This window comes from Ruegeria sp., from assembly GCF_965221235.1.
In the GTDB taxonomy this organism is placed as follows: domain Bacteria; phylum Pseudomonadota; class Alphaproteobacteria; order Rhodobacterales; family Rhodobacteraceae; genus Ruegeria.
Map to the genome: position 1 here is coordinate 1 of NZ_CBDCRS010000001.1, position 82015 is coordinate 82015.

74 protein-coding genes and 4 pseudogenes are annotated in these 82015 nt (G+C 58.2%); 44 read left to right on the plus strand and 34 right to left on the minus strand.

Translation table 11 applies throughout. The annotated features are described in order from the left end of the window. The first annotated feature begins 23 nt into the window (after positions 1–23). From ACOQOY_RS00005 to ACOQOY_RS00035, 7 genes are all read left to right on the plus strand, one after another. Positions 24–953 (plus strand): LysR family transcriptional regulator, encoded by a 930-nt coding sequence (locus ACOQOY_RS00005; protein WP_420583442.1) that lies wholly within the window; start codon positions 24–26, stop codon positions 951–953. Positions 954–1036: 83 nt separating this feature from the next. After that, positions 1037–2140: an IS4 family transposase gene (locus ACOQOY_RS00010; protein WP_420583443.1), complete on the plus strand. Its 1104-nt coding sequence runs from the start codon at positions 1037–1039 to the stop codon at positions 2138–2140. Between the two features lie 126 nt (positions 2141–2266). Continuing rightward, positions 2267–3823, plus strand: coding sequence for an ABC transporter substrate-binding protein (locus ACOQOY_RS00015; RefSeq protein ID WP_420583444.1), 1557 nt, complete (start codon positions 2267–2269; stop codon positions 3821–3823). 61 nt (positions 3824–3884) lie between these two features. Next, entirely contained in the window at positions 3885–4859 is a 975-nt protein-coding gene (locus ACOQOY_RS00020; protein WP_420583445.1) for an ABC transporter permease, read from the plus strand. Beyond that, positions 4859–5734 carry an ABC transporter permease gene (locus ACOQOY_RS00025; protein ID WP_420583446.1) on the plus strand — a complete coding sequence of 292 codons (876 nt, stop codon included), beginning with the start codon at positions 4859–4861 and terminating at the stop codon, positions 5732–5734. Before ACOQOY_RS00020 ends, ACOQOY_RS00025 begins: the two co-directional genes overlap by 1 nt. Then, positions 5731–6705, plus strand: coding sequence for an ABC transporter ATP-binding protein (locus ACOQOY_RS00030; protein WP_420583447.1), 975 nt, complete (start codon positions 5731–5733; stop codon positions 6703–6705). Before ACOQOY_RS00025 ends, ACOQOY_RS00030 begins: the two co-directional genes overlap by 4 nt. Continuing rightward, positions 6702–7688 (plus strand): ABC transporter ATP-binding protein, encoded by a 987-nt coding sequence (locus ACOQOY_RS00035; protein WP_420583448.1) that lies wholly within the window; start codon positions 6702–6704, stop codon positions 7686–7688. The genes ACOQOY_RS00030 and ACOQOY_RS00035 overlap by 4 nt, the downstream gene beginning before the upstream one ends. Positions 7689–7787: 99 nt before the next feature. Here ACOQOY_RS00035 and ACOQOY_RS00040 read toward each other — a convergent pair whose 3' ends face one another. The 5 genes from ACOQOY_RS00040 to ACOQOY_RS00060 all read right to left on the minus strand — a co-directional run bounded on the left by ACOQOY_RS00040 (position 7788) and on the right by ACOQOY_RS00060 (position 13612). Further along, entirely contained in the window at positions 7788–9098 is a 1311-nt protein-coding gene (locus ACOQOY_RS00040) for an acyl-CoA dehydrogenase family protein (RefSeq protein WP_420583449.1), read from the minus strand. Between the two features lie 63 nt (positions 9099–9161). Then, on the minus strand, positions 9162–10358 hold the full coding sequence (locus ACOQOY_RS00045; protein WP_420583450.1) for an acetyl-CoA C-acyltransferase: 1197 nt from the start codon (positions 10356–10358) through the stop codon (positions 9162–9164). Positions 10359–10363: 5 nt separating this feature from the next. Beyond that, a complete protein-coding gene (locus tag ACOQOY_RS00050; protein ID WP_420583451.1) occupies positions 10364–11302 on the minus strand; it encodes an SDR family NAD(P)-dependent oxidoreductase in 939 nt (312 codons plus the stop codon). A 27-nt stretch (positions 11303–11329) separates the two neighbouring features. Then, a complete protein-coding gene (locus ACOQOY_RS00055) occupies positions 11330–12445 on the minus strand; it encodes an acyl-CoA dehydrogenase family protein (protein ID WP_420583452.1) in 1116 nt (371 codons plus the stop codon). 3 nt (positions 12446–12448) lie between these two features. Beyond that, positions 12449–13612, minus strand: a complete 1164-nt coding sequence (locus ACOQOY_RS00060; protein ID WP_420583453.1) for an acyl-CoA dehydrogenase family protein — start codon at positions 13610–13612, stop codon at positions 12449–12451. Between the two features lie 127 nt (positions 13613–13739). On the opposite strand from ACOQOY_RS00060, the gene ACOQOY_RS00065 reads away from it, so the two are divergent. The 8 genes and pseudogenes from ACOQOY_RS00065 to ACOQOY_RS00100 all read left to right on the plus strand — a co-directional run. After that, on the plus strand, positions 13740–14735 hold the full coding sequence (locus ACOQOY_RS00065) for an NADPH:quinone oxidoreductase family protein (RefSeq protein WP_420583454.1): 996 nt from the start codon (positions 13740–13742) through the stop codon (positions 14733–14735). An 18-nt stretch (positions 14736–14753) separates the two neighbouring features. Then, entirely contained in the window at positions 14754–15221 is a 468-nt protein-coding gene (locus ACOQOY_RS00070; protein ID WP_420583455.1) for a MaoC family dehydratase, read from the plus strand. 42 nt (positions 15222–15263) lie between these two features. Continuing rightward, complete coding sequence (locus ACOQOY_RS00075; RefSeq protein ID WP_420583456.1) at positions 15264–16295, plus strand: phosphotransferase family protein; 1032 nt, start codon at positions 15264–15266, stop codon at positions 16293–16295. A gap of 50 nt (positions 16296–16345) precedes the next feature. Then, positions 16346–17968 (plus strand): long-chain-fatty-acid--CoA ligase, encoded by a 1623-nt coding sequence (locus ACOQOY_RS00080; protein ID WP_420583457.1) that lies wholly within the window; start codon positions 16346–16348, stop codon positions 17966–17968. A 43-nt stretch (positions 17969–18011) separates the two neighbouring features. Then, a complete protein-coding gene (locus ACOQOY_RS00085; RefSeq protein WP_420583458.1) occupies positions 18012–18779 on the plus strand; it encodes an SDR family oxidoreductase in 768 nt (255 codons plus the stop codon). Positions 18780–18840: 61 nt separating this feature from the next. Further along, positions 18841–19629, plus strand: coding sequence for an IclR family transcriptional regulator (locus tag ACOQOY_RS00090; protein WP_420583459.1), 789 nt, complete (start codon positions 18841–18843; stop codon positions 19627–19629). Between the two features lie 23 nt (positions 19630–19652). Further along, positions 19653–20417, plus strand: coding sequence for an SDR family oxidoreductase (locus ACOQOY_RS00095; RefSeq protein ID WP_420583460.1), 765 nt, complete (start codon positions 19653–19655; stop codon positions 20415–20417). Between the two features lie 148 nt (positions 20418–20565). Continuing rightward, positions 20566–20966 (plus strand): annotated as a pseudogene (locus ACOQOY_RS00100) (DDE-type integrase/transposase/recombinase); the annotation flags it as partial. A gap of 124 nt (positions 20967–21090) precedes the next feature. On the opposite strand, the gene ACOQOY_RS00105 reads toward ACOQOY_RS00100, so the two are convergent. Then, entirely contained in the window at positions 21091–21786 is a 696-nt protein-coding gene (locus ACOQOY_RS00105; protein WP_420583461.1) for a Crp/Fnr family transcriptional regulator, read from the minus strand. 187 nt (positions 21787–21973) lie between these two features. Between ACOQOY_RS00105 and hemA the strand changes: the two genes are divergently transcribed. Beyond that, positions 21974–23197 (plus strand): 5-aminolevulinate synthase, encoded by a 1224-nt coding sequence (gene hemA / locus ACOQOY_RS00110; RefSeq protein ID WP_420583462.1) that lies wholly within the window; start codon positions 21974–21976, stop codon positions 23195–23197. A 52-nt stretch (positions 23198–23249) separates the two neighbouring features. Here hemA and ACOQOY_RS00115 read toward each other — a convergent pair whose 3' ends face one another. The 7 genes from ACOQOY_RS00115 to ACOQOY_RS00145 form a co-directional block, all read right to left on the minus strand. Further along, on the minus strand, positions 23250–23480 hold the full coding sequence (locus tag ACOQOY_RS00115; RefSeq protein WP_420583463.1) for a cytochrome C oxidase subunit IV family protein: 231 nt from the start codon (positions 23478–23480) through the stop codon (positions 23250–23252). 59 nt (positions 23481–23539) lie between these two features. Beyond that, on the minus strand, positions 23540–24088 hold the full coding sequence (locus ACOQOY_RS00120) for a cytochrome c oxidase subunit 3 (RefSeq protein ID WP_420583464.1): 549 nt from the start codon (positions 24086–24088) through the stop codon (positions 23540–23542). Further along, positions 24085–26007, minus strand: a complete 1923-nt coding sequence (locus ACOQOY_RS00125; protein ID WP_420583465.1) for a nitric oxide reductase activation protein NorD — start codon at positions 26005–26007, stop codon at positions 24085–24087. Before ACOQOY_RS00125 ends, ACOQOY_RS00120 begins: the two co-directional genes overlap by 4 nt. Positions 26008–26016: 9 nt before the next feature. Further along, positions 26017–26826, minus strand: coding sequence for a CbbQ/NirQ/NorQ/GpvN family protein (locus ACOQOY_RS00130; protein ID WP_420583466.1), 810 nt, complete (start codon positions 26824–26826; stop codon positions 26017–26019). 5 nt (positions 26827–26831) lie between these two features. Beyond that, on the minus strand, positions 26832–28199 hold the full coding sequence (locus ACOQOY_RS00135) for a cbb3-type cytochrome c oxidase subunit I (protein ID WP_420583467.1): 1368 nt from the start codon (positions 28197–28199) through the stop codon (positions 26832–26834). Between the two features lie 16 nt (positions 28200–28215). After that, a complete protein-coding gene (locus ACOQOY_RS00140) occupies positions 28216–28665 on the minus strand; it encodes a c-type cytochrome (protein WP_420583468.1) in 450 nt (149 codons plus the stop codon). A gap of 98 nt (positions 28666–28763) precedes the next feature. Continuing rightward, positions 28764–29945, minus strand: coding sequence for an NnrS family protein (locus tag ACOQOY_RS00145; RefSeq protein ID WP_420583469.1), 1182 nt, complete (start codon positions 29943–29945; stop codon positions 28764–28766). A gap of 232 nt (positions 29946–30177) precedes the next feature. On the opposite strand from ACOQOY_RS00145, the gene ACOQOY_RS00150 reads away from it, so the two are divergent. The 20 genes from ACOQOY_RS00150 to ACOQOY_RS00245 all read left to right on the plus strand — a co-directional run bounded on the left by ACOQOY_RS00150 (position 30178) and on the right by ACOQOY_RS00245 (position 50580). Next, positions 30178–31854, plus strand: a complete 1677-nt coding sequence (locus ACOQOY_RS00150; RefSeq protein WP_420583470.1) for a cytochrome D1 domain-containing protein — start codon at positions 30178–30180, stop codon at positions 31852–31854. Positions 31855–31977: 123 nt separating this feature from the next. Then, positions 31978–33762 carry a NapC/NirT family cytochrome c gene (locus tag ACOQOY_RS00155; RefSeq protein WP_420583471.1) on the plus strand — a complete coding sequence of 595 codons (1785 nt, stop codon included), beginning with the start codon at positions 31978–31980 and terminating at the stop codon, positions 33760–33762. A 54-nt stretch (positions 33763–33816) separates the two neighbouring features. After that, positions 33817–34218 carry a cupredoxin domain-containing protein gene (locus ACOQOY_RS00160; RefSeq protein ID WP_420583472.1) on the plus strand — a complete coding sequence of 134 codons (402 nt, stop codon included), beginning with the start codon at positions 33817–33819 and terminating at the stop codon, positions 34216–34218. A gap of 188 nt (positions 34219–34406) precedes the next feature. After that, complete coding sequence (gene cobA / locus ACOQOY_RS00165; RefSeq protein ID WP_420583473.1) at positions 34407–35168, plus strand: uroporphyrinogen-III C-methyltransferase; 762 nt, start codon at positions 34407–34409, stop codon at positions 35166–35168. A gap of 88 nt (positions 35169–35256) precedes the next feature. Continuing rightward, positions 35257–35529, plus strand: a complete 273-nt coding sequence (locus ACOQOY_RS00170) for a c-type cytochrome (protein ID WP_420583474.1) — start codon at positions 35257–35259, stop codon at positions 35527–35529. After that, positions 35529–36674: a cytochrome D1 domain-containing protein gene (locus tag ACOQOY_RS00175; protein ID WP_420583475.1), complete on the plus strand. Its 1146-nt coding sequence runs from the start codon at positions 35529–35531 to the stop codon at positions 36672–36674. The genes ACOQOY_RS00170 and ACOQOY_RS00175 overlap by 1 nt, the downstream gene beginning before the upstream one ends. 3 nt (positions 36675–36677) lie before the next feature. After that, positions 36678–37667, plus strand: a complete 990-nt coding sequence (locus ACOQOY_RS00180) for an AsnC family transcriptional regulator (RefSeq protein WP_420583476.1) — start codon at positions 36678–36680, stop codon at positions 37665–37667. After that, complete coding sequence (locus ACOQOY_RS00185) at positions 37664–38113, plus strand: Lrp/AsnC family transcriptional regulator (RefSeq protein WP_420583477.1); 450 nt, start codon at positions 37664–37666, stop codon at positions 38111–38113. The genes ACOQOY_RS00180 and ACOQOY_RS00185 overlap by 4 nt, the downstream gene beginning before the upstream one ends. Next, positions 38110–38592, plus strand: a complete 483-nt coding sequence (locus ACOQOY_RS00190; RefSeq protein WP_420583478.1) for an Lrp/AsnC family transcriptional regulator — start codon at positions 38110–38112, stop codon at positions 38590–38592. Before ACOQOY_RS00185 ends, ACOQOY_RS00190 begins: the two co-directional genes overlap by 4 nt. A 3-nt stretch (positions 38593–38595) precedes the next feature. Continuing rightward, a complete protein-coding gene (gene nirJ / locus ACOQOY_RS00195; protein WP_420583479.1) occupies positions 38596–39810 on the plus strand; it encodes a heme d1 biosynthesis radical SAM protein NirJ in 1215 nt (404 codons plus the stop codon). Continuing rightward, a complete protein-coding gene (locus ACOQOY_RS00200; RefSeq protein WP_420583480.1) occupies positions 39785–41335 on the plus strand; it encodes a cytochrome D1 domain-containing protein in 1551 nt (516 codons plus the stop codon). The genes nirJ and ACOQOY_RS00200 overlap by 26 nt, the downstream gene beginning before the upstream one ends. A 52-nt stretch (positions 41336–41387) precedes the next feature. Next, positions 41388–41555: a hypothetical protein gene (locus tag ACOQOY_RS00205; protein ID WP_420583481.1), complete on the plus strand. Its 168-nt coding sequence runs from the start codon at positions 41388–41390 to the stop codon at positions 41553–41555. Positions 41556–41658: 103 nt separating this feature from the next. Continuing rightward, entirely contained in the window at positions 41659–42123 is a 465-nt protein-coding gene (locus tag ACOQOY_RS00210) for a DUF2946 family protein (RefSeq protein WP_420583482.1), read from the plus strand. A 44-nt stretch (positions 42124–42167) separates the two neighbouring features. Next, positions 42168–44291: a 4Fe-4S binding protein gene (locus ACOQOY_RS00215; RefSeq protein WP_420583514.1), complete on the plus strand. Its 2124-nt coding sequence runs from the start codon at positions 42168–42170 to the stop codon at positions 44289–44291. Between the two features lie 15 nt (positions 44292–44306). Further along, complete coding sequence (gene nosZ / locus ACOQOY_RS00220) at positions 44307–46214, plus strand: TAT-dependent nitrous-oxide reductase (protein WP_420583483.1); 1908 nt, start codon at positions 44307–44309, stop codon at positions 46212–46214. Between the two features lie 3 nt (positions 46215–46217). Next, positions 46218–47474, plus strand: a complete 1257-nt coding sequence (locus ACOQOY_RS00225; protein ID WP_420583484.1) for a nitrous oxide reductase family maturation protein NosD — start codon at positions 46218–46220, stop codon at positions 47472–47474. Next, positions 47464–48357: an ABC transporter ATP-binding protein gene (locus tag ACOQOY_RS00230; RefSeq protein WP_420583485.1), complete on the plus strand. Its 894-nt coding sequence runs from the start codon at positions 47464–47466 to the stop codon at positions 48355–48357. Before ACOQOY_RS00225 ends, ACOQOY_RS00230 begins: the two co-directional genes overlap by 11 nt. Next, positions 48354–49175: an ABC transporter permease gene (locus ACOQOY_RS00235; protein ID WP_420583486.1), complete on the plus strand. Its 822-nt coding sequence runs from the start codon at positions 48354–48356 to the stop codon at positions 49173–49175. The genes ACOQOY_RS00230 and ACOQOY_RS00235 overlap by 4 nt, the downstream gene beginning before the upstream one ends. Next, a complete protein-coding gene (locus tag ACOQOY_RS00240) occupies positions 49172–49687 on the plus strand; it encodes a nitrous oxide reductase accessory protein NosL (RefSeq protein ID WP_420583487.1) in 516 nt (171 codons plus the stop codon). The genes ACOQOY_RS00235 and ACOQOY_RS00240 overlap by 4 nt, the downstream gene beginning before the upstream one ends. Then, positions 49684–50580 (plus strand): FAD:protein FMN transferase, encoded by an 897-nt coding sequence (locus tag ACOQOY_RS00245; protein WP_420583488.1) that lies wholly within the window; start codon positions 49684–49686, stop codon positions 50578–50580. The genes ACOQOY_RS00240 and ACOQOY_RS00245 overlap by 4 nt, the downstream gene beginning before the upstream one ends. A gap of 76 nt (positions 50581–50656) precedes the next feature. Here ACOQOY_RS00245 and ACOQOY_RS00250 read toward each other — a convergent pair whose 3' ends face one another. The 4 genes from ACOQOY_RS00250 to ACOQOY_RS00265 form a co-directional block, all read right to left on the minus strand. Then, positions 50657–51538 carry an IS982 family transposase gene (locus tag ACOQOY_RS00250; RefSeq protein ID WP_420583515.1) on the minus strand — a complete coding sequence of 294 codons (882 nt, stop codon included), beginning with the start codon at positions 51536–51538 and terminating at the stop codon, positions 50657–50659. Positions 51539–51763: 225 nt separating this feature from the next. Next, entirely contained in the window at positions 51764–52843 is a 1080-nt protein-coding gene (tcuB, locus tag ACOQOY_RS00255; protein ID WP_420583489.1) for a tricarballylate utilization 4Fe-4S protein TcuB, read from the minus strand. Then, on the minus strand, positions 52833–54227 hold the full coding sequence (gene tcuA, locus ACOQOY_RS00260; RefSeq protein WP_420583490.1) for an FAD-dependent tricarballylate dehydrogenase TcuA: 1395 nt from the start codon (positions 54225–54227) through the stop codon (positions 52833–52835). Before tcuA ends, tcuB begins: the two co-directional genes overlap by 11 nt. Positions 54228–54238: 11 nt before the next feature. Next, a complete protein-coding gene (locus tag ACOQOY_RS00265) occupies positions 54239–54919 on the minus strand; it encodes a GntR family transcriptional regulator (RefSeq protein WP_420583491.1) in 681 nt (226 codons plus the stop codon). Positions 54920–55243: 324 nt separating this feature from the next. On the opposite strand from ACOQOY_RS00265, the pseudogene ACOQOY_RS00270 reads away from it, so the two are divergent. After that, positions 55244–55498: pseudogene (locus ACOQOY_RS00270) on the plus strand (AbrB family transcriptional regulator); the annotation flags it as partial. Here ACOQOY_RS00270 and ACOQOY_RS00275 read toward each other — a convergent pair. From ACOQOY_RS00275 to ACOQOY_RS00300, 6 genes are all read right to left on the minus strand, one after another. Beyond that, the gene (locus tag ACOQOY_RS00275) at positions 55467–56447 is read right to left on the minus strand and encodes a D-2-hydroxyacid dehydrogenase family protein (RefSeq protein ID WP_420583492.1); all 981 of its coding nucleotides are present in this window, start codon (positions 56445–56447) and stop codon (positions 55467–55469) included. The pseudogene ACOQOY_RS00270 and the gene ACOQOY_RS00275 sit on opposite strands and share 32 nt — an antisense overlap. Continuing rightward, positions 56444–56680 carry a hypothetical protein gene (locus tag ACOQOY_RS00280; RefSeq protein ID WP_420583493.1) on the minus strand — a complete coding sequence of 79 codons (237 nt, stop codon included), beginning with the start codon at positions 56678–56680 and terminating at the stop codon, positions 56444–56446. Before ACOQOY_RS00280 ends, ACOQOY_RS00275 begins: the two co-directional genes overlap by 4 nt. A gap of 140 nt (positions 56681–56820) precedes the next feature. Continuing rightward, positions 56821–57651 (minus strand): IS5 family transposase, encoded by an 831-nt coding sequence (locus ACOQOY_RS00285; protein ID WP_420583494.1) that lies wholly within the window; start codon positions 57649–57651, stop codon positions 56821–56823. 25 nt (positions 57652–57676) lie between these two features. Beyond that, a complete protein-coding gene (locus ACOQOY_RS00290) occupies positions 57677–58747 on the minus strand; it encodes a PrpF domain-containing protein (RefSeq protein WP_420583495.1) in 1071 nt (356 codons plus the stop codon). Positions 58748–58757: 10 nt separating this feature from the next. Next, a complete protein-coding gene (locus ACOQOY_RS00295) occupies positions 58758–60788 on the minus strand; it encodes a tripartite tricarboxylate transporter permease (RefSeq protein ID WP_420583496.1) in 2031 nt (676 codons plus the stop codon). 76 nt (positions 60789–60864) lie between these two features. Then, a complete protein-coding gene (locus ACOQOY_RS00300) occupies positions 60865–61953 on the minus strand; it encodes a tricarboxylate transporter (RefSeq protein WP_420583497.1) in 1089 nt (362 codons plus the stop codon). 139 nt (positions 61954–62092) lie between these two features. Between ACOQOY_RS00300 and ACOQOY_RS00305 the strand changes: the two genes are divergently transcribed. Together ACOQOY_RS00305 and ACOQOY_RS00310 are read left to right on the plus strand one after the other, a co-directional pair. Continuing rightward, on the plus strand, positions 62093–62761 hold the full coding sequence (locus tag ACOQOY_RS00305; RefSeq protein WP_420583498.1) for a response regulator transcription factor: 669 nt from the start codon (positions 62093–62095) through the stop codon (positions 62759–62761). Further along, positions 62758–64125 (plus strand): sensor histidine kinase, encoded by a 1368-nt coding sequence (locus ACOQOY_RS00310; RefSeq protein ID WP_420583499.1) that lies wholly within the window; start codon positions 62758–62760, stop codon positions 64123–64125. The genes ACOQOY_RS00305 and ACOQOY_RS00310 overlap by 4 nt, the downstream gene beginning before the upstream one ends. A gap of 88 nt (positions 64126–64213) precedes the next feature. Here the strand turns inward: ACOQOY_RS00310 and ACOQOY_RS00315 are convergent, their stop codons facing one another. The 5 genes from ACOQOY_RS00315 to ACOQOY_RS00335 all read right to left on the minus strand — a co-directional run bounded on the left by ACOQOY_RS00315 (position 64214) and on the right by ACOQOY_RS00335 (position 68310). Next, positions 64214–64897, minus strand: a complete 684-nt coding sequence (locus ACOQOY_RS00315) for an ABC transporter permease (RefSeq protein ID WP_420583500.1) — start codon at positions 64895–64897, stop codon at positions 64214–64216. 13 nt (positions 64898–64910) lie between these two features. Then, positions 64911–65591, minus strand: a complete 681-nt coding sequence (locus ACOQOY_RS00320; protein WP_420583501.1) for an ABC transporter permease — start codon at positions 65589–65591, stop codon at positions 64911–64913. A gap of 62 nt (positions 65592–65653) precedes the next feature. Next, positions 65654–66427 (minus strand): transporter substrate-binding domain-containing protein, encoded by a 774-nt coding sequence (locus ACOQOY_RS00325; RefSeq protein WP_420583502.1) that lies wholly within the window; start codon positions 66425–66427, stop codon positions 65654–65656. A 37-nt stretch (positions 66428–66464) separates the two neighbouring features. After that, a complete protein-coding gene (locus ACOQOY_RS00330; protein WP_420583503.1) occupies positions 66465–67262 on the minus strand; it encodes an ABC transporter ATP-binding protein in 798 nt (265 codons plus the stop codon). Between the two features lie 109 nt (positions 67263–67371). Further along, positions 67372–68310, minus strand: coding sequence for a LysR family transcriptional regulator (locus ACOQOY_RS00335; protein WP_420583504.1), 939 nt, complete (start codon positions 68308–68310; stop codon positions 67372–67374). A 129-nt stretch (positions 68311–68439) separates the two neighbouring features. On the opposite strand from ACOQOY_RS00335, the gene speB reads away from it, so the two are divergent. Both speB and ACOQOY_RS00345 read left to right on the plus strand, forming a co-directional pair. Further along, positions 68440–69492 carry an agmatinase gene (speB, locus tag ACOQOY_RS00340; protein WP_420583505.1) on the plus strand — a complete coding sequence of 351 codons (1053 nt, stop codon included), beginning with the start codon at positions 68440–68442 and terminating at the stop codon, positions 69490–69492. Positions 69493–69602: 110 nt separating this feature from the next. Next, positions 69603–70973 (plus strand): aspartate aminotransferase family protein, encoded by a 1371-nt coding sequence (locus tag ACOQOY_RS00345; protein ID WP_420583506.1) that lies wholly within the window; start codon positions 69603–69605, stop codon positions 70971–70973. A 140-nt stretch (positions 70974–71113) separates the two neighbouring features. Here the strand turns inward: ACOQOY_RS00345 and ACOQOY_RS00350 are convergent, their stop codons facing one another. Continuing rightward, positions 71114–72724 (minus strand): 5-guanidino-2-oxopentanoate decarboxylase, encoded by a 1611-nt coding sequence (locus tag ACOQOY_RS00350; protein WP_420583507.1) that lies wholly within the window; start codon positions 72722–72724, stop codon positions 71114–71116. Positions 72725–72981: 257 nt separating this feature from the next. Here ACOQOY_RS00350 and ACOQOY_RS00355 point away from each other — a divergent pair, with 257 nt between their 5' ends. Both ACOQOY_RS00355 and ACOQOY_RS00360 read left to right on the plus strand, forming a co-directional pair. Continuing rightward, positions 72982–74373 (plus strand): FAD-binding oxidoreductase, encoded by a 1392-nt coding sequence (locus ACOQOY_RS00355; RefSeq protein WP_420583508.1) that lies wholly within the window; start codon positions 72982–72984, stop codon positions 74371–74373. Positions 74374–74527: 154 nt separating this feature from the next. Then, a pseudogene (locus tag ACOQOY_RS00360) lies at positions 74528–75240 on the plus strand (IS5 family transposase). Between the two features lie 529 nt (positions 75241–75769). Here the strand turns inward: ACOQOY_RS00360 and ACOQOY_RS00365 are convergent. From ACOQOY_RS00365 to ACOQOY_RS00385, 5 genes are all read right to left on the minus strand, one after another. Continuing rightward, on the minus strand, positions 75770–76879 hold the full coding sequence (locus tag ACOQOY_RS00365; RefSeq protein WP_420583509.1) for a Fic family protein: 1110 nt from the start codon (positions 76877–76879) through the stop codon (positions 75770–75772). A gap of 152 nt (positions 76880–77031) precedes the next feature. Next, on the minus strand, positions 77032–78087 hold the full coding sequence (gene repC / locus ACOQOY_RS00370; protein ID WP_420583510.1) for a replication initiation protein RepC: 1056 nt from the start codon (positions 78085–78087) through the stop codon (positions 77032–77034). Positions 78088–78292: 205 nt separating this feature from the next. Next, a complete protein-coding gene (repB, locus tag ACOQOY_RS00375; RefSeq protein WP_420583511.1) occupies positions 78293–79267 on the minus strand; it encodes a plasmid partitioning protein RepB in 975 nt (324 codons plus the stop codon). Between the two features lies 1 nt (position 79268). Further along, positions 79269–80450, minus strand: coding sequence for a plasmid partitioning protein RepA (repA, locus tag ACOQOY_RS00380; protein ID WP_420583512.1), 1182 nt, complete (start codon positions 80448–80450; stop codon positions 79269–79271). Positions 80451–81010: 560 nt separating this feature from the next. Beyond that, complete coding sequence (locus ACOQOY_RS00385; protein WP_420583513.1) at positions 81011–81361, minus strand: hypothetical protein; 351 nt, start codon at positions 81359–81361, stop codon at positions 81011–81013. A 256-nt stretch (positions 81362–81617) separates the two neighbouring features. Between ACOQOY_RS00385 and ACOQOY_RS00390 the strand changes: the two are divergent. Further along, positions 81618–82015, plus strand: a pseudogene (locus ACOQOY_RS00390) (IS21 family transposase); the annotation flags it as partial.

An 82015-nucleotide genomic window follows, 5' to 3' on the forward strand; every position in this document is an offset into this window, starting at 1 on the left:
TAAGTGAAAAATTAGGACATTGTATGAAATTCACGCTGAAACAGCTTCGCTATTTTGACGCGGCGCTGCGCTTTGGTTCGATCGCCAAGGCCGCAAATGAAATGAATATTTCCCAGTCCTCGGTCACGGCAGCCATAGACTTGATAGAACAGTCTGTTGATGCCGATCTGTTCCGACGGGTACCGGCCAAGGGGATCGTCGCCACCGATACCGGCAAGCAGGTCGGCAAACGTGTTGCCCGCTTCCTTGAACAGGCCCGAGTGTTCGAAGCTGATCTGTTGTCCATCGCCGGTGATCCGGCGGGCATTCTGCGTCTTGGCTGTTACCAACCTTCAGCCCCATATGTTCTGCCACTTCTTTTGTCGCGCTTGTCGGAAGAATACCCCGGAATTCGGATTGATCTTGTCGAAGGGGATATCGACAAGATGAATGAATTGCTGATGTCGGGCAGCGTCGACCTTGCGCTGACCTATGGTGGTGATCCGGAAAGCAACACATCCTTTGACCTGCTCTTTCAGGCACACCCTTGGGCGCTTTTGCCCGTCAACTCTCCGTTGGCGCAGCGGCCCGAGGTCAGCCTGCGCGATCTGGCAGAGCTGCCGATGGTCATGCTGGAGCTGGCAACCACGCGGACCTATTTCTTTTCGCTTTTTGAGAAGCTCGGGCTTCAGCCGAACGTGGCGCATTCGACCAAATCCAGCTCGGTCCTCAGGGGGTTGGTGGCCAATGAGTTCGGCTATTCGATCCTGAACATTTGCGGCCCCCACGACAGGGACGGGCGAAATGGGTATTGCGCGGTACCGATTACCGATGCTTATGAAGCTCCGTCTTTCGGGGTCTCGTATATCGGGGCGCTTGAAGGGGCGGCCGTTGTCCAGGCCGTTCGCAAGATTGCCAGCGAACTTGTGGCTGAAGATGCGTTCAATCATCTGTTGCTGGTATCTGACGAATAACCACCCCACGGTACACGACGCTTCTTGAAACGAGGGGCGAAAAGGATTCGAATTGAAGATTCTTCACTACAAGGATCTTCAGGATGTTCGGATTTCTCCTCACCCCTCTGATGACAACGCTAAGCCCACATTTTGATCTGAGCAAGACGCGATTGGAGACCCTGGCCATAATGCTGATTGGTCTGGCAAACGGTCGAACTGTGAACCTTGGTCATCTGGCGAGTCAGTTCCCCGGCAGCGCTCTTCATGCATCGAGTTATCGCCGCCTTCAGCGCTTCTTCCAGCATGTTCGATTGGATGGAGATGTGGTTGCGCGGTTGATTATCTGCCTGCTTGATCTGAAGGGTCCAAAGCTCCTTGCGCTGGACCGGACCAACTGGAAGTTGGGCAAGACCGATATCAACTTTCTGGTTCTGGCGATCGTGACACGCCGCTTCAAGGTGCCTCTGATGTGGTCGCTTCTGGGTAACAGCGGTAATAGCTCAACGCGGCAACGCAAGAAGTTGATCCGACGATATCTTCGAGTGTTCGGGGCATCTTCCATTGAGGCTCTGCTGGCAGACCGGGAGTTCATTGGGGATAAGTGGTTGGATTTTCTCGCTGAAAACAACGTTCCATTCGTCGTCCGCTTACGCGAAAACATGCACATCCACACCGAAGACGGACGCCGGTTCCAGTTGCGTTCGCTGCTGCGCAAACGCCGCAAGGGCCAATGGAAAGGCTGGCTGGGCGGCATGGCGCACACGCCCAAGAACCTATTTCGCTTTCAGGGGAAACGGATCAAAGGTGGCGAGTTGATTTGGGTCGCAACAAACATCGACGCCCCAAAAAACCCACTCAAACTCTATCGCAAAAGGTGGGGCATTGAATGCCTCTTCGCAGATGCCAAAACTCGTGGCTTCAATATCGAAGACACTCACATCACCGACCCGCACAAGCTTGCGACACTCCTTACGATCGTTGCGCTGGCCATGACCTGGGCATACCGATGCGCAAGTCAGGCGATGGGCCGACAGGGGATCCCGAAAAAAGCCCACAAGCGGCGGGCAACGTCATGGTTCAGGGTCGGGTTCGACGCGCTCCGACGTTGGATCTTATATAACCCGGAAAAGGCTCTTCAGGCCTGGCGACGAACCTGCCCAAAGCGGTCGCTTTCAAGCCCCAAAATGGAGCGCGTTTGGCCATGAGTCGTGTACCATGTAACCACCCTAAAAAATGCAGTTAAGAAGAACAGAAAACGCTGTTTTCTGGGACTAAAGGCTTCGCTAGCCTCGTTACACAAAGGTCACAGAGCCATGTGGGAGGATTGAATAATGAACTGGACAACACGACTGTTGGGCGCGGCAAGCGTCGCTGCCCTTTCTCTGACGGCAGTCCCGGCATTTGCAGAAGGCGGTTCGCTTGTTGTCGCAGCATCGCAATCTCCGCGGCATCTGAATGGGGCTGTGCAGTCGGGAGTTGCGACCGCCGTTCCATCGACCCAGATTTTCGCCTCTCCGCTGCGCTATGATGAGAATTGGGAGCCGCAGCCATACCTCGCCGAAAGCTGGTCAGTCGCGGATGACGGCATGAGCGTGACACTGAACCTAGTTCAGAACGCGACCTTCCATGATGGCGAACCTGTCACATCAGAAGATGTGGCGTTTTCGATCATGACGATCAAGGAAAACCACCCGTTCAAGTCGATGTTTGAACCCGTTGAGTCCATCGACACGCCGGATGAGCACACCGCCGTCATCAACCTCAGCAGGCCGCATCCCGCGTTGCTGCTGGCGCTGTCTCCGGCCTTGGCGCCGATCATGCCCAAACATGTCTTTGGCGACGGTCAGGACCCGAAATCCCATCCCGCCAACGCCGCCCCGGTTGGATCCGGCCCCTTCATGCTTGAGGCTTTCACACCCGGTGAATCCGTTGTCTTGAAGAAGAACCCGAACTTCTTCATCGAAGGACGACCGAAACTGGATGAGATTATCATCCGCATCATTTCGGACCCGTCCGCTCTGGTGATCTCGATGGAGAATGGGGACGCAAATATCTATCCGTTCATGGGTACGAGCACCGAGATCAAACGCTTGGGTGATGCCGAAAACCTGGAGCTCACCACCGAAGGATATGCAGCTGTTGGCCCGCTGAACTGGCTGGCATTCAACACGGCGTCGGACAAGCTGAAAGACCCGCGGGTGCGTCAGGCGATTGCCTATGCCATTGACCGGGACTTTATCACCAAGGCTCTCCATCGCGGCGTGTCGACCCCGCAGCGCGGCCCGATCATCGAAAGCTCGCCTTTCTTCAACGAAGCAATCGCGACCTATGATGTCGATCTGGACAAGGCCAACGCGTTGATGGCCGAAGCCGGGTTTGGCGACGGGATGGAGCTGACCGTGGATTACATCCCCGGCCCGCCGGAACAGCAGAAAAACGTGGCAGAGTATCTGAAGTCGCAGCTGAAGAAGATCGGCATCGACGTCACCGTCCGCGCTGCACCCGATTTCCCGACATGGGCCGGACGCGTTGGCGGTCATGATTTTGAGCTGACCATGGACGTCGTATTCAACTGGGGCGATCCGGTGATTGGCGTCCACAGAACTTACCTGTGCTCGAACATCAACAAGGGCGTCATCTGGTCTAACACGCAGCAATACTGCAACGAGCGGGTCGATGAAGTTCTGAATGCGGCCGCCGTGGAAGGCGACCCGGACCAGCGCAAGGCTCTATACGATGAGTTCCAGCAGATCGTAGGGGAAGACCTGCCGATTTACTGGATCAACGCGCTGCCTTTCCACACCGCCTACGATAAGAAGCTGGTGAATGTACCAACCGGCATCTGGGGCGCAATGCATCCGATGGACATGGTTGAATGGTCCGAGTGATCGCCTGACGAAGCACACATGAGCAGAGCCATTAGGCTCTGTTCGCCCACTCTGAGGTAGCATGGACGCGACTTACATCCTCCGACGACTGTTCTATGGCCTGCTGCTGATGCTGGGCGTGGTCATCCTGAACTTCCTGCTGATCCGCCTTGCGCCCGGCGACCCTGCAATTGTCATCGCGGGCGAAATGGGGGGCGCGACCGAAGAGATGCTGGAAAGCATCCGCGAAGAATACGGATTGAACAAGCCACTGCTGACACAGCTGGGCATTTACATCGCCGGAGTCGCGCGCCTTGATCTGGGGGAAAGCTTTTTCTTCAATCAGCCGGTCTCGACCCTGATCGCCCATCGCATTGGCCCGACCATTCTGCTGGTGCTGACCGCGCAGTTCCTGTCGATTATCCTAGGCGTGGTCATGGGCGTGGTCGCCGCGCGCAAGCCCAACGGGTTCATGAGCGGTTTTGTCTCGATCTTTTCAACCATCGGCTACGCAGTCCCGGTGTTCTGGACCGGGATCATGCTGATCATCCTGTTCGCCTCGATCATCCCGATCTTTCCGGCGGAAGGGATGCAATACATCCAGCTGCGCGATGCGAATATCTTTGTCCGCGCTTTGGACGTCGCACATCATCTCGTCCTGCCCGCCTTTACGCTGGCCATCATCTACCTTGCCCAATACGCGCGCCTGTCGCGTGCCTCGATGCTCGAGGTGCTGGGCTCGGATTACATCAGAACCGCGCGGGCAAAGGGATCGTCCGAGCGTTCGGTGCTGTTCAAACACGCGCTGCGCAATGCCGCGCTGCCGATCCTGACGGTGGCGGGACTGCAATTCGGCAATCTGATCTCGGGCGCGCTGCTGGTTGAAACCGTGTTCAACTGGCCCGGCATGGGGCGGCTGGCTTTCGACAGTATCCTGCGGCGCGATTATCCAACCATCATGGGCGTCCTGTTCTTTGCCAGCTTCATGGTGGTGATTGCCAACATCCTGACCGATCTCAGCTATCGGCTGGCTGATCCAAGGCTGAGGGGGCGCTGATGTCCGACCAGACCACAACAGAGTTTCAGGCCGAAAGCCCCGCCCGCGAAGCCTGGCGCATGTTCCGCCGCAACATCCCGGCACTGGTCGGCGTGGCGCTGCTGACCCTCATTGTCGGCGCAACGCTCTATGGCGCGCTGTTCTACACCGGCGACGCGTTCGAGATTGTCTGGGCCCCGCACGAACCGCCCGGTGTCACTCCCGAGTTTCCGCTGGGGACCGACTATCTGGGCCGCAACATCGTGGCCGGATTGCTGACCGGTGGCGGCCCGACCTTGGCCGTCGGGCTGGCGGCGGCGGCAATCACCATGGTCATCGGCGTCACCTTCGGCGCGCTGGCTGGGTATTACGGTGGCTGGGTCGATAACCTGCTTATGCGGATAACGGAATTCTTTCAGGTCCTGCCTGCCCTGCTGTTTGCAATGGTGCTGGTCACCCTGTTCTCACCCTCGCTACTGACAATTGCCATGGCGATCGGAGTGGTCAGCTGGCCACAAACCGCGCGCCTGACCCGGGCTGAGTTCCTGAAGATCAAAGAACTGGAATACGTCACCGCCGCCCGTGCCATCGGCGCACGCAACAAACGCATCATCTGGAAAGTGATCCTGCCCAACGCGGCCCCGCCCTTGATCGTATCGGCCACGCTGACCATCGGCGTCGCCATCCTGTTCGAGGCCGGCCTGTCCTTTCTTGGATTGGGCGATCCCAATGTCATGAGTTGGGGCCTTATGATCGGCGCCAACCGCGAATACATTCTGGACGCCTGGTGGCCCGTCACCTTCCCCGGCCTTGCAATTTTTTTCACCGTCTTCGCCGTGTCCCTAATCGGCGACGGCCTGAACGACGCCTTCAATCCGAAGCTGAGGGAAAGATGAGCGCGCTGCTGGAAATCAACGACCTTCGCGTCAACTTCAACACGCGCTATGGCGAGGTCACCGCGCTGGACTCGGTGTCGTTCCACCTGAACGAAGGGGAAACGCTAGGCGTGGTTGGTGAGTCCGGTTGCGGCAAGTCGATCACCGCGCTGTCGGTGATGGGGCTAATTCCGCAGCCGCCCGGCCGGATCGCGAGCGGTTCGATCCGCCTGAACGGAGAGGAACTGATTGGCGCCAGCCCTGCGCGGATGCGATCCTTACGCGGCGGCGATGTGGCGATGATCTTTCAGGAACCGATGACCTCGCTGAACCCGGTTTTTACCGTGGGCGATCAGATCACCGAAGCCATCATGCTGCACCAGAAGGTCGACAAGGCGCAGGCGTTCAAGGACGCCGTGGCTCTGCTGGACCGGGTTGGCATTCCCAGCCCCGACGCCCGTGCGCGGGACTATCCCCACCAACTGTCTGGCGGCATGCGGCAACGGGTTATGATCGCAATGGCCGTGTCCTGTCGCCCCAAAGTGCTTATCGCCGACGAACCGACCACAGCACTGGACGTGACTGTGCAGGCACAGATTTTCGATCTTTTGAACGAGATCCAACGCGACTTTGGCGCGGCAATCATCCTGATTACCCACGACATGGGCGCGATCAGCGAAATGGCTGACCGTGTGGCCGTGATGTATGCGGGTCGCGTAATCGAAGAAGCAACAGCGGATGATGTGCTCGACTACCCTCAGCACCCTTATGCGCGCGGTCTGATCGACTGCATCCCCGCGCTCGGTCGCGACGATCATCGGCTGGCCGAAATACCGGGTGTCGTTCCACCGCTGCACATGCTCGGCAATGGCTGCGCGTTTGCCGACCGCTGCGCCTATCGCCAGGACCGCTGCACGCAGGAAAAACCGTTGCTGGCCGATCACGGGCGGCATCCGGTGGCCTGTCACGGGGTCGAGGAGAACCGGATATGAGCCTGTTGATGGATGTCCGCGACCTGACCGTTCGCTTTGCGCTGCCCAAGCCGTCGATCTTTGCAAATCGTCCGATGCTGGATGCTGTCCGTCAGGTCTCATTCCAGTTAGAGGCCGGTAAGGCGCTGGGAATTGTCGGTGAAAGCGGGTCGGGCAAGACGACAACGGCCATGGCGGCAATCCGATTGACCAAGGCCGCAGGCGGTCAGGTGTTGTTCGAAGGCGAAGACCTGTTGAGCCTGAGCGACGAGCAAATGCGTCAGAAACGCCGCGATGTTCAGCTAATCTTTCAGGACCCGTATTCGTCGCTCAACCCGCGTGCCCGTGTTGTGGATATCGTGCGCGAACCGATGGACCTGATGGAAATCGGCACGCCAGAAGAACGTCTGGATCGGGTCAAGGAGTTGTTTGCGCTGGTCGGCTTGCGGCCGGACCAGTTGAACCTGTTCCCGCACCAGTTCTCGGGCGGTCAGCGGCAGCGTATTTCCATCGCGCGGGCCTTAACGACCAATCCCAAGCTGCTGGTTTGTGACGAGCCTGTTTCGGCCCTCGACGTTGCAATACAGGCGCAAATATTAAACCTGCTGGCCGACCTAAAGGAAAAGCTGGGACTCTCTTACCTGTTCATTTCCCACGATCTGGGTGTGGTTCGTCACGTCTGTGACGAGGTTGCGGTAATGTATCTGGGCAAGATCGTCGAAAGCGGGCCGACACAGGCCTTGTTCGAAGACCCGCAGCATCCGTATACGCAGGCGCTGCTCTCGGCGGCTCCATCACTGGCGCGGCGCAAATCCAAGGGATATGTGCGCCCGCTGAAAGTGTCCGGCGACCCGCCAAGCCCGATCAACCCGCCCAAAGGCTGTGCCTTTGCCGAACGCTGCCCGCGCGCCGCAGAGGTTTGCCGGAACACACCGCCTGATCTGAAAGCAATCGGTCTACACGCAACCGCCTGCCATTTTCCCGGTCCTGCTGTTTCATCCTGAATCGCGTATTTCGCGACATTTTTTACCACCCCACTCACGAACCAAAAAAGGCTCCCGGAATGATTCCCCGGGAGCCTTATTTACCTAAAGCCGCGTCCGTTATGGGCCAGAGAAGATACCGCCCGCACCGTTCCGCTGCGACGCATCCTGACGCGCGTTGGACGCCTTGAAGCTTTGCACCTCCGCGCGGGCGACGGTATGGTGATGGACCTCATCCGGGCCATCTGCAAAACGCAGAACCCGTTGCGTTGCATACATCCCCGACAAAGGCGACCATTGCGACACACCGGTCGCGCCGTGTACCTGCATTGCATCATCAATGATCTTGGCAGCCTTCTCGGGTACCATCGCCTTGATCATGCTGACCCAGATCCGCGCCTCTTTGTTGCCCAGAACGTCCATCGCCTTGGCCGCTTTCAGAACCATCAGGCGCATCGCCTCAACCTCGATCCGGGACCGGCTGAGCGTTTCCATGTTCTTGCCCAGATCAATGATCTGCTTGTTGAATGCCGTTCGGCTAAGCCCGCGTGAGATCATAAGGTCAATCGCCCGCTCAGCCGCGCCAATCGAGCGCATGCAATGGTGAATGCGCCCCGGCCCAAGGCGCAACTGGCTGATCTCAAAACCACGGCCTTCACCCAGCAGCATGTTGGATTCCGGCACGCGGACATCTGTAAAGCGGATATGCATGTGGCCATGCGGGGCCTCATCATGGCCGAACACGGTCATCGGCCCCACGATCTCGACCCCGGGTGTGTCTATCGGGACCAGAATCTGGCTTTGTTGGCGGTACGTTTCCGCATCCGGGGAGGTCTTGACCATGACGATCATGATCTTGCAGCGCGGATCACCGGCGCCGGAGATATAGTATTTCTCGCCGTTGATCACCCACTCGCCATTCTCCAGAACCGCCCGGGTCGAGATGTTGCGCGCATCCGATGAGGCCACATTGGGTTCGGTCATGGCAAAGGCGGAACGGATTTCGCCCGCCAGCAGGGGTTTCAGCCACTGCTCTTTCTGCTCGGGCGTGCCGACCCGTTCCAGCACCTCCATATTGCCGGTGTCGGGGGCCGAACAGTTCAGCGTTTCCGGGGCCAGCGGACTTTTGCCAAGCTCAGCCGCGATATAGGCATAATCCAGATTTGACAGCCCCTCGCCGGTTTCCGCATTCGGCAGGAAGAAGTTCCAAAGCCCGGCCTCTTTGGCCTTGTTTTTAGCCTCTTCCAACAGTTCCAACTGCCCCGGCGCGTAAGACCAACGGTCTGCCCGACCCTCACCCAAACGATAGAATTCCTCGGTGATGGGGTCCACGTTGTCGCGGATATGCGCCACCACCCGGTCGTAAAGTGGACGCGCCTTGTCGGACATTTCCAGATTGTTCAATGCCCAAGTCTCAACAGATTGTTCCATGGTCTCCTCACCTAATCTATGCGCGTATCCATTCGCCCCAATGCTTCCGCCGGGGCCGTGTTCCTACAAAACCTCAAACAGCCCTGCGGCCCCCATGCCTCCGCCGACACACATCGTCGAGACGATGTATTTCGCGCCCCGGCGTTTGCCTTCGATCAGCGCATGACCGACCATCCGCGCGCCGGACATGCCATAGGGATGCCCGATCGAGATCGCGCCGCCGTTCACGTTCAGCAACTCGTCCGGAATGCCCAGCTTGTCGCGGCAATAGAGAACCTGGCAGGCGAAGGCCTCGTTCAGTTCCCACAACCCGATATCGTCCATCTTCAACCCATGGATTTCCAACAGTTTCGGGACTGCAAAGACCGGTCCGATACCCATCTCATCCGGTTCGCACCCGGCGGCGACAACGCCGACATAGCGGCCAAGCGGTTGCAAGCCGCGCTTTTCAGCGACTTTCGCCTCCATCACCACCGAGGCCGAGCTTCCATCGGACAACTGGCTGGCATTGCCTGCCGTGACGAAATTGCCCTGCGCGATATGAATCCCATCCTTGAACACCGGGTTCAGACCCGACAGGGAGACAAACGTCGTCGAAGGCCGGTTGCCTTCGTCCTTGGACAGGGTGACCTCCTGATCCGAAATCTCACCGGTTTCCTTGTTCTGTACCTTCATGACGGTGGAAAGAGGCACAATCTCGTCGTCCAGCTTGCCCGCCTCTTGTGCCGCGGCGGTACGCGCCTGAGATTGCACCGCATAACGGTCCTGATCCTCGCGGCTGACGCCATAGCGCGCGGCCACCGTCTCGGCGGTTTCCAGCATAGACATGTAGGTTTCCGGCTTTTGCGCTTTTAGCCAAGGATCGGCAGACATCCGCATCTCGGGTGTTTGCACCAGTGATATGCTTTCCACGCCGCCGCCCACGACCACATCCATCCCGTCGTGAAGAACCTGCTTGGCCGCCGCCGCAATCGCCATCATCCCCGAGGCGCATTGGCGGTCTAGCGACATGCCTGCGACCGTGACCGGAAGCCCGGCCCTTAACGCCGCCTGACGGGCAATATTGCCGCCCTGATACCCCTGTTGCAGCGCGCTGCCGACGATGCAGTCCTCAATCTCAGCGCCTTCAAGCCCGGCTCGCGCGACGGCGTGTTCGATGGCATGGGCGGCCAGCTGTTGTGGCCTGGTTGCGTTAAACGCACCTCGGTAGGCGCGGCCAATGGGGGTTCTTGCTGTGGATACGATAACGGCGTCGCGCATGGTGGTTACTCCTTGCCCCAGCTCAGAGTCAGGCCCCGAGCTTTTGCTGCGTTTTCGGCGAATTTCGATGTCTGGCTGAAGGCGTTGGGCATGGGTTGCTGGTTGTCTGGGGATTGGATGTCGGCAAACGCTGCGGCAACGGCTTCCGGCGTATTCTCGTCGTCGAGCAGAACGATGCCGGGTGTCTCGTAAATCCGGGTTTGCGCATAGCATCCGGCACCGGCCCCCAAGATGAACTGCGTGGGCGCGTCTTTACTGACCAGATACAGAACTCCCGGGGAAATCGATTCAGGAGCCAGCAAAGCCAGCGCCTCATCCGGCAGCAGTTCTTCGGTCATCCGCGTCGCGGCAGTGGGGGCAAGCGTGTTAACTCGGATATCATCCCGCGCGCCCTCTTGCGCCAGAACGTTCATCAGACCGACCATGGCGGCCTTGGCCGCGCCGTAGTTGGACTGCCCAAAATTGCCATAGAGGCCCGACGAAGAAGAGGTCAGCAGAACCCGGCCATATTTCTGGCCGCGCATGATTGGCCAGCAGGCATGGGTGACATTGGCCGAGCCGATCAGGTGTACATCGACGACCTTGCGAAAGTCATCCATCGACATTTTGGCAAAGGTCTTGTCGCGCAGGATGCCCGCATTGTTAATGACAATGTCGATCCGGCCCCATTTCTCCGTGGCCTGACCGACCATGTCAGCAACATCCTCGATCGAAGACACATCCGCCCGATGCGCAATCGCTTCGCCGCCATTGCCGATGATTTCTTCCACGACGCTGTTGGCGACAGTGACCTGACCGGCCGCACCGTCCGTTGCAACACCGGGATCGTTGACCACAACCTTTGCGCCCCGTGCTGCCAGTTGCAGCGCATGGCTGCGGCCCAGGCCAACGCCCGCCCCTGTTACGATGGCCACCTGCCCGTCAAAACGAATGGTTTCTGTCACTTTCTGCCTCCCTTATGCGCGGCGCACTCAGAACCCTTTGGCCCGCGCGATCACCTGAGCGTGGTATCCATAGTCGCCCAGCCACTCGGCTGAGACCCCGGCCCGTTTCATATACAGGCCCATGTCGTATTCGTCGGTCATGCCGATGCCACCGTGCATCTGGACGCCTTCCTGCACGGCCAGAACCGCCGTATCCGTCGCCCGCGCCTTAGCCAGCGATACGGCAACTTCGGCGGCATCGGGGTTTGCATCCAACATCCGTCCGGCATTCAGAACCGCCGAGCTGGTGACTTCAATCTCACACCACAGCTTGGCGGCGCGGTGTTGCAGGGCCTGAAAGCTGCCGATCAGCATACCGAACTGCTTTCGCTCTCTCAGATATCCGACGGTCATGTCGACCGCGCCTGTCGCCAGCCCCAATTGTTCAGCCGCCAAAGCCGCCTGCCCGGCGCGCAAGGCCGGGATCAAAATGTCCAGCCCCTGCCCCGCAGCGCCGACGACTTCGTCGCCCGAGAGCACCACGTCGTCGAACTCGACCCGCGCTGCGTCCCGTGAATCCACCATCGCTTGCGCAGTACGGGTGATGCCATCACGATCCGCCGGGATGTCGAACACCGTTAGGCCTTGGCCGGCTTGCGCCAGAACCAGCAACCGGTCCGACAAGGCACCATCCACGACAAAGGTCTTGCCGCCGTTCAATCGAAAGCCGTTGCCATCGCCTGTGGCAGGCATTTTGACTGTTTCGGGGTCGAATTTCCGACCTTCCTGCACGGCGATGCCGTATGTCAGCGCGCCTTGTGCAATCCGTTCCAAAGCGTCATTGGCTCGATCATCCGCCGCCTGCCGCAGGGCCGTTGCGGCAATCACGGCTGTACTCAGGAATGGGCTGGCCGCAAGCGTCTTACCCATCTCGCAGGCCAGCACTCCGGCCGCGGCGTGGCCCATATCGACCCCGCCTTGCGCTTCGGGAACCAGAATACCAGCCCAACCCATATCGGCCATTTCTGCCCAGAGCTCAGGGTCATGAGTCCGCCCCGCGTCGCGCATCGCGCGCAGGTGCTGCACCGGAGCCTTGGCGTCCAGAAACCCGCGTGCAGCTTCGGCCAGCATGGTTTCGTCTTCGGTTTTGACCAGTTTTTGCATGGTTTACCCCGGCAACCCAAGAATACGGCGAGAGATGATGCCCAACATGACCTCTGAGGTTCCCCCTTCGATGGAATTGCCTTTGGATCGCAGCCAATCCGCAGCGCGATTGCCCAGGTCACTGTCCCATTCCAGCGCCGCACTGCCGCCCGCCCGCATCAGGATTTCCTGCTGGCGCTTGTTGAACTCGGTGCCGACATATTTCAGCATGGCCGAGGCATCCCCGGCCCCCTGACCCGCCTCGGCCTGATCGCGATACCGCTCCAGCGTCAGTTTGATAGCCATCGAGTCGATCTCGGCCCGCATCACATCGGCGCGCAAAACGGGATCGGTGATCTCGCCAAGTTCTTCTTTTAGCATCTGACCCAAAGATCCTTCGCCACCGGCAAAAAGCTCGGAGATGTTCTCACGCTCATGAGTCAGCAGGTATTTCGCAACGTCCCAGCCCCGGTTTTCTTCACCGATGATCTGAGCCTTCGGTACAACAGCATTGTCAAAGAACGTTTCGCAAAACGGTGACTGGCCCGAGATCAACCGGATCGGGCGCGTCGTAACGCCTGCCTGCTCCATATCGATCAGAACAAATGAAATCCCTTTGTGCTTGGGCACGTCGCCATCCGTTCGCACCAGCGCAAATATCCAGTCCGCCTGATCCGCATAAGACGTCCAGATCTTTTGCCCGTTCACCAGCCAATGATCGCCATGGTCTTCGGCCTTGGTTTGCACATTGGCCAGATCAGATCCGGCACCCGGTTCGGAATAGCCCTGACACCAGCGAATCTCACCCCGCGCAATCGGCGGCAGCAAAGATTGCTTTTGGTCTTCCGTCCCAAAATGCAGGACAGCCGGGCCGAGCATCCAGATGCCGAAACTCTGCAACGGTAGACGGGCGTTGATGCGGTTCATCTCCTCGCGGAACACTTTTTCCCGCGCCCGGTCCAAACCGGCCCCGCCATAGGCTTTGGGCCATGTCGGAACGGTCAGGCCTTTGGCAGCGCAACGTTCCAGCCAGACGCGCTGACTGTCGGATTGGAATTGCCAGCGTTTACCGCCCCAGCAGGTTTTGTCATCGCCATGATTACCGTCCCGCATGTCGGCGGGGCAGTTTTCATCCAGCCAGCTTCTGATCTGCTGTCGAAACTCCTGAATGTTGGTGTCTTCGGGCATGCGACCTCCACTGCGCAGCAATTCCACTTATCGAAACTACATTTCGCACAGCGATTGACAAGAAAAAATTTTGCGCCAATTCTGTTGGGACAGTTTGATTGCACTCAAGCGCGACGGGAGGCAGCGCATGAAAGCACAGATCAGCACCGAACCGGGTGGCCCTGAGACCTTGCGACTGGTCGAAATGGATGATCCACACCCTAAAGATAATCAGGTTCTTTTGCGTATCCACGCCACGGGCGTAAATTATCCAGACGCCCTGATTATCCGAGACCTTTATCAGGCCAAGCCGCCCCGGCCTTTCGCGCCGGGTAGCGAAATGGCGGGTGAGATCGTTGCGGTTGGAAAGAGCGTTTCCGGCTTCGCCATCGGTGATCGCGTGATCGGCATGTCCGACAATGGCGGCTTTGCCACGCATGCCTGCTTGCGCCCGGATCAACTGATCAAGATACCCGCAGATATGCCCTTTGATGAGGCCGCGTGTTTTATCCTGACCTATGGCACATCCTACCACGCGCTGAAGGACCGCGCCTGTCTGTCAGAGGGGGAAACCATTCTGATCCTCGGCGCAGCTGGCGGCGTGGGCGTTGCCGCCATTGAGCTGGCCAAAAGTATGGGTGCCCGGGTTATTGCTGCGGTCTCATCTGAAGAAAAGGCGCAGTTCTGTACCGAAATCGGGGCTGACCTGACCCTGATTTACAAGCGAAACATGGACCGTGAGGATCAAAAGGCGTTCTCGAAACAAATCAAAGAGCTTGCCGGGCCGGACGGCGTTGATGTGGTTTATGACGCTGTCGGCGGAAACTACTCGGAACCGGCCTTTCGTAGCCTCTCGTGGAACGGACGTTTTTTGGTCGTGGGCTTTCCTTCCGGCATTCCAAAGATGCCTCTGAACCTGCCGTTGCTCAAAAGTGCTCAGATCCTCGGCGTTTTCTGGGGGGCGTGGACGTATCACGATCCGAAAGGCCACGCACAGAACACGCAAGACCTGTTCGAACTTTACAGCGCCGGAAAGTTGAAACCCCGTATCACGGCGTCCTTTCCGTTGGAAAAAGCGGCCGAGGCGCTGGTGCTTCTGGAAAGCCGCAAGGCGCTTGGGAAAATCGTTGTGACGATGGGTTAAGAAAGTGGGATATCACCTATGACACGCACCGATGAAGCCCTAGAGCAGCTTGAGAGAACAATCGGGCAAGAGATTGGTACCTCTGACTGGATCGAAATCACTCAGGAGGTGATCGACTCCTTTGCCGATGTAACCCATGACCACCAGTGGATTCATCTCGATCCCGAGAAAGCCGCGAAAGAGACGCCTTATGGCGGCACAATTGCCCACGGGTTTCTGACGTTGTCGCTGTGCAGCCGGTTCGCCCGTGATGTAATCGCGCCGATGGATGGTGAGGCAATGGCGATCAACTATGGTTTCAACAAGCTGCGGTTCCTGTCGCCGGTCCCCAGCGGGTCCCGCATACGTGGACGCTTCCATCTTCAGAACGTGACGCGAAAAGGTGACACCAGCATCCTGAGGACAATGGACCTAAGCGTGGAAATCGAAGGCGGTGACACGCCCGCATTGGTCGCTGAATGGCTGGGAATGATCGTCTTTGAGTGATGCCAGCCCCAAACCCTAACCGCAAAGCAAAGAGTTGCATCCATGACCGCAGTTGACCGCCTGAACCTCGACAGCCTCTCGGCCTACTTGCGCCAACACCTGCCCGATCTGACAGGCGAGATTACCGCCGAGAAATTCTCGGGCGGCCAATCGAACCCGACTTTTCTGATCTCTGCGGGCGCGCGGAAACTGGTCCTGCGGCGCAAGCCACCGGGCAAATTGCTGAAATCGGCCCATGCCGTGGACCGAGAGTTTCGCGTCATCAGCGCATTGTCACAAACCGACGTCCCGGTCGCCAAACCGGTGCTGCTGTGTGAAGACGACGACGTGATCGGCTCGATGTTTTTCATCATGAGCTATGAGGATGGCGACATTTTCTGGGACCCTGCCCTGCCCGAAGTCACCAAACCGGTCCGGTCCGAGATGTATTCGGCCATGACCCGAACTTTGGCCGCCCTGCACTCGGTCGATGTAGCCGAAGTTGGGATGCAGGACTTTGGCAAACCGGGGAACTACTACCAACGCCAGTTCTCGCTGTGGGAGAAACAGTATCGCGCGGCCGAAACAGACACCAATGACCATGTCGAGCAGCTGATCCAGTGGCTGGGCTCGAACCTGCCAGAAGACGATGGGCAGACCAGTCTGATCCACGGGGATTATCGTCTGGACAATCTGATCTTCTACCGAGGCCAGCCCAAGGTCCGCGCGGTTCTGGATTGGGAGTTGTCGACGCTGGGCCATCCGATCGCGGATTTTGCCTATTACTGCATGAGTATGCGCCTGCCCCATGGCGCGGTTGTTGGTGGTTTGCGCGGTGTTGATCTGGACGCGCGTGGTATCCCGTCAGAGCAACAGATCATCGACGAATATTGCGCCATCAGGGGCCTTAGCGGTGTCGGCAACTGGGACTTTGCGATCAGCCTGTCGTTTTTCCGCTTGGCCTCAATCGCGCAGGGTGTCTATGCGCGCGCGCTGGCGGGCAATGCGTCGAACAAGAATGCGATGAAGCTGGGCGCGCATGTCGATCCGGTGGCCAAGCTGGCGCTGGACGGCCTGTCGGCGGCCGAACTTTAGATCGTTGGCCACCAGCCCCAAAAACGGAATTTGCAGGACATAAGGCAGACATGAGCGATCCCCGCCCTCTTCCCGCGAATTTCCAGCCCCTACCGGCGCTGGAGCAGCCTGAGCGGACGATAGACGCCAATCTGGAACTGTCCGCGCGGCTTTATGGGGATCGGGATGCCATCATCTTCAACGATGCCCATATCCAGTACGGCCAGCTGTGGGCCATGGTCGAGGCACTGACCGGATATCTGCAAAAAAAGATCGGGTTGAAAAAGGGGGAACGCGCGCTGCTGTATATGCAGAACAGCCCGCAATTCCTGATCTCTTTCTACGCTATTCTCCGGGCGGGCGGTGTGGTCATTCCCGCCAACCCGATGAACAAACCCGAGGAGCTGAAGTTTCTGGCCGAGGCCACCGGGGCAAAGCTTGTCTTGTCCGGGGCCGAGCTGATCGAAAATCTGACGCCCCTGCAAAGGGGCGGAGAAATTCGGGACATCATCGCTGCCGATTACCGCGATATGGCCGATCCGAACTGCCCCTACCCTCTGCCTGAACCGGCACAGGGGGATTGCCCGGACGTCCATGAGTTTCAACAAGCTCTGGCCGCTGGCTTGATACCGGTGCCGCGAGAAACGTCTCCGGATGACCTGGCGGTGATTCCGTTCAGCTCGGGCACAACTGGTCAGCCAAAAGGGTGTATGCACACACACCGGACGACTATGGCGACGATCCTGTCAAACGGCGGCTGGTTGGAACTGCCCGAGCACTGCACCCACCTGGCCACCATGCCGTTCTTTCACGTGACAGGGCTACAGAACTCGATGAACGTGCCGGTGTTCTACGGCCATACCATTGTCATCCTCAGCCGCTGGAACGCGGAAATTGCCGCCGATCTGATCGAACATCACAAGATCGGCTGCTGGATTTCGATTTCAACCATGCTGATCGATCTGCTGAATGACGAACGCGCGCTGAACCACGATCTGTCCTGCCTGCACACGCTCAGCGGTGGCGGTGCCGCGATGCCAAAGGCCGTGGCGCAAAAGCTGAAACAGCGGATCGGTCGCCCTTATATCGAAGGCTATGGGTTAAGCGAGACCATCGCGGGCACCCATGTCAATCCGCTGGACGCGCCAAAAGAGCAATGTCTTGGCGTTCCAATCCACGGCGTCGATGCACGGATACTTGCCCCTGAGAGTTCAGAACCTGTCCCTATTGGCGAGGTCGGCGAGATTGTGGTGAATGCACCTCAGGTCTTCAAAGGGTATTGGAACGACGCAGAGGCCACACAGGCCGCGTTCCTTGACCTCGGCGGCAAGCCCTTCTTCCGTACCGGCGACTTGGCCTATCGGGACGCCGAGGGGTACTTCTTCATCGTCGACCGCCTGAAACGGATGATCAACGTATCGGGCTTCAAGGTCTGGCCAACCGAGGTTGAAAGCGTGTTGTTCGGTCACCCCCAGATCAAAGAGGTCTGCATTATTGGGGTCGAGGATGACCGTCGCGGGCAGCACGTCAAAGCACATGTTGTTCCGGTCGATGGCGCCGACCTGACAGCGCAAGGCCTCATTGATTGGTGCCATGAAAAAATGTCCGCCTACAAATGCCCCAAAGAGGTCGAGTTTACGACCGCCCTGCCCCGTTCGGGGACAGGCAAGGTGCTGTGGCGCGAATTGAGTTAGGACCGCGGCGCATGTTTCTCTGCCGCCAGACCGAGGAATTGATATGGAACTGAAAGACAAAATTGTTGTGGTGACAGGGGCCGCTGGCGGTATCGGCCGTGCTTTGGCGCAGGCGTGCGCTCAGGAAGGGGCGGCCAAAGTGGTCTGCACCGACATCAACCTTGAAAAGACCGAAGAAACTGCCGCCCTGATCGGTGGGCGGGCAATTCTGGCTGACGTTTCATCAGAAGATGGGATCAAAACGCTGATCGACACTGTCGAGGCTGAGGTCGGCCCGATTGACCTGTTCTGTTCGAATGCCGGAATTGCTGTATCCGGCGGCCCCGAAGTTTCGGATGAAGCGTGGCAGAGCAGCTGGAATATCAACGTGATGTCGCATGTCTGGGCAGCCCGGCATTTGATCCCCCTTATGACTGAACGCGGCGGTGGGTATCTTTTGAACACGGCCTCGGCCGCCGGCCTGCTCAATCAAATCGGGGCGGCCACTTATGGCGTTACCAAACATGCCGCCGTGGGGCTGGCCGAGTGGCTGGCGATCACATACGGCGATCAGGGTATCCGCGTCTCGGTGCTGTGCCCACAGGCCGTTCGCACCGATATGATCAAGGGCAGCGAAGAGCACGTCGCCTCGATCGACGGCGTGATGGAGCCGGAAGACGTGGCCCAAGTCTGCATCGATGCAATCCGCGATGAGCAGTTCCTGATTTTACCGCACCAGCAGGTGCGCGGCTATATGCAGGCGAAAGCCGAAAACTACGAGAAATGGATTGGCGGCATGAGGAAGCTGAACCGCAGCTTTGGGATGCTCTAGCAAACAGGGTGGCGTTGACGTAGGGCAAGCTGCGGCACAGGGCCAAAGACAGGGGAACGCTATGGATTTTATTGACGACACTGGCGATGAAAAAGACCGCAACTTCGTCACCGCCCTTGCACGAGGGCTGGATCTGTTGCGCGCCTTCGACCCTGGCGATCCTGAGCTGTCGAATACGGATTTCGCCGAACGCACCGGCCTGCCGAAACCCACCGTTTCCCGGATGACGCATACGCTGGTAAAGCTGGATTATCTCAATCTGGATGAACGTACGGGCCTCTATCGGCTGGGGCCGGGCGTACTGAAGCTGGGCCTGAACGTTCTTGCCTCGTCAGAAATGGCCGACCGCGCCCGCGCGCCGATGAAAACCGTCCTTGAAGGCCCCAACCCATTTGTATCGGTGTCGCTGGGGCACAGGCACCGCGATGAAGCGATCTACATCGCGGTGGAACGGTCCCGCGAGGTTGCCGCGCTGAGCCTTGGCGTCGGTGCTTCAGTGCCTTTATTCCTTTCGGCGACGGGGCGCGTGATCCTGATCGGCCTGCCAGAAGATGTGCGCGAGGCGACGTTCGAACAGGCCGACAGGAAAGACCCCTCTCGGGCGCAAGAGCGACGCAAAGCCTATCTGGACGCGCAAAGCGAATACGAACACCAAGGCTATGTGACCGGCTTCGGAAGTTGGCGCAAAGATGTGATGGGCATTGCCGTGCCGGTCTTCTCATTGGACCCGGCCCGCGCCTATGGGTTGAATGTCGGCGGCCACGCGTTTCACGTCAGCGCCGACGAGTTGAAACACCACTATGCCGAAAACCTGATTGCTGCTGGCGAAAAGCTGAGCATAAAAATCTGACCCCCCCAAAGGAGCTTCAAGTCATGGCACATCCTCTGTTCAATCTGGACGGCAAAATCGCATTGGTCACGGGCGCAAGCCGGGGGATCGGAGAAGCCATTGCCACCCTGCTGGCAGAGCATGGCGCGACTGTCATCGTGTCCAGCCGCAAGGTCGATGGGTGTCAGGCCGTTGCAGATCAGATTACCCAAGCGGGATACAAAGCGGGCGTCATCCCCTGCAACATCGGCAATATGGACGACATTCATGCGATGATGTCCCAAATTCGCGAAAAATACGGGCGTCTGGACATTCTGGTGAACAACGCTGCTGCAAACCCGTATTTCGGCCATGTGTTGGATACGGATCTGGGGGCGTTCCAGAAAACCTTAGATGTGAACATCCGCGGCTATTTCTTCACGTCCATCGAGGCAGGCAAACTGATGCGTGAAAACGGGGGTGGCAGCATCATCAACACAGCCTCCATCAACGGTCTGACACCCGGCGATATGCAGGGCATCTACTCGATCACCAAAGCCGCCGTGGTCAACATGACCAAGGTTTTCGCCAAGGAATGCGCGCAATTTGGCATCCGCTGCAACGCTTTACTGCCGGGCCTGACCCGCACCAAATTCGCCGGTGCCTTATTCGAGACCGAAGGTTTTTATGACGAAGTCGTCGCAGACATCCCGATGAAACGTCACGCCGAACCTTCTGAAATGGCGGGCGCCGTATTGTTCCTCGCCTCTGATGCAAGCAGTTACATGACAGGCCAGAACGTCGTCGTCGACGGCGGCTTAACCGCCTGACCGCGCGTATCTAAGTGGACATTGGAACAAAGCGTGTGCGGCATCCAAGCCCTCCGCCGAAAAATTCAGTCCTGCTTAATCTGCACTGTAGGATCGAGGCCGGTCTCGTTTTCGCTTGCACCTTGTTCAACAGGCCGAACCCTGTCGAATAGAAAAACAAGGCAAAACGCTTCATTTCATGCTTTCGGAATGTCGCAACAAACCGGCGGCCACAAAGCTCTTCGCTGAAATGCTATAGGTCAACGGCCTTCCAAGAAAGATTGTCATCGGCGAAAGCGGCGCAAATATTGCGGGTATCAAAGCAATCAACAGAAACCTCAAAGGCTTTGGTTGCCCGATACCGATAGAGATGGTCAATCGGAAGTACCTGAACAATATCATCGAACAGGACCACCGTTTCATCAAAAGGCGAATATGACCGATGCTTGGGTTTAAGGCCTTCGCTTCAGGCGGCAACGCTGGACTGGATTGAGGAAGCTCATGACGCGCAAGAAACAACTCACGTCCGGACTCTGTTCTTTTAAACAATTCGCCTATTTAGCTGCCTAATTTCGTTGCGAACGCCAAGACGCCTCGGCGCGTTCAGAACTTTGCGACAAAGCCGAGACGATGCCCGTTAAGTGCATGCACCTTCAGAAATAAGTGATCCCAGAGGAAAAACAGAAACAGCGCTTCAACGCAAGTTTACAGGCTCATCCTCCACATATCTGCGCAACGCGTCGATATCCGAGATCTCAGCGTGGTTGCGATCAATCTTCACGCCAACCGCTTTGAGCCTGGAGAACGCCCGGCTAAGGCTCTCGGGCTTCATCCCCAAACGGCCAGCGATGAGCATTTTGTCATAGGGCAGCGATACATCACAGCGACCACCTTCGTCGTCGCAAAGGTTCAACAGAAATTCTGCAACCCGCTGTGCGCCTGTCTGCGCCTTAAGCTGCTCCAATTGCGCTACCAACGAATGCAGATGAGTGAACGTCGACGCCAGAATCGAGATTCCGATTTCGGGGTCCTCTTTCATCAACGAGATCAGGATCGGGCTGGGGATGTGCATTACATCACAGGCCGACACGGCCTCGGCTGATACGGGGTACGGTACGTTGCGAAGGGCGACGGCTTCGCCAAAGCTGTCACCGCGTTTGAACACACTCACGACCGCCTCGGCGCCTGTTGGCGTCATGCGAAAAAGCTTGACCCATCCCGCCAGCACGACGTGAACGGCCTTTGCAGTTTCTTCCTGCAAAAATATTGTTTCGCCACGATCATACTGTCGCCAGATCGCGTGGCTCAGCAGTGTCTCGACATGCTGATCAGGCAAGCTGCGCAGCAGAAGCGACTGACGCGCGATCGCCTTTTGGGCTTCATGAGGCACGAAAACTCCCCCGTGTCTTTTCCGCAGCCGAGAAACCACGGCCCGTCCATCCTGTCTTTAAGCTATGTCAAACCCGGCGCGACCGCATCAAACTTTTGATGCCGTGTTAACTTGACAATAGTCATGTGGTGACGCGCATGCCTGACCTATCCTTAGTCCAAAGCCAGTAATCCGGGGAGCCCGCAAGATGGACTACGAGCGATTCTTTACTCAGAGCCTTGATGACCTTCGGGATGAAGGAAACTATCGGGTGTTCATAGATCTGCAACGCCGCTGTGGGTCTTTCCCGAATGCGCGGCAAACAGACGGGGCGGTGCAAAGGGATGTGCGCATCTGGTGCTCGAACGATTATCTTGGCATGGGTCAGCACCCAGCGGTGATTTCGGCGATGCATGATGCGCTGGATCGTTGCGGTGCAGGCGCGGGTGGGACGCGGAACATTTCCGGCACCACCCATGATCATGTGCTGCTTGAGGCCGAACTTGCCGATCTGCACAGAAAAGAAGCCGCGCTTCTTTTTACCTCGGGCTATGTGTCAAACTGGGCGGCGCTTGGGACGCTGGCGGCGAAAATTCCCGGACTTATCGTGTTTTCGGATGCATTGAACCATGCATCGATGATCGAAGGCATTCGACATTCGCGGGCGCAGAAGGTGATCTGGAAACATAATGATCTGGATGATCTCGAGGCGAAACTGGCCGCCGCCGACCCGGATGCGCCCAAGATGATTGCCTTTGAATCGGTCTATTCCATGGATGGCGACATCGCCCCGATTAAAGAGATTTGCGATCTGGCCGAAAAATACGGCGCGATGACTTACCTGGACGAGGTGCATGCGGTTGGTCTTTACGGCCCACGCGGCGGCGGCATTGCCGAACGCGAAGGTCTGATGGATCGCCTGACCGTGATCGAAGGGACGCTGGGTAAAGCGTTCGGCGTGGTCGGCGGATACATCGCAGCGTCAGCCGCCCTGTGCGATTTCGTGCGCAGCTTCGCCAGCGGGTTTATCTTCACCACCGCCCTGCCCCCCTCGATTGCCGCCGGGGCTGCGGCCTCGATCCGGCACCTGAAACAATCGAATTCCGAGCGTGATCTGCAAAAGGCCCGCGTGGCGCAGGTGCGCGAACGGCTGGATGCCGAGGGTATTCCTCATCTGCCCAACCCCAGCCATATCATCCCGGTGATGGTGGGCGATCCGGTGAAGTGCAAGTTCATCTCGGACACCCTGCTTGAGGAGTTCGGTATTTACATCCAGCCGATCAACTATCCCACCGTCCCGAAAGGCACCGAGCGTCTGCGGATTACACCGTCGCCTGTCCATACGGATCAAGATATCGACCATCTGGTTGGTGCGTTGTCGGTCCTCTGGCAACGCTGTCAGATCGCGCGGATGCCGATGGCCGCCCAATAAACAAAGCCTCCCTTTGCTTTGCAGACTGCCGTCCCTGTCGGGGCGGCTTTTTTCAGATCAGGTAAAGACCGAAAATCAACACCGAGAAGATGGTGAGAACCATAGTGAACCCGCGCAGCCACCTAGGGCTGTGCGCCAGATCAAGGTATTGCACCAGGATCAAACGCGCTTTGACCAGGGCGAGGGCCAGCACACCGGCAGCCGCTATCCGGGGGGAATCTAGGAGCGTTAACAGCGCTGACGTCAGGCTGAGCGCCAGAAGGCCAAGCCAAGCGCGGGTCAACGGGTCAGGACGCCTCCGACGGGAGTATTTGGGAAAAGATGAAGGTTCGGGCATCGCGATCATCCCAGCAGGTAGATCACAGGGAACAGCATGATCCAGACCAGATCGACCATGTGCCAGAACTGTGCGCCGGCCTCGATGTTGTTTGGATCATCTCGCCAGGTCACCAGCAGCAAAATCGCGACCCCCGCCAGAACATGGGCGGCGTGAAAGCCGGTCAGCAGGTAGTAGAACAGGAAGAACGGGTGGGTTTCATAGGTGATACCCTGCGCGGCCTTGCCGGTGTATTCCACGCCTTTGATGATCAGGAACACGATCCCCAGCGCCGCGGCCCCGGTCAGGGCAAGCCGGGATTTGATGCGGCGTTCGACGCGGCGCCAGCGCAGCGCTTGCGCGGCCAGATAGCCCGATGTGACCAGAACCGCCGTGTTGAAGGCTGCGCCGGTGCGATAAAGATGCGATTGCGCCTCGGCAAAGCCTGCGGGGTCGGTCAGGCGCACGCCCATGAAGGCGATAAGGCCCGCGCCAAAGACCAGCAGCTCTGAGATGATCAGCACCCACATCAGCAACTCGCCCGGAAGCTCGTCGATCAAGGAGGTGTCGCTCATGCCCCGACCAGCTGGCGGTAGATCTGCGGCAGCGCCATCGTCAGGCGGTGCGGGTCGGGGATGACGGCGAAACCGCCTTGTCCAAACATGCGTGGGAACCAGCTTTTGCCGGTTTTGTCGATGGTGACGCCAAAGACCGATTGCCCGGCTCGGCGTGCCTCGCGGATGGCCTGCCTTGTGTCTTCGATGCCATGGCGGCCTTCGTAATGGTCCAGATCGTTGGGCTTGCCATCGGTGATCACCAGCATTAGGCGTCGTTTGCGCGATTGATCTGCCAGATCGGCCGAACAATGGCGGATCGCGGCCCCTAGCCTAGTGTAGTGGCCCGGTCGCAATGAGGCGATACGCTGTTCGACTTTCGCACCCATCGGCTCATCGAAGCGCTTGCAGCGCTGCACATAGACGCGCTGGCGTTTCAGTGAGCTGAAGGTGTGGATCGCAAAATCGTCGCCGCAGGCATTCAGGCCCCAGGCAAGCGCGGCCAGTGCTTCGCGTTCGATGTCGATCACGGCGCGGCCCGTGACGGCGCTTTCGGTTGAGCGACTGACATCCAGCAGGATCGACACCGCCAGATCACGGGCTTCGGGGCGCGATTGCATCCAGATGCGTTCGGTGCCTTCGCCATTGGCGCAACGGTCGACCTGTGCCCGCACGGCGGCTTCGATATCCAGTTGGTCGCCGTCCAAATGGCCACGTGTCATCACGCGACCGGGGCGCAGTGCCTCGAACTGGCGTTTGACAGCGCGGATGCGCCGGGCGGTGGCGGGGTCTTTACCGAACTCGGCCGCGTCCTCGCGGATATCGGCATCCGAGAGCAGAACGTTGACGTGATCTGGCAGGTATTGACCGGTTCGTACGTCCCATTCGGGATAGAGGATGCGGCCCGACAGGCGTTCGCGGTTCACATCCTCAGGTGCCAAATCCAGATGTAGTTTCAACTTGGTTGGCGGCGCTTTGGAGATTTGGCCCAGCCCGATCTCTTCCTGATCGTCGGCGGCCTTTTTGGCGTTGTCGGGATCGTCGTCGTCGATGCGCCGGTTGATGTTCAGGAATTCGGCCCAACTGAGGATCGCCTCGAACTTGTGCAGGATGAAGCTGTCACTGCGGCTCGCCTGGTCCGATTTGCGGCGGCGGGCGCGGTGGGTTTTTTCGCCGGAGTCTTCGGGCGGCCCGTCGGTATCGGGGTTTTCGACCTCGTTATGTTCGGAAAAGCCAACGGCGCGCAGTTCGGGCCAAAGAGGAACGGGGCGGAAATGCTGATAGCCACGCGGTGCGGTCAGATCATCGTCCATCGCCAGTACCTGTTTGGCGTTCGGTGTCAGCGGTGTGGGATCGCCCAGCATGTGGCGGACCAGTTCTTCAACTGCTGCTTCAACGGGAGGCAGGCCTGGAATGTCACGATGATGCAGAACGCCTTTGCACAGCTCGGTGTAAAGCGGGCGCATCCCGGGGGCGTTGTCCAAGGTGGCCTCGACCATTTCTCGCGCGGCAATCAGCGCGCGCAGGTCAGCCCGCAGGGGGTCTTCTTCGTCAATGCGGGTTCCGGCATGGGCTGCCGCAGCGGCCAACCAGACATACAGCGCGCCGTTGGCCTCGCGCGCGGGGAAAACCGCTAGCCGGTCCGGCAGGCGCAGAACTTCGCCGTCGAAGGACGCGCGCGGCATCAGTTCGGCTTCGGTTCCCAGACGACGGCGCCAGCCCAACCGGTGGCGCGAAACCTCGGGTGAGACCGGGCGCAATTCCACGCCCGGACTACCCCCAAGCCCTCGAAAAAGGACGGCCAGCCGCCCCGCGACCTCTGAGAGGTCGACCGCGGCTCCATCATGCACCTGGGGTGCATCAAGGCGGCTGGCAAGGGTGTGCCACAGTTTCCCGATCGTTTCTTCGGGTTCCCATGGCTCGAAGTCGATCTTGACCATCGGCCGGCCTCACCCAAAGACAGCCGTGACAAGATCGAGGAGCCCGCGTTTGATATCCTCGTCATCGGTCAGAGGTTCGATCATCGCGGCAAGGATCGCGCGGTCAGTTGACATGCCCTGTGCGATCAGCGTCGCGGCATAGACGACCAGACGGGTGGAAACGCCTTCCTCAAGGTCCTGCCCCTTGAGCCCACGCAGCTTGTTCGCCAGACGGATCAGCGGCTTGCAGCGCTCCAGCGGCAAGCCACTTTCCTGCGCGACGACTTCGGCCTCCATCTGAGGCGACGGGAAGTCGAACTCCAGCGAGATGAACCGCTGCCGGGTCGAGGGTTTCAGGGTTTTCAGGATATTCTGATATCCGGGGTTGTAGGATGCGACCAACATGAAGCCGGGCGCCGCCTCAAGCTCCTCACCCGTACGGTCGATCGGCAGGATGCGCCGGTCGTCGGTCAGCGGGTGCAGGACGACGGTGACGTCTTTGCGCGCCTCGACAACCTCGTCGAGATAGCAGATCGCGCCTTCGCGCACCGCCCGGGTCAGGGGGCCATCGACCCAGACGGTCTCGCCGCCTTTCAGAAGGTAGCGTCCGATCAGGTCGGCAGCTGCCAGATCGTCGTGGCAAGCCACAGTGTAAAGTGGGCGGCCAAGACGGGCAGCCATATGGGCCACAAATCGGGTCTTGCCGCAGCCTGTCGGCCCTTTCAGCAGAACCGGCAGATCGTTGTTATACGCAGCGGTGAACACATCGCATTCATCGCCTTGGGCCAGGTAGAAGGGGGCGTTTGCCGCCCCCTCAGTCAGTTTCATGGATCCATCCATATCCATCACTCCGCAGGGGTTTCGGCTGCGCCGGGTTCAATGACCTCTTTCCGGGGAACCCAGATCGAGTAGATGAACAGCAGAGCGCCAAGAACCACGACCACACCAGAGCCAAGACGCATCCAGTAGAAGATCGCGATCTGGTCTTGGACGTCCATGAAGTAGTCACCGACCACACGTTGCATGTGTGTTTGCACGGTACCACCGAAAGTCAGCACGAAAGTCATGAAGACCATGCCGCTGGTCATCAGCCAGAAGGACCCCATGTTCAGCACCTGATTATACGGATCACGGTTCTTCAGGATCGGCATCGCGTAGGTGAAGATCGCCAGGTTGAGGCAGACATAGGCACCGTAGAAGGCCAGGTGACCATGCGCTGCGGTGATCTGCGTGCCGTGGGTGTAGTAGTTCACCCCATGCAGCGTGTGCAAGAAGCCCCAGACACCGGCCCCAAAGAAGGCCAATGTGGCACAGCCCAGAGACCACAGCAGCGCAGCCTTGTTGGGGTGGTCACGACGGCCCTTCCAGACCATGACGAAGGCAAAGGCCATCATCGCGAAGAACGGGATAACCTCAAGGCTTGAGAAGATAGAACCGATCCACTGCCAATACCCCGGCGTGCCAATCCAGTAGTAGTGGTGGCCTGTCCCGAGGATGCCCGAGAACAACGCGGCAGCGACGATGACATAAAGCCATTTTTCGACGACCTCACGGTCCACGCCGGTCAGCTTCAGCATCAGGTAGGCGAGGATCGAGGCCATGATCAGCTCCCACACGCCTTCGACCCACAGGTGGACGACGTACCACCAGTATTGCTTGTCGAGCGACAAGTTGCCGGGGTTGTAGAAGGCAAACAGGAACAGCAGCGCCAGACCCCACAGACCCAACAGAAGGATGTTGGTAATGGCGGTCTTCTTGCCCTTCAGTACGGTCATCGACACGTTGTAAAGGAACATCAACGCGGCCACGACGATGCCTGCCTTGACCCATTTGGGTTGCTCAAGAAACTCGCGGCCTTCTTTGCCCAGCAGCCAGTTGCCTTCGAACAGGTTGAAGACATAGGTAAGCACCACGCCCAGCGTACCGACCACCAGAATGATCAGCTGAAGGTAGGCCAATGTGGGCGAATGAATCTCACGCTCGGATTCTTCGGGGATCAGGAAATAGGCCGCGCCGAAGAAGCCCAACAGCAGCCAGACGATCAGAGAGTTGGTGTGCAGCATCCGCACGATGTTGAACGGCAGAAGCTCACTCAGGAAGTTCGGGAAAACATAGATCAGACCGGCCAGCAGTCCGCCGATCACCTGTATCGCAAACAACGCCATAGCTACCGCGAAGTAAGCATAGGCGATTTTTTGGGTTTCGTATTTCATTGCTCCGTTCCCTTTCTCAGCCAGCCTCATTGGGCGGCCAGCCCTGAGCGTCGATATTGTCCGTCCAGATCAGAAAGTTGGTCAGGTCACGGATCTCTTCGTCGCTGAGGTTGAAGTTGGGCATCTGCCGACGACCGGGAATTCCGGTCGGTTGCGCTTCCATCCAGCCCTTGAGGGCTTCAAAGGCTGATTCCGGGTCGTCCAGCACGCCCCAACGGGTCATCACATTTGCGACTTCGGGCGCAAAGTAGGCACCCTCGCCCATGATCGTGTGACAGTTTATACAGGCGTGCTTTTCCCAGACATGTTTGCCACGGATCACACTTTCATCGAGTTTCGCCGAGTTCTCGGAGTTCACGATATAAAGGTGCGAATGGGCCGACAGGGCCAGAAAGATGAGAATAAAGAACAGTGACCCGCCATAGAATATGTTGCGCGCCATGCTCTTGGTCATGACTTCTCGCATTGCGCTCTCCTTTGCGCAGATTAGCTAGTGTGCTCAGCATGGCGGCTGGGGTCCGGTGGCTCCTTAACGAAAGTCAAGACCATGGAAATGAAGTCAGATCAGCCCGATTTCGCAGTCTTTGGGCCGGTCAACGCGGGCCACATGGAAATCAGGTACAGCGCAAAGGCCGCGACCCATAGGCCGTCCGACAACAGCATGGCGACGAGATAACCGGCGTTCAGCTCAGCCCCGATCCAGCGAGACAACGCAGCCGCAGCCATCAACCCGTAGGCCACGACCATCGACCCAGGCGCGATCAGCGCGCGGCCACTGTGTCCAAGCGCCGCGCGGCTCATGACGGCAAGGGTCATTCCGCCAACGCAGCCGATACCCAGAACGTGAAGGGCAGCAACTTCGTTCCCAATGCCCAGCACGGCCAATCCCCAAAGGATCAAACCAAGCGCCAGCATGGCCAAGCCCAGATGCAACGCCAGCAGAATCGGTTGCCGGGCAGCCCAAACCGTGCGCCAGCGCGCCATGCGCAGGAATTGCACAACCCCCAAGGCCAGCGCCAAACTTCCGGAAACCGACCCGATGCCCAGACCCAACGCACCCAGCGGCAACAGCAAAGCCAGACCCATGCCTACCTTGTCGAGAATCGGCGACGAGACCGGCCAGCGCGCCTCGGGCACTTCAGCGCGTTTCATCGCATTGCGGGTGAAGGCAGGAGTGATGCGTCCGCCCAATATGGCGATCATCGCGCACAGAGTCAGAAGCCCTGCCCTCAGCCCGGTTTGCAATGTGTCATTGCTGACCCCCATCCAGTCCAGATGCGTCATCAGGTTGGCAATCCAGATGAAGCTCAGCAAAGCCAGAAAGACCATGTTCTGCGGCTTCGGGCGTTTGATCAGCTGCGTCAGTATCTTGGCCGCTAGAATTGGGACAAAAGCCAGATCGACCACGGCGACTATCGCCGGAGGAAGAGTGCCTGAAAACCACATCGCCATCCGACCAGCCAGCCAAAGTCCGGCAACGATGGTAATGAACTTCGCACGGGCCTCTGGCGCACCGGTCCAGTTGGGTACGGCGGTCAGGAAGAAACCACCCAGCGCAGCCGTGGCATAGCCAAAGATCATCTCATGCGCGTGCCACATCGGCGGGGTCATGCCGTAATCCGGTGCCAGATAAGGCACCGTCAGCCACAAGCCCCAGACCAGCCCGACAAACATGCCGTAGAGGCCCGCAGACAGAAAGAAAACACGAAACCCCTCACCAAGAACGCGGGTGATGATTGCGGGCATGGCTGCTCTCCTAGACCGTTTTCCCAGCCCTAGCATTCAGCCCTCACGTGAGACTTAACCAAAATCAAAACCGCAAAAACATGTGCCCAAAACCCAAATTTTCCTGAGGTTTTTTGGCTCTTTTTTCCAATCCGCCAACAGATTTGCACCCGCAGCGTTGACTTTCGTCAAGGAGTATCCACGCGCGATGTCTCACCCTTGGACCTGCCTCACCAGCAAATGGAGAGTGATCATGTCACTTGGAATCAGCTACAACAAAACTGGCCGCGCCTTCGGGGTCGGTTTGGCGATGCTGCTGGGCAGCGTCGCTGCGCCAGCTTTCGCCGAAGAGCCAACCCTGAGCAAGGAAGCCTTTGAATCCTCGAAACAACTGTACTTTGAACGCTGCGCCGGTTGCCACGGCGTGTTGCGCAAAGGGGCGACGGGTAAAAGCCTTGAGCCTTTGGTGGAAACAAAGAATGCCGATGGCACCGTGACCGAGTCCGGCACACTGAAACTGGGTCAGGACCGGCTTGAGAAGATTATCGCCTGGGGGACCGAAGGCGGGATGAACAACTTCTCGGACGTGATGTCCGAGGACGAAATCCGCGATATGGCGACTTACATCCAGATGGAGCCGCCCAAGCCGCCGGAAATGTCGCTTGAACAGATGTTGGCGACCCGCAAGGTCTATGTCGAACCCGAAGACTACCCGACCGAGCCGCTGCACGGCCGTAACTGGGAAAACTTCTTCGTGGTCATTGAACGTGACGTGGGCAAGGTGGCCGTGATCGACGGCGACACCAAAGAGGTGCTTGCGCACATTCCGACCGGTTATGCAGTGCATGTTCTGAAAGCGTCGGAGCACCACAAACTGGAAGAGCCGGAAAACCCGGGCCGCTTCTGGTACACCATGGGCCGCGACGGCAAGATGACCAAGATCGACCTGTGGCAAAATCCTGAAAACATGCTCGTCGCCGAGGTTACCATTGGCTATGACGCCCGCGACGTGGCCGTGTCGGGTGACGGTAAATACGTGATCGGTGGGGCCTATTGGCCGCCGCATTTTGCAATCGTTGATGCCCACACGATGGAGCCGAAAAAGGTCGTCTCGACCCGGGGCTACAACGTGGACGGGGATTATGTGGAAGAGGCCCGGGTGGCCGCAATCTACACCACCCCGAACGAGCCGACATGGATCGTGGCGGTCAAGGAACTCGGACAGTTGTGGCAGGTCGACTATACCGATCTGGACAACCTGCGGATCGACAAGATCGACAGCGCCAAGTTCCTGCATGACGGCTTCTTCGATCCGACCGGCCGCTTCTTCCAGATCGCCGCAAACGCGTCGAACAAGATGGTTGTGGTTGATACCGAGACCCACAAGCTGGAAGCGTTGATCGACACCGCGCCGCTGCCACACCCTGGCCCGGGCGCCAACTGGGACGACCCGAATTGCGGTCCTGTTGCCGGTACAACCCACCTGGGTGAAGGCACCGTGACTGTTTGGGGCAACGATCCCGAAGGTCGCCCGGACGATGCCTGGAAGGTCTGCTATGAGGTCGAAACCGACGGGCCCGGTCTGTTTATTCGAACACACCCGACCTCGGACTACATCTGGGCTGACCAGACCAAGCACCCCGAGCCTGAGATCCAGCAATCGGTGCAGGTCATCGACAAGGCAACCGGTGAGATCGTGAAAACGATCCAGATCACCGAAGAGGAAGGCAACGTCGCCGTCCACTTCGAGTTCAACCAGGATGGTTCCGAGGTCTGGGTTTCCAAGTGGAACCGCTCGACCTCGAAAGAGCCGAACGGTGAGATCGTAATCTTTGACGCCAAGACGCTGGAAGAGATCGGCCGCGTGAAGGGCCTGTTTGCCCCAACCGGCAAGTTCAACGTCTACAACCGGTCGAACCACGTCACCTGACGGGTTTGTAGGAACCAACGGAAAGGGCGGGCCCCTCGCCCGCCCTTTCCTCGTTTTCCCCTCAGCCAAACGCGCCGGTCTGACACGCCGGGCCAGTCAAGACAGCCATAACGGAGCCCGGATATGACCTCCGAACCGGATAAAAAACCACCGATCTGGCGCCGGTATTTCCTGTGGGGAATGCCCGTAGCCGGGATCGCCGCGGCCTTTGCCGCCGGCATCATCTTTTGGGGCGGGTTCAACACCGCCATGGAAGCCACAAACACCAAAGAATTCTGCGTCTCGTGCCACGAAATGCGCGATTTCGTCTATGAGGAATACACCGGCACGATTCACGACGTGAACCGATCCGGCGTCGGCGCGGTCTGTTCCGACTGCCACGTGCCCAAGGACTGGACCCACAAGATCATCCGCAAGATCAAGGCGTCCAAAGAGCTGTATGGCAAGATGGTCGGCAGCATCAACACACGCGAGAAGTTTGAAGCCAAGCGCGTGCATCTGGCGATGAATGAATGGGAGAGGATGAAGGCCACCGACTCGCGCGAGTGTCGTAACTGTCACGATTTCGAATCGATGATGCCCGAGTTCCAAAAACCCCGCGCCCGTCAGCAGCACCTGAACGCCATGACCGTTGGCCAAACCTGCATCGACTGCCACAAAGGGATCGCACATTCGGACGCCCGCGACCGGGCCGACGAAGACTATCTGGAACAGCTGGAAGCCCCGAACCCCGCGTTCATCCGCGAAATCCCGGCCGAATACCTAGCCAGCCTGGAGCGGATCGAAGCCAAGGAAGCCGCCGAAGCCGAGGCCGAAAAAGCCGCGCGTGTGGCTCAGCAGGAAGCTGTGCAGGCTCAGATCGCAGCAGCGGTTGACGCGGCGGTTGCGGAAGAACGGGCCAAAGCTTCGGGCAAAGAAGCGGCTGCACCGGCCGGTGGCGGTAGCGATGTCGGCACGAATGTCGATTGGGCTGCGGTACCAACTACGGATATGAAGCTGTTCTATCCCGGTCAGGCCTCGTTCGAATGGGTCCAGAACGGCAGATCCCACGGCGGCGCGCGGCCTCTGACCAAAGGTGGGGACAAATGCACAACCTGTCACGCCGCCGAACTGGATGCGATTGGAAGCAAGATCGTTGCTGGTGGTGAACTTGAGCCTACCCCAATCCCCGGCAAACGTGGCGTGATCGACGCAAGCGTTCAGGCGGCGCATGACGATGCGAACCTCTACATCCGCCTGCAATGGCCGGATGCAGGTCACAACCCGGCGCCGTTTGTCGACGGTGGCAAGATGGACCCCGACAACCAGATCAAGGTCGCCATGATGATCACCGGCACCGGGATTGAGTTGGGCGATCAGGTGGGTTGCTGGGCCTCATGCCACGCGGACAACAGCTATATGCCGTTTGATCCGGGCGCAGATGCGATTGCTGCAAATGGCGATGTATCCGGTCGTCTGACCAATCAGGATACAGTGACCAAATACATCAGCGAAAGCCGGACCGAGGTCGAAGTCAAAGGCCGTCGCGGCAAGGCGCTGGGTGGTTGGGACAAGCTGCAAGCGGCTGAGCAGATCGAGCAATATCTGGCCGACGGCACCTATCTGGACCTGATGCGGGTTTATGCGGACGGCAGCGCCAGCAATGGCTATCTGCTGGCACAGCGCGTGGTCAATGACGGCGAGATTGCCGCCTCGGCGAGCCTCGACGCTGGCGTATGGACCGTGGTCTTCACCCGTCCGCTGAACTCGGGCGCGCCGGGGGATGTCCCGCTTGAAACTGGCCAGACCTATACGGTCGGCTTTGCAATCCACGATGACTTTGCCGCCGCACGGTTCCACCACGTAACGCTGGATACCAGCCTGGCACTGGACGACGACAGCGCCTTTATCAACGTGGTCAAACAATAATGGACGGGGGCCGGGCAATCCGGCCCCTTTCGCCTAGAAGAGGAGATTTGGACGATGAAACCCCATCACCTTCTTCCTGCCCTGCTGCTTCTGGCCGCGCCCACATGGGCAGATGAAACCGCCGAACTATGCGCAGAGGCCGAAGACCGCTATGTCGAGCTGTTCGGTCAGCCCTCATCTGCCGTTGAGGATGCCGAGGTGGTTCTGATGTACAAATACACGTTCTGCCCGGTCGAGCTGACCGTGAAGGCAGGCACAACTGTGCGCTGGATCAATGTGGACAAACGCACCAGCCATTCGGTCCTGCTGAAAGATGGCAGCGAACCCGAAAGTGACCGGTTGTTCCCCGAGGAGTCGGTCGATCTGACCTTCCTTACCCCCGGACCGCAAGAATACCTCTGCGGCCCGCATTGGGAGACGCAGAACATGATCGGCATGATTACCATCGAACCCTGATACCGGGCAAATGCAGGCAAGACCAAAGGAGTGCGGGGCCAAATCCCGCGCTCCTTAACTTTAGTCAAGGAGGTTCAAATTCGGTTGCGGCAGTCTTGGCGCATGACACGCCCGGCTCACCCAGCAACGTCACCAGATCGCGCAGGACTTCCGGGATCCGAAGACATTCAGACCAAGCGAGTTTGCACATGAGCGGTAAGGTTTTTCTGATTGGCGCAGGCCCCGGCGACCCCGAGCTGATGACCCTGCGCGCGCTGCGGATGCTGCAAGGGGCGGATGTAGTGGTTTATGACCGTCTGGTCTCCGCCGATATTCTAAATCTGCACGCTGATGGCGCGCGTCTGATCCCGGTCGGCAAAGCGCCCAAGTGCCATACGGTGCCGCAAGATCGCATCAATGAAATTCTCGTCGAAGAAGCCCGCGCGGGTCACACTGTAGCCCGGCTGAAAGGCGGCGATCCGATGATATTTGGTCGTGGTTCGGAAGAGGCCGCGTTTCTGATGGCAAACGGTATTCCGGTCGAATACGCGCCGGGGATCACCGCTGCTCAAGGCGCGTCCTGTTCCACCGGTGTGCCTTTAACTCATCGCGGCCTTGCGACCTCAGTGCAATATGTCACCGGGCATCGGCAGGCTGACAAGGTTCTGGATCTGGATTGGAAACGTCTCGCCGACCCGGACTCGACGCTGGTTGTCTATATGGGCGTCGCCAATATCGGTCAGATCGCCATGGGGTTGATGACCGAGAACCTGCCCGGCGCGACCCCCGTTCTGGCGGTTGGCAAGGCCACAACCCCAGATGAACGTCGCATGGTGTCCCGGCTGGATCGGCTGGCCGCGGATGTGCGCGAGACCGGGCTGAAAGCGCCCACGCTTTTCATCATCGGCAAAGTGGTTTCACTATATGCGGAGCGACCTATCGCCGAAGTGTTGGAGCAGGCTCATGGCTAAGCTTGGCCCCAAAAGACCTGCGCAGCGGCAAGCTGCAGTAGGACGCAAGGGTTGGACCGCGCGAGCTGTTCTCACTTCTGTAGTCCTGTTGGCGACCACAGCTTTTGCCGCCGACACGCTCGACCCCAACGCCCTGAAACGCCTCGTTCACCAGGATTGTGGCTCGTGCCATGGACTGTCGCTGAAAGGCGGCCTTGGCCCCGATCTGCGATCCGAAACGCTTGAACATTATGACGCCGAGATTCTAACCGGCGTGATCCTTGATGGCATCCCCGACACTGCGATGCCCCCGTGGCGGCCGCTGATCAGCGAAGAAGAAGCCGAATGGATCGCCCGTTACCTGCTGGAACAGGAGGAATAATGAGACACATACTTCTCACCCTCGCCGCCACACTGTTGATGACAACCGCATATGCTGAACCCACCGCGACCGGCGATCTTGGGCTGGTGATCGAACGCGCCAAAGGCTCGGTCCTTCTGGTGGATCAGTCCGACCGGGCCGCGCTGGCTCGGATCGAAGGGCTGGGCGACTTGTCCCATGCCTCGCTCGTCTATTCACCCGATGAACGCTTTGCTTACGTGTTCGGCCGCGACGGTGGCCTGACCAAGGTCGATATCGTCACCCGCCAGATCGTTGACCGCGTCGTGCAGGCTGGTAACGCAATTGGCGGCGCAATCTCGGATGACGGCAAACTGGTCGCCGTGTCAAACTATGAACCCGGCGGCGTGCGCGTGTTCGATGCCGAGACGCTTGAGATGGTCGCCGACATTCCCACAGGAAGCAAGACAATCGGTCTGGTCGATGCGCCAGGCCGTCGGTTCGTGTTCACCATGTGGGACACGGGCGAAACCTGGATTGCCAATTTCGCGGAAGATGCGCCAGAGATCACCAAAATCCCCGATATGGGCAAAAACCCCTATGACGCGCTGATCACCGCTAATGGCCGCACCTATATCACCGGCCTGTTCGGTGAGGACGGTCTGACCGCGCTGGACCTTTGGGACGAGACGCCCAAACCCATCCGCGTGCTGCCTGACTATGGGCGCGGACAAGAGGAAATGCCGGTCTACAAGATGCCTCATCTGGAAGGCTGGGCGCTGACGGGGCGCGAGTTCGTTCTGCCTGCTGTAGGCCATCACGAGGTTCTGTGGATCGACGCCGACACGCTGTCCGAGACCGGGCGCACTAAGACACACGGCCAACCGGTCTTTGCCATGGCCCGGCCCGACGGACGTCAGGTCTGGGTGAACTTCGCCCACCCCCTGAATGACACAATCCAAGTGATCGACAGCGTCAGCAAAAAGATCATCCAAGAATTCGAACCCGGCCCCGCCGTGCTGCACATGGAGTTCACGCCTCGTGGGCATGAGGTTTGGATCAGCGTTCGAGACGCCAACAAGGTCATGGTCTACGACACCCACAGCTTTGAAAAGCTGCGGGAAATCGAGGCAGACAGCCCTTCTGGCATCTTCTTTACCGCGCGCGCACACAGAACGGGACTGTGACAGATGGAGCATATCACCGACCCGATTGACCGACGCCTGCTGGACGACTTCCAGCGCGACTTTCCTGTAACCGAGCGTCCGTTTCAGATTCTGGCCGATGCGCTGGGGCTGGACGAAGCTGAGGTACTGGACCGCCTGACCCGAATGCGCGCCACCGGGCGGATCACACGTGTGGGCGCTACGATCGCGCCGGGCGCTGTATCCGCCAGCACTCTGGCCGCTGTCGCCGCCCCTGATGAGCGACTAGAAGAAATCGCGGCCCTGATCGACGCGGAACCCGGCGTGAACCACAATTATCAGCGCGAGGACGACTGGAATCTGTGGTTCGTCGCCACCGGTCCGGACCGCGCGCATGTGAACGACACACTGGCCCGTATCTCAAACCGCTCTGGTCTGCGCGTACTGGACCTTCGGCTTGTTCGCCCCTTCAACGTCGATCTGGGGTTCCGCATGTCAGGCAAATCCAGCAACGTCCCCGGCCCGCGTCGGGTGGATCGGGATGCCATGCAGGATGGCGACCGCTCGTTGTTGCAGGCACTTAGCTCGGGTCTACCGCTGGTCATTGATCCTTATGCTGCACTGGCCCGGTCATTGGATCGCGATGCAGAGCACGTGATGACTCGCATCGAAGCCTTGCATACTGCTGGTATCATCTCACGCCTGGGGGTGATCGTACGGCACCGCGCGCTGGGGTGGTCGGCAAATGCTATGGTCGTATGGGATTTGCCTGTCGAACAAATTTGCGCTGCTGGCAAAGCCCTGGCCGCCTATCCGGGTGTGACGCTGTGCTACGAACGCAACCCGGTCGAGGGGGTTTGGCCTTACCGTCTGTATTCGATGATCCACGCCCGTTCGCGCAAAGAAGCTCGGCAGACTCTGGCCGGTGCCGCCGCCCTGCCGGAACTGTTTGGAGCCAAGCACAAAGTATTGTTCTCGACCCGCTGTTTCAAACAGACCGGTGCTCTGATCCAACCGAAGGAGGCCGCCGCATGACGCTGGACGAGACCGACCGCGCAATCCTGAACCGGATGCAAGATGATCTGCCTTTGGTATCGCATCCCTACGCCGCGATTGCCGAGGAACTTGGCATCCCGGAAAATGAGCTGCTGAGCCGTCTTTCACGTATGAAGGATGAGCGTATCATCACCCGGTTCGGCCCGTTTTTCGACGCTGCTGCAATGGGCGGCGCGTTCTGTCTGTGTGCGATGGCCGTCCCGCCCGAAGATTTCGAAACCGTCCTGACCAAAGTCAATGCGCACCCCGAAGTTGCCCATAATTATGAACGCACGCACCGGCTGAACATGTGGTTCGTGCTGGCCACCGAAACGCCCGAGGGGATCGAGGCCACCGCCGATGTGATCGAACGGGAAACGGGGATACAGGTTCTCCGTTTCCCCAAACTACAGGAATTTTTCATCGGCTTCCGGGTGGCAGCATGATCGACGCGAAAGACAGAGAGATTATCGAGGCGTTGCAATGCGGCCTGCCGCTGATGGCAGCGCCCTATGCACAAGTCGCGGCTGATCTTGGAATTGACGAGGACGCCTTGTTGTTCCGTCTGGCCGACATGAAATCGCGCGGAGTGATCCGCCGCATCGCTGCCGCTCCGAACCACTACAAACTGGGCATGACATCTAATGGCATGACCGTTTGGGATGTTGAGGACGGGTGCGTCGCCGAACTGGGCGCACGTATCGGCGCGCTGCCCTTTGTCACCCATTGCTATGAACGCCCGCGCGCCCTGCCCGACTGGCCCTATAATCTTTTCGCCATGGTTCACGGCGCCGACCGGGACGAGGTCGAGGAAAAGCGCACACAGATCGCCGCCATTCTGGGCGATGCCTGCCGGGCCAAAGATATCCTCTATTCCACGCGCATTCTGAAAAAGACCGGGCTGCGCCTGAAAAAGAAAGGCTGAGATATGTTCCGCCTGACCGAATACATGCATCAACTCGTCACCCCGACCCCAGTGCGCAAACGCCGCCCCGGACCGGTGAAACCGGTGGTGATCTGGAACCTGACGCGGCGCTGCAATCTGAAATGTCGCCATTGCTACACCGTCTCGGCGGATGTTGCGTTCCCGGGTGAGCTCGGCCACGAGCAAGCCATGGTAACCCTTGAGGATCTGGGCCAGTTTCGCGTCCCGGCCCTGATCCTCTCGGGTGGGGAACCGCTGGACCGGTTCGATTTCTTCGACATTGCCAAACGCGCCCGCGATCTGGTGCCAATGCTGGCGCTGTCGACCAACGGCACGCGGATTTTCGACGAAACTGCTGACATGATCGCTGATGTGGGGTTCAACTATGTGGGCATCTCGCTGGACGGGATCGGAGCCACCAATGACTGGTTCCGAGGCGTCGAAGGCGCCTTTGCCGACGCCCTGCGTGGTGTTCGGGAATGCAAGAAACGCGGCATCAAAGTTGGTCTGCGGTTCTGCCTGACCGAAGGCACCCAGCATCACCTGCCCGACCTGCTGCAGCTGTGCGATGACGAGGGGGTGGACAAATTCTACCTGTCTCATCTGGTCTATGCCGGTCGCGGCGACAAGAACCGGGGCGAGGATGCCGAGCATCTGCGCACCCGCAAGGGGCTGGATCTGTTGCTGGAGCGCGCGTGGGAGGCGGCCTCGGGCGGACGTCCGCTGGATATCGTGACCGGCAACAATGATGCCGACGCCGGGTATTTCCTGAATTGGGTCCGAGCACATTTTGACGATGCCAAAGCCGCCCATGTGCGCGAACATCTCGCCGCCTGGGGAGGGAACTCCAGCGGGCTAGGCGTTGCCAATATCGACAATCTGGGGCGGGTGCATCCCGATACCTATTGGTCCGACTACACCGTCGGCAACGTGAAGACGCGGTCGTTTTCCGATCTTTGGACCAGCGACGATCCGATGCTGGCCATGTTGCGCACCCGACCACGGCCTTTGAAAGGCCGCTGCGGAGCGTGCCAGTTGAAGGATGTCTGCGGCGGCAACACCCGTATCCGGGCCTTACAACTGACCGGCGATCCATGGGCCGAAGACCCGGCCTGCTATCTGTCAAATCAAGAAATCGGCGTCGAAGATGCGGGTGAGCGCCTACAGGTCACGCCGTTCCGGGGGAAAAGCCATGATCCGGCGCATCAGTTCTTTTGATACTCTGAAAATCGGAACCTTTTGCGCGCTGTTGGCCGGGACCGCGTGGGCTGACGCACCGTCGGACTATGCCGAACACTGCGCCTCATGCCACGGCGAGAACCGCTTGGGCGGGGTTGGTCCTGCACTGATCCCCGAAACGCTGAAGCGGATGCGCGGGCCACGAGTGGCGGCGGTGATTGCCGAAGGGCGCACCGCGACGCAAATGCCTGCGTTCTCGCATGAGTTGGACGCGTTGCAGATCGAGGAACTGGCGGGCTGGCTGAAATCTCCGCTGGAGACCGACCCGGAATGGGGCGAGGCCGATATCATGGCCAGCCGCATTCTAGACGAGGACTACTCCCCGGTAGATGCGCCCGTCTGGGACAGCGACCCGATGAACATCACGCTGGCGGTTGAGACCGGCGACCACCATGTCAGCGTTCTGGATGGTGACACGTTCGAGGTACTGGACCGGTTCGAGACCCCGTTTGCCGTCCATGGCGGGCCGAAGTTCAGCCCCGATGGCCGCTATGTTTTTATCATGTCGCGCGATGGCTGGGTGCAGAAATACGACATCTGGGCGCTTAAACAGGTAGGCCGTGTGCGCGCGGGCCTGAACAGCCGCAATATCGCCATGTCGGCGGATGGAAAGTGGGTGGCCGTGGCGAATTATCTGCCGAACTCATTGACGCTGCTTTCGACCGACGACCTGTCCGTTGCCAAAGTCATCGAGGTCAAAAGCAAGAAAGGCGTGCCCAGCCGGGTTTCCGCCGTCTATCAGGCTCCGCCGCGCGAAAGCTTTGTTCTGGCGCTGAAAGACGTGCCCGAGATTTGGGAGGTTTTCTACGGGTCCAACCCGCCGCAATTCGGGCTGGGGCATGACTTCCGCATTGAAGGCCAATTCAAGAACCCCGATCCCTTCCCGGTGCGCAAGATCACCACGCCCGACTACCTGGACGATTTCTTTTTCGACCAGAGCTATGAATACGTCATGGGCGCCTCTCGCGATGGCAAAGGCGGGCAGGTTATCGATCTGGTGATTGGCCACAAGGTCGCCGATCTGGACCTGCCGGGTATGCCGCATCTGGGTTCTGGCATTACGTGGAAGCATGGCGATACGACTGTAATGGCCACGCCGCATCTGACCGACGGCACCGTATCGGTGATCGACATGGAGACATGGGAAACCGTCAAGCGGATCAAGACCGAAGGACCCGGTTTCTTCATGCGCAGCCATGAGAATTCTCCTTATGTCTGGGCCGATGTGTTCTTTGGCCCGAACAAGGACGCGATGCATGTGATCGACAAGCAAAGCCTCGAAATCGTTAGAACTCTGCGCCCAGCACCCGGCAAAACCGTGGCGCATGTGGAATTCACCAAGGATGGCCGTCATGCGCTGGTTTCGATCTGGGAGGATGACGGCGCGGTGATCGTCTACGACGCGCAGACGCTGGAAGAGGTCCGCCGCCTGCCGATGCGCAAACCGTCTGGGAAGTACAATGTCTGGAACAAAATCACCTTCTCGGAAGGCACCAGCCACTGACGGCAGATGGCCGGTTTGGAAACTGGCTATTCTGCTTTATCCGGCGACGGCTTTGGCCGTTGCCATCAACCTGTTTCTGGCCGGACTGATCGCTCATGGCTTGGGGTTCGGCGTGATCGAACCCGTAACAGCACTGATCTGGTCAATCCCTCTGGGTGTCCCGGCAACCTGGCTGGCAGGGCGATGGTTGCGCGGGTTGATGGATGAGGCAGACAGTTGATTTTGCGGGAAAACTCAGAATTTTGCTGCACCTAACCTAAGTCAAGTAACGACTCGGTCGTTTCCCATAACACCAAGGCATAGCTTTCCGAGTCGGAGACTCCATGCCTGCCTTGATCCCTTTGCACAATCTCCCTGCCCGCGCCGTTCGCGCGGTGGCTGGGTTGGCGGGCATATTCCTTCTGTTGTTGCAGACCTTTGGACCGGCGCTGGCGAGTCCCGGTGAAAGTGTCTGGGTGGAGATCTGCTCGGAAGGCGGCGCGGTCTGGGTCGAGGTTGATCTTGAGGAGGATACCGACGACCCGACCGCGACCTGCCCGAAATGTGCCGATTGCGCGCTTTGCGCCATTACCAGCGCAGCCCCCGTGCCCGAGCTGGCGCGGATAGCGCAAATCGGAAACGTGCATATCGCGCAGGTTCAGAAAGTTAAGTCTTGCGCGGTGCACGGCTCTGATCAGTTGTGGCCCGAAACCCGAGGCCCCCCGCGAAGAACGCAAAAAGCAATTGAACGCGCCTTGCGCGCGCCCATGGCATCCACCTTAAATTTCGGAGGTGCGCCGTGGTCGTAAATCACGCATTCCAATTTCTGCTGGCCTTAGCCCTGTCCTGCCTGATGGCGATCAGTGCCCATGCCGACAGCCTTGCCAGCTTCCTACCCGAGATTGAACCCAACGATCTGGCCCCCGGTGCCGATGCCTTTGGCCCGGTCCGCGATGACGTGCCGGTTGCACCGGTCCTCAAGGGCGGTGAGACTGTTGCCTGGGCATTCCTGACTTCCGATTTTGTGGGCACCACCGGTTATTCCGGCAAACCCATCCACGTGGTCGCCGGCATCGATCATGATGCGGTGCTGACCGGTGTGAAGCTCGTCAAGCACTCAGAACCTATCGTTCTGATTGGTATCCCAAACGCGCGCATGGTCGAGCTGACCGAAGGCTACGCAGGTTTGGACCTGAAGGTAGAGGCCGAAACCGGTGGTGAGGGGCATGACCTCGACATCATCTCGGGTGCGACGGTCACGATCATGGTGATCGACGACAGCCTCGTGCGGGGCGGGATCAAAGTGGCCCGCGCGCTGGGGCTGGGCGGTTTGTCTCCGCTACAGGCTGACGGGCCAAAGCGCGAAGTCGATCTGGCACAGGACGCGGTCTATGACTGGACCACGCTGTCCGGCGACGGCTCGGTCCGGCGGCTGACGCTGGATATCGGACAGGTCAATGCCGCGTTCGAGGCCACGGGCGATCAGCGTGCGATCAAGCGGCCTGAGCCGGGCGAACCCGACGAGACGTTCATCGACATGCACATGGCGCTAGTCTCGGTGCCCTCAATCGGAAAGTCTCTGCTGGGTGAGGCCGAGTATCGGAACCTCGTGGATTGGCTGGACGAAGGCGAACAGGCCATTCTGGTGCTGGGTCGCGGAGCCTACAGCTTTAAGGGATCGGGCTATGTCCGAGGTGGTATTTTTGACCGGATTCAGCTGATCCAGGGTGACAGTTCGGTACGGTTCTTTGACAAGCAACAGCGCCGTCTGGGCGAGGTTGCCGCCCCGGATGCGCCCAGCTTCACCGAGCTGGATATCTTCAAAATCCCCGCCGATGCCGAGTTTGACCCGGCCGAGCCCTTCCGCCTGCAACTGCTGGTGCAACGCGCCGTGGGTGCGGTTGAAAAAACCTTTCTGACCTTCGATCTGGGTTACAAACTGCCAGAACACTACCTGCTGCCGGTCGCCACCCCTGTCGTGGTCGATGACGCCACCGGCGAGGCTGCCGCCAAAGCCGCCCTGTGGCAACGTATCTGGAATGACCGCGTGGTCGAGATCGTAGTCCTCGGCATCATGCTGCTGGTGCTGACCGCCACGTTCTTCTTCCAATTCCACGCCACGATGAACGCGCGTGTCTTCTACTGGTTCCGCATCGGCTTCCTGACCATGACGCTGTTCTTCATCGGCTGGTACGCCAATGCGCAGCTGAGCGTGGTGAACCTGATGGCGCTGGCGGGCAGTCTGCGCACCGGGTTCAGCTGGGACGCCTTCCTGCTCGATCCGCTGGTCTTTATCCAATGGTTCGCCGTCGCCGCCGCGCTGCTGTTCTGGGGACGCGGAGCCTATTGCGGCTGGCTGTGCCCGTTCGGTGCCTTGCAGGAACTGACCAACAAGATCGCGCGCGCGCTGAAAGTCCCGCAATGGACCCTGCCCTGGGGCCTGAACGAACGCCTCTGGCCTGCGAAATACATGATCTTCCTCGTGCTCTTCGGCATCAGCTTTGTCTCGATCCCGCTGGCCGAGAAATATGCCGAGATCGAGCCGTTCAAGACCGCGATCATCCTGAAATTCATGCGCGACTGGCCGTTTGTGGTCTTTGCGCTGACCCTGCTGGGGATCGGGCTGTTCATCGAACGGTTCTACTGCCGCTACCTCTGCCCGCTGGGCGGAGCGCTGGCGATCCCCGCCCGTATCCGCATGTTCGACTGGCTGCGCCGCTACAAGGATTGCGGCACCCCCTGTCAGACCTGCGCCAACGAATGCCCCGTTCAGGCGATCCACCCTACCGGTGAGATCAATCCGAACGAGTGCGTCACCTGCCTGCATTGTCAGGTGCTCTACCAGTCCGAGGACAAATGTCCTGTCGTTATCCGCCAGCTGAAACGGCGGGCCAAGACAGGGTCGGTCCAGATGAAGACCCCTCTCGGACAACCACCGGCGAACCATCCAAACGCCAAACCGCAATCCGTTTCCTAAAAAGGAGGAACGATCATGTCGGACAATGAAAACAAACTGAACATCACACGCCGCGGGATGCTGGGCGCAACCGCCACCGGCGCGGTGATTGCCGGGACCGGTCTGGGCTCGACCCTGATGACCGCGCGCGAAGCTAGTGCTGCTGCGAATGCGCATCTGGAACCGGGTGAACTGGACGAATATTACGGCTTCTGGTCCTCGGGCCAGACCGGTGAGCTGCGTATTCTCGGTGTGCCGTCCATGCGCGAACTGATGCGCGTTCCGGTGTTCAACCGCTGCTCGGCCACCGGTTGGGGCCAGACCAATGAATCGCTGAAAATCCTGACCGAGGGCCTGCTGCCCGAAACCAAGGAATATCTGGCCGCAAACGGCAAGGTCACTTACGACAACGGCGACCTGCACCACCCGCATATGTCCTTCACCGATGGCACCTATGATGGCCGCTATCTGTTCATGAACGACAAGGCCAACACCCGCGTGGCCCGCGTGCGCTGCGACGTGATGAAATGCGACAAGATCATCGAGATCCCGAACGCGCATGACATCCACGGTCTGCGCCCGCAGAAATACCCGCGCACCGGTTACATCTTCGCCAATGGCGAACACGAGGCACCGCTGGTCAATGACGGCCAGATCCTCGACGATCCGTCGCAATATGTGAACATCTTCACCGCCATTGACGGTGATACGATGGAAATCGCGTGGCAGGTGATGGTCTCGGGCAACCTCGACAACACGGATTGCGACTATCAGGGCAAATACGCCTTTTCGACCTCGTATAACTCGGAAATGGGCATGAACCTGGCCGAGATGACCGAGAACGAGCTGGACCATGTGGTCGTGTTCAACCTCAAAGGCATCGAAGAGGCTGTGGCCGCCGGGAACTATCAGGAACTGAACGGCGTCAAAGTTGTGGACGGCCGCAAAGAGGCCGGCGGCAACCTGACCCGCTATATCCCGATCCCGAACTCGCCGCACGGTGTGAACGCCGCGCCCGACAAGAAACACATCATGATCAACGGGAAACTATCGCCAACCGTTTCAGTGATCGATGTGGAAAAAGTCGATGCGCTGTTTGCCGACAACGCCGATCCGCGCTCGACCATCGTTGCTGAACCGCAGCTGGGCCTTGGTCCGCTTCACACCGCGTTTGACGGCAAGGGCAATGCCTTCACCACGCTGTTCTTGGACAGCCAGGTTGTGAAGTGGGACATCGCCAAAGCCATCGAAGCCTATGGCGGTGCGGACGTTGATCCGATCCTTGACAAGGTGGATGTGCAATATCAGCCGGGCCACAACTCGACCTCGATGGGTGAGACCGCTGAGGCCGATGGCAAGTGGCTGATTTCGATGAACAAGTTCTCGAAAGACCGCTTCCTGAATGTGGGTCCGCTGAAGCCTGAAAACGAGCAGCTGATCGACATCTCGGGTGACAAGATGAAGGTGGTCCATGACGGCCCGACCTTTGCCGAGCCGCACGACTCGATCCTTGTTCACCGGTCCAAGGTGAACCCGGTCAACGTGTGGGATCGCAACGACCCGATGTGGGAAGACGCGCGCAAACAGGCCGAGGCTGACGGTGTCGATCTGGATTACGGTGCCGAAGAGCCGATCCGGGATGGCAACAAGGTTCGCGTCTACATGACTTCGGTCGCGCCTGTGTTCAGCATGGAGAAATTCACCGTCAAACAGGGTGACGAGGTGACCATCTATGTCACCAACCTCGATGACGTGGATGACGTGACCCACGGGCTGTGCCTGTCGAACTTTGGCATCGCGATGGAGATCGGGCCGCAGGCGACCGCCTCGGTCACGTTCATTGCCGACCGTCCGGGCGTGCACTGGTACTATTGCCAGTGGTTCTGCCACGCGCTGCACATGGAAATGCGCGGCCGGATGTTTGTTGAACCGCGGAGCGCATAAGCCATGCGTTGGTCCTTGCTCATACCGCTCCTGCTCGGCTCGCCCCTTTGGGCGGCGGATTGGGATGTGCCCAACCGGGCGGGGGCCATCAACGAGATACTGGCACAGGCGGCGGATGGAGACACCCTCCGCCTGAGCCCCGGTGTTTACGCCGAAACGCTGGTATTGGACCGGCCCATCACAATTGATGGGCTGGGACAGGCCACGATTGACGGACAAGGCGAGGGCAGCGTCATCACCGTGACCGGGCCGGGCGTGACCGTGCGCAGGCTGACAGTGATCGGCTCGGGCTCGGACCATGACGGGATCGACAGTGGCATCCAACTGACCAAGACGGCCCACGCGCCGGTGGTCGAGGACAACGTGCTTCTTGGCAATCTCTATGGCATCGACATTCACGGTGCCAAAGACAGCATCGTGCGGCGCAATCGGATCGAAGGGCGGCAGGACCGCCACATGAACGCGCGCGGCAATGGTGTCTATGTCTGGAACGCGCCGGGTGCGCGGGTCGAATCGAATGATATTCGGTATGGGCGCGACGGGATCTTTGTGAACTCGTCCAAGAAGAACACATTCACCGGCAACCTGTTCCGCGATCTGCGTTTTGCCGTGCATTACATGTATGCCGACAACTCGGTCGTCAGTGACAATGTCTCGATCGGTAACGATCTGGGCTATGCGGTGATGTTTACGACCAATGTGACCGTGGCCAACAATGTCTCGATCGGTGATCGCGAACATGGCGTGATGCTGAACTATGCCAACAAGAGCGTCATCACCGGCAATGTTGTAAAAGGCGCGAAAGAGAAATGCACCTTCCTCTATAACTCGAACAAGAACGAGTTCACCGACAACTGGTTCCAGGGATGCGGTATCGGTATCCACTTTACCGCTGGGTCCGAGCGCAACCGGATCGTCGGCAATTCCTTTGTCGGCAACCGGACCCAAGTGAAATACGTCTCGACCAAATGGGTCGAGTGGTCCGAGGATGGCCGCGGAAACTATTGGTCCGATTTCGCCGCCTTTGATGTGGATGGTAACGGCATCGCCGACGCCCCCTATCGCCCCAATGACTCGATGGACCATGTGCTGTGGACCCAACCCGCAGCCAAATTGCTGCTCGGCTCTCCCGCCGTGCAGCTGGTGCGCTGGTCGCAATCGGCTTTCCCGGCCCTGCTGCCGGGCGGCGTGATGGACAGCAACCCATTGATGCAAGCCCCTGAACCCCCAGCTATGAAAAAGGTGCCTCATGACGGATAAGGCCCTGACGATAAACAACGTCTGCAAGAACCGAGGGAAAACCCGCGTTCTTGACGACATCACCCTATCTCTTGCCCCCGGACAGCGCGTCGCGCTGCTGGGCCACAACGGCGCAGGCAAGTCGACATTGATTAAATCCATCCTCGGCCTGACGCCGATTCGTGGCGGAGCCATTCGGATCGGAAATGCCACCCCCGGCAGCGCGCAGGCGCGGCGCGAGACGGCCTATCTGCCCGAAGCAGTGTCGTTTCACCCGGCCCTGACCGGGCGCGAGCAGTTGATGCTGTTTGCGAAATTGTCTGGCACGAAAGCCGACGTGCCGGGCTTGTTGGAACGCGTTGGCCTGAGCGATGCTTTGGACCGCCGGATCGGAGCCTATTCCAAGGGGATGCGCCAACGACTGGGTCTAGCTCAAGTGTTGCTGGGTCAGCCAACAGTGGCGCTGTTGGACGAGCCGACCAGCGGGTTAGACCCGATTTCCCGGCAGGATCTATATGCCATCATCGACGAACTGGCCGCGCAAGGCACCGCCGTTCTGATTGCCTCCCACGCCCTGACCGAAGTTGAGGCCCGTACCGACCGCATTGCCATCATGCGCAAGGGTCAGATGGTGGCCGACGACACGCTGACGAACCTGTCAGAACTGGCCGGTCTGCCGATCCGCCTGAAGGTCCGCGCCAGCGCCAATCCCGAGGCCTTGGCCGCCGAACTGGGCGGCAACCGGATCAACGGCGCATCGGTAGAACTGCTCTGCACCCCTGATGACAAGATGGAGGCCCTGCGCCGGATCGCAGGTATGGGCGACGCGGTGGCGGATGTCGAGATGACGCCACCGAAACTGGAAGACCTTTATCGCCACTACGCACAAGAGGAGATGCAATGACCCGCTTCCTCGCCATCACCCGCACAGAAATGCTGATCCTACGCCGCAATCGCTGGCTGCTGGTCGCCACACTGATCATGGTGCTGTTTGCACTGGCGCTGACATTCGCGGGCAGCGCCCCAACGGGCACGCTGGGCGTCGACATGCTGACCATCTCGGTCACCTCGATGACCACATTGTCGGTCTATCTGGCACCCTTGCTGGCGCTAATGATTTCCTTCGACGCCATCGCCGGAGACGTGGACCGAGGCAGCCTGTCGCTGCTGCTGTCCTACCCGGCCGGACGCGGAGAAATCCTGCTGGGCAAGTTCACCGCCCATCTGGCCGCTTTGGCCTTTGCCATGACGGTTGGGTTCGGGACCGCAGGCGCGGTGGCCGCCTTCTTTGGCGGTGCGGGGCCGGACAGCCTGATGGCGTTGGCCCGCCTCATCCTCACATCCATCCTGCTGGGCGCCGTCTTTCTGGCGCTGGGTTACCTGCTGTCCGCCCTGGCAAGGAGCGCCACGGCGGCCGCAGGTCTGTCGGCCGGGCTCTGGCTGGTTTTTGTCGTCCTCTATGATCTGGGCCTGTTGGGGGCCGTCGTCATGGATAAGGGTGGCAGCTTCACCCAATCCGTCTTTCCCTGGGTGATGGTCGCCAACCCGGCCGACGCATTCCGTCTGTGGAACATCGTCGCAACCGAAGGCGTCGCCATGGCATCCGGCATGACCGGGGCCGCGCAAGCCTTGCCCGTCTGGGCCGCGCCTGCCTCGCTGTTGATCTGGCCGGTGATCGCCTTCGCCCTCGCCCGCCTCGCCTTCCGGAGGGTTGAGCCATGAAACACCTTGCCCTGATCGCTCTGGTCGCGCTGGCGGCTTGCAAAGAAGAAGTGGCCGAGGCCCCCGATCCGGTCGACCTGACCCCGGACGCGCTGAGCTTCTTCTGTCAGATGAATATCGCCGAACACGGAGGACCAAAGGGACAAATCCATCTGGAGGGTTATCCCACTCCCCTGTTCTTTGCCCAGGTACGCGACATGGTGGCCTATCTCAAAAGCCCCGAACGTGATGCCAAGATCACCGCCGTTTACGTCAGTGACATGAGCGTCGCCCCCAGTTGGCTGCAACCGGGGATTTCCAACTGGATCGACGCGAACGATGCCAGCTTTGTGGTCGGTGCGAATGTTGCCGGTGGCATGGGCGCGCGCGAAGTGGTGCCCTTTGGCGATTCCGCTGCGGCCGAGGCGTTTATCGCCGATTATGGCGGCACGGCTCTGCCTCTGTCCGACATCCCCGATACCGAAGTTCTGGGCCCCGTCGATCTGGATCTGCAACTGGAGACCCCCGCATGATCGCCCTGACCCGCCGCCGTTTCCTGACCATCTCGGCTGCCTGCGCCGCGATTCCCGCTATCGCTGGGCCTGTCGCACATTGGCGCGGGATTGCATTGGGAGCTCCAGCCAGTTTGCGGCTTGAAGGTGTAACCGACACCGAAGCCGCCCCGATCTTTGCTTCGGTTGAAGCCGAGTTGGATCGGCTAGAGGCGATCTTCAGCCTGTATCGACCCGAGTCCGAATTGAGCCGCCTGAACGCTTCCGGACTGTTGAAACACCCTTCGCCCGAGCTGTTGAGCCTGCTCAGCCTCTGCGACGTTCTGCACGACGTATCGGAAGGCGCGTTTGATCCGACAATTCAGCCTTTGTGGAGCGCGCTCGTTAATGGAACTGGTGAATTGGGCCTGCAAACAGCCCAAGAAGCGGTTGGTTGGCAGAAGGTGTCAGTGACACGTGACGAAATCCGATTGCCTATTCCGGGTGTCGCCGCAGTAACTCTGAATGGCATCGCACAAGGAGAAATAACGGATCGCATCGCCAACCTGTTACGGTCGTTCGGTTTGCAGAATGTGTTGGTGAACATGGGCGAAATTGCCGGACTGGGCAACCGCACCGACGGCGCTGCTTGGCAGGTCGGACTGGCCGGCCCAAATGACGTTATGCTGAGCAGAATAGAATTGCACAACCGCGCTGTTGCCACTTCGGTACCCGGTGCGATGCTCCTGATGAACGGGTCAGGACATATCTTTGATCCAAGGTCCCGCTTGGTTTTTCACGACGCTATTTCAGTCTCTGCCCCAACTGCTGCGATGGCAGATGGGCTTTCCACTTCATTGTGCGTGACTCCATCCGAACGGGTCGACTTGGTGCTGTCCCAATTCCCGGACGCGAGTCTTGAACTGTTGGTCTGATTAGATGTGACAGCTGATCCCAAAAAGCGTCGCTTTCCCAACCGGCCAAGTTAAGTAACCCGAATTCCGGATAAGGTCATGTCACGTTGGGAATGCTTCGAATGACGTCTGGGACGACAACTTTCCCCATTTTGACCTTCGGCTGCGCCAGAACGTAGGCCACAACGCAGGAGAGCACGTGAACGAAGGCATTGGTTGGTGATCGGTGCCGCGTGTGTTCCAATCCCATGCCAGACTTGAGCTTGTCGAACAGGGTTTCGATGATGAACCTTTTGCGCAGCAGGATCTTGTCCAAGAGCGGCAGCAGGTAGTTTTTCATGTTGCGGCGAATGCCGGTGATCAGATGCAGGCCGCGCTGCCACAAACGCCGAAAAAGCGCTTTTGATATGTAGCCTTTGTCGGCGAACATCTTGCCGTCCAGTTCGGCAACCATAGCCTCAAACGGCTTGCGATCATCGGTGTTTCCGGCTGTGATCTTCACAGCCATAACTTGGCCCTTGCTATTGATGACCATGTGCAGCTTGAAGCCGAAGAACCAGCCCATGGTGCTACGCCCGCGTTTGGCCAGTCCTTTGAACACCTTGTTGCGGCTGATCCGGGCGTTATGGCAAACCGCCAGCTTGGTGCTGTCGGCAAAATAGAGTCCGGTCTCTTCTCCACGGAAACAATGCAGCAGCACGCAAAATGGCACGAGCAGGCGTGGCATCAGTGTGACGAACCGGCCATAGCTTGGCAAATCGCCAAAGCAGTCCCGGTATTCGATCTCCACCCCATAAAGCCAGAAATGCTTGAAATCCTTGTAAGCTGAGCCGTGAAACAGAACCATGATGAACAACATCTCGCTGAGCGAGAGTTTCCCGGACCGCAGCCGCTGGCGGCCTGTGTCGATCAGGCGATGCTTTTCCCAATCTTCGAAGGTTTTTGCAAAATCATCGATACAGCAAAACAAAGCAGTGATAGAGGTGTTCACGAGGGGCATTCCTATCCGTTGGTTTCGGTTACGGATAATGAATCAGGCCACGCCAGATTTGGGAATCCCCTCACCCTCGCTTAAGCAGAATCGGGGTTAAGTACGAAGCTTCCAGATGTTGACCGCTACTGGCAGTGTTGCAACGCAGTCTTCCTAAAAAGCAAATATGATCCTATTGCATTTACTTTCGCAGTTCGCAGGCGCTGCAAGCTGTTAGCGGGTCACGGACACATCTCTTTTCCGTTGCGCATCTCTTACCAAAGCCGCGAGCCTGAAAAAGCCGTGGGCCATTTTTGTGTAGGGCGTCAGCAGGAAAAATGTCAGGACCGATCCAAGATGGATGGCAAGCAACGCAGGCATCAAGGCCGATGAACCTAGAGCGTAGAGAACAAGCCCGCTTAACCCCACAAACCCCAATATCAAGACAAATCCGATGTCGCCGCCCCAGGCAGAAACGTCGCCGAGGTTGCGGTCAGATCTCTTTTTCAGCAGGACCATCGCGCAGCAACCAAAGGTAAGCAAAACGCCCCCTGATACGCCAAACAGCTTTGGCAGTGACCAGAATCCGTAAGGCGCGTGCAATCCGAAACCGTAGTGCATGATCGTAGCTGCTGAGGTTGATGCGAAACACAACAAAAAGCCGTACATGATCGTATGATGCACATGACGGCGGGCCTGACTAAACCGATCTTCATCCTCAAAATTGCAACCTTCTCCGTGGCCGGCAGCCAAGTCCTGCATCCTTGCTGACCGGCTGAGAGCGTATTTCAAGTCGCCGGGTTGGATCGGTTTGCCTCCAACCGCGTGCCAGTAGCGCCGCAAGCTGATGCCGACGCTTAAGAGTGGAAGAAGGAACGCCGGGGCAAAGATCGCGACCATAGCGTTGTGAGAAAGGACTGCGTAGAAACCTTCGCCGCCAGCCGAACCGATCATGCGAATGGCCCAAAACAAAAGCGCGAAGCCGACCACCAGAGCCAGAGCGATGGCTCCGCCATGCGTGTGGAACCGGCGTGCGAGGGGTTGCGGCCAGGCAAAGCTTTCCCAACTGTCCCGCCGGACCTCTGCCAGCGCCTTGGGCAGGTTCAGATCAAACTCGTGTGGGGCTGTGTATTGGCAGGCGTAGTAGCACCCTCGGCAGTTGTGGCAGAGGTTGGCCAATTGCGTTATATCGCCATCCGAGAATGCGCGCTCGGCATGCAGCGACGGAAAAACCGAGCAATAGCCTTCGCAATACCGGCAGGCGTTGCAGATCTCGGCTTGACGGCGAGCTTCCTGAATCAGTTCAGTTTGCATATGCGGCGGCCTCACGTCCTGCGATGCGTCCAAAGACAGTTCCAATCGTCATGCCGAACCCGGCCAGATACCCCTGCCCCAAAATCGATCCGGCCATTGTTTCACCTGCTGCCCAAAGGTTCTTGATCTTGCCGTTTGGCGTCGAACACTGTGCTGCGCTGTCAACCTTCAGCCCCAAATAGGTAAAGGTCACGCCAGTGCGCAGCGAATAGCCGTAGAAGGGTGGCTCGGTGATTGGGCGGGCCCAGTTGGTCTTGGGTGGCGTCAAGCCAGAGGTCGCGACCCCATCCAATTCGGTCGGATGAAAACCACTTGTGTTGCCGCAAGCCGCGTTGAACCCGGCCACTGTTGCGTTCAGCTTTTCCGCGGGCAGGCCCATCATCTCAGCCAATTCCTCTAGCGTGTCTGCTTTCAGCGGAGGGAATACCGATGGCATGAACAGGTTCAGCGATTTTGCATCGATGATCACATACCCCACCTGATCCGGCTGGGCCGCGACCAGACGCCCCCAGATCGCGTAGCGTTTGGGCCAGACATCCTCGCCCTCGTCATAAAAACGCTCCGCGTCTTTGTTCACGACGATGGAAAACGGCACGCAATCTAAACGCGTGACGATGCCGCCATCGAATTTCGGCGCACGCCCATCAATGGCCACGGCATGGCACTGGGTCGGGTCACCAACGCTTTCTACTCCTTGGTCCAGTAGATCAGCCAGAACCACGCCCCGATTGTAGGGTGTGCCGCGGATCAGAAAGTTCTTTGCAGGTTCTCCCCACGCACGCGTCAACCAATCCGTGTCAGCCTGAAATCCGCCCGAGGCGACAATGATGGCTTTGGGGATGATGCGATGGGATTGGCCTTCATGGGTATAGTCCACCCATTCAATCCGATCGCCGTTCAATTCCAGATGCGTAACAGCAGCTTCGTAAAGAACCTCGACTCCCAACCCAGTCGCCGTCCGGTAATAAGCATTTACCAGAGATTTACCGCCGCCCATAAAGAACGCATTGGTTCGCGCCAGCGACAATGTCCCTGACAATGAGGGTTGGAATCGGACACCGTGGTCCTCCATCCAGGGCAGACATTCCTCAGACGTTCTGATTGCGAGCCGCGCCAGATCTTTATCGGTTTTCCCTCCGGTGACCTTCAGCAGGTCTGACAGGTATTCGTCTTCGCTGTATTCTTCGATCAGCGGACCCAACGGGCCCCTATGCATACAGCGGAAATTGCGTGTATGGCGGGAGTTTCCGCCACGATAGGGTTTAGGCGCTGTTTCAAGGATGAGAACGCGCGCGCCGGCCTCAGCGGCAGTCATCGCGGCGCAAAGAGCAGCGTTTCCTCCGCCAATCACAGCGATATCGTAAGCTTCCGAATGGGGGGCCATGTCGTTTCTGCCTATTGAGTTTGATCGGTCGTGCGGTCGCGTTCCTGCAACGCGCGAATGCGCATACGTTGTGCCGCGTGGATGTGAGCACGCATTTCAGTCTCAGCCAGCGCACCATCACGGGATTTTAGGGCCGCCATGACACGGCGGTGTTCAGCCACCGCTACCTCGGCCCGTTCCGCATCCAGCAATTGCGAAGGACCCAGGATCAACAGCGCCTTCTGCAAGGACAACATGGATTTTGTTAGAAACCGGTTCTTCGCTGCATCCAGAAGGGTCGCGTGGAAAATTCTGTTGATCCGCGCAGCATCCGGGCCGGTCCCTGCCTCGGCCAGACGGTCATTCAGTACGTCCAGTTCATCCAGTTCAACATCCGAAGCCGCCCGCGCCGCCAGACGCGCGGCCGTACCCTCCAGCACCGCGCGCATTTCATACAGCTCCATGACTTCGGCGTAATCCAGACTGCGCACTGTCGCGCCCTGCCGCGGAACATGCGTGACCAGACCGTCGGCTTCCAGTTGCCGGATCGCCTCGCGTACCGGAGTGCGACTGACACCCAGCCTCTCGGACAGTTCAATCTCGCGCAGGCGATCGCCCGGTAGAAGGCGGCCGTCCCGAATCTCATCCAGCAGGCGCTGATAGGCGGAATTGCCTTGCGGGCCAGGCTGTAACGGGTCGTCTTGGATCGTCATCGAGCGCTCACTTGTCTTCTTGCGTCCACTTGTATACATCTGGATACATATCAAGTCAACCATATCTAAACAGGCCCTTTGTCCACTCGGATCAACGCAGCCCCCCTTTGGAAAAAGCGGGGCTAACCTTCAGTCTTGCGATGCTGAGTACCGGAGCCATATGAGCGTCGAACTTGCCGCCGCCTTTCTTGTTCGACTCGATGAGCGCCTGCCTGATTGCAGCACTTGCTCGCGCACCGATGGAGGGGTTTGGACAGGCCTAAGTGGCGGTCCAAACCACTACGGGCATGGCGGTGGGAGCATCAATCTCCGCGGCCAAGCTGCGCCTACGTGGTTGTCCTGGCCGTACTGGCAGCGGCTTTTACTGCTGTTGTCACCGCCTTGGGTCTTGGACAGCCGATTGAGGCGTTTCTGGCCTTCGCGCCCGGCGGGCAGGCCGAGATGACGGTTATGGCCATCGTTCCGGGGGCAGATTTGGGCTTTGTGATCACCCGCCATCTGACAAGGATCGTGCTGGTGATCATCGGCGCGCCCTTCGCCGCAAATCTTATTCTGCGGTGGTCCAGACCTCGGGGTTGATCATATGAACCGGAGCGCCCTCGGCAAAGGCATTCACCTGATCGAAAATATCCGCAAATTGCAGGTCGAACTCATCCTCGGTTACAAAGCCGATATGCGGGGTCGCGATCAGGTTGGGATGCGACAACAACGGATCGGTCGGATCTGTCAGTGGCTCAGTATCGAACACATCAATCGCCGCTTTACCGGGGCGACCGGCGTTCAGTGCCGAAAGCAAAGCGCCCGGAGCGATCAACCCGGCCCTTGAGGTGTTTACAAACATCGCCGCAGGCTGCATCTGCGCAAGATCCGATGCGGTGATGATCCCGCGCGTGTCCGGTTTCAGACGCACATGGACTGAGACGACATCGCTGTCGGCAAAGAACGCTTCACGGTTGGGCGCGACCTGCACGCCATCCGCTTGCGCCCGCGCCCGGCCTTCTTCGGACGACCACCAGACCACGTTCATTCCAAACGCCTCGGCATAACCAGCAACGGCCCGCGCAATCCGGCCATAGCCATAGAGCCCGAGCTGACGACCGCGTAGCGTCTTGCCCACTCCGGCCTGCCAGCGCCCTTCCTTGATTGAGGCCATTTGCGCGGGCAAGTCGCGCATCCCCGCCATAACTAGCGCCCATGTAAGTTCCGCAGCGGCATAAGACGGCGTGCCGCCGTGCATGTTCGAACACAACAACACGCCGTGATCTGTGCAGGCCTCAACATCGACATGAGGATAAACGCTGCGCTGGCTGATCAGTTTCAGGTTCGGTAATTTCTCCAGCAAGGCGCGAGTGACTTTGGTGCGTTCGCGGAACAGGACAAGCACCTCCGCGTCCTGCAACCGCTCGGCCAGAACGTCAGTGTCTTCGACATGATCTGTCCACACTGTCACTTCATGGTGGGTGAGTTTCTCAAAACACGACAGGCCCCGCAGCGTGTCAAACCAGTCATCCAGAATGTGTACGTTCATCGGCTTTCAATACCCTGCCCGGTGTTCAGCTTTCTTGGGGTCGGCACAAAATGCGGTGCATCGAGGGCGGCCAGGGCGTTTCGGACCCGTTCGCTTTGATCCAGCAGATGGTTGAACTGCTCATCGCACCCGGCGATCGGCGTTGGGTATTCTGCCATATCCCGCCGCAAGGCCGCTTGCGCCAGCTTAAGCTCCTGACGCGCGATACCGAGGCATTCCGAATAGTCGTCCATCGTGACCTCCTTCTATGTATACCATAGTATACTGTATAGCTGCCACCTGATCAACTCCCGTTCCAAACAGATTGCGGCACATAAACATGCCCGTCCGCCAACTTGCGCGCAGTTCGAACTAAGAGCCTGAATCTAAAGTTTTACGTTGCATAGCAGTGCCTTGCCAGTCTGCGTGTCAGGAGGCGGATATTGGCAACGAGCGCCCAGGCTGTTGAGCTTTCGATTGTGCGTTCCCAGTCTTTGGCCAACCGTCGACACCTTCCCAGCCATGCAAAAGTGCGCTCAACGACCCATCGCTTGGGCAGAAGAACGAAGCCTTTTGCCTTGTTAGGTCGCTTGACTATTTCCAGTGTCCACTCATCACCCATGGCTTGTCGGAGCTTATCCCCCGCATACCCACCATCGGCGAAAATATGGCGCAAACAAGGGAATTTTTTGCCGACCGCTTTGAGCAGATCGGGAGCGCCGTCACGGTCCTGGATGTTGGCGGCATGAACGATGATAATCAGCAGAAGCCCAAGGACGTCCGTCACAATATGACGCTTGCGCCCCTTGGTCTTTTTGCCGGCGTCATATCCGCAAATGCCTCCACTTTCTGTAGTTTTCACACTTTGGCTATCAATCACACCCGCCGTAGGCTCGGCAGCGCGGCCCTCCAATTCACGAGCGGCAGCAACCAGCAAATCACTCATTGCCGCCAGCAAGCCCGCGTTCCGCCAATTATAGAAATATCCCTGTACAGTCGTCATGGGAGGAAAGTCTGTCGGCAAAGCGCGCCACTGGCAGCCTGTCGATCCGATGTAGAAAATCGCATTCATCACTTCCCGCATATCCGTCGTTCGAGGACGACCGCCAGACCGTGCCGGTGGAATCATTGGCTCGACCAGCGACCATTCATCGTCTGACATGTCACTTGGATAGCGGTCCGTTTTGCGTGTATGTTGAGCGCGAGCGATATCATTCCAGGGCATCTGATCCTCCGTTTGCCAGCAAAATTCAGAGAATCATAACCCGATGATATCCTTCAACTACTTTTCGGTCAGGCTCTAAGCCCGCCGCGTTCACGGTGAACCCGTCGTCGGTAGAGAAATCGACCAGCACGTCGATTTTGCCCGAGGCGTGTTCCAGTATGACTTCAGCCGGGCTGTTAGTGGGGCGATCCAGCAAACCGTCCGCAACAGTCCCGGGCGTCAAAGCGCAGGACGCCATGCACTGCGCCCCGGTGACAGCCATGGTCGGGTGGGTCTTCCACGGCATGAAATACCGCACCGCGAGCGTTCCGCCATCTCTGGCAGGCGCGACAAGACCGAATTTGGGGGTCACCGATTTGGACACGTCTCCCATACCCATCCGTTCCCCGGCCTCAATCCGCACAGCCTCCATCCGGTCGAAAAAGACGCGGTTGGCGTCCAGCTCCTCGGCACTTTCATAGCCTGTCAATCCGAAGTCGACGGCGCGGGCGATGGCCATTGGCATGGCAACATCCATGCAAGTCAATTCGATGCCCTGAACGGTATCGCGCAGGTTGCCTGTGGGCAGGAAAGCTCCGGTTGCCGAGCCTGCGACGCCCATGAAACTCAGCTGCACCGGCGCTGAATGACCGGGGACACCGGCGATTTCCGCATCGCCCTCATAGGTCAATTCGCCCCCGGGTGTATTCACCTTGGCAACGACCCGAGCCCCGGTATTGACGGCTCTGATGCGGACTTCAGTCTCATCGCACTGCGGTTGGAACAACCCCATCTCAATCGCAGCGGGGGCAACGCCGGACAGGATATTGCCGCAGGTGGGTTTGAAATCGACCAGCTTTTCCTCGACCGAGACCTGCGCGAAGAAATAGTCGATATCGGCCCAGTCATCCTCACTGACCGACAGCATCGCGACCTTCGTGGTCACCGCCGCGCCACCGCCGATGCCATCGATGTTCAGCGACTGCCCGGACCCAAGGGCGGCGATCAGCACCTCGGCCAAAGTGTCCAAATCTTCGGGCAAATCCGAGCGACGGAAATATGGGCCTTTCGACGTGCCACCACGCATGAAAATGTAAGGGATTGCGGTTTGAGTCATCTTGGATCCCTCACTTCAACGGCCAGGGCAAGCTGACTATGTCTTGCAACAAGCCCGGCGGGAAATCGCGGTTCAGAGCGCCAGCCATCAGGCACATGAAACCGATGCCGCAGGCGGTCAGGATCAGCGTCATCTGCCAGCTGGCCCCGGCCCGGATACGGAAGAACGCGATCAGGAAACCCAGCAACGCGAGGATGAAACCCACCACCCAGGTCGCGGCGATCAGGCTGGCGAACCATGCCAGCGTGGACCACAGACCATGGGGCGCACTGGCGTCCTCACCGGCGATTTCCTTGTCGGCAAAGATCGCGTCACCCTCGGGCCGCCGCATCATCTGGATCAGAAGGATCACGCAGCAGAACAGCGAGACGCTGCCGATCACCAGCGGGATGATCTTGTCGGTCATGTTGTAGTCGGGGATCATGTTGGCGTTGACCAAAGCGACAATCAGATAGGCCATGATCACCAGCAGGAAGATCAGCGGCGCGCGCTTTGTACCTGCCTGAACATCACCTTCGGCCATGATCATCTTGGCCTGCCGGATGCCCAGAATGACCGAGACGACTGTGACCACAATCAGGACGATGACGATGGGGCTGAAGACGTACTCCATCCCTTCGCCAAAGCTTTTGCGGAACCGGAATGAGGCGATCTGGAACGCCTGATTGGTGAACTTCTCAACCGGGTTCGACAGAACGAAACCGATCAGGAAGGCTGGGCGCGACCAGTCGAAACGGCGCAGGAAGATGCCGATGAGGCCGATCACGAACAAGGCCAACAGGTCTTCGAAGTTTTGCCCCGATTGGAAGGCTGCAAAGCTGATCAGCATGAACAGGAACGGGGCCAGATAGGTAAAGCGGATCGTGGTCAGCTTGGCGATCCCGCCCGAGGCCGCGATGCACAGAATGGTGCCCACGACGTTGGCCAGCGCCAGCAGCCAAACGATGGAATAGGTGATGTCGAGGTTGTCTTTCAGCATGCTCGGCCCGACCTCGATATCACCGGACCCCAGCAGGGCCACCGCGCCGATGAAGATCGCCATCGAGCCGGAACCGGGAATGCCAAACAGCAGGGTCGGCACCAGCCCCCCACCCTCTTTGGCGTTGTTCGAGCTTTCAGGGCCGATGACTCCGCGCACTTCGCCTTTGCCGAAATTGCTCTTGTCTTTGGTGGATTGAACCGAGTGCCCGTAAGCGATCCAGTCAACGACTGAGCCTCCGAGGCCGGGAATGACGCCGACAACCACGCCGATGATCGAACAGCGGACCGACAGCCAGATATTGGCGAACCAGTCTTTGACACCGTCCAGCCAACCGGCGCCCAGCGAGGCGCCTTTGGCAATCGACCGATCCTGTCGCAAGAGAGAGACGATTTCGGGCACGGCAAAGATGCCCAGACCAACGATGACCAGCTTCAGGCCATCCGTCAGATAGGGAATGTCATAGGTCGCCATGCGTAGCGATCCGCCGGCATCGGCCTCACCAATAGTGCCTACCATCAGTCCCAAACCGGCAGCGGCGACTCCTTTCAGCGGGATACGCCCTGCCAGAATCGCGACCATCGACAGCCCAAGAATTGTGATCATCAGCATCTCGGGCAGACCGAAGGCCAGAACGATGGGCCGCGCGATCAGGATGAACATGGTCAGGAAGGTCGCGCCGACCAACCCACCGAACAGGGACGAGGAAAAGGCCGCCGACAGCGCCCGCGCGGCCTCGCCCTTTTTGGCCATGGGGAAGCCGTCCAGCACCGTCGCTTGCGAGGCGGAACTGCCGGGAATGCCCATCAGGACGGACGCGAACGTGTCCGACGTTGGCACCACCGCGACCATCCCAATCATCAAAGCCAGACCCAAGATCGGGTCCATACCGAACATGAAAGGAAGCAGCAGCGACAGGCCGGCGATGCCTCCGAGCCCCGGGAAAACGCCCACGGCCAAGCCCATGACCACTCCGAGCACAAGATAGCCCAGAACGATGGGTTGCAGGATCAGAGCCCACGCATCACCAAGCGCAGGAAGAGCTGTGGCGAAAACCTCCATAGCGGCCGCCTTTCATAAATTGTCGTGTATGTGGAAAAGCGCGCGCCCTTCGTCGGGCGCGCGACGACGTGTCGGCTTAGTTCAGCTCGACGCCATAGGCCTCTTTCAGCCAGTTCAGGACATACTGCTTGGCATTGTCGTCCACATTGGTCGCTGTTTGCAGCGCAGCTTTCGAGCCGTCGCCGACGAACACCGGATACTTGCCTACACGTTTGGACGAAATGTCTGCAAAGTCACCACGCTCTGTTACGGCTTGGAACGCTGCAGTGTAGGCATCAACGACCTCGGGCGGCGTGTCACCGGGCAGGAAGGCCAGTTTCTGAACCGGGAAGCCCGCTACGAAGAAGGCTTTCCATGCGTCCCATGCTTCACCGCTGGTTTCGCACCCATCGGTGGCCTCGCAGACCTCTTTAAAGGTCGGAATGTCCGGGAAGGTCGGGTCACGAACGATATTGCCATCGGCGTCCAGAGCACCCCAGGTCATCATCGGAACGGCCTGACCAGCCTCGACCAGCGGGGCCGAGCCGCCCAAATAGCCCGAGGACGTCTGGTAATCGATATTGGCTTCGCCACGTTCGAACATCAGGCGACCGTCTCCACGGCCTTTGATGCCAAAGACCGGTTCCACATTCATGCCCAGCATCTGCCAGGCCAGCAGAGGTACAAGGTCCAAACGGGTTGCGCCCTGCGAGCCGTAGATGAAATTGGTGTCCTTCAACGCATTGGCAGAGCCGTCGAACTTGGCTCCGTCCTCTGCGTTCAGATAAGCAACACCACCGGTGCCCGATGCCATGACCGGAATCCAGTCGTTGTATTCATAGCGCACGCGCGGGTCACTCAGAAGATAGGGGAACTGAGTCGACCCAGAGGTGCCAAACAGCAGTGTGCCATCATCATGGCTCTGCTCCTGAAACCAATTCGCACCTTTGGTTGATCCGGCACCCGGCATGAATTTGACCACCACGGTCGGCTGACCCGGCAGCGCTTCGGACAGAAGCGGCGCAAAGAAGTTGGCCCATTTGGCCGACCCGCCCGTTTCCGAGAACGGAATGACCCATTCGATGGTCTTGCCCGAGAAATCGACCTCAGCAGCGGCAGGTGCCACGAGTCCGGCGGCGGCGATCAGCCCCACGACGGCGCGACGGGTGAAGTTGGAAATGGCCATTGGTTCCTCCCTGTTGACCAGACAACCACGTCAGCGCCCTCCGCACCACCGTGATTGCAAATAGAACTGCGGGGTTGATTCCCCCTCCCATCTGGCAATCATGGAGCGCCAACCTTGCGCGAAACTTGCAGGAGCCCGAATGCGGATCGTCATCGTCGAGGATAACGAAACACTCGCCAACGCCATTGCCTATCGCCTGCGGGACAGGGGCCATGCCGCTGATGTGCTGACAGATGGCGATGCCGCCGATCTGTATCTGGAACAGGAAGGCGCTGACCTGATCGTTCTGGACATCAACTTGCCCGGTCGGTCAGGGCTTGAGATCTTGAAGTCCCTTCGCAACCGGGGCGACAGTGCGCCTGTCATCCTGCTGACTGCGCGCTCCGAGACCAGCGACCGCGTTTCGGGTCTGGATATGGGCGCCGACGACTACCTGGTGAAACCCTTCGAGATGGATGAGCTTGAGGCCCGCATCCGCGCCCTGTCGCGTCGCAAACAACTGGATTATGGCGCGCGCGAAACCATCGGAGATCTTGAGTTCGACCGCACAGCCCGGCAGGTCAGCGCAAAGGGCCAAGTGCTTGACGTACCGCGCCGGGAAATGGCCGTGCTTGAATGCCTGCTGGAACGGCGGGGCAGGATCGTACCTAAAAGTCAGTTGACCGATTACGTCTACGGCGTGGGCGCTGATGTCGACGATTCAGCCGTCGAGCCGCATGTGTCACGACTGCGCAAACGCCTTCAGAACCTTGGCATCCGGATCAAGACCGCCCGTGGCCTTGGATATTTGCTTGAGGTGCAGAAGTGATCCGGCACGGCTCACTCAGGCTCAGGCTTTTCATTCTGATCCTGACGCCATTGGTGCTGCTCGCTATCCTGCTTGGATACTGGCGCTACACCGTGGCCCAGCAAACGGCGCAGGAGTTGTTTGACGACAGCCTGTTGTCCGCTGGTCTGGCCATTTCGCGCGATGTGGCCGTGTCAGAGGGCGATGCCTTGTCGCCCACAACGCGCAGCTTGATCCGCGACGCGTCAGGCGGAGAGATTTTTTATCACGTGACCGGACCCGGCGGCATCTACGTAACCGGGTATGCATACCCTCCGGCCGCAGCAAACCCGTCCGAGCAAGACGCGTACCAGCCCCGGTTTTTCGAGGCGATCTATCGGGATGAGCCGGTGCGCGTGCTAAAAATGACCGAGCGGGTCACGCTGGACAATCTGGTGGGTGATGCGACAGTCACGGCCTGGCAACGCATCGCGGATCGCAACGCCTTTGCCAATGAGTTGTCGATCCGTGCGGCGATCCTGATGGGTATCCTGCTGGCAACCCTTGCGTTCGTTGTCTGGTTCGGCGTTGCCCGCGGTCTGCGGCCCTTGCTGGATTTACAGGACGCGATTGACCTACGCTCACCTGACGACCTGAGCGAAATCAAACGCCCGGTCCCGGTCGAGGTTCATGGAATTGTTCAGACCCTGAACCGGCTGTTTGGACAGGTCGAACACAGTATTAACGCCCATCAGGTTTTTATCTCAGAAGCCGCGCATCAATTGCGAAATCCGGCAGCCGCAGTCCAGTCGATGGCTGAGGCATTGCGCGATGCAAAAACGGATGAGGACAAGGACAAACGGATTATCGAACTGGTGGCAGCGGCAAAGAATTCGGCCACGGTAGCGGAGCAGCTATTGTCGCTTGAACGACTGCGGCAGCCGACGCATCAGGATCAGATGGAAAGGATTGATTTCCGCTTGGTCGTGGAAGAAGCCTGTGCGGAAATGGGCGTTGCAATCCTCGCAAAAGGGATTGATTTTGAGGTCACGATGCCGGACTCGGCAATCAGGGTCTCAGGGGATCAGGTCTTTTTGACGGAGGCCATCAAAAACTTGCTGGACAACGCAATTAAGCACGGTGGCGCTAAGTTGAGCCGAATTTCGGTCGTGCTGCGCTGTCACGGCGGAAACGTCAAGTTGACTGTGGCCGACGACGGAGCGGATCTTTCGCCTGAACAAAGCGAAGCAGTGTTCAGTCGGTTTTCGCAGCTGGAGTATTCCGAAGGTAGCGGCCTGGGGTTGTCAATTGTCTCAGCGGTGGCAAAGCGCCATGGAGGACTTGTCGAAATCAACCAAGTCGAAAAAGGAGCCAGCCTTACGCTTGAGCTTCCTATCGCGCTGTAATTCGGTTCTAAATCTACTCCGAACACGAAATCCGTCACCCGGTGTCGTCGCAAATGTCAGCCCCGAATGTCCCAAGACCAGACAATGGCTATCGTACAAGATGAGCCAAAAACCGCTTCTCGGCCTGATTGAAAATCCGGTCTACGATGAAAACGATAATCAGGTAGAGCACAGCCGCCGTAATCAGTCCTTCATAGGCAAGATAGTACATCCCGTTCAGCGTTCGGCCTGCGCCAAGAATGTCCGTAATGGTAATTGTAGAGGCGATCACACTGGCGTGCAGCATGAAAATCACTTCGTTGGAATAGGCAGGCAGAGCCTTACGCAGCGCACTTGGGATGATGATCCGCCGGGTGAGTTTGAAGGGGGACATACCGATGGCTTCTGCGGCCTCGATCTCGCCTTTCGGGATGGCAAGAATTGCGCCTCGGATCATTTCGCAGACATAGGCCGCGCTGTTCATGGAAAAGGCGATGACGGCGCAAATCTCGGGTCGTTTGAGCAAAGGCCAGAATATCGAGTCTCGGACGGCTTCGAATTGGGCAAGCCCGTAATACAGCAGGTATAGCTGCACCAGCAAAGGCGTGCCGCGATAAGCATAGCTGTAGGCAGCCGCAGCCCTGCCCAGATACGGAACCTTATACGCTTGCGCCAAGGCCAGAGGGATCGCCACGATGCCGCCGATAAACAGGGATGTTGCGATCAGCCAGATGGTCGTCCAAACGCCTTCAAGGAAAAGATCGCGATGTTCCCAGATCAGATCGTATTCCATCAGATCCCGCCCCTTATCGCAGCGCGTAACGTTTGCCGAGGGCGCGCAAGCCGACGTCGGAAATCTTGGTCAGGCCAAGGTAGATAAAGAAGGCCATCAACAGGAACAGGAACGGCTCTTGCGATGTGCGGCCGGCCTGATGGGCGTTATACATGATGTCGTGCAATCCCAGGATCGACGCCAGCGCCGTGGTCTTGAGCAGCACAAGCCAGTTGTTCGTGAAACTCGGCAAGGCCAGCGGTACGATCTGCGGCCAGACAATGCGGATCATGCATTGGCGCGAGGTCATCCCGATGGCCTTGGCGGCCTCGATCTGCCCGACCGGAATCGACAGGAATGCGCCGCGAAACGTTTCGGTCATGTATGCGCCAAAGATAAAGCCGATGGTGATGGAACCGGCCATGAACGGGCTGATCTCAAGATACGACCACCAACCGGTGGCGGCACCCAGATTGTTCAGCAACATCTGACCGCCAAAGAAAACCAGCAGCATCAGAACCAGATCGGGGATCCCTCGGATCAATGTTGTATAGGTGCGTCCGATCATGCGCAGAACCGGGTTTCGTGACAAACGCAGCGTTGCCCCCATGATCCCGAACACAATCGCCAGGCACACAGCGGCCAGCGACAAGGCAACAGTCAGCCCCAATCCGGACAGGACCATAGGGCCGTATTCTATCAGTAATTCAAGCAAGTGTGCCCCTTTGCCGATGGGTCCTCACCCGCCTTTCGCGGGTGAGGGGCATTGTATCCAGTTTATTCCCCGTAGATGTCAAAGTCGAAATACTTGGCGTTGATTTCGGCGTATTTTCCATTTTCGCGCAGGGCAAGAATAGCGCCACTGATCGCATCGCGCAGTTCAGGGTCGGATTTGCGCGTCCCGATGGCTGAGCCATAGCCGAAATATTTTGGGTCGGTGTAATCCTCACCAAACAGGGCAAAGCCTTCACCCTGATCCGTGTTCAGGAAGCCTTCGACGATCTGAAGTTTGACGCCCATTGCCGCATCCAGTCGGCCGGAAACCAGATCCAGCCAGATTTCATCCTGGGTCGGATAGGTTTTGACATCCACATCCTTACGTTCGCTGCGCAGGTAGTCTTCCATGATGGTCGAACGCTGCACGCCCACAGTTTTTCCGGCCAGACCTTCGCCATCATCCAGCCCCGCATCGGCGCGACCAACAAAGGTTGCCGGGATTTGGTAGTATTTGCCGGTGAAGTCGATTGCTCGGCGGCGCTTGTCCGTGTCTGTCATTGAGGCCAGCAGCGCATCAAACTTGTTGGCATTCAGCGCCGCGATCAGCGCATCAAACTCATGCTCCGACCAGGTGCAGGTAGCGTTCAGCTCCTCGCAGATCGCATTGCCGATTTCGATATCAAAACCGGTCAGTTCCCCGTCCGCTGTCTTGAACGCAAAAGGTTTGTACCCTGCTTCAGTACCCCAGCGGATAACCAAATCGTCGGCGCTGGCCGCCGTGGCACCAATGGCCAGAGCCAAAGTCACGGCGACGGGTTTGAATATGCTTTTCATTGTTTCCTCTCCTGTGGAAATGCCAGTTTCTGGCAGATTAGTCCCGGGCTTTTGAGACGAAATCACTCCATCTCTCTGATGCCTCTTTCGGGTTGTTGAACAACTCTTGCGGCGTGCCCTGCGCCTCGACCAAACCTTTGTGCAGGAACATGACCTTGTTGCTGACGTCGCGGGCAAAGCCCATCTCATGCGTGACCACCAGCATGGTGCGGCCTTCCTCGGCCAATCCGCGCATGACCTTGAGGACCTCGCCCACCAATTCGGGGTCCAGCGCCGAGGTCGGCTCATCGAACAGCAGCGCGCGCGGCTCCATTGCCAATGCACGTGCAATGGCACAGCGTTGTTGCTGGCCGCCGGAAATCTGCGACGGGTAGAAATCTTTGCGCTCGTAGACGCCAACTTTCTCAAGACAATCCTGTGCCCTGTCGCGCGCCTCGGCTTTGGACAGGCCCAACACGTGAACCGGCCCTTCCATCACGTTTTCAAGAACCGTCATGTGCGACCACAGATTGAAGCTTTGGAACACCATGCCCAGATTGGCGCGCAGCCGAACCGCCTGTTTGGCGTTCGCAGAGGTGATCTGTCCGTTGTTCGAGCGCTCAAATTCGATCTCTTCACCTTCGACGAAAATACGCCCGGAGGTCGGCGTCTCAAGAAGGTTGATACAGCGCAGAAAGGTGCTTTTGCCCGATCCGGACGATCCCAAAATCGAGATCACGTCGTGATTATGCGCATCCAGCGAAATCCCGTGCAACACCTCGAGGTTGCCGAAGCTTTTCTTCAGGCCCTCCACGCGGATCGTGGGATCTGTATCACTGGAATTCACTTGGCTCATCAGCGCCTCCGGAGCAAATCACTCCCAAAACCTGACGGCAAAAATGTCATCTTAAAAGAGCGTGATCCCGAACGAATGTTTCATAACGTTGAAACACCATGCTTAAAATTTAATCCGCCCGTGTGCCACTTGCCTTCGCTCGCATCAGTCTTAAAAATTCTGACGCATGTGGGCTCAAGACTTTGGTGCGGTGAAAGGCCATATGCACGGTGCTCTTGTAGCTGAATGTACTGGGCAAGATTTTAAAAAAATCAGGCTCGCGCCCGTCGAAATAGTGATCCGGCAAATAACCCAGATAAACCCCGGCCTTGACCAGAGCGGCAACGGCCTCGGTTTCACGCACGACAGGGCCACGTTTGAACCGGCTCTTTAGCCCGGTTTGCAGGCTGCTTTCACGATACTCCCGCGATATAAGCTGATAGGTCTGAGCCTCTTTGGCTGTGATCTTTCCGGATTGGCGCAATTGCTGCGCCAGCGGATGCGTTTCGCCTGCATAGACGCTGGAAACCTCGCCATAGATCGGCTCATAGGTCAGCTCGTCGAACGACGTATATCGGTGCAATATTCCTATATGTGCTGATCGTTCAATAAGCCGCCGCTCAATCTCGCGCGGCGATCCCACCATGAGGTTGATGGTTACGTTCGGCGCCAGTTGGTTGAAGGTGCGCATGACCTCTGTCAGTGGGTTTCCCTCGTCGGTATAGGTGAAATCCGTCATGCAGATATCCAGTTTACCAACAAGATTTTCGTTGATGGTCGCAATCCCTTCGACGAACTGATCCGCCGCCGCCAGCATTTGTTCGATATAGACCATGGCCTTTTGGCCATGCTGTGTCAGCTGAAACCCGCGCCGACCCCGTTCGCGGTGCAACAGCCGCATGCCAAGACGGGTTTCGATGTCCGTGATCTGCCGCGAAATCGTTGATCGACCAACGCCCAATTCGGTCTCGGCTGCAGACAGGCTTCCGCATTCGACCACCTTGGTCAAAACACGCATCAGGCGCAGGTCAACATCGCTTACCGCACCGAAGAAGATCTTTTTTCGCATACCCGACCGATCCCAAAGACTGTTGCAGCTAAATGAAACAATGATTGGATGTCCAGCGATATCTTGGGGCGTTTTGGGTGGGTACGGTAATCCGGCGCAAATACCCAAAAAGCAGGAGCTGAAAACCGTATGGCTTGGAACGACGAAAAGCTTGAACTGTTGCGGGAACGCTTTGATGGCCCGAACAGTCACGTGGTCTATGACGAGCACGCCAAGCATATCTCCTCTTTGCTGTTTGATCCCGGCGGAACACGTCGCACCGCGCCCTATGCCGGGGCGATGACATTTCTGGATGCCCCCAGCGCTGACCTGACTGACGAAGGCTTGGATGGTCTGGACGTCGCCATCATCGGGATGCCCATGGACCTGGCTGTCACCAACCGCCCCGGATCGCGCTTTGGCCCGCGCGCCCTGCGCGCAATTGAACGGATCGGTCCTTATAACGAAGGGCTGCGCTGTGCCCCCGTGCAAGAGATGAAGGTGGCCGATGTCGGGGACGTGCCCTTCCGCAGCCGGTTCAGCCTAGAGCAGAGCCACGAAGACATCACCGATGCGGTCGCCAGGGTTGTCGCGGCGGGGGCCTTGCCGCTGTCGGTCGGCGGCGATCACTCGATCAGCCTGCCGATCCTGCGCGCCTTGGCCAAGGACGGGCCGGTCGGAATGCTGCATATCGACGCCCACGCCGATACCGGGGGGCCGTTCGATGGCGAACGCTTCCATCACGGCGGCCCCTTCCGCAATACCGTGCTCGAAGGGCTTTTGGACCCTGAACGCACGGTGCAGATCGGCATTCGCGGTCAGTCGGGCTATCTGTGGGAGTTCTCCCATGCCTCGGGCATGACGGTTATCGAGGCGCAGACATTGGCGCATCAAGGTCTGGACGCGGTTATTGCCCAGGCGCGTGAAGTCGTAGGCAATGGTCCGACTTATGTATCCTTCGATGTGGACTCGCTGGACCCGGCCTTCGCCCCCGGTACCGGCACGCCCGAAGTAGGTGGATTGACCCCGCGCGAGGTCATTGCCTTGCTGCGCGGGATGAAAGGTATGAACATCGTTGGGGGCGACGTGGTTGAAGTGGCCCCTTCGTTCGATGCAACATCGAACACGGCGCATAACGCGGCAACGGTGCTGTTTGAAATTCTGAGCCTGATGAAATTTCGCAATCAGAACACAGAAACATGAAGGGATTTTAGTCTGGAGACTTACCTTGCCGGGGTGTGGACCAGAACATACCGTTTCGCAGCCCACGCGGCATAGCAACCTGCCTGAACCGACCGTTCAAAGGAGCCATCATGACGATCCTGTCCAATTCGCCCGAGGGGCGAGACATCGCTCATCATTTTCACGGATATACCAACGCCCGTGCCCATCAGGACGTCGGCCCGATGGTCATCGACCGCGGCGAGGGTTGCTATGTCATCGACAACACCGGCAAGCGCTATTTCGAAGCCATGTCCGGATTGTGGAGCGTCGGGCTGGGCTTTTCCGAACAACGTCTGATCGACGCGGCGACGCGACAGTTGGAGCGGCTGCCCTTCTACCACAACTTCTCGCACAAATCGCACGATCCGGCGATTGATCTGGCAGAGAAGCTGGTGTCGCTGGCGCCCGTCCCGATGAGCAAGGTTTTCTATACAAACTCTGGGTCCGAGGCGAATGACACCGTGCTCAAGATGGTCTGGTACCGCTCGAACGCGTTGGGTCAACCGCAGCGCAAAAAGGTGATCAGCCGGTTGCGCGGATATCACGGCGTGACCATTGCCTCGGCCAGCCTGACCGGCCTGCCGAACAACCACCGCTCTTTCGATCTGCCGATCGCCAACGTGCTGCACACCGCCAGCCCGCATCACTACCGGGACGCGCATCCCGGCGAAGACGAAGAGGCGTTCTCCTCCCGTCTGGCGCAGGAGTTGGAGGAGCTGATCCTGACCGAAGGTCCCGATACGATCGCCGCCTTCTGGGGTGAACCGATCATGGGCGCGGGCGGCGTTGTCGTCCCACCCAAGGGCTATTGGGCCAAGATTCAGGCGGTGCTAAAGAAATACGACATTCTGCTGGTCGCCGATGAGGTGATCTGCGGCTTTGGCCGTCTGGGCACCATGTTCGGATCGCAGGCGATGGAGATGCAGCCGGATATCATGATGATGTCCAAACAGATCACCTCGAGCTATCTGCCCTTCTCGGCCATCATGGTGACTGATCGCGTGTTCGAACCGATAGCCGATGAAAGCAATACGATTGGAGTCTTCGGGCACGGCTTTACCGGCGGGGGGCATCCGGTTGGCGCAGCCGTAGCGCTGGAAACGATCACCATCATCGAGGAACGTGATCTGGTGGCACGTGCGGCTGAAACAGGTGCCTATATGCAGCGCCGCCTGAAGGAGATGGCGGATCACCCGATGGTGGGCGAGGTGCGTGGATACGGAATGCTGGGCGCGGTTGAGCTGGTCCACGACAAAGAGACAAAAGCGCCATACGAGGCGCCAGGCAAGCTGGGCGCATTGGTCAACGCCAATCTGACCGAACGCGGCGTGATCTCACGTCCGATGATCGACGCGATGGCGCTCTGCCCGCCGCTGATTTCGACCACGCAGGACATTGATCTGATGGTCGATAGCCTTGCCGCCTCGATCGAAGTTGTTCACGGGACTATACACGGTTGAGGCACTCGGGGCTTTGGGCAGAAGACAAGCTTTAGCACCGGCGCGCCCTTGGCCGCAACGGTCATCCCGGCATAGCGTCTTGTCAGTGCTTTCCCCGAACCAGCTTTCCCAGCCGACCACGCCATTCCTGCTTTGAAACATCAGCCGTTCTGGTCAAGGAACTCCATCCCCAGGATCAGGGTGCTTTTGCCCGAAGTCTGGGTCTGACCGATGGCCTCGATCACCTCTTGTTCCGAGCTGACGCGCACGACAGTCCACCCATAGGCAGCACCAATGGCTGCGAAATCTGGTGAGGACAGATCTACCGCGATGGGCGGAACGTTGATGTTCTTCATGTGATTGCTGATCTCCAGATAGCAGGCGTTGTCCCACAGGATCAGCGAGATCGGCAGATCGGCCTCGGCGGCCATTGCCATTTCCGTCAGGGTGAACTGAACCCCGCCATCCCCGGCCACCGCGACGACCGGACGATCCTTGGCAGCCGCCTTTGCGCCGATTGCGGCGGGCAGCGCATAGCCCAATGTGCCGAACCCGGTGGCAGAATTGAACCAGCGTCCGTCGGCCGGGATCGGCAGCAGATCGTTGCCCGCATAAACCGGCTGGGTCGAATCCCCGACAAAGACCGCATCGGGATGCGCCTGCCAAATCGCTCCTAGGCTGCGCGCGATGCCTGCATATAGCGGCGAAAGACCCTGCGCGACGGCAGCGCGGATCTCGGCCACCTGCCCGGCCAGTGGGTTGGATTTCGCGCTCTGCGGCAGGCGCGCCACCACATCTGCAAGCGCAGAACGGGCATCAGACAGGATTTCCAGATCCGCTGACAAGTTCCGTTTCAACTGCTGGGCATCAATGTCGATCCGCACCAGTTTGCCACCGGCCTGAAACGGGCCTGCACTATAGACATTGTAATCGGTCTGGCCCAGCTCGGTCCCGACTGCGATGGTCAGGTCGGCTTGCCCGATCAATCCACGCACCGCCGCCATCGACGGCGACGCGTTCAGGGCGAGCGGATGTTCGTCGCCCAATATCCCCCGCGCGTTGGTTGTGGTGACGACCGGCGCGTTCAGGGCCTCGGCCAGTTGGGTCAGCTCGGCCTGGGCCTGCAACGCTCCGCCACCTGCCAGTATGATCGGGCGCTCGGAAGCGTGGCACAAGTCTGCAAATGCAGCGCCAAGATCGGGATGGATACACGGGGGCTTCATCGGGGTGCTGCGTCGCGCGGGCAGTTCAAGATGGCTTGCATCCGCGCCCATCAGGTCCAGCGGGATTTCGATGTGGACAGGACGCGGGCGGCCCCCTTCGAACACCGCATAGGCGCGCTCCAGCACCGGCAGAATATCGTCTGCATGAGTCAATGTGTGCGAGAACGCCGTCACTTGCGACATCAGCGCGCTTTGGTTGGGCAGTTCGTGCAGGCGACCATTGCCATGACCAAGCTCGCGCGTGGGGTTCACCCCCGACAGGATCAGCATCGGGATGGAATCCGCATAGGCCTGTGCAATCCCGGTCAAAGCATTGGTCAGCCCCGGCCCGGTGATCAGCAGACACACACCGGGCTTGCCGCTCATTCGGGCATAACCGTCGGCGGCAAAGCTGGCACCCTGTTCGTGGCGGGGTGTCACATGTCTGATCGGGCTGTTTGTCAGGCCTCGATACAGCTCGGCGGTGTGAACGCCCGGAATGCCGAACACATGGTCGACATCGTACCGCTCCAGCAGTTTGACCAGATATTCACCAAGAGTAAGTGCCACAATGCCCGTCCTTTTTGAAGTAGCCGTCAGGCTTTCTATATATCAACGCCGCCCCCCCGCTGCTGCGCCCAAAGCGTGGAACAATAGTTGTTATTTCATGAAAAAGTTCGCGCCCGCACGCAGACCACAGGGTTCACTCTGCGCAGTGCCCAAACCGAAACATCAGCGCGTCTGCAATCAATGTTTCGTATAAATGCAATGCGTGAAACCTTGCGGGTCACGTAGCATCGCCACGGGCTTTGTCAGAGGAAACGGGTGTGGCCGCGACTAAAGATATCTTTTCTGCCATTGTCGGGGCAGAGCATGTGTTGACAGCCGAACGGCTTGCAACGCGCAATCCGGGCTATTGTGCGGATGCGATGGGTGCTGCGGTACTGGTGCGCCCCGCCAACAGCGCGGAACTGTCCAGCGTCTGTAAAACCGCAGATGCCTTGGGTATTGGCCTCGTCCCGCACGGAGGTCTGACCGGTCTGGTCGACGGCACCAGGTCACATCCGGGCGAAGTCATCGTCTCATTCGAGCGCATGTCCAGAATTTTGGACATCGACCCCCTGCAAGGCGTCGCGGTGGTGGAACCCGGAGTGACGCTCGAAACCCTGCAATCAGAGTTGGAGCCTCTGGGCCTGATGACCGGCGTCGATATCCCCTCACGCGGGTCCTGCACGATCGGCGGTATGGTCAGCACCAATGCCGGGGGCATCCAGGTTCTGAAATACGGCATGATGCGCGAAAACGTGCTGGGTCTTGAGGTGGTTCTGGCCGATGGGCGCATACTGGACCTGACCAACACATTGGTTAAAAACAACGCAGGATATGATCTGAAACAGATATTCATCGGCAGCGAAGGTACGCTTGGGTTGGTGACAAAGATCGTGCTCAAGCTCTGGCCGATTCCGGCGTCGGCATGTTGCGCAATGCTTGCTTGCGACGACCCTGAGGTTCTGCCCGCGCTGTTCGACAAATCGCGCAGAAACTTCGGTGCCGATCTAATGTCGTTCGAAGCGATGTGGCCCGAATATTACGACGTGACCACATCTCAACCCGGCTTTGGCCGCCCACCACTGCCCAGCGGGCACGGCATCTATGTGATCATCGAGCTATGCGGCCAGTCCGATGCCGAAACCGAAGCGCGTCTTGTTGCGTTTCTTGAACCTCTGCTTGACGACAGAACCATCGCAGACGCGGTGGTCGCGCAATCCGGATCAGAGAGAAACGCGATCTGGCGGTCACGAGAGGACAGTGACGCAGTCGACAGTGTTTTGGGTGCCAGCCTCTCTTATGATGTGGGGTTGAAACTGGCTGATCTGACCAACTACGCAGTTAGGTTACGCAAACGCTGCACCGTAAAGTCTACTGATATCGTGCCCTATATCTTCGGTCATGTCGGAGACGGAAACCTGCATGTGATGTTTGCAATCCATGACGGCGATTTAGGTCGGCGCGAGATATTTGACGGTCTCGTCTACGACACGCTGGCTGAATTCTCGGGAAGCACGATTTCTGCCGAACATGGGATCGGTTTGGAAAAACGTGCCGTTCTGACCAGATCGTTGGCATCGAACACATTAGCAACGCTGGTAGAACTTAAGAAAGCACTTGACCCGTGCAACACGCTTAACCCTGGCAAAGTCATAGCAGCCGATGAGTGACACGCTTGTCTATCCTCACAGTTTTATCGCTTCAGATCTAGGGTCTGTTGACATTTGGGATTCACAATTTGTCTGAACTCTGATTCAAGTTTCCAAAATGGAGGTTTGAATGGACGAAAACCGTTTTGTGATTTCGGATGATCTTTGGGAGAAGATGGCGCTGCTCCTGCCCGGCAAGGCCGGTGACCCGGGGGCGACGGGTCAGGATAATCGACGGTTCATGGAAGCGGTACTTTGGCGCGTACGAACAGGCGCGCCATGGCGTGACCTACCCAAGGATTTCGGTAACTGGAATTCGGTTTTCAAACGCTTTCGTCGATGGGCCAAAGCCGGTGTGTTTGAGAGTCTTTTCAATGCTATAAGCAGAGAGCCCGACCTCGAATACGCTCTGATCGACGGAACAATTGTGCAAGTCCATCAGAAGGCGTCGGGCGCAAAAGGGGGACTCAGCATCAAGCCATCGGACGCTCTCGCGGCGGGCTGACGACCAAGATTGTGGCCCTGGTCGATGCGCTCGGCAACTTGTTCCGTTTTCTGCTTCTACCGGGGCAAGCACACGACATGAAAGGAGTTGCTCCCCTGATCCAGGATGTCTCCTTCGGAGCTTTGCTGGCCGACAAAGCCTTCGATTCTGATTGGCTTCTGAAAGACCTTGATGAGCGCGGCGCTACTGCTGTTATCCCGCCAAAATCGAACCGAAAAATGCTGAGAGACTACGATACCCACATGTACAAGTGGCGTCATCTGATTGAAAATTACTTCGCAAAGATCAAGGAATTCAGAGGTATAGCAACGCGATACGACAAGACCGACATCAGTTACGCTGCTAACTGGCACCTCTGCGCTATGCTCGTCGCCGCACGCTGATTGTCAACAGACCCTAGCCAGTTGGGACAAATGCAGTCGCAAGCGGTCACCGGCGAAACGCCACCGGACGCGGATGCACCAAGCCTCATAAGTGTTGAACCAGAGGCTATTTGCAAGCCGCGCACCGGAAAATGGAACATGGCGGCGTCAATGACAAATCTATGATGAGCGATGAAAGCAATTCTCTGGTCGCCACTCGTTACGCCATCACTTGATCCAGAAGAAAGACCGTGAAAGTGCCGTTTGGATATACCGAATTATTTGGCCATGATACGCGGCTTTTTACGGTGCAAAATAGTTCCGACGCCCCTTAGAGTGTTCCTTTGGTCCACGATCTAAAGCAGTGATGTGCAGCCTAACTGACATAAAAAACAATCGCTTAACAATTTAGTGTATTACCAACAGACACCATCAAGCCGCGAACGCAGTGAACTTCCACTTTCCGCCATTCGTGCCCAAATGAAGACAGCTTGGTCGCTGACGCGAGGCAGCTACATACGAAGGAAGCAGGTGCTGACGCATCAGCCCCCTACCCTACCCGGTCCAGCTTTAGCCAATAGCGTGTGTACCGGAGTTCACCTGTCCGGGTCAGGGCGCCTTTCTCTACCAAATCCTGCAAATCCCGCGTCGCAGTGGCGCGCGACGTTCCTGTAATCGAGATATAGTTCTCGGCGCTCAACCCACCTTTGAACCCATCCGGTCCAGCCTTGAACAAACGCGCGATTGCCTTGCTTTGGCGTGGATTGAATTGATCACGATGCCGGTCGTAGAAATGCGTCTTGGCGATAAAGAAGCCGACCCTTTCAAGCGTCACCTGCTGTGCTGTTAGGACGGTCTCGGCAAACCAAACGAGCCAAGGTGTGACATCCAGCGTCTTTTGATGGCGTTCGAGTTGATCGTAGTACGCCTTCCGCTCTCGCTCGATCGTGAAAGAAAGGGCAATCAGGCTTGGCTGACCAATACTCTGCGCCAGGGACTTTTCGGCCAGCGCCCTGCCCAACCGGCCATTACCGTCTTCAAAGGGGTGAATGCTCTCGAAATACAGATGGCTCAATCCGGCCCGGATCATTGCGCGCAATGGTTCGGGACCATCCGGCGCAGTCTGGTTGAACCAGGTTACGAACTGGTCCATTTCTGCCGAAATCTGATGTGATGGTGGCGCTTCGAAATGCACCGTTGGGCGGTCGAGCCTGCCTGAGACGATTTGCATCGCATCCTCATGGCTCCGGTAAGATCCAATCGTCTCCAGATGCCTGTCATGGGACAGAAGCATGTCATGCCAGCGAAACAGAGTGCCTTGTGATAGCGGTTCCGAATAGGTGGAGTAAACGTCCACCATCATTTCAGAAACACCCTGCTCGCGCGGTTTGGATGGATAGCTGTCGGGAGCCAGTCCAAGATGGCGACGCAAGGAGGACTGCACGCTGAGACGATCCAGCATTTCGCCTTCGATTGCGCTGGTTTTCATTGCCTCTTCGCTCAGCAGATCAATACGCAATTGATCTCGATCCGATGTGTTCACATGATGAACCGCTCCAAAAACTTCCCCTGAGGACAACAGGAACCGTTGCTCGTACGGTTCGAGTCTTGCGGCATCATAACGAAATGACGGCCAGTCGGGGTTCTGCCAATTCCACATCGTGAGGTATAAGGTTCTCGTCTATAGCTCATTATTTATGATTATTTGATCTATAGAGGTCAATCCTATTGCTCATCTTTTCGAACCCTTCAATCCGATCATCAATTGGAAGGGTAATTAAAAGTTGGCAAATCTCTTCCTGTTTCCCAAATTTACGTAGTATTGGAGGTTCGCGAGAGCATTGCTTTTGGAGACAACTCACCCTTCTCTATCTTAGCCAACAATGATTTCAGGTAAGCCCCTGGAGATTGTATGTTTTCAGCACGTTGAAGGATGTAACCGAGAACGATGAAGCGAACAGCTGGGCCGAAGGTTGATTTCATTGCATACCAGGTTTGGCCAAGCCGTAGATATTCGGCGATATCATCCATAAGCCGATCACAGTGGTGCTGATCTTTTGCAAAGCGTAGTTCTGAGCATAGCTGTGGAAAACTGCGCTCCATTTGGTCTGGAGAAACCTGAATCTGAGAAAGTTTTTCTTTCTTAACTTCCGGATTCAAAGAGTCCTCTTTGTGCCCCTCAATTTCACTGTCACTGGCCCTCAAATTTTCTGTATCTGTCTGTGTTATCTCGGAGATTTCCACAGAGATTTCTGCCAGAAGCGTGCTGAGTACACTTGCATCTGGCTTGCGACGCAGAGCATTGCGTACGGTGTTTATCAAATCAGAGATCGCGGTGTCATTTGCTACGAGTTCCCTAAGGCGCGCCAGAGCGGCGGAAACCTTGTCACGGAGCACAGTGAACTCCAGAACTCGGTCAGCATGCCTTTGGGCTTCCTGGATGAACTCAGGGTGCCGTTCATTCAAGGGCATCAAGGAGAGCCCAGTTGCGGTGACCACTCTGCCCTGTCGATCCCGGCGCGCCCATCGCTTGCCGTTCGCGCTCATGACGCGGCGGACAAGGCCAAGCGCAACCAGCGTCGAGATATGACGCTCAACGGTCTGCACGCTGACATGCGTTCGTTTGGCGATCGCCGCGTTGGACGCGAAGCAGATGTGATGATCATCTTGGTCCGCAGCAATCTGATCAACGCCCACAAAAGAAATCATCGCTCTCAGGACATTGAGAGTTGTGGATTTTAACCCAAGAGGTTCTCTGGCTTCTTCAACGGCGCGAAGAAGTATCCATTTTTTGGGCGTACTGCTCCCCTGCCCTGCCGTTGCCGACAAGGTTGCTCCATTTGGAGCCAATGCTGTTAGTGCTTTCATAAGATTTTGTCAGCAGACAAAGAAAACCTGTTCACCCAGAGGCGTTTTTTATTGTGTAGTGATTCGCGGGCTGTTAGGGTTTAGGTGTCTAATCTATAACCACTAGTTGGTTTTCAGCCCTCGGAGCCTCAGGTTTCGGGGGTTTCTTTTTGCTTTTCTCCTTTTTGCTCGTTGCCTCATGTAGAGTTAACAGATGTTAACTCACTTACTCCTCGGCGCTTTCTTTGAAGCGCTCGTAGGAATCTTGAATGATTTGTCCAAGGTTGTCCGAAAGCCAACTTGTGTAGGCTTCATTTTTTCCTGCCCTTTTGATCGTCATGTTCACCGCCGAATTGCTGGTCTTGATAACAACGTCGGGCGCCGGTCGGACTTCTTGTGCTTCTTTCTTGGTAGTCAAACTGCCTAGGAGCCCGTTTAACCGATCGTCTGAATTAGCAACGTTGAGAGCCTCCAAGAGCTTTTTAGCCTTGTCCGTTGTTATCATCCCTTTTCGCAACGCATCGGCGAGTGCCGTCCATTTGGGTCGCCCAGATTTCGGTGCTGGACCAATCATATCCCCGAGATCGTCCGGAATATCGTTTGTGACTCGCTCCAACTGTGACAGCGTGTTCTTGGAAATCGCTAGCGCTGTGATCGCTTCTGAGCGATCATACCCTTGGTTTAGAATTTCGCGTGCGAACCGGGCTCTCTCGTAATAGCTGAGATCAACCCGGGAAGAGTTCTCCAGACCCTTTGCTTGAAGCGCTTCCTTATCATCAAGTGTCCTTACCAGCGCGCGAACTGGCTGGTTTAGATGCTGACAAGCTAAGATGCGACGGCGACCGTAAATGACCTCGAAGTGACCGTCGACTTCTTCGGAAGGACGCAACAGGACGGGAACCTGTTGGCCTCCTGCGTCCTTGATGCTTTCAGCAAGTTCCAGAACAGCTGAATCGACGTACGCCTCGGCGTCAGAGTTAACAGGTGTTAACTCAATTCCAAGCCTGTCCTTCGGGCCCCAGGGCAAAATGAGTGAGGTATCGATGTCTTGGATGCCACCGGCTCCAACGCGGACCGATGCAATCGTACCGCGTGGAAGTGCAGCATTGGCGCGTTCCGTTTTTGTAGGTGGAATTGGCGGGTTTCCTGCTGCCGCTGCAATCGCTGCAGCCATGCTGGTTTTGTTTTGTTTAAGTGCCATTTCAACGGCCCCACGCGGTTTGAATCATATTTGAAACTTCGTGCCCAACGGCATCCATGCTTGATCGGGCGCGGTCATAAGTCGACCGCGTCATTTCTGATCGAACGACTTCGTACATTGTCATTTTCAGCATCGCGGCATCAGCAATCGCAGTGCTTCGTAGCGCAGTTGCACCGATCACCCGATCCTGAAACAACGCCCGCATCAGGCTGACAATTTGCTGAGACGGGGTATCTGAGGGGTCGTCCCGTGTTATGAGAAACTGGAAATTGTCATGGACGATCGGAATCCCGGAGTTTTCAAACTCTTCAAGGTAAGCCGAAGTCATTTCAAGAAACTGCTGCGTAGAGGCCACGTCCAACATGCTCGGTGTCAGCGGCACGATGACAGACGTTGCCGCGAATAACCCCGCCAGCGTCAAGAAACCCAAAGAAGGTGGGCTATCGATAATTATCACATCATAGTCTGTCTCAACCGTCTCGATTGCGTTAGCGAGCCGATTATAAAAGGGGACACCTTTTCGGGCGTAGACAGCGGTTTCTGTTTCAAACTCTGATAAGATCAGCTGGGCGGGGGAAAGGTCCAAACCCGGGAAGTAAGTGGCCCGAATGCAATCGGACATCGGGATCGGATCCTCGTAGCGTAAAGCATCGTAGATCGAGTTGCCCTCAAATTCAATCTCGGGCTGAATGCCGCAGAATCCGGTCAAGCTGCCTTGTGGGTCAAGGTCGACCGCCAGAACGCGATAACCTTGAAGCGCAAGATAGTGACATAGGTGAATGGCCGAAGTGGACTTCGCGCTACCGCCTTTGAAGTTCATAAGTTGAATGACCTGAAGCCGGTCGCCATCGCGACGACCGGGCAGGTATTTTCCAGGCTTTCTGGAGCTGCCTTCAAGGATCTGGCGCATCACTGAGATCTCAACTCCGGAGTAAAAGCGCCGACCATTCTTGTTGACTTCCGGCTCTGGAAGAGAGCCCTCGGCATGGCCTTTTCTAAGGAACTGCCCAGTTGTGCCAAACAGGTCGGCTACTTCTGTCGCACTGAAGAGACGGAGGGTTTTTGACAACTCGGGAGAATACGCTTGAGTCAAGTGGGTCGTCAGTGCAACTTGTAGACGATCAGAGATTTCGCGTGTAACGTGAGACTGCGTATTCGCAGCAATGGGGGTGGTTTGTAACATAGTTGCAGTTTTCCTGCTCATTGTTGTATGGTTGCGCAACTTGAGTACATTTAGGCACTCGTATTCCGATTCATGTCAAGAGAAAAATCAATAACTTGTGGACCGTTTTGCAACCAACACAAGCGCTCTGGAGTTAACAGCTGTTAACTCCAGGGCGCTTGTAGCACTCCAAAGGCGATTAGTGATAGCAGGTCGCCAGTCCGAATTCGATCTCAGAGCTCGCATTTAGGGCAATCAGGCACCAAGTGCGTTGTCTCATTTTGACCAAGCGACGATCTACGACTCGTATAATAAAGCAGCCACCACTTGCGTAAATTACGGGTGGGAACCTCAATTAGGCGCAAAGCCGTAAGGCGTTTTGGGACCGGATAGGTGGGTGCTCTTGGCAGGTTTCGACGGATTGTTCGGCGTGTTAGGGCGGGCGTTCACTTTGACTGCAGAGTCGCTCAGCTGACGAACTGTCCCTGTCGTTACATCTTTTCAGGTTCTGACCTATGGGGAGATGAAAGTGTTGATCAAACAAAAGATGGGGCGGCGGATCAATTGAACCGTAGCTGACCTCATCCCAACAAATCCGCTGCCGGGTTTTCGGCGATATCGATGTCGTCACAATATTTTTGCGCCTGCGCGAGAGAGCGATGCAGCGACAGGCGCATGGCGGCCTGAATGGGCGCACCGTCCGGTGCGGCCTGGGTCAGAAACCCCGAGCGCAGCCCCTGCGGTGAGGCAAAGCCTTCGGGTAATCCAGCCAGCTTCAGCCGGTGCCGGACAATCTGGGAAATCGCATCCGGTGACAGGCGGCGGGTCAGCACCCGGTCCGCCTTGGAGATCGGCCGGAACAGCGGCCCGTCTTCGATTTGCCCGACCGCAATCCAATGCGCCAGCGCCTGCGCGGCACGAGTCTTCAGCACCAGTCGCGGCGTTTCCCCCTTGGTTTGATGAGCGACAACCAAGTTGACCGGCACCGACAGCCAAGTTGGCCGGTGGCTTGAACCGGAATGAGGGCGGAGCCCGATTGGAGGTTTGAGCCACCGGATCGGCCCTTTTGGGAGGGGTACGGGGTAGGTGCTGGCCGCTGTGGCCCGGTAGGTTGGAGACCTCTGAACGTGAATACGGAGGTTCCGAATGCCGGGGAAACCCGTCACCGACCAGCAAATGAGATTGTACATGTCCGACCGACCCTTTCATAACCAACGTGTTGCCGCAGCCCGTGCCGGTTTCAGCGAACGCACCGGGCGCAGGATTGAAGCAAACCCGGTACTGCCTTCGCAGCGCAAACCAGTCCGTGGTCGCACCGTCCCTGATCCTTTGGAGGCTGTGTGGCAGCCTATCCTGATCCCGCTCCTCGAACGGGATTCTTCCGTGCAAGCTGTGACGTTGCTCCGTCATTTGCAGATGCTGGATCCTGACGGCTTCCCCGATGATCGGGTCCGGCGGACGCTGGAACGACGGGTTCGGGAGTGGCGCGCCCTGCATGGCCCCGAGCGCGACGTGATCTTTCGCCAGTCCCCGGAGCCAGGGCGTATGGGACTGTCGGACTTCACCGATGCGACTGAACTCGGCGT

Coding starts and splice junctions, on each gene's coding strand:
- ACOQOY_RS00005 (WP_420583442.1), top strand. CDS start 24: ATGAAATTCACGCTGAAACAGCTTCGCTATTTTGACGCGGCGCTGCGC.
- ACOQOY_RS00010 (WP_420583443.1), top strand. CDS start 1,037: ATGTTCGGATTTCTCCTCACCCCTCTGATGACAACGCTAAGCCCACAT.
- ACOQOY_RS00015 (WP_420583444.1), top strand. CDS start 2,267: ATGAACTGGACAACACGACTGTTGGGCGCGGCAAGCGTCGCTGCCCTT.
- ACOQOY_RS00020 (WP_420583445.1), top strand. CDS start 3,885: ATGGACGCGACTTACATCCTCCGACGACTGTTCTATGGCCTGCTGCTG.
- ACOQOY_RS00025 (WP_420583446.1), top strand. CDS start 4,859: ATGTCCGACCAGACCACAACAGAGTTTCAGGCCGAAAGCCCCGCCCGC.
- ACOQOY_RS00030 (WP_420583447.1), top strand. CDS start 5,731: ATGAGCGCGCTGCTGGAAATCAACGACCTTCGCGTCAACTTCAACACG.
- ACOQOY_RS00035 (WP_420583448.1), top strand. CDS start 6,702: ATGAGCCTGTTGATGGATGTCCGCGACCTGACCGTTCGCTTTGCGCTG.
- ACOQOY_RS00040 (WP_420583449.1), bottom strand. CDS start 9,098: ATGGAACAATCTGTTGAGACTTGGGCATTGAACAATCTGGAAATGTCC.
- ACOQOY_RS00045 (WP_420583450.1), bottom strand. CDS start 10,358: ATGCGCGACGCCGTTATCGTATCCACAGCAAGAACCCCCATTGGCCGC.
- ACOQOY_RS00055 (WP_420583452.1), bottom strand. CDS start 12,445: ATGCAAAAACTGGTCAAAACCGAAGACGAAACCATGCTGGCCGAAGCT.
- ACOQOY_RS00060 (WP_420583453.1), bottom strand. CDS start 13,612: ATGCCCGAAGACACCAACATTCAGGAGTTTCGACAGCAGATCAGAAGC.
- ACOQOY_RS00065 (WP_420583454.1), top strand. CDS start 13,740: ATGAAAGCACAGATCAGCACCGAACCGGGTGGCCCTGAGACCTTGCGA.
- ACOQOY_RS00070 (WP_420583455.1), top strand. CDS start 14,754: ATGACACGCACCGATGAAGCCCTAGAGCAGCTTGAGAGAACAATCGGG.
- ACOQOY_RS00075 (WP_420583456.1), top strand. CDS start 15,264: ATGACCGCAGTTGACCGCCTGAACCTCGACAGCCTCTCGGCCTACTTG.
- ACOQOY_RS00080 (WP_420583457.1), top strand. CDS start 16,346: ATGAGCGATCCCCGCCCTCTTCCCGCGAATTTCCAGCCCCTACCGGCG.
- ACOQOY_RS00085 (WP_420583458.1), top strand. CDS start 18,012: ATGGAACTGAAAGACAAAATTGTTGTGGTGACAGGGGCCGCTGGCGGT.
- ACOQOY_RS00090 (WP_420583459.1), top strand. CDS start 18,841: ATGGATTTTATTGACGACACTGGCGATGAAAAAGACCGCAACTTCGTC.
- ACOQOY_RS00095 (WP_420583460.1), top strand. CDS start 19,653: ATGGCACATCCTCTGTTCAATCTGGACGGCAAAATCGCATTGGTCACG.
- hemA (WP_420583462.1), top strand. CDS start 21,974: ATGGACTACGAGCGATTCTTTACTCAGAGCCTTGATGACCTTCGGGAT.
- ACOQOY_RS00120 (WP_420583464.1), bottom strand. CDS start 24,088: ATGAGCGACACCTCCTTGATCGACGAGCTTCCGGGCGAGTTGCTGATG.
- ACOQOY_RS00125 (WP_420583465.1), bottom strand. CDS start 26,007: ATGGTCAAGATCGACTTCGAGCCATGGGAACCCGAAGAAACGATCGGG.
- ACOQOY_RS00130 (WP_420583466.1), bottom strand. CDS start 26,826: ATGGATGGATCCATGAAACTGACTGAGGGGGCGGCAAACGCCCCCTTC.
- ACOQOY_RS00135 (WP_420583467.1), bottom strand. CDS start 28,199: ATGAAATACGAAACCCAAAAAATCGCCTATGCTTACTTCGCGGTAGCT.
- ACOQOY_RS00140 (WP_420583468.1), bottom strand. CDS start 28,665: ATGCGAGAAGTCATGACCAAGAGCATGGCGCGCAACATATTCTATGGC.
- ACOQOY_RS00145 (WP_420583469.1), bottom strand. CDS start 29,945: ATGCCCGCAATCATCACCCGCGTTCTTGGTGAGGGGTTTCGTGTTTTC.
- ACOQOY_RS00150 (WP_420583470.1), top strand. CDS start 30,178: ATGTCACTTGGAATCAGCTACAACAAAACTGGCCGCGCCTTCGGGGTC.
- ACOQOY_RS00155 (WP_420583471.1), top strand. CDS start 31,978: ATGACCTCCGAACCGGATAAAAAACCACCGATCTGGCGCCGGTATTTC.
- ACOQOY_RS00160 (WP_420583472.1), top strand. CDS start 33,817: ATGAAACCCCATCACCTTCTTCCTGCCCTGCTGCTTCTGGCCGCGCCC.
- cobA (WP_420583473.1), top strand. CDS start 34,407: ATGAGCGGTAAGGTTTTTCTGATTGGCGCAGGCCCCGGCGACCCCGAG.
- ACOQOY_RS00175 (WP_420583475.1), top strand. CDS start 35,529: ATGAGACACATACTTCTCACCCTCGCCGCCACACTGTTGATGACAACC.
- ACOQOY_RS00180 (WP_420583476.1), top strand. CDS start 36,678: ATGGAGCATATCACCGACCCGATTGACCGACGCCTGCTGGACGACTTC.
- ACOQOY_RS00185 (WP_420583477.1), top strand. CDS start 37,664: ATGACGCTGGACGAGACCGACCGCGCAATCCTGAACCGGATGCAAGAT.
- ACOQOY_RS00190 (WP_420583478.1), top strand. CDS start 38,110: ATGATCGACGCGAAAGACAGAGAGATTATCGAGGCGTTGCAATGCGGC.
- nirJ (WP_420583479.1), top strand. CDS start 38,596: ATGTTCCGCCTGACCGAATACATGCATCAACTCGTCACCCCGACCCCA.
- ACOQOY_RS00200 (WP_420583480.1), top strand. CDS start 39,785: ATGATCCGGCGCATCAGTTCTTTTGATACTCTGAAAATCGGAACCTTT.
- ACOQOY_RS00210 (WP_420583482.1), top strand. CDS start 41,659: ATGCCTGCCTTGATCCCTTTGCACAATCTCCCTGCCCGCGCCGTTCGC.
- ACOQOY_RS00215 (WP_420583514.1), top strand. CDS start 42,168: ATGGCGATCAGTGCCCATGCCGACAGCCTTGCCAGCTTCCTACCCGAG.
- nosZ (WP_420583483.1), top strand. CDS start 44,307: ATGTCGGACAATGAAAACAAACTGAACATCACACGCCGCGGGATGCTG.
- ACOQOY_RS00225 (WP_420583484.1), top strand. CDS start 46,218: ATGCGTTGGTCCTTGCTCATACCGCTCCTGCTCGGCTCGCCCCTTTGG.
- ACOQOY_RS00230 (WP_420583485.1), top strand. CDS start 47,464: ATGACGGATAAGGCCCTGACGATAAACAACGTCTGCAAGAACCGAGGG.
- ACOQOY_RS00235 (WP_420583486.1), top strand. CDS start 48,354: ATGACCCGCTTCCTCGCCATCACCCGCACAGAAATGCTGATCCTACGC.
- ACOQOY_RS00240 (WP_420583487.1), top strand. CDS start 49,172: ATGAAACACCTTGCCCTGATCGCTCTGGTCGCGCTGGCGGCTTGCAAA.
- ACOQOY_RS00245 (WP_420583488.1), top strand. CDS start 49,684: ATGATCGCCCTGACCCGCCGCCGTTTCCTGACCATCTCGGCTGCCTGC.
- tcuB (WP_420583489.1), bottom strand. CDS start 52,843: ATGCAAACTGAACTGATTCAGGAAGCTCGCCGTCAAGCCGAGATCTGC.
- tcuA (WP_420583490.1), bottom strand. CDS start 54,227: ATGGCCCCCCATTCGGAAGCTTACGATATCGCTGTGATTGGCGGAGGA.
- ACOQOY_RS00265 (WP_420583491.1), bottom strand. CDS start 54,919: ATGACGATCCAAGACGACCCGTTACAGCCTGGCCCGCAAGGCAATTCC.
- ACOQOY_RS00275 (WP_420583492.1), bottom strand. CDS start 56,447: ATGAACGTACACATTCTGGATGACTGGTTTGACACGCTGCGGGGCCTG.
- ACOQOY_RS00280 (WP_420583493.1), bottom strand. CDS start 56,680: ATGGACGACTATTCGGAATGCCTCGGTATCGCGCGTCAGGAGCTTAAG.
- ACOQOY_RS00285 (WP_420583494.1), bottom strand. CDS start 57,651: ATGCCCTGGAATGATATCGCTCGCGCTCAACATACACGCAAAACGGAC.
- ACOQOY_RS00290 (WP_420583495.1), bottom strand. CDS start 58,747: ATGACTCAAACCGCAATCCCTTACATTTTCATGCGTGGTGGCACGTCG.
- ACOQOY_RS00295 (WP_420583496.1), bottom strand. CDS start 60,788: ATGGAGGTTTTCGCCACAGCTCTTCCTGCGCTTGGTGATGCGTGGGCT.
- ACOQOY_RS00300 (WP_420583497.1), bottom strand. CDS start 61,953: ATGGCCATTTCCAACTTCACCCGTCGCGCCGTCGTGGGGCTGATCGCC.
- ACOQOY_RS00305 (WP_420583498.1), top strand. CDS start 62,093: ATGCGGATCGTCATCGTCGAGGATAACGAAACACTCGCCAACGCCATT.
- ACOQOY_RS00315 (WP_420583500.1), bottom strand. CDS start 64,897: ATGGAATACGATCTGATCTGGGAACATCGCGATCTTTTCCTTGAAGGC.
- ACOQOY_RS00325 (WP_420583502.1), bottom strand. CDS start 66,427: ATGAAAAGCATATTCAAACCCGTCGCCGTGACTTTGGCTCTGGCCATT.
- ACOQOY_RS00330 (WP_420583503.1), bottom strand. CDS start 67,262: ATGAGCCAAGTGAATTCCAGTGATACAGATCCCACGATCCGCGTGGAG.
- ACOQOY_RS00335 (WP_420583504.1), bottom strand. CDS start 68,310: ATGCGAAAAAAGATCTTCTTCGGTGCGGTAAGCGATGTTGACCTGCGC.
- speB (WP_420583505.1), top strand. CDS start 68,440: ATGGCTTGGAACGACGAAAAGCTTGAACTGTTGCGGGAACGCTTTGAT.
- ACOQOY_RS00345 (WP_420583506.1), top strand. CDS start 69,603: ATGACGATCCTGTCCAATTCGCCCGAGGGGCGAGACATCGCTCATCAT.
- ACOQOY_RS00365 (WP_420583509.1), bottom strand. CDS start 76,879: ATGTGGAATTGGCAGAACCCCGACTGGCCGTCATTTCGTTATGATGCC.
- repC (WP_420583510.1), bottom strand. CDS start 78,087: ATGAAAGCACTAACAGCATTGGCTCCAAATGGAGCAACCTTGTCGGCA.
- repB (WP_420583511.1), bottom strand. CDS start 79,267: ATGGCACTTAAACAAAACAAAACCAGCATGGCTGCAGCGATTGCAGCG.
- repA (WP_420583512.1), bottom strand. CDS start 80,450: ATGTTACAAACCACCCCCATTGCTGCGAATACGCAGTCTCACGTTACA.